The sequence below is a fragment of the Chelonobacter oris genome (genome assembly GCF_000772535.1).
In the GTDB taxonomy this organism is placed as follows: Bacteria; Pseudomonadota; Gammaproteobacteria; order Enterobacterales; family Pasteurellaceae; genus Chelonobacter; species Chelonobacter oris.
In genome coordinates, this window is record NZ_JSUM01000015.1 from 1 (window position 1) to 115,343 (window position 115,343).

Genomic DNA, 115,343 nt, shown 5'->3' on the forward strand with positions numbered 1-115,343 from the left:
CGTGCATTCGACCAAATCGATAACGCACCGGAAGAAAAAGCCCGTGGTATCACCATCAACACCTCACACGTTGAATACGACACCCCGACTCGCCACTATGCACACGTTGACTGTCCGGGACACGCCGACTATGTTAAAAACATGATTACCGGTGCGGCGCAAATGGACGGAGCGATTCTGGTTGTGGCGGCAACAGACGGCCCAATGCCGCAAACCCGTGAACACATCCTGTTGGGTCGCCAAGTAGGCGTTCCTTACATCATCGTATTCCTGAACAAATGCGACATGGTTGACGATGAAGAGTTGTTGGAACTGGTTGAAATGGAAGTGCGTGAACTTCTGTCTCAATACGACTTCCCGGGTGATGATACGCCTATCGTGCGTGGTTCTGCGTTGAAAGCGTTGGAAGGCGATGCGGAATGGGAAGCGAAAATCATCGAATTGGCAGAGCACTTGGATACTTACATTCCTGAGCCGGAGCGTGCGATTGACCAACCGTTCCTGTTGCCGATCGAAGACGTATTCTCCATCTCAGGTCGTGGTACCGTCGTGACCGGTCGTGTTGAGCGCGGTATTGTCCGCACTGGTGACGAAGTTGAAATCGTCGGCATCAAAGACACCACCAAAACCACCGTAACCGGTGTTGAAATGTTCCGTAAACTGTTAGACGAAGGTCGTGCAGGGGAGAACATCGGTGCATTGTTGCGTGGTACGAAACGTGAAGAAATCGAACGTGGTCAAGTATTGGCAAAACCGGGTTCAATCACTCCGCACACTGATTTCGAATCAGAAGTGTACGTATTGTCGAAAGACGAAGGTGGTCGTCATACGCCATTCTTCAAAGGCTACCGTCCACAATTCTATTTCCGTACCACAGACGTAACCGGCACAATCGAGTTACCGGAAGGCGTGGAAATGGTTATGCCGGGCGACAACATCAAAATGGTTGTCAGCCTGATTCACCCGATTGCGATGGATCAAGGCTTGCGCTTTGCGATTCGTGAAGGTGGCCGTACTGTTGGTGCGGGTGTTGTTGCGAAAATCATTAAATAATTGATTTTAAATAATCAAATGATGAAAAGGCACTTTTATAGTGCCTTTTTTATATGGGTAATTTGCATATAGCATGAAAAAGACCGATTGAAGAAATTGTGGCTTTTCGTGTAATTGACCTATTCATTGAATAAAGAAAGTGCTACAATCACGCGTTCAAAAATATACAGTTATTCACTGATGCGGATAGAAATAAAGTATGAGTTCAGAAAATACTAAAAAACAAACACTGATAGAAAATCCGGAAGGTAAAGGCAAAGCAACGAATAGTTTGCTTTGGATTCTGGTAGTGTTATTAATTGTACTGGCTGCGGTTGGTAATGCTTATTTTGGCGATGATTTCAATTTGGCCGTACGTGTAGTGGGTGTTGTCGTACTGATGGCGATAGCACTGGGGTTAGCCGCGATAACCAACCAAGGAAAGAAAGCACTTTCTTTTTTGAGAGAGTCCCGTACTGAATTAAGAAAAATTGTTTGGCCTACACGTTCCGAAGCTACGCAGACGACGTTAATTGTTTTCGGTGTCACTGTTGTCGTTTCTTTAGTTTTGTGGGGATTTGATTCTTTGATTATTGCCGTGATTTCATTTTTAACCAACCTGAGATTTTAATTTATGAGTGAGAATACAGCACCTAAAAAACGTTGGTATGTCTTACAAGCGTTTTCCGGCTTTGAAGGCCGTGTCGCCAAAACATTGGTTGAATACATCAAACAGCATAATATGGAAGATCAGTTTGGTGAAGTTTTGGTACCTACGGAAGAAGTGGTTGAAAATATTGGTGGGAAGCGCCGTAAAAGCGAGCGTAAATTTTTCCCCGGTTATGTTTTGGTTCAAATGGAAATGAATGATGATACTTGGCATTTGGTGAGAAGTGTACCGCGTGTGATGGGATTTATTGGCGGGACGCCGGATAAGCCGGCACCGATTTCCAACCGTGAAGCCGATATTATTCTGAACCGTTTGCAGCAAGATGGCGACAAACCAAGACCAAAAACCTTGTTCCAACCAGGAGAAGAAGTTCGAGTCACTGAAGGTCCATTCATGGATTTCAACGGTACGGTGGAAGAAGTTGATTACGATAAGAGTCGCTTGAAAGTTTCCGTATCTATTTTCGGGCGTGCTACGCCGGTAGAATTGGAATTCCGCCAAGTGGAAAAAGCAGTTTAATTCGGTATTATTCGAATAAAAATCATGCAAGTATTTTTCTAGGAAATACTTGAAAAGAAAGTGGTGTTTAATTAAAATACCGCACTTTATAAAACAGGGGAGCCGAAAGGCGATAATACCCGTCAAGAGGAAACTAAAATGGCAAAGAAAGTACAAGCCTACGTTAAGCTGCAAGTTGCGGCCGGTATGGCAAATCCAAGTCCACCGGTTGGTCCTGCATTGGGTCAGCAAGGTGTTAATATCATGGAATTCTGTAAAGCGTTCAATGCGCGTACGGACAGCCTGGAAAAAGGCTTACCGATTCCTGTAGTTATTACAGTTTACGCAGACCGCTCTTTCACTTTTATCACTAAAACACCGCCGGCGGCAGTTTTATTGAAAAAAGCAGCTGGTGTAAAATCCGGATCCGGTAAACCGAATAAAGAAAAAGTCGGTAAAGTAACCCGTCAACAGATTCAGGAAATCGCTGAGACCAAAGCAGCTGATATGACTGGGGCAAGTATTGAAACCAAAATGAAATCTATTGAAGGTACCGCTCGTTCAATGGGCTTGGTAGTGGAGGACTAATCAAATGGCTAAACTAACCAAACGTATGAAAGCGATCCAAGAAAAAGTAGATTCGACTAAAGTATATGAAATCAATGAAGCTGTTGCTTTATTGAAAGAATTGGCGACAGCCAAATTTGTTGAAAGTGTCGATGTTGCCGTTAATTTGGGGATTGAAGCCCGTAAATCCGATCAAAACGTTCGTGGTGCAACCGTATTACCACATGGTACAGGTCGTGACGTGCGTGTTGCGGTATTTACCCAAGGCGCTAACGCAGAAGCGGCAAAAGAGGCCGGTGCCGATCTGGTCGGTATGGACGATTTGGCTGAATTGGTCAAAAAAGGCGAAATGAACTTCGATGTAGTAATTGCTTCTCCGGATGCAATGCGCGTTGTCGGTCAATTGGGTCAAATTTTAGGACCGCGCGGCTTAATGCCGAACCCGAAAGTCGGTACTGTAACACCTAACGTTGCAGAAGCGGTTAAGAATGCAAAATCCGGTCAGGTTCGTTACCGCAATGATAAAAACGGTATCATTCACACTACTATTGGTAAAGTGAGCTTTGAAACCGCACAAATCAAAGAAAACTTGGAAGCATTGTTGGCTGCTTTAGCCAAAGCAAAACCGGCTTCATCTAAAGGCGTGTTTATCAAGAAAGTCAGTTTGTCCACTACAATGGGCGCCGGCGTAACAATTGATCAAACTAGCCTGAGCTAATAAAAACTTTACAGGGTAGCGGATTATGTATATAATCCGTTCCTTATTTTTCGGTTGTTTTCTGACCGAAAATCTGGTTGGTGCTTGACCTCATTCAAGCCTCATCCAAGACCGCAGGGGAATATGCTTTACACTGCAATTTCTTAATTATCCTGCGTAGATGGTGAACTGAACAGAGATAGAAATTTCTGCTTCTGTGCACCGAGAGACGTCCCGATATGCTTGCATGTCGGGTAATTTAAATCCGGGAAACCGGAGTGTATTCAGGAGCTACAAGCCAATGGCATTAAATCTTCAAGACAAACAAGCAATTGTTGCTGAAGTAAACGAAGCAGCCAAAGGTGCCCTATCGGCAGTCATTGCGGATTCCCGTGGTGTAACCGTCGATAAAATGACTGAATTGCGTAAAACCGCGCGTGAAGCCGGTGTCAATATGCGTGTCGTGCGTAATACTTTATTACGTCGTGCGGTAGAAGGCACTGATTACGAGTGTTTAAAAGACGTGATGACAGGTCCGACACTTATCGCTTTTTCTAACGAACATCCGGGTGCTGCGGCACGTCTGTTCAAAGATTTTGCAAAAACAAACGATAAGTTTGAAATTAAAGGCGCCGCCTTCGAAGGTAAGATCCAAGATGTTGAATTCTTAGCAACATTACCGACTTACGAAGAAGCGATTGCACGTTTAATGGGTACTATGAAAGAAGCTGCGGCAGGAAAACTGGTTCGCACTCTTGCGGCATTGCGCGACAAATTACAAGAAGCTGCTTAATTATCAAAGCATTTCTTACCTCGTTTAATTTATTTACTTTAGGAATTGATTGTTATGTCATTAACTAACGAACAAATCATTGAAGCGATTGCTTCTAAATCTGTAACTGAAATCGTAGAATTAATCACTGCGATGGAAGAAAAATTTGGTGTTTCTGCGGCAGCGGCGGCAGTAGCGGTAGCGGCAGGTCCGGCAGAAGCAGCTGAAGAGAAAACTGAATTTGACGTAGTATTAACTGCGGCAGGTGCTAACAAAGTTGCTGTTATCAAAGCGGTACGCAGTGCAACCGGTTTAGGCTTGAAAGAAGCCAAAGACTTGGTTGAATCTGCACCGGCAGCGCTGAAAGAAGGTATCTCTAAAGCTGAAGCCGAAGAACTGAAAAAAGCATTAGAAGAAGCGGGCGCTTCTGTTGAACTCAAATAATTAATTTTATTTGGTTTAAAGCCTATTATAGGCGAATGGCTAGCGGTTTATACTGCTAGCCATTTTGTGCCTTTAAAAAATAGAAGTAAATATGCCGTTTTTTTACTTTTATTCTCGCTTGAAAAATGAGCGTTTTGTTGAATTTTCAAGCCTGCACCGAAGTTTTGCTAGCAATAGCACAAAAGTGCGGTACCAACAAACGGTATCGATAGCATTGCCACCTTGTTAACTTGATCGCAAGTGTGCGCGAATTTTGGGTCACCGATCAGCAAGCAGAGGAACCCTATGGTTTACTCCTATACCGAGAAAAAACGTATTCGTAAAAACTTTGGCAAACGCCAACAAGTTTTAAATGTACCTTATTTATTAACAATCCAAATCGACTCTTTCGATAAATTTATTCAACAAGATCCGGAAGGTCAGCAAGGCCTGGAGGCTGCATTTCGTTCCGTGTTTCCGATTGTCAGCAATAACGGTAGCACGGAATTGCAATATGTGAGCTATAAACTGGGTGAGCCTGTCTTTGATGTGCGTGAATGTCAGATTCGTGGAACCACTTATTCTGCGCCGTTAAGAGTAAAACTGCGTTTGGTCAGCTATGATCGTGATGCTGCCCCGGGAACCGTGAAAGACATCAAAGAAAATGATGTTTATATGGGGGAAATCCCGTTGATGACCGATAACGGAACTTTTGTCATTAACGGTACCGAGCGTGTTATCGTTTCTCAATTACACCGTAGTCCGGGTGTATTTTTCGACAGTGACAAAGGGAAAACACACTCTTCGGGGAAAGTGCTTTACAATGCACGTATCATTCCTTACCGCGGTTCATGGTTGGATTTTGAATTTGATCCGAAAGATAATCTGTTTGCACGGATTGACCGCCGTCGAAAATTACCGGCCACGATTATTTTACGTGCCTTGAATTATTCGACCGAAGAAATTTTGGCACTGTTCTTTGAGAAAGTGAATTTCTCGATCAGCGATAATACGCTTATGATGGATCTTGTTCCTGAGCGTTTGCGCGGCGAAACGGCCAGCTTTGACATTGAAGCGAACGGTACGGTGTATGTTGAACGCGGTCGCCGTATTACCGCCCGTCACATCCGCCTGTTGGAGCAAGATAATATCTCTCAAGTTGTTGTGCCGACCGAATATATTGTCGGTAAAATTGTTGCGAAAGATTATGTTGATCTTGAGAGCGGTGAAATTATCTGTGCAGCCAATACCGAAATCAGTCTGGAGATCTTAGCAAAACTGAGTCAGGCCGGTTATAAGGATATTGAAGTCCTGTTTACCAATGATTTGGATCACGGTCCTTATATTTCAGAAACGTTGCGGGTCGATTCTTCCAGTGATCGTTTAAGTGCATTGGTTGAAATTTACCGTATGATGCGTCCCGGCGAGCCACCGACAAAAGAAGCGGCGGAATCGTTATTTGATAATCTGTTCTTCTCTAGCGATCGTTATGATTTATCAGCGGTCGGACGGATGAAGTTTAACCGCTCTTTGAGTATTCCCGAAGGGGAAGGCAGTGGTATCCTGAGCAATGACGATATTGTTCTGGTGATGAAAAAACTGATTGAAATCCGTAATGGTCGCGGTGAAGTCGATGACATCGACCATTTGGGTAACCGCCGTATCCGTTCTGTGGGTGAAATGGCCGAGAACCAATTCCGAATCGGCTTGGTGCGCGTTGAAAGAGCGGTTAGAGAGCGTCTTTCTTTAGGCGATCTGGACGGTGTGACACCGCAAGACTTGATCAATGCTAAACCGATTTCGGCAGCGGTGAAAGAGTTTTTCGGTTCTTCCCAATTGTCGCAATTTATGGATCAAAACAATCCATTGTCAGAAGTAACGCATAAACGTCGTATTTCAGCCTTGGGGCCGGGCGGTTTGACCCGTGAAAGAGCCGGCTTTGAGGTGCGTGACGTTCATGCCACTCACTACGGACGTGTTTGCCCGATTGAAACGCCGGAAGGACCGAATATCGGTTTGATCAACTCATTGTCCGTGTATGCCCGGACTAATGATTATGGCTTCTTAGAAACGCCGTATCGTAAAGTGGTTGACGGTCAGGTAACGGAAGAGATCGAATATTTGTCGGCAATTGAAGAAGGCAAATATGTGATTGCGCAGGCAAACTCAAATTTGGATGAAGATTCCCGTTTTACCGATGCATTTGTCACCTGTCGTGGTGAACACGGCGAATCCGGACTGTATCGTGCGGAAGATATCCATTATATGGACGTTTCCACCCAGCAGGTTGTTTCTGTTGCTGCCGCATTGATTCCTTTCCTTGAGCATGACGATGCCAACCGTGCCTTGATGGGTGCGAACATGCAGCGTCAGGCAGTACCGACTTTGCGGGCGGATAAACCGTTGGTCGGAACCGGGATTGAAAAAGCGGTTGCGGTCGACTCGGGGGTAACCGTGGTCGCAAAACGCGGCGGTTATGTTCAATATATTGATGCTTCCCGTATCGTGATTAAAGTCAATGAAGATGAAACCGTGCCGGGCGAAGCAGGCATTGATATTTATAACTTGACCAAATACACCCGTTCCAACCAGAACACCTGTATCAATCAGGTGCCTTGCATTTCATTGGGCGAACCGATTGAGCGCGGTGAAGTACTGGCTGACGGCCCTTCAACCGATTTGGGTGAACTGGCGCTAGGTCAAAATATGCGCGTGGCATTTATGCCATGGAACGGCTACAATTTTGAAGACTCGATGTTAGTGTCCGAGCGCGTGGTGCAGGAAGATCGTTTTACCACTATTCACATTCAAGAACTGACTGCGGTAGCACGTGATACCAAATTAGGTGCGGAAGAGATTACGGCCGATATTCCTAACGTCGGTGAAGCGGCGCTGAGCAAGTTGGATGAATCCGGTATCGTGTATATCGGGGCGGAAGTGAAAGGCGGCGATATTCTGGTCGGTAAAGTGACACCGAAAGGTGAAACGCAATTAACGCCGGAAGAAAAATTACTGCGTGCCATTTTCGGTGAGAAAGCTTCTGATGTGAAAGATTCTTCATTGCGTGTGCCAAATAGTGTTTCCGGGACAGTGATTGACGTGCAAGTCTTTACCCGTGACGGTGTAGAGAAAGACAAGCGTGCGCTCGAAATCGAAGAAATGCAGTTGAAGCAAGCCAAGAAAGATTTGGTTGAAGAGCTGGAAATCTTGGAAGCCGGTTTGTTTACCCGTGTACGCAATTTGTTGTTAAATAACGGTTTTGATGAAAAACAACTGGATAAACTGACACGCAATCAATGGTTGGAGCAATCTTTGAGTGATGAAAATCTGCAAAACCAGCTGGAACAGTTGGCAGAACAGCACGAAGAATTGCGCAAAGACTTTGAACGTAAACTGGAAATCAAACGCAACAAGATTATTCAAGGCGATGATTTGGCACCGGGTGTGTTGAAAATCGTTAAAGTTTATCTTGCGGTGAAACGTCAAATTCAGCCCGGCGATAAAATGGCGGGGCGTCACGGTAACAAAGGGGTTATCTCAAAAATCAACCCGGTTGAAGACATGCCGTACGACGAAAACGGGCAGCCCGTCGATATCGTTTTGAACCCGCTGGGGGTTCCGTCACGGATGAATATCGGGCAGATTCTGGAAACTCATTTGGGATTGGCGGCAAAAGGAATCGGTGACAAGATCAACGCCATGATTAAACAGCAGCAGTCTGTGGCAAAATTACGTGAATATATTCAGCGTGCCTATGACTTGGGTGATGTTTCCCAACAAGTGGATTTATCAACTTTCAGTGATGACGAAGTGATTCGCCTGGCACAAAATCTGCGTAAAGGGATGCCGTTGGCCACTCCGGTGTTTGACGGTGCGCATGAAAGTGAAATCAAAGGCTTGCTGCAGTTGGCGGATTTACCGACTTCCGGTCAGATTACCTTGTTTGACGGACGTACCGGCGAGAAATTCGAGCGTCCGGTTACAGTCGGCTATATGTATATGCTGAAACTGAATCACTTGGTTGACGATAAAATGCATGCCCGCTCGACCGGCTCTTATAGCTTGGTTACCCAACAGCCGCTGGGCGGTAAAGCCCAATTTGGGGGACAACGGTTCGGGGAGATGGAAGTCTGGGCATTGGAAGCTTATGGTGCCGCTTACACCCTGCAAGAGATGTTGACCGTGAAATCCGATGACGTGAACGGTCGAACCAAAATGTATAAAAACATTGTGGACGGCTCTCACCAAATGGAACCGGGTATGCCGGAATCGTTCAATGTATTGTTGAAAGAGATTCGTTCTCTGGGTATCAACATTGATTTGGATGAAGACCAGTAAGGTTAGCGTTTCGAGATAGAAAGTATGCTCAAGTGCGGTCTGACCGCACTTGAATTAAGTTTAACTCCGACAGGAGCAAATCTGTGAAAGACTTAGTCAAGTTTTTGAAAGCACAAACAAAATCTTCTGAAGATTTTGATGTGATTAAAATCGGCCTCGCCTCGCCGGATATGATCCGTTCATGGTCATTCGGGGAAGTGAAAAAACCGGAAACCATCAACTACCGCACTTTCAAGCCGGAACGTGACGGCTTGTTCTGTGCGCGTATTTTCGGGCCGGTAAAAGATTATGAATGCTTATGCGGCAAATATAAGCGTCTGAAACATCGCGGCGTGATCTGTGAAAAATGCGGCGTTGAAGTGACACAAACCAAAGTGCGTCGTGAACGCATGGGGCATATTGAGTTGGCTTCTCCGGTCGCTCACATCTGGTTCTTGAAATCGTTGCCGTCCCGTATCGGCTTGCTGTTGGATATGCCGTTGCGTGATATTGAGCGTGTGCTGTATTTCGAATCTTATATCGTGACCGAACCGGGCATGACGGATCTGGAACGTGGACAATTGCTGACCGAAGAGCAATTCATGGATGCCGAAGATCGCTGGGCGGACGAATTTGAAGCGAAAATGGGGGCGGAAGCCATCCAGCATTTGTTACAGCAAATGGATTTGGCACACGAGTGTGAAACCCTGCGTGAAGAACTGCAAGAAACCAGCTCTGAAACCAAACGCAAAAAAATTACCAAGCGCTTGAAATTACTGGAAGCCTTTATCCAATCCGGCAATAATCCGGAATGGATGGTGCTGACCGTGTTGCCGGTATTACCGCCGGATCTACGTCCGTTGGTGCCGCTGGACGGCGGTCGTTTTGCGACCTCTGATCTGAACGATTTGTATCGTCGAGTGATCAACCGTAATAACCGTTTAAAACGTTTATTGGATCTGGTTGCGCCGGATATTATCGTACGCAATGAAAAACGTATGTTGCAGGAATCGGTTGATGCCTTGCTGGACAACGGTCGCCGTGGTCGTGCGATTACCGGTTCCAACAAACGGGCATTGAAATCCCTTGCCGACATGATTAAAGGGAAACAAGGACGTTTCCGTCAAAACCTATTGGGGAAACGTGTCGACTATTCCGGCCGTTCGGTGATTACCGTCGGTCCATATTTGCATCTGCACCAATGCGGGTTGCCGAAAAAAATGGCGCTGGAACTGTTCCGACCGTTTATCTATGCCAAACTGGAAAGTCAAGGCTATGCTTCAACCATTAAAGCCGCCAAGAAAATGGTCGAGCGTGAAGATGCGATTGTCTGGGATATTTTGGCCGATGTGATTCGCGAACACCCGATTCTGTTAAACCGTGCGCCAACCTTGCACCGTTTGGGGATTCAGGCGTTTGAACCGCTCTTGATCGAAGGCAAAGCGATCCAGTTGCACCCGTTGGTGTGTGCTGCGTTTAATGCCGACTTTGACGGCGACCAAATGGCAGTACACGTGCCGTTGACGTTGGAAGCCCAACTGGAAGCGCGTGCATTGATGATGTCGACCAATAATATTTTGTCGCCGGCGAACGGCGAACCGATTATTGTTCCGTCGCAAGACGTAGTATTGGGTCTGTATTACATGACCCGCGAAAAAGTTAACGCCAAGGGCGAAGGCATGTATCTGCAAAATCCGCTGGAGGCTGAAAAGGCCTACCGTACCGGAGAAGCGGAACTACATGCCCGTGTGAAAGTGCGGATCACCGAATATGTTAAATCTTCCAGCAATGAATTTGAGGCGGTGACCACCCTGACCGAAACTACGATTGGGCGAGCGATTTTGTGGATGATTGCGCCGAAAGGTATGCCGTTTGAATTGTTCAACCAAACGTTAGGCAAAAAAGCGATTTCTCGTTTGATCAATGCCTGCTATCGTCTGTTGGGCATGAAAGCAAGTGTTATTTTTGCCGACCAAATCATGTATACCGGTTTTGCCTATGCGGCACGTTCGGGGGCTTCGGTCGGGATTGACGATATGGTAATCCCTGAACAGAAGCATGAAATTATTTCTGCGGCGGAAAGCGAAGTCGAAGAGATTCAGGAGCAGTTCCAGTCCGGTTTGGTAACTGCCGGTGAGCGTTATAATAAAGTAATCGATATTTGGGCGGCGGCGAATGAGCGTGTCGCCAAAGCGATGATGGACAACCTTTCGACCGAAGAAGTGGTTAACCGTGACGGCGAATTGGAAAAACAAGCGTCTTTCAACAGTATCTTTATGATGGCGGATTCCGGTGCGCGGGGTTCTGCAGCACAGATTCGTCAGTTGGCGGGAATGCGTGGCTTGATGGCACGTCCGGACGGCTCGATTATCGAAACACCGATTACTGCGAATTTCCGTGAAGGGTTGAACGTACTACAATACTTTATTTCAACCCACGGAGCGCGTAAAGGGTTGGCGGATACCGCACTTAAAACGGCGAACTCCGGTTATTTGACCCGTCGTTTGGTTGATGTGGCGCAAGATTTGGTGATCGTAGAAGATGATTGCGGCACTGAAGAAGGGATCGTCATGACGCCGTTGATCGAAGGCGGCGATGTGAAAGAAGCCTTGCGTGAACGTGTTTTAGGGCGGGTTGTGGCCGAAGACATACTGGTTCCGGGAACGGATCAAGTCTTGATTGCACGCAATACGTTACTTGATGAAAAATTGTGTGATGTGATTGACGCCAATTCCGTCGACAGCATCAAAGTGCGGTCAGTGGTAACCTGTAGCACCGATTTCGGCGTATGTGCCAAATGTTACGGCCGTGATTTGGCGCGCGGACATTTGATCAATAACGGTGAAGCGGTCGGGGTTATTGCGGCACAATCTATCGGGGAACCGGGAACACAGCTGACGATGCGGACTTTCCATATCGGGGGGGCGGCATCGAGAGCGGCTTCCGAATCCAGTATTCAGATCAAAAACAATGGCAGCATTCGCTTGGCTAATGCGAAATTTGTTACGAACAAAGACGGCAAACTGGTCATTACCTCGCGTAATACCGAATTGACGGTGATTGATGCTTTCGGGCGTACCAAAGAGAACTATAAAGTGCCTTACGGTGCGATTCTGAGCAAAAACGACGGCAGCGAAGTTAATGCCGGCGAAATCATCGCCAACTGGGATCCGCATACCATGCCGGTTATCTCTGAGGTGGAAGGTCGAGTGGAATTCGTCGATATTATCGACGGTGTCACAGTGACGCGCCAAACCGATGAACTGACAGGCTTGTCTTCCGTCGTGATTCAAGATGTCGGTGAACGTGCTACCGCAGGGAAAGATTTACGTCCGGCATTGCGTATCGTCGATGCTAAAGGTAATCCGGTATTGATCACGGGTACTGATGTGCCGGCGCAATACTTCCTGCCGGGCAAAGCGATTGTGACGTTGGACGACAATGCCAATATCAGCATCGGTGAGCCGTTGGCGCGTATTCCGCAAGAATCTGCCGGCACGAAAGATATTACCGGTGGTTTGCCGCGCGTAGCGGACTTGTTTGAAGCGCGTAAACCGAAAGAGCCTGCGATTATGGCGGAAATTTCCGGTGTCGTCTCGTTTGGTAAAGAAACCAAAGGCAAACGTCGCTTATTGATTACACCGAGCGAAGGCGAAGTGTATGAAGAGATGATTCCGAAATGGCGTCAGCTGAACGTGTTTGAGGGCGAATTGGTCTCCCGCGGCGATATTATTTCGGAAGGGGCGGAAACGCCGCACGATATTCTGCGCCTGCGCGGTATCCATGCCGTGACCGACTATATCGTGAACGAAGTTCAGGAAGTTTATCGCCTGCAAGGGGTAAAAATTAACGATAAGCACATCGAAGTTATCGTTCGTCAAATGCTGCGTAAAGGGATTATTACTCAGGCTCACGACTCTGAATTCCTGGAAGGGGAGCAAGTGGAAGTGGCGCGCGTTAAAATCGTTAACCGTCAGCGTGAAGCCGAAGGCAAACCGCCGGTGGAATTCGAACGCGAACTGCTGGGGATTACCAAAGCATCGTTGGCAACCGAATCCTTTATCTCTGCGGCATCATTCCAGGAAACCACACGCGTGTTGACTGAAGCGGCGGTTGCGGGGAAACGTGACGAGTTGCGTGGTCTCAAAGAGAACGTGATTGTCGGTCGTTTGATTCCGGCCGGTACCGGTTATGTTTATCACCAAAACCGTCACAACGGTAAAGGCATTAAATCGGAAAATGTCCCGTTGGAAGAGATCGATAGCAAGTTTGATGCCGATGAAGCGACGGCAAATCTGGCAGAAATGCTGAATATGTCCGCTGAATTCGAGTAAGTGATTTTGGCTGCGGCCAAAATCTGACGGAATAAAACCCAAAGTGCGGTGCGCTTTGGGTTTTTTTGTTAGGCTTATTTAGCAAAACATTGAAATTCCCTTTATAATAACCGCACTTGAAAGCAACACGGGCAGATTCAGCATGAAACAGATTCAAGCGCAGGATTTCGGTTATTGGTTATTGACCAAAGGCAGCGCCGTTTATTTACAGCAAGGCGAATTGCCATGCGGGACGGCAGTGGATTTGGCGCTGGCCGGTAAACCCGGTATGGTGATCGGCGAATACCGTGATGCGCCTTTGTGGCTGGTGGAAGAGTTTGAGGATACGCGCGATTATTTTTCTTTACGCGATCAGCTGGTACTGCCGGAGCGAACCTTTAATCTGCTCAATCGTGGTGTGGCATTGAACCATTTTTGGAAAACGCACCGTTTTTGCGGCGTTTGCGGCAATCGGACGAGAACACTGACGCCGCATGAATGGGCGGTGGAATGCCGTGTTTGCCGACACCGCACTTATCCGATGATTGCGCCTTCCATTATCGTGGCGGTGCGCAAAGGCGATTCGATTTTATTGGCAAATCATGCACGGCACGTACAAGAAAAACTCTATACCGTGCTGGCGGGGTTTGTCGAAGTCGGGGAAACGCTGGAACAGACGGTCGAGCGGGAAGTGTTTGAAGAGAGCGGTTTAAAAATTAAAAATATCCGCTATATCGGCAGCCAGCCTTGGTCGTTTCCCAATTCCCTCATGTTGGGATTTTTGGCGGATTATGACGGCGGCGAGATCAAGGTGCAGAAAGAAGAACTAAACGATGCCGGCTGGTTTAAATATGATTCCGGCTTACCGGCATTGCCGCCTGAAGGCACGATTGCGCTGAAATTGATTAAAATGACACAAGCGATTTGTGCACTGGAAGATAAAAATAAGGAAGAGACTACAGCATGACAGCATTAAAGAATGATCGTTATTTACGTGCGCTATTGCGCCAACCTATCGATATGACACCGATTTGGATGATGCGTCAGGCAGGCCGTTATTTGCCGGAATACAAAGCGACTCGTGCGCAAGCCGGCGATTTTATGGCGTTGTGCCGTAATGCGGAGCTGGCTTGTGAAGTGACGTTACAGCCGTTGCGCCGTTATGCACTGGATGCTGCGATTCTGTTTTCCGATATTTTAACCATTCCCGATGCGATGGGATTGGGCTTGAGTTTTGGTGCCGGTGAAGGGCCGAAATTTGCCAAACCGATTGAAAATCAGCGTGATGTGGCGAATTTACCGATTCCTGATCCGGAGCAAGAGCTACAGTATGTCATGAATGCCGTGCGCACGATTTCTCAGGCGTTAGACGGCAGTGTGCCGCTGATCGGTTTTTCCGGTAGTCCGTGGACATTGGCGACTTACATGGTGGAAGGCGGCGGCAGTAAAGCTTTCACTAAAATTAAAAAAATGTTGTATGCCGAACCGCACTTGCTGCATCAACTGTTGGATAAACTGGCGGACAGCGTGATTTTATATTTGAATGCGCAGATCCGGGCCGGGGCGCAGGCGGTGATGATTTTCGATACCTGGGGCGGTGTTTTGGCGCATCGGGATTATCGGGATTTCTCATTGCAATATATGCACAAAATTGTAGCGGGTCTTATTCGTGAATATCGTGGTCGGCGCGTGCCGGTCACCTTGTTTACCAAAGGCGGCGGTTTATGGCTGGAAGCGATTGCCGACACCGGTTGTGATGCGGTCGGATTGGACTGGACGGTCAATCTGGCGCAGGCAAGGGAACGAATCGGGCACAAAGTGGCGCTACAGGGCAATATGGATCCGAGCGTGTTGTATGCGGGCAAAGTGCGGATCGAACAAGAAGTTCAACAAATTTTGCACGATTTCGGCACGGGCAGCGGCCATGTATTTAATCTGGGGCACGGCATTCATCAGGATGTGCCGCAAGAGAGCCCGGCTTATCTGGTCGATGCCGTCCACCGCTTATCACAACCTTATCATCAGGCAGGAAAATAATCTATGCGCAATCCGATTCAAAAACGTCTGGAGCATTTTGAAACTTGGCAGCATTTAGCATTTATGCTGTGCTTGTGCGAAAGAATGTACCCGAATTTTCAGCTTTTTTGCCAAATGCACGACAAGGCGCAAGAGAGTAAGACTTATCAAAATATTCTGAATTTGGTGTGGGAATATCTGACCGTTAAAGGCGCCAAAATTAATTTTGAATCACAGTTGGAAAAGCTGGAAGCGATTATTCCGGATATCAATGAGTATGATTCTTATGGTGTTTTTCCGGCAGCAGATGCTTGTGAAGGCTTGTCGGAAGTGTTGCATACCATTATTTCAGGTTCCAGTCTGGAGCAGGCGATTCTGGTCAGTAAATTGTCGTTACAGACGGTGGCTGCCTTGTTGGAAACCGAACAAGACCGCACGCTGAATGAACAGGAGTTGAAGCAAGCGGAAGAGATTCAGCAGGAGTTGGACGTGCAATGGCTGATATACCGCACTCTGCACGAGGCGGAGGAAAGGGATATCGCTTTGCTGTTAAGTTTGAAAAATGAGTTGCGCGAGGAAGGAATAAGTAATATTGGTATAAAAATTGACCGGTAAATGTGATTTTTCGCAAGATTTCATGATTTATGACTTTCAATCTCAAGCAACTTAGATTAATCTTACGATACTGTTTTTAGACAGCTGTTGAACCAGGAATATTGATATATTCAATCCATACAAAAGCTTAACTTAAACATCAATAACAAGGGGTACTATCTTATGAATAAAGCAGAATTAATCGATGCAATTGCATCTGCTGCAGAGTTAAACAAAAAACAAGCTAAAGCAGCTTTGGAAGCAACATTGACTGCTATCACCGACAGCTTAAAAGCCGGTGACGCAGTGCAATTGATCGGTTTTGGTACGTTTAAAGTCAACCAGCGTCAGGCGCGTACCGGTCGCAATCCGCAAACCGGACAGGAAATCCAAATCGCGGCAGCGAAAGTTCCTGCGTTTGTTTCCGGTAAAGCGTTGAAAGATGCTATCAAATAAGAACAGGTAGTACCGAACATAACCTCTGTGTATCACAGAGGTTTTTTTATGTCTGAAATTTATTGCCGATGAAAAAGCTTGTCGTGTTACCGTATGTATTTTGCAGCGGTCGGACAAGATGAAACGAAAACAGTATTGCACATACCGATTTAACACTATATAATTCCGAATCGAAACTTATAATAACCGTTTGGAAAGATATTTTGTCAAAACGAAACAGCATCCAACGTCGTCACTTGATTATGCAGCTATTACAGCAGCAGGGCGAGGTGTCGGTAGAAAGTCTGGTACAACATTTTAATACGTCTGAAGTGACGATTCGTAAGGATCTGACCGCACTTGAAAGCAACGGTTTGTTGTTGCGCCGTTATGGCGGTGCGGTTTTGATGCCGAGTGAAATTTTGTCCGACGAGCAGGATGAAGCGTTTTCGCAAAGCAAATTGGCAATTGCGCAGGCGGCTGCGGCACGTATTCGTGATCATAATCGGATTATTATCGACTCCGGCAGTACAACGGCGGCGCTAATCAGACAGCTGACTCCTAAACAGGGACTGGTGGTGATGACCAACTCACTGACCGTTGCCAATCAATTGACCGAGCTGGAAAACGAACCGACGTTATTGATGACGGGCGGTACGTGGGATATCCGTTCGGAATCTTTTCAAGGGCAAATCGCCGAACAAGTACTGCGTTCTTATGATTTTGATCAACTGTTTATCGGTGCCGACGGCATTGATTTAGCCAGAGGCACGACGACATTCAACGAGCTGGTCGGTTTAAGCCGTGTCATGGCGGAAACGGCCCGTGAAGTGGTGGTGATGGTTGAATCGCAAAAAATCGGCCGCAAGATGCCTAATTTGGAATTAAGTTGGGATCAAATCGATGTGTTGATCACCGATAACCAAATTGCCGATGAGATGGCGGCACAAATAGAAGCGCATCATGTCGACGTCGTATCGGCAAGCTGATTTTACTATCGTTTATTAATATAGAGGAAAACCTATGTGTGGAATTGTTGGTGCGGTAGCACAACGTGACGTGGCGGAAATTTTAATCGAGGGCTTACATCGTTTGGAATACCGCGGTTATGATTCGGCCGGCGTTGCGGTGGTGGATGAACGGCATAATTTGCAACGGGTGCGTTGTCTGGGCAAAGTCAAGGCGTTGGACGATGCCGTTGCCAAACAGCCGTTAATCGGCGGCACGGGGATTGCGCATACCCGTTGGGCAACTCATGGCGAACCGTCGGAAGCCAATGCGCATCCGCACGTTTCCGGCAATATCACGGTGGTGCATAACGGTATCATCGAAAACCATGAAGAGTTGCGTGAAATCTTAAAAGCGCGCGGCTATCAATTTCTGTCGCAAACCGATACCGAAGTAATCGCGCATTTGGTGGAGTGGGAATACCGCACTTCAACCAATTTACTGGAAGCGGTACAAAAAACCGTTAAACAGCTGAGCGGTGCGTACGGCATGGTGGTGCTGCATCGTGAACAGCCTGAACATTTAATTGCCGCCCGTTCCGGCAGTCCGTTGGTGATCGGATTGGGTTTAGGTGAAAATTTTCTTGCCTCCGACCAGCTGGCGTTGTTAAGCGTCACCCGCCGTTTCATCTTTCTGGAAGAGGGCGATATTGCCGAAATCAGCCGTCGTGCCATTGATATTTATAGTCGTGAAGGTGATAAAGCCGAGCGTCAAATTCATGAATCCAATTTGGAAAATGATGCGGCTGAAAAAGGCAAATACCGCCACTTTATGCAAAAAGAAATCTTTGAGCAACCGACCGCAATTGTGAATACCCTAGAGGGGCGTATCGCCAATGATTCGGTTATTATTGAGAGTATTGGTAACGGCGCACGTGAAATTTTGGAAAACGTAGAACACGTGCAAATTGTAGCCTGTGGGACTTCGTATAATTCGGGTATGGCGGCGCGTTATTGGTTTGAAGCCTTGGCAGGGGTGAGCTGTGATGTGGAAATTGCCTCCGAGTTTCGCTACCGTAAATTTGTAACCCGTCCGAACAGCCTGCTGTTGACGCTTTCACAATCGGGCGAAACCGCCGATACGTTGGCGGCGTTGCGTCTTGCCAAAGAAAAAGGCTATATGTCGGCAATGACGATTTGTAACGTATCCGGCTCATCGCTGGTGCGTGAATCCGATTTGGCGTTTATGACCCGCGCCGGTGTGGAAATCGGCGTGGCATCGACCAAAGCGTTTACTACTCAGCTGGCAACTATGTTGCTATTGGTGCTGGCGATCGGCAAACTTAACGGCAATATTTCTGCGGAAAAAGAACGTGAAATCATCAAATCGTTGCAAAGTTTACCGGCGAAAATTGAGCAAGCATTGGCGTTTGATGCCGCAATTGAGAAACTGTCGGAAGATTTTGCCGAGAAGCATCATGCGCTATTCTTGGGGCGCGGCGAATATTACCCGATTGCAATGGAAGCGGCACTCAAACTAAAAGAAATTTCGTATATTCATGCCGAAGCGTATGCCGCAGGTGAATTAAAACACGGGCCGTTGGCACTGATTGATGCCGATATGCCGGTGATTGTGGTAGCGCCCAATAATGAATTATTGGAAAAATTGAAATCCAATATTGAAGAAGTTCGTGCCCGCGGTGGTCAGCTGTATGTATTTGCCGATGAAAAAGCCGGTTTCAGCTCCGGCGACGGCATGAAAATCATCACCATGCCGGAAGTGGATGAAGTGGTAGCGCCAATTTTCTATACCGTCCCAATGCAGCTACTGGCATATCATGTTGCGTTAATCAAAGGCACTGATGTTGACCAACCTCGGAATCTAGCAAAAGCGGTAACGGTAGAGTAAGCGCTTGCCGACGTCAGACCGCACTTTGCTATAAAAAGTAAAGTGCGGTTTTTGTTTCAGCGTTTTACAGCTAAAATCACATATGCGGCTTTGCCCAATACATTGACCGCACTTTCGAGTCATTTTCTATGCGTCTGTCGCTACCGAGCATGTGGCTCATCTTATTCGTGAAGCACGCACTTTGGTGATCGAAAAGTAAGGAAGCGTGTAAAAAGCGGGCTATTCTGTAAATGGGCGGTTAAGAATTGATTAACTCTGATTTTTTACTAGTGTTTGATTTTTTATCCTGAATTTAATTATAAAAATAGCATTTTATATAATTTGGTTGTGATTGAGATCCTATTTATCAGTGAAAAATTTTATTTAATTGATTGACAAAGTGCGGTTATCAAGTAAAAATAGCCCACATTATGTTTCAACTGTTTTGGATATAACAATGAGCTTTCCATTTGCCGCTTTCTCTCTCCTCCTCTTGCTCGCAAACTGATTGTGCGGCTTGACTGTGGAAGATGATTGGCAAATTACAGTTCACTAGAGTTTTAAACCCGCACAACGTTGCGGGTTTTTTGCATTTATGCACCGCACTTTGGGCAAGATTAACATTAAGGAAAATGTGATGCGTGATAACGTAATTATTTTTGATACTACCTTGCGTGACGGCGAGCAGGCGTTAAGCGCCAGTTTGACGGTGAAAGAAAAACTGCAAATCGCACTGGCGTTAGAACGGTTGGGGGTGGACGTGATGGAAGTCGGTTTTCCGGTATCCTCATCGGGCGATTTTGAATCGGTGCGCACCATCGGACGGCATATCAAAAACTCAGTGGTGTGCGGTTTATCGAGAGCAGTGGATAAAGACATTGATGCGGTGTATGAAGCATTGAAAGAAGCGGAACGTTTTCGGATTCATACTTTTATCGCCACTTCTGCGTTGCACGTGGAAGCCAAACTGAAACGTTCTTTTGACGATGTGGTGGAGATGGCGGTAAGTGCGGTTAAACGTGCGCGCCGTTATACCGACGATGTGGAATTTTCTTGTGAAGATGCAGGACGCACCGGCGTGGATAATATCTGTCGTGTGGTGGAGGCGGCGATTGATGCCGGTGCGACCACGGTCAATATTCCCGATACCGTCGGTTTCTGCCTGCCGACCGAATACGGCAATATCATTCATCAGGTGATGAATCGCGTGCCGAATATCGATAAAGCGATTGTGTCGGTGCATTGCCATAACGATTTGGGCATGGCGACCGCTAATTCGTTGACGGCGGTGCTGAACGGCGCACGTCAGATTGAATGTACCGTCAACGGCATTGGCGAACGTGCCGGCAATACCGCACTTGAGGAAGTGGTGATGGCGATTAAAACCCGTCAGGATATGTTTAAGGTGGATTCTCGTATCAATACCCAAGAGATTCATCGCGTTAGTCAAATGGTCAGCCAACTTTGCAATATGCCGATTCAACCGAATAAAGCGATTGTCGGCGGCAATGCGTTTGCGCACTCGTCCGGTATTCATCAAGACGGGATGCTGAAAAACAAGAATACTTACGAAATCATGACACCGGAATCGATCGGACTGAAAAAAGAGAAATTGAACCTGACCGCTCGTTCCGGTCGTGCTGCGGTGAAAGGGCATATGGCGGATATGGGGTATACCGAAGCGGATTATGATTTGGATAAACTGTATGAAGCTTTCCTAAAATTAGCGGACAAAAAAGGACAGGTGTTTGATTATGATCTGGAAGCGTTGGCGTTTATCGATATGCAGCAAGGTGAAGAAGATCGGTTAAAATTAGACAAGATCTCCGCGCATTCGGTGAGCGAGTTTCCGGCAACCTCTTTTGTGCAACTGGAGTTGGACGGCGAGCAATTAAGTACGGTATCCGCCGGCGGCAATGGGCCGGTTGATGCAACCTATAATGCCATTTTGGCATTGACCGGATTGGATATCAGCATGTCGCACTATAATTTAACCGCTAAAGGCGAAGGGGCGGAAGCACTGGGGCAGGTTGATATCGTGGTCGAACATGAAGGGCGTAAATTCCACGGTGTCGGATTGGCGACCGATATTATCGAGTCATCGGCGTTAGCGTTGATTCATGCGATTAATGCGATTTATCGGGCGCATAAAGTGGCGGATTTAAAAGCGAAAAAATAACGGTTTACACGAAGAGGAAAAGAGTATGCAAGCATATAACATTGCGGTTTTACCCGGTGACGGAATCGGCCCCGAAATTATGGCGCAAGCAATCAAGGTCTTGGACGCCGCACAGCAAAAATTCCGGTTCAAATTGAACTACCACTATTTTGATGTCGGTGGTGTGGCGATTGATAATCACGGCAAAGCCTTGCCAGACGTCACCTTACAGGGCTGTGAAGCCGCCGATGCGATTCTGTTCGGTTCGGTCGGCGGCCCGAAATGGGAGCATCTGCCGCCGGCGGAGCAGCCTGAGCGTGGCGCGTTGTTGCCGCTAAGAAAACATTTTGCGTTGTTCTGCAATTTGCGCCCGGCAACGTTATACAAAGGGTTGGAAAAGTTTTGTCCGCTGCGTGCCGACATTGCCGCAACCGGTTTTGATATGGTGGTTGTGCGTGAATTAACCGGCGGTATCTATTTCGGACAGCCGAAAGGGCGTGACGGTGAAGGCGCAACGGAAAAAGCATACGACACTGAAGTGTATCACCGTTTTGAAATCGAGCGCATTGCCCGTATTGCGTTTGAAACCGCACTTAAGCGCAGCAGCCACGTCACCTCTGTCGATAAAGCCAATGTGTTGACCAGCTCGGTGCTGTGGCGTGAAGTGGTGACTGAGGTGGCGAAAGGCTATCCCCAAGTGCGGTTGGATCATATCTATATTGATAATGCCACCATGCAGGTGATTAAACAGCCGTCGTTCTTTGACGTATTGCTCTGTTCCAATATCTTCGGCGACATCATTTCCGATGAATGTGCGATGATCACCGGTTCAATGGGCATGTTGCCGTCCGCCAGCCTGAATGAGCAAGGCTTCGGTTTGTATGAACCGGCAGGCGGTTCGGCGCCGGATATTGCCGGTAAAAATATTGCCAACCCGATTGCACAGATTTTGTCGGCGGCAATGATGTTGCGCTATAGCTTCAATCTGGAAGAGGCGGCACAAGCGATTGAAAGTGCGGTCAAAACTGTATTAGCCGAAGGGCATCGTACGGCAGATTTGGCGGATAACAGCCAACCGGTCTCAACATCGGAAATGGGTGATTTGATCGCCGCCAAGATTTAACCTGATTGTAAAGATAACGAATTTACGGATTAAAATATGAAGAAGACTTTATACCAAAAACTGTTCGACTCGCATGTCGTTTACGAAGCAGACGGTGAAACCCCGATTTTGTATATCAACCGTCATTTGATCCACGAAGTTACCAGTCCGCAAGCCTTTGACGGGTTGCGTGTGGCCGGGCGTGAAGTTCGTCAAGTCAACAAAACTTTCGGCACCATGGATCACAGTATTTCTACCCAAGAGCGTGATGTCGGCAAGTTGGAAGGGCAAGCCCGTATTCAAGTGTTGGAGCTGGAAAAAAACTGTAAAGCCACCGGCATTTCCTTATTCGACATGAATAGAAAAGAGCAAGGCATTGTACATGTGATGGGGCCGGAACAAGGCCTGACGTTACCGGGCATGACGATTGTCTGCGGCGATTCCCATACGGCGACTCACGGCGCATTCGGCGCATTGGCGTTCGGGATCGGCACTTCCGAAGTGGAGCACGTATTGGCAACCCAAACCTTGAAACAGGCACGTGCCAAAAGCATGAAAATTGAGGTTCGTGGTAAAGTTGGGCAGGGCATTACGGCAAAAGATATCGTACTTGCGATTATCGGTAAAACTACAATGGCCGGCGGCACCGGACATGTGGTAGAGTTCTGCGGTGAAGCGATTCGTGATCTGTCAATGGAAGGTCGTATGACAGTGTGTAATATGGCGATTGAATTGGGCGCAAAAGCCGGCCTGATTGCCCCTGACGAAACCACTTTCGCTTACTTAAAAGGTCGTCCTCATGCGCCGCAAGGCAAAGATTGGGACGATGCGGTAGCTTACTGGAAAACTTTGCAGACTGATGAAGGTGCCGTGTTTGATACGGAAGTGGTGCTGGATGCCAAAGATATTGCACCGCAAGTAACTTGGGGAACCAATCCGGGGCAGGTGATCGGCATCGATCAATTAGTACCGAATCCGGCTGAAATGGACGATGCGGTCGTACGTGCTTCCGCTGAAAAAGCGCTGGACTATATCGGCTTGCAGGCGAATACCGATTTAACCGAAGTTGCGGTGGATCAAGTGTTTATCGGCTCTTGCACCAATTCCCGTATTGAAGATTTGCGTGCGGCGGCGGCTGTGATGAAAGGGCGCAAAGTGGCGGATAACGTTAAACGGGTCCTGGTGGTGCCGGGGTCAGGCTTAGTCAAGGAACAGGCTGAACAAGAAGGACTGGATAAAATCTTTATCGAAGCCGGTGCGGAATGGCGCAATCCGGGCTGTTCGATGTGTTTGGGCATGAATGACGACCGTTTGGGCGAATGGGAGCGCTGTGCCTCAACCAGCAACCGAAACTTTGAAGGGCGTCAGGGGCGCAACGGGCGTACCCATTTAGTCAGTCCTGCAATGGCGGCGGCGGCGGCCGTTTTCGGCAAATTCGTGGATATTCGCCAAATTTCGTTAAATTAAGGAGAACACAATGGCTGGTTTTAAACAACTTTCAGGCTTAGTCGTTCCGCTGGATGCGGCGAACGTGGATACCGACGCGATTATTCCGAAGCAATTTCTACAGGCAATTACGCGTGCCGGCTTTGGGAAACACTTGTTCCACGAATGGCGGTATTTAGATGTGGGCGGTACGCAACCGAATCCGGAATTCGTGTTGAATTATCCGCAATATCAAGGGGCGACAATCTTGTTGGCACGTAAAAATTTAGGCTGCGGTTCATCACGTGAACATGCCCCTTGGGCGCTGGCGGATTACGGCTTTAAAGTGATGATCGCCCCAAGCTTTGCCGATATTTTCTATAATAACAGCTTAAACAATCATATGTTGCCGATTCGTCTGAGTGAAGAAGAGGTTGAAGAGATTTTCCAATGGGTGTGGGTGAACGAAGGTAAACGGATTGATGTGGATCTGGAAGCCAAAACAGTGACTGTCGGTGATAAGGTGTATGTCTTTGAGCTGGACGAATTCCGCCGCCACTGTTTATTGGAAGGTTTGGACAATATCGGACTGACGTTGCAGCATGAAGAGGCGATCAGCGCATACGAAAGCAAAATTCCGGCGTTTTTGCGATAAATAGTGACGTGCATCAAGCCGCAATATTGTCGATATTGCGGCTTTTTGCGTATTTCAGTCTGATAAGATTCAGTAAAGATGATATGAACGAACGGATAAACGTCTTGGAAGCGAATTTTTCTGCTTTGACCGCACTTTTTAGCGGAAAGTGCGGTTTTATTTTGCCGACATCAACGATGTTCGTCATCGAGATCGATTTCACAATTATCGACACAGGTCGAAATGCCCAACCATTTATAAATCAGGCAGTAGCTTAATAATCCGCTGATCGTGAGCAAGATCCCGATATAGCCCCACGACCCGATCACCTTAACCGCACTTAACACACATAGGGTGATCCCGACTAAAATACGGATAATACGTTCTTTATTGCTTAAATTTCTACGTAATTTTTTCGGCATGATTGTTAGGCATTGCCCCTCCGTTTGGTTTGGTTAACATCGACATAAGGGTTGTACCACATATTTCATTAATACAGATTTTAGCAATGATGTCAAATAACTCTTTTGAATTATCTGAATCTGATCTCGCTTTGAAAACCGTTTGGAGTTAAATTACTGAATTTTACCGAATAATGGTGCAGTTCGGCAATGCGGTTCACGATTGATAATCCAAGACCGCTTCCTTTTTCGTTTTGTCCGGCGGGGCGGTAAAACCGTTGTCCCAGTTTTTCCAAATCGTCGGGATTAACTCCGTTGCCATTATCGCTCACCGTCAGCCGATCGGCGTATAGCGAGACGCAAACACGGCTGCCGTTCGGACAGTAATGAATGGCGTTATCGATCAAATTACGCAGCATCAATGAAATCAGTAACGGTTGCCCTTTCTGTAAAGGCGGCGTGCCTTGCTGTTCAAAGATCAGTTTTATCTGTTTTTTATCTGCTGCAAAATACCGCTCGCCAAGTAAGGATTCGATTAAATCCTGCCATTTTATCGTTTCCAGCTGTTCCAGTTCGATTACCGAATCCAGACGGGACAGTGTCAGCAACTGCTCGATCAGCTGTGTAGCACGGTCAATTCCGCCGGTCAGATTGTTTAACGCTTGATTACGCATATGACTGTTGTTATCGGCGAGTTGGGCGATTTCGGTTTGCACCCGAAGTGCGGTCAGCGGACTGCGCAATTCATGCGCCGCATCAGAGGTGAAGCGGCGTTCACGTAATAACATACTCGAAGTGCGGTTGAAAAAATGATTCAGGCTGTTGACGACCGGTTGGATTTCCGACGGCAGCTGCGGAATGTCCAGCGGGCTGTTGTCGTCCGGCGAGCGTTGGTAAAGCTGTCGGCGCAACCGTTTTAACGGCGCCAGCTCACGGCTAACCACAAGCACAATCAGTGCCAATAAAATCGGCAGTCCGGCAAGCCAGACCAGCAGTTGACTGAACACCATGTCGGCAACAATGTCTTCCCGATATTCCAGTTCTTGTCCGACGGCAATCATCAGCTCACCGCCGGCGGCAGGCAACCAGAAAATCCGCCATGAATCATCGTCAAGCGTTTGTTTGGCAAATCCCCGTACCGGCGAAAAGTTGATATGATCGCCGTTGTTGGCGTCGGACAGAACCCGTTCGCCCTGTCGGGTAAAAACAGCAAATGCCAGCGCATCGTCATCGAGCACTTTTTTGCGGATATGGTGTGGCGGCCTGACGGTTTCGGGCTTTTTCCCGTTGTGCTGTTGAATCAGAATTTGTCTTAAATTGGATGTTGCTAAACGCTGGGCAAACAGGATTTGTTGCGCATCAAACACCTTGTCGGTTTCGTCTTTGGCTTTAATCCAAGCGATGACCGCAGCACCCAGCCAGAGCAGGAGCGAGGCGAGAGACAAAATGATGATCAGTCGCAGGCGTAAGCTGTTAATTTTCATCCATTTTACCCAAGGTATAACCGACGCCGTGTACAGTGCGGATAAAATGGTTGCCCAGTTTTTTGCGCAGATTGTGGATATGCACTTCCAGCGCATTGCTGCTGATTTCATCATCCCAGCTGTGCAGTTTTTCTTCGATCAACGAGCGTGACAGTACACGTTCTTTGTTGTTGAGAAACAGAGAGAGCAGGTTGAATTCACGGGTGGTCAAATTGATCGGCTCGCCGTCCAGTTTCACCTGGCGTGAATCCGGCTCAAAGGTAAGATTTCCATGGCTAATCACCGGATTGAGGTTGCCGTGACGGCGGCGGATCAATGCTTCGAGACGGGCGGCGACTTCACTGAGGGCAAACGGTTTGCACAGATAATCATCGGCACCTTGTTTCAAACCGGAAACCCGCTGTTCCAACGAGTCGCGAGCAGTCAGAATTAATACCGGTACGTCCTGATTGAGCTTGCGCCATTGCTGTAAAATGTCCATGCCGTCCATTTTCGGCAGGGTCAGATCCAACACAACGGCATCGTAGGGGGCGCTGTCGAGCGCTTCAAAACCGGTTTTACCGTCCTGAAACCAATCTACGCGGTAATTGAACTGGGTCAATCCGACTTTTAAGCCGTCACCGATTAAAGGATCGTCTTCGATAAGTAATATGCGCATGGCAGGTTTCCGTTTGCTTATTGATGAAAAAACCGCACTGGTTAAAGTGCGGTTGCGTTGTCAGATTATTGAACTTTCACCACGCGGTGAATTTCCACTTCGGTTTTGTTCCAAGATTGGTCTACTTCGCCGAACAGTTTGACTTTGTCTTTCGGGGTGACCGATTGACCGTGCCATGCACGATCGTCAATTTCCACCTCAACGCTGCCGCTGTCGTCTTTGAAGACAAAATCGTCTTTGCCGACTTGCTGTTCGATGAACCCTTCTAATACAACCAATTGATCATCTTTCATTTCTTTCAGCGAGGCAACGTGGCTGACGGCAATTTCCTCGGCGGAAAAGCCGGCGCGTTCAGCGTGATGTTTTTTATGCTTTCCGTCATATTTCATCGTGCGCTCCGCACCGAATGTCGGCTGTGAGGCTTCGTTTGCCTGGGTTGCCGCTAATGCGCCGCCGCTGATTGTTAAGAGAAGGGCTGAAGCCAATGCTGTTTTTTTCATCATATTTACTCTCCGAATTTAATTTTTTCCAAATGTTCACAAAGCGTTAAGGCAAGTATCCGTGCTTTGTTGAGGTGTATTAAAACAAAGAGTTCTTAAAAAAAGCTTAACCGTGCAAAAAATTATAAATATTTTTCCAAAACCTGCTGAATACCGTTTTGATCGTTATCAGTGGTGACCAGTTTGGCGTATGATTTGACCTCGTGTTCTGCATTGCCCATGGCCACGCCCAAGCCGACCGCACTTAGCATGCTGATGTCATTATGGTTATCGCCGAAAGCAATCACCTGCTGCGGATCAATATCCCACAGTTTCAGTAAATCCAGCAACCGTCCGCCTTTGCTGTTACCGTTGTTGGCGACATCGACCCTATCGATCCACGACCATTCGCAACTGAATTGATCCTCGGGTAATTGTGCGACGGCCTGCTGCATTAATGTGCGGTCAGGGTGGCTGAACACGAATTTCCAGATAGTTTGTCCGGCAGCCAACGGTGCATAAAAACTGCTGATTTGCTGTAAATTCGGACGAACTTCAGCCGGACAGCGTTCGACCCATTGGCTGAATTTGCGCATATGCGGGTTGTATTCGGTAAATGTCATTTGATCACGGGTGTACATCAGCAGATGAATGCCCGATTGTTCGGCGGTCTCAATCACTTTTCGCGCCTGCTGCCAGGTAAACGGATTGGCGACGGGGGTGCTGTCATTGGCAACATCATAAATATACGTGCCGTTACAGCAGATCATCGGCGTATCCAGTTGTAACTGGTGGTAATACGGTTTGACTGCGGTATGGTGGCGGCCGGTTACCAGCACGACTTTTGCTCCTTTGGCTCGCACGCTGTTTATTGCCTCAATACTTTGCGGCAGAATTTCACCTTTGCTGTTGAGCAAGGTGCCGTCTAAATCAAATGCGACTACACGATATTTCATTTTTCTTTCCTGATACAAGTTTAGACTGTGCGTTGACGCACGATTTCGAATAAACAAACGCCGGTGGCGACCGAGACGTTTAATGAAGAAACGCTGCCCGCCATCGGAATGCTGATCAATTGATCGCAATGCTCACGGGTCAGGCGACGCATACCTTCGCCTTCCGCTCCCATCACCAGCGCAATAGCGCCGTTCAGTTTGGTTTGATATAGGGTTTCGCTCGCTTCGCCGGCGGTACCGATCACCCAGATATTGTGCTGTTGCTGTAATTCACGCAACGTGCGGGCCAGATTGGTAACTCGAATCAGCGGCATGGTTTCTGCTGCACCACAGGCCACTTTACGCGCAATAGACGTGAGCTGTGCCGATTTGTCTTTCGGCACGATCACCGCATCGACACCGGCCGCATCGGCGGTGCGCAAACAGGCGCCGAGATTGTGCGGATCGGTTACGCCGTCCAATACCAATAAAAAAGGCTGAGCCTTACCGTTTAACAGGCTGTCCAGATCATGTTCATTCAGCTCTTTTGCGGATTGAATCCGGGCGATGATGCCTTGATGTACTTCGCCGTCGGCTTTTTTATCCAGTGTCTGGCGATTGGTTTGTTGCACGGCAAGACCGAGGGCTTGTAACCGCTGTAATAAGGGCAGCAGGCGTTTGTCTTCACGCCCTTTCAGCACAAAGACTTCGATAATTCGCTCCGGTGCGGTGTTTAAAAAAGAGGAGACGGCATGAATACCGTAAATATTTTCGCTCATGTTGTTTTGTCGGTTGAGATAAATTGCCTGCTACGATAACACAAAATCAGCTTGATTATAATCCGAAATGCCGGGCATGAAAGGCAAAATGACGTTCGATAAACGTTGCAATAAAGTAGTAACTATGATCATAACCCGAATGCAGGTTAAATTCGATTTCAAAACTGTGCTCGACCGCTCTTTGAACAAATTTTTGTGGTTGTAGCTGCTCCGGATAGAAACTGTCGGCATCTCCCTGATCAATCAATATCGGCAATTTTGTTTTGGCGTGTATCAGCTGTTTTAAACTGTCATATTGCGCCCATAATGTCCTATCTTCGCCCAAATAGGCGGAAAATGCTTTTTGCCCCCAAGGTGTTTCGCTCGGATTGACGATCGGGGCAAACGCAGAAATCGAACGGAAGCGTTCACTATTGCGCAAGCCAATCAGTAAGGCGCCGTGTCCGCCCATTGAATGCCCGAAAATAGCGGCTTTTTCGCCAATCGGAAAACGTTTTTGTAATAATTCAGGCAGTTCTTTGGTGATGTAATCATACATCTGATAATGTGTCTTCCAAGGATCTTGAGTGGCATTCAGATAAAATCCGGCGCCTTGACCCAAATCGTAATGCGCGTCATCGGCGACAGCCTGCCCGCGCGGACTGGTATCCGGCATTGCCAGTGCAAAGCCGTATTGTGCCGCCAGCCGTTGCGCGCCGGCTTTGGTAGAAAAATTTTCATCGTTGCAGGTTAGACCGGATAACCAATACAGTAGCGGCACTTTATTATTTTCATTGGCTTGCGGTGGCAGATAAACGGCGAATGTCATTTCGCATTTGGTGGTGTGTGATGTATGGCGATAGCGTTGATGAACACCGTCAAACATTTTGTTACTGCTGATTAACGTCAATGGGGTCATGATATCCTCACGATTATACGGCAAAGTGCGGTTTGCTTTTGACCGCACTTGGCAGGATCAATAATGAATAACGCTGCGAATGGATTTGCCTTGGTGCATTAAGTCGAAGGCGGTATTGATTTCGTCCAGCGGCATGGTGTGGGTGATAAAGTCGCTTAAGGCAAATTCACCGTCCAGATATTGTTGGATAATTTTCGGTAATTGGGTGCGGCCTTTCACGCCGCCAAATGCCGAACCGCGCCAGACTCGGCCGGTCACCAGCTGGAACGGACGGGTGCGGATCTCCGCTCCGGCAGGGGCGACACCGATAATCACCGATTCACCCCAGCCTTTGTGACAACACTCTAATGCGGCACGCATCACCTCGACATTGCCGATACATTCAAACGAGTAATCGACCCCGCCGTCGGTCATGTCGACAATGACCTCTTGAATCGGTTTGTCAAAATCATTCGGATTGATACACTCGGTTGCGCCCAGTTTTTTTGCCATCGCAAATTTTTCAGGGTTGACGTCAATGGCGATAATCCGGCTTGCGCCAATCATTCTGGCACCGATAATCGCCGCCAATCCGATTCCGCCCAAGCCAAAAATCGCAATACTGTCACCGCTCTTGGCTTTGGCGGTATTGATGACCGCACCCATGCCGGTGGTGACGCCGCAGCCGAGCAGGCAAATCTCTTCCAACGGCGCTTCTTTTTGCACTTTTGCCAGCGAGACTTCGGCAACCACGGTATATTCGGAAAAGGTGGAACAGCCCATATAGTGATAAATCGGTTTTCCGTCTTTGAAAAAACGCACGCTACCGTCCGGCATCAAGCCTTTGCCTTGCGTTTCCCGTACGGAAGAACACAGGTTGGTTTTGCCGGAGCGACAGAATTTACATTCACCGCACTCGGCGGTGTAAAGCGGAATGACGTGATCACCGACGGCGACACTGGTCACGCCTTCGCCGACCGCTTCGACAATGCCCGCGCCTTCATGCCCTAAAACACAGGGGAAAACACCCTCCGAATCCTTGCCGGACAGGGTATAGGCATCGGTATGGCAGACGCCTGTCGCCACGATACGCACCAACACCTCGCCTTTTTGCGGCGGCATTAAATCCAACTCCTCGATTTTCAGCGGTTCATTCGCTGCCCAAGCGACGGCGGCGCGGGTTTTAATGTAGTCGGTCATACAACTCCTCCTGATTTTCGGCTGGTGGTTACGGCAGTTATTTGCGTTTTTTTGCCTTGCCGAATGAAGCGCCGGCATTCTGCTTTTTCTTCTTCGGTGCGGCTTTTGCGCCACGTCCGTCACGCAGGCGTTTTTCCAGGCTTTCGGCATAGCGGGTATTTTTCTTCAAGCGGTCTTTGGTGGTTTTCCCTTCCCGCTGCGGTTTGCGTTCACTGGCAACCATGGCGAAATCGATCTGCTTTTGCTCCAGACTGACTGCGGTAACCTTGATCCGCACTTTGTCGCCGATACGGTAATACATGCCGCTGTTTTCGCCGATCAAGCGTTGACCGGCGCTGTCAAATTGGTAGTAATCGTTGTCCAGCGTGGAAATGTGTACCAAACCGTCGATAAAGAAATCGTTCAGCCGCACAAACAGACCGAAACCGGTGACAGTGGAAATGATGCCGTCGAATTCTTCGCCGACATGATCCTGCATATATTCGCATTTCAGCCAGTCGGCGACGTCGCGCGTGGCGTCATCGGCACGGCGTTCGGTGGTGGAGCAGTGTTCGCCTAGCAGATCAATGTCGTCCAATAAATAATGGAAACCGCCGCCGTGGGTCGAACGTTTGTTGCCGCCTTTTTCTTTTTCGATCAGGTATTTAATTGCACGGTGCAGACTCAAATCGGGATAACGGCGAATCGGTGAGGTGAAATGGGCGTAGTTGTCCAGCGCCAAACCGAAATGACCGATATTGTCGGCGGAATAGACCGCCTGACTGAGCGAGCGTAACAGCATGGTTTGAATCAATTCGTGATCGGGGCGTTCTTTCACCTGTACCATTAATGCGGCGTAGTCCGCCGGGGTAGGTTTTAAACCGCCGCCCAGCGTTAAACCGCACTCGTTGAGGAAACTGCGGAACGCCAGCATTTTTTCTTCACTCGGGCCGGCATGAATACGGAACAGTGCCGGTTCTTGTGCTTTTTCGACAAAGGTCGCCGCCGCAATATTGGCTTGAATCATGCACTCTTCAATAATTTTATGGGCATCATTGCGCACCACCGGCTCAATCCGTTCAATACGGCCTTGTGGATTGAAGATAAATTGGGTTTCAATGGTTTCAAAATCAATCGCACCGCGTTTTTTGCGTGCGTCATGCAGCACCTTAAACAGGTTGTTCAGCTCTTCCAAGTGCGGCACCAACAAGGCATAGCGTTGACGCAACTCTTCATCGCCTTCCAAAATCCGCCATACTTTGGTGTAGGTTAAACGGGCGTGGGAATTCATCACCGCCTCGTAGAACTTGTAGCCGGTCATTTTGCCTTTTTTGGAAATGTCCATTTCGCACACCATACATAGCCTATCGACTTGCGGATTGAGCGAACATAAGCCGTTTGACAGCACTTCCGGCAACATCGGCACCACACGATTCGGGAAATAAACCGAGTTGCCGCGATTGCGCGCTTCGCTGTCAAGTGCGGTTTTCAGACGGACATAATAGCTGACATCGGCAATGGCGACCCACAGTTTCCAGCCGCTGTCGCCGTTTTTACGGCAATAGACCGCATCGTCAAAGTCGCGCGCATCTTCGCCGTCAATGGTGACCAACGGCAGATCGCGCAGATTAACCCGCCCTTGTTTGGCGTCTTCCGTAACCTCTTCTTTTAAACCGTCGACCTGCTTCAACACGTTTTCAGGGAAAACATGCGGAATATCATGGTTGCGCAGTGCAATTTCCACTTCCATGCCCGGTGCCATGTTGTCGCCCAGAATTTCGGTGATAATCCCGACCGGATTATGATTACGGGTGCGAGGTTGCAGTTCGACCACCACCACTTGTCCCATACGGGCGCCCATGCGGTGTTCGTTCGGAATTAAAATATCGTGGCTGATACGGCTGTCGTCCGGCACGACAAAGGCGATGCCCGACTCCATAAAGAAACGGCCGACAATCTGTTTTTTACGGCTTTCCAAAATGCGCACGATCCGCACTTCCTGCCGTCCGCGGCGATCAAAGCCGTTCGGCTGCGCCAGTACATAGTCGCCGTGCATCACCCGTTTCATTTGTCCGTTGGGAATAAACCAATCGTCTTTTGCCCCGTCCACCTGTAAAAAACCGTAGCCGTCACGATGGCCGAGTACCGTCCCTTTCAGCAGCGATAATTTTTCCGGCAGGGCATAACATTGGCGTTTGGTAAACACCAGTTGTCCGTCGTTTTCCATCGCCCGTAAGCGGCGGCGCATACCTTCCTGCTGTTCTTCATCGCTAATCTGAAGTGCGGTCAGAATATCTTGCCGACTCATCGGCGTTTTATGTTCACGAATAGTTTGTAGAATAAATTCACGACTTGGAATTGGATTTTCATATTTCTCGGCTTCCGCCTGATAATGTGGATCTTTGCTCATAACATCTCCTTTTTGTTCAATTTTTATTGTTGTTATGGATTTAAATCCCAGTTTGACATTGTGGGCGGGGGAATGCAAGGGAAGCACACGGAAATGCGGGTTTTAATCTTGTCGTCAGCGGTGTTGTTCGCTTTGCGTTTAGACGGACGATTTTTGCAGTTTTGACGGGTGAGGGGTATTTTTCAATAATCCGTTACGTTTTAATTCTTTACTGATCCGAATTGCGGTTTCGGTTTCACAGCCGGCGTATTCGGCGATTTCACGGTATGTCCAACAATATTCGGGGTAAGTCTCGGTCAGAAAATAGATGCTGTCGATTACTTTGTCCAGACTTTTGTTATAAGCGGCTTTGGCCAGACGGTGTTCGGCATCTTGCAGTTCGTTGGCGAGCGTTTTCAGTAAAAAATGCCCGACGTCGGGGTTGTGTTGCACGAATTGTTGGATATTGTCCGGTTGGATATGGATAAGCGTCGCTTCAACCAAGACCTTTGCTGTGCAGTGATAGCGATTTTCGCCGAATAAGGTGCGGAAACCGAAATAGTCGTTAGTGTGATAAATTCTGAGCAGGCTCTCTTTGCCGCTTTCCAGAATATGGTATAGACCGATAAGCCCGTGCTGTACAAAATAAAACGCTTTGGCAATTTCGCCCTGAGAATAAATAAGGGTTCCTTTTTCCAGCGTATGCAGCACACTGAGATGGCAATGCTTTAATTGCTGTGGTGAGAACGGGTGGTTTTCCATTATGTTTTCTCCATGTGCTTAAAGTGCGGTTACAGACCGGCATAACCGCACTTTTATCAATAGAATTAAGGTTTATAGCGTGGATTCGGTTGTGGAATTCTGGCGCCGACTTCAAGTTTCCAGTTATCCAGTTTGGCTTTCAGGCTCGCCACGATCTCCGGATGTTGCCGACTGACGTCCTGCGTTTCGCCGATGTCATGATAAACATTATAGAGCTCCAGTTTATTGTCTTCAAAAAATTCCAGTAGTTTCCATTCGCCGTCACGTACGGCACAACCCGGTGTGCAGCCCTGATTGCTGTAGTGCGGATAGTGCCAATATAATTCGCGTGTCGGTTGTGGGTTTTGACCGGTCAATGTGGGCAAGATGCTGATGCCGTCGCAATGTTGCTGCGGAATCAGCGGCAAACCGGCACATTCCAACAATGTCGGGTAGAAGTCGGTCGAGGTAATCGGCGTTTCGATAATCGAATTGGCGGCGACATGGCCCGGCCAGCGCACAATCAGTGGTTCTCGGGTGCCGCCTTCATACATCCAGCCTTTGCCTTCGCACAGCGGTTTGTTGGTGGTCGGCGAGCCTTCTGCGGTGGCAAGGCCGCCGTTATCGCTGTAGAAGATTACGATTGTGTTATCTTCCAGTCCGTTTGCTTTCAGACAATCCAGCACTCGTCCGATATTCCAATCCATGTTTTCCACCATGGCGGCATAAACCGGATCGCTTTGAATGGTACGGCGAATCACGTGTTCGTCTTTTTTGTGATCACACGGGAAGTGTTCGCCGACATCAAACGGATTGATTTTATCAATGCCGAGCATACGCGCTTTTTTGCGGTATTTTTCGACCAAGTGCGCATGACATTCAATCGGGGTGTGGACCGCATAGTGGGAAAGGTACATAAACCAAGGTTGATCGTCGTCTTGTCGTTCAATCAGGTTGATGGCTTCGTCGGTTAGCCGATCGGTCAGGTATTCGCCCGTCGGCCCGTCTTCCAATGTTTCAATGCCGTAAGGCGAGAAGTAGCCGTTGAACGGATGCCCCCAATCGCAACCGCCGATATTGATCTCAAAGCCGTGTTTGTCGGGATAGGTTTCGAACCGTTGGTCGTTATGCTGGCTCAAATGCCATTTGCCGACATGCCAAGTGCGGTAGCCGCCCTGTTTTAGGGCTTTTGCCAGCGAAAATTCATCGCTGCTGAGGTGATCAATATAAGGGACATCCGCCAATTTTCCTTCGGAACGTCCGCCCAGCCATTGCGTCATGCCTAAACGGGCAGGGTATTTACCGGTTAAAATACTGGCTCTGGTCGGCGAACAGACCGGACAGGAGGCGTAAGCATCGGTAAAGCGCGCCCCTTGTTGTGCCAGTTGATCCAACCGAGGGGTTTCATAAAAACTGCTGCCGTAACAGCCGGTATCACTCCAGCCGTAATCATCGAGCAGGATAAATAAAATATTCGGTTTTTGCTTAGCGGACATCATGATTTCCCCCCGTTGTGTTGAATGGTGCGTTGGTAACGATTGGTAATATAGCGGTCATAAATCGGCTGAATTTTGAGGTGTAGCCAGATGCAGAATAAGGCGCAAATCACGAAAGCCAAGCCGAAGTAGAACCAGAAGTCCGGCGAAACCACACCGTCGGCATAAGCAAGCCCGACATTAGAAAACGTGACATAAATCAAGGTTGCGCAAGAGAGCAGAATGCCGCTGGTGAGCAATGCATATGACCAAGCTTTCATATCGATTTTTGCCTGACGCGGACGCAATACCTGTTTTTGCGGCGCCGGTTTGATTTTCGCCCAGACAATCAACATCAGCATTTCGACAATAAACAGCAGCCCGTAAACGTGCATCCAGTGAATGCGGATATACTCTTTGAAAGCGAACACCATCAGGTAATACGTAATCAAATGGAAAATAATGATAAATTTCGCCGCACTTTCCGATACCCGCAGGGTTTTGCTGAATAAGCCGATAAGCACCAGACTGACAATCGGAATGGCAATAAAGCCGGAGAACTGTTGCAGGAAAATAAACAATCCTTGCGGCGCATAAACCAGATTCGGGGCGATAATAATCGTCAATATCGAACAATAGATACCGAATTTTTTCGACATGTGAATCACTTTGCCGTCATCAGCCTGCGGATTCATCAGCGGTTTGTAAATATCGACCGCAAACAGGGTTGAAGCGGAGTTAATCAATGAGTTATAGGTGGAGAAAACCGCTCCCAGCAAGACGGCGACAAACAGCCCTAACAACGGCGCCGGTAAAATTTTAGCAACTAACGTCGGATAGGCCAAATCACGCGGTTCAAGCCCGGCACCGTATAAATGGTATGCCAGCAAGCCGGGGAACATGGCGATAAACGGCACCAGCATCTTAAAGAAGCCCGCCATTAACAGTCCTTTTTGACCGGAACGCAAACTTTCCGCCCCTAAAGCTCTTTGTATCACAAACTGGTTGGTTCCCCAGTAGAACGTGGCGGTGACCATCAAGCCGGTGAACACGGCGGCAATCGGAATGGCGTCGAGCTCACTGCCGGTGCCGATGGCGTTTAATTTTTCAGGATTGGTAACGGTAATATAGTGTAGCGCATCGACGATATTGCCCTGAATTTTATCGCCCAGTGCAATCAGTCCCAAGATAGGAATCAGACAGCCGATAAACAATAATCCGACACCGTTCAGCGTATCCGAAACCGCCACCGCTTTCAGACCGCCGGTAATGGCGTAAATCGCACCGATAACCCCGACGATAATCGTGGTTATCCATAACGCCTGCATTTTCGTCAGCCCGAGCCACGCCTCCAAATCCAGTATCTTCATCAAGGCGAGGGCGCCGCCGTATAGCACGGTCGGTGACCAGACAAAAATGTAACCGAACATAAACAGCCAGACAATCAGTTTACGCGTGCCTTCACCGTAGTGGGTACTCAGGAATTCGGGCATGGTGGAAAACGCACCGCCCAAGTACATCGGCAAAAATAGGATCGCCAGCAGAATAATGCCGCGAATCGCCCAAATTTCCCAAGCAAGCGGGGTCATATTGCCGAAATAGGTTAAACCGCTTTGCCCGACCAGTTGTTCGGTCGAAATATTGGTCAGTAATAGAGAACCGGCAATAAATAAAGCGCCGAGTTTATTGCCTGCCAAAAAATAGCCGTCCGAGGTGGAAACGGTGCCTTTGGTTTTATACCAAGAGAACCAGGCGACAAAGAGCATAAATGCCAGACATGTAATAAATGCAAACATAACTATCTCCTATTTAGAAGTGATAGCGTTATTTTAAATAAATTAACCACCATAACATTATGATAATGATCATTGATCGAGTGTGAGGAATATCACAAATTTATATTTTAATTTAAACGGCTAGCCGAATTTGCGCGCCAGTTTTTTCAAATAAGGCGCCATATGGCGTAGCGCCATATAATATGCCTCACATAAATAGTTATGCGGATAATCCGTTTCCGATAATAAAGTGCGGTGTTTCGGACAGCCGCCGTGGCAGGCAAATAGAAATTCACATTGTCGGCATTTTTGCGATAAATGCTGTTTTGCCAAACCAAATTTTTGCTGTTGGGTTGAGTCCGTTATCTGTATTAACGGCGTTTCAATAATATTGCCGATCTTATATTGCGGATAAACATAATGATCACAGCTGTAAATATCACCGTTCTGTTCGATGATCATTTGATCGCCGCAAGTCGGACGGAAAATACACAAGGATGGTTGATAGCCGAAAAACGCCATCAGCCATTGCTCGATAAACTGCACACTGATGCGTCCGATATCCTGTTGATACCAGCAGTCAAAAACATCAATCAGAAATTGACCGTATGCGTTGGCGGAGGCTTGCTGCTCGGGAGCAGCCATCAGCGGGATAAACTGCATGTAATTCACGCCGAGAGATTTGAGAAAAAGATAGAGTTCACGGCCGCAGTCGGCATTTTGATTATGCACTACAGTTAAAATATTGAATGTAACTTGATGTTTTTGCAATAAATCAACCGCACTTTTCACCTGCTTCCACGTGCCTTTCCCGCGACCGTTTTTACGGTAAACATCGTGCATCGGCTGTGTGCCGTCGAGGGAAATACCGATTAAAAAGTCATGCGCTTTGAAAAAACGACACCATGCGTCGTTCAGCAAAATCCCGTTAGTTTGCAGGCTGTTGCGAATGATTTTTTTATCGGCATAACGCTGCTGCAATGCAACCGCCCGCTGAAAAAAATCCAGCCCGCACAAAGTGGGTTCTCCGCCTTGCCAAATAAAGGTGATTTCAGATTGCGGCGCACTTTGAATATACTGTTTAATATATTTTTCCAATATTTCATCATGCATTTTTATCTGCTTTTGATGCGGTTTTTCCAGATAAAAGCAATATTCACATTGAATATTACACAATGAAGCAGACGGTTTTGCCATCAGATGAAACGGGCGTTGGCGCATATTTTCTCCTTATCGACAATCTTATTATAGTTATAACAATTGATTGCAAGATATGACAGCGATCATAATTAAAATTGTGAACTTCAGTCAAAATACAGCCAGTATTTTTCCCCGGAGTCATTATGACAACTACCACACTGATTATTTTAATCATTTGCGGCATGAGTGCCAATTTGGTATCCGCGTTGTTCGGTATCGGCGGCGGTGTATTAATGGTGCCTGTGTTGCGAACATTATTTCCCCAGTTTCCGATCCAAATGATTTCTGCAACGACCTTAACCATTGTCATGTGCAGTTCGATTATTAATCTGGTTTATTTTCGCCGTCAAAAAATAGCAATCAATCTCAAGAAGATAATATATTGGTCTGCCGCGATGATTATTGGCGTGCAACTCGGTTTTGAAATGAGCTTTTACCTTTCCGCCGTTTCAATGACCCTTATTTTTATTGCGGTATTAATGGCATTGGCGCTAAAAACGGGCTTTAGCCGATCACATACCGCACTTGTCGGCAGCGAGATGCGGCAAGACTATTTTTGCGGTGCCGCGGTATGCGGTTTCGGCGGTTTATTGGCGGGATTGACCGGCATTGGCGGCGGTTCGATCATGGCACCGTTGATAGGGCAGCTGAAAAGCGTGCAAGTGCGGCAGATTGCGGTCTACAGTAATTGGTTGATGGTGTTCGGCGGGCTGGGCAGCTTATATGGCTATGCCTCGAGACCATTGGCACAACAAATGGCAAACACTTGGCAAATCGGCTATATCAACGTTACGTTGGTTCTGATTGCCGTTTTTAGTGCCTTGGGCATGAGTTTTTTTTCGATGAAGCTGCGCGGATTACTTACTCCCTTTTGGGCAAATAAGCTGTTGGCGGCGCTGCTGTTGGCGATTGCGCTGTATATGTCGGTGCTTCAGTGGTTAATCAACTAAATAAACCGATAATGCTGAATGCGTTATCGGCTTATTTTTATTTGGGTCAAATATCCACCGACTTCCATTCTCTATTCCCTTTCACCGGCGGTAAATAGGCGAGGTGCTGCATATTTTGCGCCCATAGATTGGCAGGGATTCGGTAGTGATCCGCTCTGTTCGGATCGATTGCGGTGATGATTTCCGCTTCCCGTCCGTTTGCGATCAGAGTCGCCAAGTCGGGATTCATCATCACGGTTTTGCCGAGTGCGATAAATTCCGCCCAACCGGTTTGGTAGGCTGCCAGGATTTGATCAGCGGTGAATAGGCAGCCCACGCCGATTAGCGGTAATTTGCCGTTAATTCGTTCATGTAATAATTGCATACGAGTCAGTGCGGTATCGGCGCCACGGCGGGCTTTTTTATAGAAATCCCACAGCGAAACGTGCAGATATTGCAGCGGTTTTTCCAGCAACGCATCAATCAGGGTAAAGGTATCCTGCATGGTCAGCCCGTTTTCGCTTGGTTCTTCCGGCGAGAAACGGTAGCCGAGAATAAAATCGGGACGTTGATGCTTGGTTTTGACCGCACTTACCGCATCGACTACCGCCAACGGAAAACGCAGGCGGTTTTCGATTGAACCGCCCCATTGATCCGTGCGACGATTGGTCTGTGCCGAGAAAAATTGTTGTAGCAGGTAGTTGTTGGCGCCATGAATTTCCACGCCGTCAAAACCGGCTTGAAGCGCTAATTCCGCCGCATTGGCAAAGGCATTGATCAAGGCCTGAATTTCCGCTTCGGTTAACGTACGCGCGCCGCGTTCGGGATTGGCTGACGGCGCAACAACATCGGCATTGCCAATCAAATCGTTAATCGCTAATTGACCGCCGTGATGAATTTGTAAAATGGCTTTTGCTCCCTGTGCCTGAATGGTGCGCGCCACCGTTTTTAGACTTGGCAAATCGTCGGCGGAAAGTGCGGTCGGTTGCCCGTTAAAGGCCTTGCCTTCCGCTGAAACCAGGGTTGCGGCCGTGATAAACAGCCCGAAATCTTGCGCGCGGCCTTGTAAAAAAGCCAATTCTTCCGCACTGACACTGCCGTCGGCATGGGATGCATAGTGTGTCATCGGCGCCACGGTCAGGCGATTTTTGATTTCAACACCGTTGTTAAGGCGATAAGGTTGAAACAGGGGGGCATATTTAGGATTCATGACATTACTCTTTGGAAATTAATCAACAGTGTTACCATTATGACGTATTTTGCGACGGTGTCAAAATGCTGAATTTGTATAAGATAGATCGGTTTTATACAACGGTGAAGCGGTAAGCGATGCGATTTTTAATGTGGATTATGAGTATAAAACAGGCTTTCCGTTCACAAAATAGGCGTATACTGATTGAAAGGGATTTTTCACGAGCAATAATCGTTTTACTGATAAGGGATTCAATATGCAACAACTGACAACGCAAAATTTGATTATCGGCTTTGGTAAAGCCGGCAAAACTTTGGCGGCGGATCTGGCCAAGCACGGACAGAAGGTCATTTTGGTAGAGGCCAGTGAACAGATGTATGGCGGCACTTGTATCAATATCGGCTGTATTCCGTCTAAAAAATTACTGATTGAGGGGGAAGCAACGGCGCACTGTGATGACAAAGCGATGCGGTTTCGGCAGGCGATGGCTGCCAAAAACGGCTTGATTGAAAAACTACGGGCGGCGAATTTTGCCAAATTGGATCAGTTGGAGAACGTGCGGATTATCACGGCTCATGCCTGTTTTCAAGACGAGCATACGCTCATTCTGAACGGGCGTGACGGCGAATACCGTGTTACGGCAGAGCGGATTTTTATTAATACCGGAAGTGTGCCTGCAAATTTGGATATTCCGGGCAGCGAAGGTTCACGTATTTATGATAGTACAGGGATTTTATCATTATCGACTCGTCCGCAACGAATGGTGATTATTGGTGCCGGCTATATCTCTTTAGAGTTTGCCTTTATGTACACTAATTTTGGTACTGAAGTCACGATTATCGATGTTGGTGATGTATTCTTACCGCGTGAAGATCGGGATATTGCGGCGGAAATGGAACGGGTTTTGCGTGAGCGCGGCGTCAATATTGTGTTAGGAGCAAACGTCACACGTTTTGATGAAGATGAACACGGGACTACGGTCGTCACTTCGCAAGGCAGTTTTAGCGCTGAAGCGGTTTTGGTTGCTATCGGACGGCGGCCGAATACCGATAATTTGGGATTGGATAATGCCGATATCGCCTTGACAAGCCGCGGTTATATTCAAACGGATCATTTGTTACGTGTGAAACCGCATATCTGGGCAATGGGCGATGTGGCAGGCAGCCCGCAGTTTACCTATATTTCGCTGGACGACTATCGGATTGTGCGTGAACAATTGCTGGGCGAAGGAAAGCGTTGCACGGAAGACCGCCCGATTTTCCCCACCGCCGTCTTTACCGAACCGCCATTGGCGCAAATCGGCATGACGGCAACGCAAGCCGCCAAGTGCGGTCGGCCTTATCGTGTAGCGAGCCTAAAGGCAGATGCCATTCCGAAAGCCAAAATATTAAAACAGACGAACGGTTTACTGAAAGCGGTTATTGACAGCGAAACAGATGAAATTTTAGGGGTAACGCTGTTTTGTGCGGAAGCACACGAGCTGATCAACCTGTTTAAACTGGCGATGGATCACAAGATTCCGGCCGGTTATCTTAAAAACCAGATTTTTACACATCCGACCATTGCCGAGGGTTTAAACGATCTGTTTGCTTAAAACCGCACGTTGACGGCGACATCCGTGTGTGATGTCGCTGCCTTCGAGCTTAAAGCCATTGCCGTAACGCATCACGCCATGCATCAGGATTGCCGTAAAATGCGTGGTGATCCAGTTGCCGGAATCGGCCGTTTTTCTCCAGTAAAAAGGTCGGAAATCCCGATGCCTGATATTGCGCCATCAAGCGGCGGCTTTGCGCAATATGCTTATCACAGCCGCTGCCGGCAAGCGTATCGAATACCGCATTAAACCGTTCGACATCATAGCCGGCTTGTGCCGCAAGACTGAACAATACCGCACGCTGCGACACTTTTTTTCCGTCGACATAATGGGCTTTTTGCAGTTGTGCCAACATGGCTAAACCGCGCCCGTCCAGTTGTTCGGCGGTTAAAACAGCGGTGATCGGCGGGGCGGAGTCCAATACCGTACCGACTTGCTTGAGCAGACCGTCTTTATAGGCATCACCGAAAATCTGTTTGCTTAATCGGGCAATGCGGGCGTCATGCGGGAGCACATAATCACGAAATTGAGCGTCAATCACCCGTCCTGACATTAAACCGCCGCCGTGCAGCTGTAGCGGCAACATTTCCGCCGCCGCATTGGCCAACGGAGCAGCGGCATAGCACCAACCGCAAAGCGGATCATAAAAATAATGCAATTTCATTGTGTTACTCTTTAGCTCTGGCAAAAGTGCGGTTTGCTGACCGCACTTTTGAGGCGTTTACCATTTCATTTCGCCGCTGACGACTTTTGCCCCTAATTCCACATTGCTTTTGCCGTGCAGGTTCGGGTAGGCTTTTTCCATCGTAGCGATAATCTGAGCGCTGTTTTGACTGTCGGCGACCGCACTTTCGAACCGAGTCAAATACGCTTGCGTGAAATTGATCGCACTCGCATCCAATTTTGCTTCCGCCGACATATGTCCCGGAATCACGGTTGTCGGCTTGAGTGCTTTCATTTCCTCAAGCTGTTGAATCCAAGCGGCGCGCTCTTCTGCCGATTGTGTGTCGGCGGTCCAAACGTGCATATCGCCGAAAATGCCGATGTTGCCGCTAATGGTGCGGATTGACGGAATCCAAACATAAGGGCGGTGCGCCAAAATGCCCTCTGTCCCCAAAATCTCGATTTTTTGCCCGTCCACGGTCAGGCTGTTATTGCTCAGCACTTCAGGCAGAATCGGATTTTTCGGCGCATTATTGCCCATTAACGGCGACCAATAGGCGATTTTCCCCGCCATTTTTTGTTTGATGCGATCGTGTACCGCCTGTGTTGTTACCACTTTTACTTGTGGAAAAATTTGTTTTAACGTTTCCGCCCCAAAATAGAAATCCGGGTCGGCGTTGCTGATTAACACCGTGTTGAGCGTTTTTCCGCTGTCCAGCACATTGGCGGCAATCCGCAGTGCATCGGCACGGGTAAAGCCGCTGTCGATGACCAGTGCTTCCGTGTCGCCGCTGACGACGGTCGAGGTTACCGAAAAACTGTTTTTATCGGCGTTATACACTTTCAGATTGAGTGGCGCTGTCGTTTCGGCGTGAACGGAAGCGGCGAAGGCGAATGTGGCGAAAGTGGTTAAAACGGTGGATTTCATGCTATTTCCTTATTTTGTTGAAATGAAAGGCGTTTATACGCCATCGGTTGATGGGCGTACTATACGGATTTCAAATTAGTTGATAAACTGGCAAAGTTGAATTTGTTTATTGCATAAATCGATGGAATAAAATGGATAGATTGACCGCCGTAAAGGTTTTTGTGGAAATTGCCGCCCGTGGCAGCCTGACGCAAACCGCCGAACAACTGGAGATGTCACAAGCAATGGTGAGCCGCTATTTAGCGACGGTTGAAAACTGGCTGGGCGCAAGGCTGCTGCACCGTACCACACGCAAAATCAGCCTGACCGAAGCGGGCTTGGCGGCATTGCCGTTGTGTCGGCAGATGCTGGATTTTTCACTGGATTTGCAACATATCGGCAGCGAGAGCAAAAGAACGGTGGAAGGGACATTGCGGATCAGCACCTCGCCCTCATTTGCCGAAGCACAGCTGACTGCCGCGTTACGGGCGTTTCAGCGTGTTTATCCGCAAGTGCGGGTTGATTTGCAGGTGGCGGATCGAACGGTAAATCTGGTGGAAGATCGGATTGATTTGGCGATTCGGATCAGCAATTCATTGCCGGATAATGTGGTGGCAAAACCGCTGGCGGACTGCCGTTCGGTGTTGTGTGCCACGCCGTCTTATCTTGAACGCCACGGCATTCCTCGTTCGCATCAGGATTTGGCGGCGCACCGTTTTGTGCTGCATACTCGGATTTATGGCAAACATTTATCCCTGAAAAAAGGTAAAGAGCGGTTTTCATTGCCGTTATCGGGGCAGTTCAGCAGCAATGAAACCGGCATCGTGTTACAAGCGACAAAACAACATGCCGGGATTGCGATGCTGCCGACTTACTGTGTCGCCGACGATCTGAAGCAGGGCAGGTTGATACGGCTATTGGCGGATTATCGGCTGGATACCTTGGGTATTTATGCGATCTATCTTTCACGCCGACATCAACCGCTGGCATTACGTACGTTAATTGATTTTCTTGCGGATTATTTCGCAGGCGAAAGTGCGGTTTGGGATCGGGATTTATTGCAAGAAACGGCAATGGTGAGGAAAAGTGCGGTCTGACGAACCGGCAAACCGCACTTAGGTTTTAGAATTGCAAGGTTTCGCCGTCTTGCGGAATGTGTGTTTGTTTGGCGATGCCTTTTTGTTCGACAAATTCGGCGAGTGCTTTACGGGATAATAGCGCATGGTTGACCGCTTCCATATGGGTCGCCACAATATCGGCATTCGGCACGACTTGCGACGTGCGGTAGACATCTTGTTCATCCATAATGATAGACCCTTTCAGCCCGGACACTTGTGCATTGCCGCTGTTTAAAATTACGATTTCCGGCTGATAGCGACGAAGTGCGGTTTCTACTTCCGGTCGCCAAATCGTATCGCCGACCAAGTAAATCGTTTTCTGTTGCGGAGCTTGGAAAACCACGCCGGCGGCTTCGCCGAGTAACGCTTTCAGTTGCGGCATACGCATCATTTCATCGGTTCCGTGCTGACCGCCTGTTTTAATCAAGCGAACGCCGTTGAATTCACTGTTTTCACTTAACAGGCGGACATCGGTAAAGCCGGCATCGCGAATCAATTTTGCATCGGCAGCGTGCTGGGCGAAAATCGGGATATTTTTCGGTATTTGCTGCTGTGCCGCTGTATCCCAGTGATCTTCATGGGTATGGGTCACAATAATGGCATCGGCTTTTACGATTTCCTCAACCGGCAGCGGCAATTCAACCAGCGGATTGCGCAAGTGGCTGTTCGGCGTGCCGGCAAAGCCCGGCATGGCGCCTTTTTTCGAGAGCATCGGGTCAATCAAAAACGTGGTGTCGGCATAGGTGATTTTCATGGTTGCGTTGCGAATTTGCTGAATTTCCACGCTGTTCTGCTGCACGCCGCCGTTAAAGGCGCCGCAAGCGACAGTTGCGGACAGGAAAAGTGCGGTACTGATCAGTTTTAATGTCTTTTTCATTTTTTCTCCATTGTGTGTTAGTGAATCGAGGGGGATTATCCCCGTTTGCACGATAAGAAAAAATTGACCTGAAGGTCAATAATCGCAATAATCGGGTCAAATTGAAACAATGGTGAGGTGGTGATGATTCCAACGGTTGCCTTGGTGGCATATCCTGATTTCAGCCCGTTCCTTTTTTCCGTGCCGTATATGATTTTCGGTGAAGAGATGTTGCCCGGTCAGAAGCTGTTTGATTTGCTGACCGTTTCGCCGAGCAGCGAGTTAAGCTGTGTCGGCAACGGATTGAATTTACAGGCAAAGTGCGGTCCGGAAGCGTTACAGAACGCTGATATCATTATTATTCCCGGCTGGCACAGCATTGATGAAACGCCGAGCAATGATTTTCTCTTGGCATTGCAGCAGGCGTATCAACGTGGGGCGCATTTGGTCGGGTTGTGTTTGGGAACTTATGTGTTGGCGTATGCCGGGCTGTTGAACGGAAAAAAAGCGGCAACCCACTGGGAAGCCGAAGCGGATTTCAGCCGCCGTTTTCCGCAAGTGCGGTTAGACGCTAATGCGCTTTATGTAGAAGAACAGCGGATTTTAACATCGGCAGGCACCGGTGCCGGCTTGGATTGCTGTTTACATTTGGTGCGGGAATACCACGGCAGCCGGACAGCCAATAAAATTGCCCGTCGTATGGTCATTGCGCCGCACCGTGACGGCGGACAGGCGCAATTTATCGAGCGGCCGCTGCCGCAGTCGACGCAAGACGTACAAATCAATCAGTTATTGGCATATTTACGCGAGAATCCGACACAATCCCATTCCCTAGAGCAATTGGCGCAACGTGCCGCAATGAGCCGCCGTACGTTCACCCGCCATTTTCACAAAGCGACCGGTATGTCGGTGGGCGAATGGCTGCTGGCGGAGCGATTGCAGCGGGTGCAGCTGTTGTTGGAAACCACGGCGCTGTCGATTGAACAGGTTGCCGAGCAGGCAGGATTCAACAGCGGCAGTTCGTTGCGTGATCACTTTAAACGACGATTTAACCTCAGCCCGACGGCATGGCGCAAAATATTCGGGCTTCGTTCTGCGTAATGGTTTGGCTTATTGGTCGCCAAGTGCGGTTAATCTGCCCGTTGAACAGGCGGAATTGCCGCTTGTTCCTGCGTTGTCAAAATATCGGGCAGACTCTCTTCCAGCCAATCGACCAGCTTCTTGAGTTTTTCTGCCGCCGCTACGCCGTGTGCCGTTAAGGTGTATTCCACATGTGGCGGAACGGTATGAAAGGATTTTCGGATCAACATACCGTCTTGCCCGAGCTGTTGCAGCGTTTGCGTCAGCATACGTTCACTAACGCCGTCAATCGTATTACGTAATTCACTGAAGCGCTTGGTTCCGTTTAACAAGACTAACATCACCAACACGCCCCAGCGACTGGTCAAGTGTTGCAAAATAGGCCGTGAAGGGCATTGTGCCGAGAGTACATAGCCGCGTACAAACGGTGCTTGTGTATTTTTTTCCATTTTTATTTTCTTTTAAATCAATCGGTTAAAAAATAAATAGACAATATTCTAAAACTTACATTTTTGTAAGTACTTCCTAAAAGTAAGTTTTGGTCTATACTACGCTATACAGCTTGTGAGAACAACTGAAAAGCAACATGAATCGTCAACATCAAGAGGAGCAAAAAATGAAAACTATCGCAGTCAGTGCAGCCAATGGGCAATTAGGACGTTTGGTTATCAATCAGTTAAAGGCAAGAGTCGCACCGGACGAGATTGTTGCCTTAGTGCGTGATCCGGCAAAAACGCAGGATCTCGGTGTGGCAGTGAGAAAGGCGGATTATACCGATCCGACAGGTTTGGAGGCGGCTTTGGCAGGCGTTGATACGCTGCTGTTAATCTCAGGCAACGAAATCGGTCAGCGTGCAGTACAACATAAAAATGTGATTGAGGCGTCGAAAAAAGTCGGTGTGAAACGTATTGTCTACACCAGTTTGCTGAAAGCCGACACCTCTACGCTTAATCTTGCGCCGGAACATCTGGAAACCGAAGCGGCATTAAAGGCATCTGGGTTAAGCTATACTATTTTACGCAATGGCTGGTATAGCGAAAATTATACCGCTTCCGTCGCAGCGGCACTGGCAAACAATGCCTTTTACGGCAGTGCCGGCGAGGGAAAAATTTCTTCCGCCCCCCGTGCCGATTTGGCGGAAGCCGCAGCGATTGTGCTGACCACCGCCGGTCATGAAGGCAAAACTTATGAACTGGCAGGCGATGAAGCCTATACCCTGAGTGAGTTGGCGGCGGAAATTTCAAAACAAAGCGCTAAAGAAATTCCCTACATTGATATTCCGCAAGCGGATTATGCAAACGCCTTAAAACAAGCCGGATTACCGGCAGAATTGGCAGAAGGCTTAGCCGCATGGGATGTCAGTGCCTCACAAGGTGCATTGTTCAGTAACGACCGTACGTTGTCTAAACTACTGGGACGTCCGACTACCACGTTGGCAGCCGCAGTGAAAGCCGCTTTGGCTTAATTTGTCACCGTATTGAATCAAGGTGTGATATTGCATATGGCAAATCACACCTTTTTTTAAACAGGAGATGTGTCGTGTTGTTATGGGGAGGATTGCTTGTATTCGCTTTCGTTGTGTGGCGTTTGACCGCACGGCAACCGCGCATTCTCAAGCGAGGACGATTTAAGCGGGCGCATTCTGTTTGTTTGGGTGGTCGGCAATATTATATCGAAGATGTGGTATTTGAGGATTATCAACAAGCGATTCACGGTTATTTCAAGATTGTGTCGGATTTATACCAATGCGCTGTCCCGCTTGAAGTCGAATACGATTTTTTTGATTTTTATTCGGTTATTATCCGTTTTGAGGGGGCGACGGTGCGGTTGTTGAGATGTGTCGATAAAGTTCGTTTAATCAAGAGTATGCAAGCGATGCCGATTCAGACATTCGAACAGGCGGTAGAGTCGATTGCCTATAAAAATATCTAAGGAGAGCGTATGCTAACGCAACGATTACACCAAGCAAAGCAGCGGATCTCGCAAGCCGACTTTATTTTAGTTGGTGCCGGAGCCGGTTTTTCCACCGCAGCAGGGCTGACTTATTACGGCAAACGGTTTGAAGAAAATTTCCAACCGTTCATTCGGCATTACGGTATGCGAGATATGTATTCCGCCGGTTTTTATCCGTTTGATTGTGAAGAGGAAAAATGGGCGTATTGGGCGCAGCATATCCTGATAAACCGTTTTGAGCCGCCGGCGTTACCGCTTTACCGACAATTGCTGGAGTTGGTCAAAACAAAAAATTATTTTGTGTTGACCACCAATGTCGACGCCCAGTTTGAAAAAGCAGGATTTGCACAAGAGCGATTATTTGCGACACAAGGCGATTACGGCTATTTGCAATGTGCGACAGGCTGTCATGATAAACTTTATTCCAACGCCGAGTTAGTCCGACAATGGCGGGCGCAAACTGTGGAATTGAAAATTCCGATCGCACTTGTGCCGCAATGTCCGATCTGTAGCGGAAAAATGGTGATGCATTTGCGTATTGATCAGCATTTTATTGAAAATGAGGCTTGGCGGCAGGCTCAAAAACGCTATACACAGTTTGCACAACAATCGTTGCAGGGAAGTGCGGTCTATTTGGAATTGGGCGTCGGTTACAATACGCCGACCATTATTCGCTATCCTTTTGAACAAATGACATTTCATAACCGAGATGCGGTTCTGATTCGCCTGAATCGTGATGAACCGGCAGGGTATGACGAAACGAAAGCGCAGACTATCTGTTTTACCGAAGATCCGAATCTCGTGATGGCACAACTTTTAGCGTAATTTTATTTGCCTGATTTAGGGAGAAATAATATGACTCGAACCGCACAGCTCACTTATCTTATTCATTATCTTGCGCCCGATAGGGTATTGCCGGAAAATGATGATGAAAAGCGCCAACTGCTGAGAGCATTGATGAATATTCGTCGACCGCAGCAAGAACATCCTGAATTTTTATGTATTCAAGATCAATTACTGCAAGAGGAAGTGAAGGTGAAAGGCGTTGTTACAATGCAAGATTTGTCTTCAATTCGACCGAATCTATATTTGTGGCAAGGAGATATCACTCGGCTACAGGTCGGGGCGATTGTGAATGCCGCCAATAATCAATTATTAGGTTGTTTTCAGCCGTTGCATCGCTGTATTGATAATGCCATTCATTCACAAGCCGGCTTGCAGCTGCGTCAGGCTTGTGCGCAGATCATACGTAGACAGGGACACCCTGAAGAGACCGGTGGAGCCAAAATAACGCCGGCCTATAATTTGCCGGCGGATTACGTCTTGCATACCGTCGCACCGATTATTTGTGGCGCATTGATGGAAAGTGATGAATTACTGCTGGCATCGTGTTACCGCACTTGCTTACAATTGGCATTACAACATGGCGTGACTTCCGTGGCATTTTGCTGTATCGGCACCGGAGAATTTCACTTCCCGAATCAAAGAGCGGCAGAGATTGCGATCAGGGAAGTAACCGCTTTTTTATCCGTAAATCCGACAATGCGGGTGATATTCAACGTATTCAAAGATCGGGATTTGGCTATTTATCAAACATTGTTGTCGTAAACGGCTTGGTAAACTGAATATGGGCGTTGCAATGGATTATTTGGGGGCAAGGACTAACTGGAACTAATTATATAAATATAATCCTCAGTTCATATTTGGAATGGCAAGTTGCGCTATTGGATTTGCCTTAATGACACTAATTATAAATTCTGCTCTGCTTTCAATGCATACTCATTTTTATCTTTTGTCTTAAATAAAAACGCATCAGTTGATTTTCTTAGTGTAGTATTTTTTATTCTGGGGTCAATTAGCAGTTTCTTTGTAAGTGAGTATTTGGGGTATACGATATCACTTATTTGTTCCGGTTTAGGGTGGGCTTCAATGTTTAGTGGCGAAACTTTTTATCTTAATGAAATAGAAAAAGGTAATGTTAAAAATAAAAATCAGGGGATAAGTTCTTTAGTCGTTTATTTATGTAATTTAATAGCATCATTTTCTGCCGGAATACTATTGATTGATGAAAATGGTTGGTATCTAGTTAATATTATAGCATTAATTATTTCATTTATTTATTATTATATATTTTAAATTGTAAAAATATATAAATTTTCATGGCTAAAATAAAACCTGCCGTCTGTAAAGATGGCAGGTTTCTTATTATACGAAATTTGATAATAAATCAGATTTCAGTGAATTATTCAGCAACGACATTTACCACTAATGAAGCAAATACTTCACCGTGTAATTGAAAACGAACATCATGTTCGCCAGTGGTACGCAATGGACCTTCTGACAGACGAACTTCGCTTTTCGCTACTTCAACACCGGCTGCGGTTACTGCTTCAGCAACATCACGCGGACCGATAGAACCGAACAGGCGACCTTCATCACCGGATTTAGAAGCAATGGTTACTGAACTCAGAGCTTCTAATTGTGCAGCGCGCGCTTGGGCAGAGGCTAATGCTTCTGCAACTTTTGCTTCTAATTCAGCACGACGTGCTTCGAAGTGTTCGATGTTCGCTTTGGTTGCCATAACTGCTTTTCCTTGCGGGATTAAGAAGTTACGCGCGAAACCGGCTTTAACGTTAACTTGGTCACCAACGTTGCCCAAGTGAACAATTTTATCTAAAAGAATAATTTGCATTACCGTATCCTCTCTTGATTACTGATGATTGTCAGTGTACGGTAACAACGCTAAATAGCGAGCGCGTTTGATAGCGCGAGCCAGTTGACGTTGGTACTTCGCACGAGTACCGGTAATACGGCTTGGAACAATTTTGCCGCTCTCTGTAATGTAGTTCTTTAACGTGGCGATATCTTTGTAATCGATTTCAACTACGTTTTCCGCTGTAAAACGGCAGAACTTACGACGACGGAAATAACGTGCCATGGGGCGAGTCTCCTAATCTATAAATTCGATTTGCTCGGCGTGTAAAACTAACTGACTGAGTCCGTTATGGCTTTTGTGTGTGGTTAAAAAACCGACCACTAAAAGTTTACTGCCGACCGTAATGCTTTGAGTTTGTTTAATTAATTGTGAGCCGCTGAGTGATACTGCAATGTTACACCATGCTTGCCGTGATAATCCGGCTTCGGTTTGTTGCGAACGGTGTCGCAGCATAAACCGGCAGTGCTCAATGCCGCTCGGGCTTTTATCTCGTCTGGGTTGAGAAATCACTTCTCCGACCATGCTCAGACGATTTTCAATTGTTAAATTACTCTTCGGCATCCTCATAATCGTTGTTTTCAACTTCAGCGGAAGCGCGACGTTCGTCTTTCGCTTTCACCATTGGGGACGCTTCTGTTACGGCGTGCTTAGTGCGCATAATTGCGTTACGCAGAACGGCGTCGTTGTAACGGAAAGTTGTTTCTAGCTCGTCGATTACTTCTTGCGGTGCTTCTACATTCATCAACACATAGTGCGCTTTATGTAGTTTGTTGATTGGATAAGCCAATTGACGGCGACCCCAATCTTCTAGACGATGAATCTGACCACCTGCTTCTTTGACAGAACCAGTATAGCGCTCGATCATGCCCGGAACTTGTTCGCTTTGGTCCGGATGAACCATAAAAACGATTTCGTAGTGACGCATTGCTGCTGCTCCTTACGGGTTAATCAGCCTCCGACGGTAGACCAGTCACCAATCTGCGGAAGCAAGGAACGAATATGGAATGTGACTGTAAGGCGCAAAATTATACCGAGATTGGAAGTGCGGTACAAGAATTATTTGGATTATTTTTTCGTCGGAAGCATTATTTTGATAACGCCGACTGAGCAGAGGCAAGCTTGGTGATAATAATGAGAAAAAACGAAAAGCCGCCCCTTCGGTTTTGCTTCGGGAAGCGGCTTATTTCGTGTGTTATCGGCAGATATTTCTAGCCGAAATTATGACGCTTTTTTGAAAATCAGCGAGCCGTTGGTGCCGCCGAAGCCGAAGGAATTGCACAAGGCGTATTCCATTTCGACTTTGCGTGCTTGGTTCGGCACCAGATCCAGCGTTACATTCGGATCCTGATTGTCCAGATTAATAGTCGGCGGCACGATTTGATCTTGCAGTGCTAAAACGGTGAAAATCGCTTCTACCGCACCGGCCGCACCCAATAAATGTCCGGTCATGGACTTGGTGGAGCTGACCAGAATGCTGTCTTTGTTGGCGGCAAATACCGTACTGATCGCAGTAGCTTCGGCGATATCGCCGGCAGGCGTCGATGTGCCGTGCGCATTGACGTAGCCTACTTGTTGCGGCTCGATTCGGGCATCTTGTACAGCATTTTGCATAGCCAGTGCGGCACCGGCACCGTTTTCCGGCGGAGAGGTCATGTGGTAGCCGTCACCACTCATACCAAAACCGACCAGTTCGGCATATATTTTGGCACCGCGTGCTTTAGCGTGTTCATACTCTTCCAGCACCATGACACCGGCGCCGTCGCCGAGTACGAAACCGTCACGATCAATATCCCAAGGGCGGCTTGCCGCTTGTGGATTGTCATTGCGGGTCGATAGGGCGCGAGCAGCGCCGAATCCGGCGATTCCCAGTGAGGTACTGGCTTTTTCCGCACCGCCGGCAAGCATTACGTCGGCGTCGCCGTAAGCGATCATTCGGGCGGCATGTCCGATATTGTGGACACCGGTGGTGCAGGCGGTAGCGATAGTGATGTTTGGTCCGTGCAATTTATAGTTAATCGATAAATGACCGGCGATCATATTGACAATGGTGGAGGGCACGAAGAACGGGCTGACTTTACGCGGGCCGCCTGCCACCAAGGCGGAGTGATTTTCTTCGATTAAGCCTAAGCCGCCGATACCGGAACCGATGGCAACACCGATACGTTGAGAATTTTCTTCCGTCACTTCCAAGGCGGAATCTTGAATGGCCTGTATGCCTGCGGCAATACCGTATTGGATAAACAAATCCATTTTTTTGGCATCTTTACGCGAGATGTACTCTTCGCTGTTAAAGCCTTTGACTTGTCCGGCAAATTTGGTGGTATGGTTGGATGTATCAAAATTTTCGATAAGGTTTATACCGCTCTTTCCTGCCAACAGGTTTTGCCAGGTTGAATTAACATCATTACCAAGCGGTGATAACATTCCCAAGCCAGTAACAACGACGCGACGTTTTGACATGAATATACTCCGAGTGGGAGGTTGAAAATGGTAATTTATTACAAATAACAGATATAATTTAGGCGGTCTGATAACCGCCTAAATCCAGAAGATTATTGATTATTTTGAACGTAATCAATTGCAGACTGCACAGTTGTGATTTTTTCGGCTTCTTCGTCAGGGATTTCGATATCGAACTCTTCTTCCAAAGCCATAACCAATTCAACTGTATCTAAAGAGTCGGCGCCCAAATCTTCAACGAATGAAGCTTCGGATTTCACTTCATCTTCTTTAACGCCTAATTGCTCAACAATGATTTTTTTTACGCGTTCTTCAATACTCATTTTTAAATTTCCTATGTTTTAAATTTCGCCACAGCGAGAGGTGAATATGGTATGTCCCGTTTAAACCGCTGTAATGTCCCGTTATCGGATACCAACCCGATTAAAAGGGTAATTACTCAAACAAAGACATACTATGACAAAATTTGGCTATATTCTTGTTTCTTGGAAAAGTCTATAACCAAGATTGTATACCGTTGCAGATTTTAGCATTAACCGAATGGCGTTGTCATGTATTTATCTTGATTCGTCGCATTTTGAGAGGCGAGAACGCGTAAAATACACCGCTCCAAACGGATTAATTCATGTAAAGTCCGCCGTTAACGTGCAATGTTGTTCCGGTGATATAGCCGGCGTCTTCAGACGCCAAAAAGGCAACGGCTTTGGCGATATCTTTCGCTTCCCCCAGTTTGCCGGCCGGGACATTGCTTAAAATGGATTGTTTTTGCTCTTCCGTCAGTGCATGGGTCATGTCGGTGGCGATAAAGCCCGGTGCAACCACATTGACCGTGATACCGCGGGAAGCCACTTCTTGTGCCAGTGCTTTGGAAAAGCCGATTAAACCGGCTTTTGCCGCGCAATAATTGGCCTGTCCCGGATTACCTGACGAACCGACAACGGAACCGATGGTGATGATTCGGCCGTAACGTTTTTTCATCATATTGCGCAGCATGGCTTTAGATAAATGGAAGACCGAGGTCAAATTGGTATCGATAATATCGTGCCATTCCTCTTCTTTCATTCGCATTAGTAAATTGTCGCGCGTGATACCGGCGTTGTTGACCAGAATATCGATCTCGCCGAATTCCGCTTTAATAGTCGCCAGTGTCTGTTCAATCGAGGCGATATCGGTTACGTTTAACATCAAGCCTTTACCGTTGTCGCCCAAATAGGCGGAAATCGCTTGTGCGCCGTTTTCACTGGTTGCCGTACCGATCACGGTCGCGCCTTTGGCGGCCAATTCTTCGGCAATAGCTTTACCGATACCGCGGCTGGCGCCGGTGACCAAAGCAATTTTTCCTTGCATAAGATATCCTCTTGTCCGATTAGTCTTGAATAAGTTCTGCAACCGCACTTAATGACGCATTGTCATTTACGGCATGTGCATCCAGTTCTTTATTGATGCGTTTGGTTAAACCGGTCAACACTTTATTCGGGCCGATTTCAAACAGCATTTGTATGCCGGCTGTCGCCATTTTGTCGACGCTTTCCGTCCAGCGAACCGGATTGTACAATTGGCGAACCAAGGCACTGCGGATCTCTTCGGCGGATTTTTCCTGTTTGACGTCAACATTGTTGATTACGGCAACCTGCGGTTTTTTGAAGGTGATCGATTCAAGGGTCACTGCCAATTGATCGGCCGCCGGTTTCATCAGTGCACAGTGTGAAGGTACGCTGACCGCCAACGGCAAGGCACGTTTGGCACCGGCCTGTTTACACAGTTCCGCAGCACGTTCGACCGCACTTTTATTGCCGGCAATCACAACTTGCCCGGGCGAGTTGAAATTGACGGCGGAAACCACTTCGCCTTGTGCCGCTTGTGCGCAGGCATCGATAATCGCTTGATTGTCCAGACCGATAATCGCATACATGGCGCCGGTTCCGGCGGGCACGGCTTTTTGCATTAAGCGGCCGCGCAATTCAACCAGTTTGACGGCTTCCTGAAAATCCAACACGCCGGCACAAACCAGTGCGGAAAATTCACCGAGGCTGTGACCGGCCATGATCTCAGGCTGCAATTCGGGATATTGCTGCTGCCATACGCGGTAAATCGCAACCGATGCGGTCAAAAGTGCGGGTTGGGTGCGCCAGGTTTGGTTCAATTCTTCGGCTTCGCCGTGTTGCACCAGATGCCACAAATCGTATCCCAGCGCATCGGAGGCCTGTTTAAAGGTTTCTTCGACAATCGGAAATTGAGCCGCCAACTCGGCTAGCATGCCGATAGCTTGCGAGCCCTGACCGGGAAAAACCATTGCAAATTTTTTCATATTACGTCCTTAATTTTACTTCTTTAAACTGTCGGCTAAAAGCGCACCAGCGCCGATCCCCACGTGAGACCGCCGCCGAAAGCTTCCATTAATACCAGCTGACCCCGCTTGATTCGTCCGTCACGCACCGCTTCATCCAAGGCGCTCGGAATACTGCCGGCAGACGTGTTTCCATGGCGATCAAGGGTGACGACCACTTGCGACATATCCATATCCAGTTTTTTGGCGGTTGCACTGATAATCCGCAAATTGGCTTGATGCGGCACCAGCCAGTCAATTGCTTTTTTGTCGAGATGATTGGCTTCCAGTGTTTCTTCCACTACGTTTGCCAATTGGCGTACGGCAATTTTAAAGGTTTCGTTGCCCTGCATGGTTAAATAGCTCGGCGAAGCTTCATGGCGGCTGCGTTTAGCGTTTTCCAGCACCAATACGTCGCCTTGGGTCGGATCGGAGTGCAGATGGGTGGAAAGTATACCCGCTTGTTCGCTGGCTTCCAGAATGACCGCACCCGCCCCGTCACCAAACAGAATGACCGTACCGCGATCCTGTTCGTCCAGGCTGCGCGAAAACAGATCGGCGCCGATAACCAAGGCTTTTTTCACCTGTCCGGTACGGATAAACTGATCGGCAACACTCAATGCATATACAAATCCTGAGCAGGCGGCGGCAATATCAAAGGCGACGGCGTCTTGAATGCCCAATTCTTTTTGAATCAGGCAGGCAGAGCTTGGAAAGGCATGGGAAGAACTGGTGGTTGCCACCAGAATCAAGTCGATCGTATTGACATCGATTCCGGCCATTTCAATACATTTTTTGGCGGCTTCGGTTCCCATGCTGGCAACGGTTTCGTCCGCAGCGGCAATCCGGCGTTCTTTGATACCGGTGCGAACACTGATCCATTCGTCTGACGTATCGACCATTTTTTCCAGATCGGCGTTGGTTCGGATCTGTTGCGGCAGGTAGCTGCCGGTGGATAAAATTTTACTAAACATAATCATCTCATGATGTGGATTATCAATAACTAACGATTTGCGGCACGTTATTTTTTTTCTAAACCCGCCAGAATTTTATTCGGAATGTCAGACCGCACTTGCCATGCCGCCTGCCGGATAGCATAAAGAAATGCCGCCTGATTGGCACTGCCGTGACTTTTCACCACGACCGCCGTCAGTCCCAGCAATGAAGCGCCGTTATATTTATCCGGGTTAAACTGACTTAATTGACCGGCATATTTCTTTAAAAGGTATTTGCCGCACGGAACAAGCAGTTTTTTTAGCCCGGATTTTATCCATGACGGACGGGCGTTGCGGTTTTTGAGCAATCCGAAAATATTTTTTGCCGTTCCTTCCAGTGTTTTTAAGGCAATATTACCGGCAAAGCCGTCACAGACGATGACATCGGCATGTCCGTTCAGCAGGTAGTTACCTTCAATATAACCGATATAGTTCAGCTGTGTCTGCTGTTGAATCAGCGCAGCGGCATCCCGAATATTTTTCAGCCCTTTTAATTCTTCTATGCCGATATTCAGTAAGGCTACACGCGGATAGACCAGATTAAAACTGTTTTCGGCAAAAATCGCCCCCATTTGTGCAAATTGCATTAATGTTTCGGCGGAGCAGTCGATATTAGCGCCTAAATCCAACATGATACTTTGTTTGCCGTCGATGGTCGGAATATTGGAAACCAAGGCGGGACGCTGAATGCCGGCTAACGGCTGTAACAGCACTTTGGCCAGCCCCATCAACACGGCGGTATCGCCGCCGCTGACACAGGCTTGCGCCCGTTTGTCACGCACCGCTTCGATGGCAAGGCGCATGGAGCTGCCTTTACTGTGCCGCAGCGCATGAGAAAGCCCTTGCTGGTTTTTGACCACGCGTTCGCAGTGATGCAGGCTGATTCGTTGGCGAAGATGATGTGGAATATTGGCGAGATAAGGTGACATTATCCGGCTGTCGCCAAACAACATAATATCCAGCATTGGATCTTGCTCCAACGCTTGCAGGCTTGCCGGGATAGTAATACGGGGACCAAAGTCCCCGCCCATCACATCTAACGCCAGGGTTAGACGATTCAATTGCTTACCTTAAAGAAACAGCAGTAATAAAAATTACTTGTTGATAACTTTACGGCCACGGTAGTAACCGTCGGCGGTTACATGGTGACGCAAATGGGTTTCGCCGGTTTCTTTATCGACGGAAACGGCAGCAGTAGTCAGGGCATCGTGGGAACGACGCATATCACGACGTGAACGAGATTTTTTGTTTTGTTGAACAGCCATTGGCCATACTCCTAAATTATTTTCGCTTTAAATTAGCTAATACAGCGAACGGGTTTGGTTTTTCTGCTTCAGCAGGCAATTTGCCAAAAACCTGTTCAGCCACGGACACTTCACAGTGTTCAGGGTCATGCATCGGAACCAGCGGCAAGGAAAGCATTAATTCGTCTTCCACTATATCCCGCAAATCTATTTCACCGAATTCGTTGAATTCTATCGGTTCGTAGATGTCAGGTAACACATCTGCCTGATCCATGTTGGACACCGGACTATAGCAAAAATCGCATTCCGATGTCACAGTAAAAGGCTTGTCGCAACGTTGACAAATCAGCTCTACTTCGACATCGGCGTGACCTTTAATCACCACCAGCCGTTGCGGATCGATTGAAAACGACAATGTAACTTGTGCATCGCTGAGCACACGACTGACCGACGTTTGCAGACGATCCAACTGGTTCGGCGCGTAGTAGCCTACATAATCCAAACGGCGCTGGGCATCTTTGACCGGATCGGCAGTCAGGGGAAGTTTAACCTTTTGCATAGGGTGCGCATATTAACTGTACAGACAAAAATAGTCAAAAGGAATTGTGCATTTTTGCCAAGTTTTTTTAATCGCGCGGCGGTATGGTGCAAACCGCACTTCGGGTTATGTCGAAATCCGCACTTACAGTGGCGTTGAAACTTGTTATAATCGCCGTTTATCGATCATATTACGACAACAGCAAGAGGCGACTTATGACAACAAAAACCGCACGGAACCGCACTTGGCAGCATCTGAAAGTAGCGTTTCAATATCTGGTGCCGCAATTTGCCCTGACCCGTTTAGCAGGCTGGTTTGCCGAAAAACAGTGGGGCGTAGTGACCCATTTGGCGATTAAATCTTTCAGCGCTAAATATCAAATTAATTTGCAGGAAGCGGAAAAAACCGAGGTTAATCAATATGCTTCGTTTAATGAATTTTTTATCCGTCCGTTAAAGGCGACAGCGCGGCCGATCGACCGTGATGAAAGTGCGGTCTGCTTTCCGGCAGACGGGGCAATCAGCGAGCTGGGCGAAATTAACAACGGACAGTTAATTCAGGCGAAAGGCCATTTTTTCAGTTTGTCCGATTTGTTGGCGCAAGACGGTGAATTGATCTCGCTGTTTGAAAACGGCAAATTCGTCACCACCTATTTATCACCGCGCGATTATCATCGGGTGCATATGCCGTGCGACGGCGTGCTGCGCAAAATGATTTATGTGCCGGGCGATCTGTTCTCGGTCAATCCGTTTCTGGCACAGCACATTCCTAATTTGTTTGCGCGCAATGAACGGGTGATCTGTTATTTTGATACCCCGTTCGGGGCGATGGTGCAGATTTTGGTCGGGGCGACGATTACCGCCAGTATCAGTACGGTTTGGGCCGGGATCATCAATCCGCCGCGCAGCGGCAAAATTCAGAGCCGGGAATATCTAAGCGAAGGGCATTCGGCGGTCAAACTAAAAAAAGGGGAGGAAATGGGCGCATTTCGTCTTGGTTCCACCGTGATCAATCTGTTCCAACAGGACGCAGTTGAATTTTTGGCTTCCTTGCAAGCCGGAAGTGCGGTGCAAATGGGCGCGGCGATGTCTCAAACATCACATGCCGCCTCCGCTACGCAACATTCATCAATTTAATTAATCAGATAAGGACGATTATGAGCGAGCAATTTTTTGCACAAGTACAGCTGGACACCACCGAACAACACGGCAGCTACGGCATCGGCTTACAAATGGGGCAACAATTGTTGCAAAGCGGATTAAATATCAGTGTGGAAGCGGTTGCTAAAGGCATTTATGATGCGATTCAACAAAATGCGCCGGCGGTAGAATTGCAGCAAGTCAGTGCAGCGCTGCAACAAATGCAGCAGCAGGCGAGTGAGTTGCAACAGGCGCAATTTAAAGAAATTGAACAAGCGGGCAAAGATTTTCTGGTTGAAAATAAAAAGGCCGCCGGGGTAAAAGAGACGGAAAGCGGTTTGCAATATGAAATTTTGGTTGAGGGCGACGGGGCTGTGCCGAGCCGTCAGGATCAAGTGCGGGTGCATTATACCGGTAGCTTGATTGACGGCACGGTATTCGACAGTTCGGTACAGCGCGGCCAGCCGGCGGAATTTCCGGTCAGCGGTGTGATCAGCGGTTGGGTGGAAGCGCTTTCCATGATGCCGGTCGGTTCGAAATGGCGTTTGACCATTCCGCAGCATCTGGCTTACGGCGAACGCGGTGCCGGCGCATCGATTCCACCGTTCAGTACGCTGATTTTTGAAGTGGAATTACTGGATATTCTGTAATTTATTCAGTTTAGAAAACGGAGGCAGCAATGCCTTCGTTTTTTTATCGCCGGAAATCGGCAATCGTTAGAAAAATGTTATCCGGAATGTATTTTTCTGCAATAGAAATGTAGTGGCTACCCCTTAATAGTGAGCTAAATCAAAACTTCATTACTTTACACTTGTTTGTAGAACGGGATTTTGTATCATAACCCCGATTATTCATTTTTTTACAAGGAAAAATATATGCTGTACTTGGAGTTTTTATTTCTCTTAATCATGCTCTATATCGGCAGCCGTTTCGGCGGTGTGGGCTTAGGAGTGGTTTCGGGAATCGGATTGTTGATCGAAGTGTTCGTGCTGCGTATGCCGCCGTCTTCGCCGCCGATTGACGTGATGCTGATTATTATCGCCGTCGTAACTTGTGCCGCCATTCTTGAAGCGGCGGGCGGTTTGAAATATATGCTGCAAATTGCCGAGCGGATTTTGCGCCGCAATCCGAAAATGGTCACGATTTTAGGGCCGTTGGTTACTTACATCATGACGTTGATGTTGGGAACCGGCCATGCGGTTTACACCATTATGCCGATTATCGGCGATGTGTCGCTGAAAAACGGCATTCGTCCGGAGCGTCCGATGGCGGCGGCTTCGGTCTCTTCGCAATTGGGGATTACCGGTAGTCCGATTTCTGCCGCAGTGGTTTACTATTTGACCCAGATTGTCGAATTACCGGGATATGAACACGTTACGTTATTAAGTATCGTTGCCGTGACCATTCCGGCAACATTGGCGGGGGTTATTGCCATGTCGCTTTACAGTTTGCGTCGCGGTAAAGATTTAAAAGATGATCCCGAATATCAGCGTCGCCTGAAAGATCCTGTCTGGAGCGATCGTATCGCCAATACCACGAGCACAACCCTGAATGAAGTGCTGCCGAGTTCTGCCCGCAATGCGGTGTTATTGTTTATTTTGGCGTTGGCTGTCATCGTTGTCGTGGCGATTTTCCCTGAAGTCAGAACGATTGGCGAAAGCAAAGCCATTTCAATGGGAATTATCATTCAGATGATGATGTTGGCGTTCGGCGGGATTATTTTGATTACCACGAAAACCAATCCGCAAACCGTGCCGAACGGCGTGGTGTTTAAATCCGGTATGGTGGCGATGATTGCGATTTTCGGGATTGCCTGGATGAGTGACACCTATTTCCAATATGCAATGCCGTCATTCAAGGCGGGCGTGACCGAAATGGTGGAAGCTTATCCGTGGACATTTGCTTTCGCCCTGTTTGCGGTGTCGGTGGTGATCAACAGCCAAGCGGCAACCGGACGTATGATGTTGCCGGTCGGTTTGGCAATCGGTTTGCCGGCGCCGTTGTTAATCGGGCTGCTGCCTGCAACTTACGGTTACTTCTTTATCCCGAATTACCCGTCCGATATTGCCACGGTTAACTTTGACGTAACCGGCACGACGAAAATCGGTAAGTACTACTTTAACCACAGTTTCATGGTGCCGGGGCTTATCGGCGTTGTGGTTGCCTGTTTTGTCGGTTATACGTTGGCATACGCGATTATCTAAGAGCGGATCCATTCAGCCAAAACGCAAAGTGCGGTTTCTAAAAGAAACCGCACTTTTGTTATCAGATAGATTCTAAGGATTGGCGATTTCTTCAACTAAAAATCAACGCATCATTCGGCATCTCACGAATTTTTTGCGGTAAATCGCCGTTCATTCCCAAGGCTTGCGCCATCAATTGATCTTTTACCATCGGCAAATGGTTGGTGAGGTTCATGCCGACACCACGCAGCAGTTTTTTCAACGGATTGCTGCCGTTAAACAGGGATTTGAAGCCCTGCATGGCGGCCAGCATTTTTACTGCCTCGCTTTTGCGCCAGCGTTCATAATGGCGCAGGTGGTACAATTCGCCGATGTCATTGTCTTGCAACAGGTTTTTTTCGATTTCCTGCGCCAGTGCCATTGCGTCCATAAACCCCAGATTGACGCCCAAACCGGCGAGCGGGTGAATGGTGTGGGCGGCGTCGCCGACCAAGGCAATGCGATTTTTGGCAAAATCACGTGCATAACGGGCGGTGAGCGGAATGGCATGGCGTTGCCCGACTAATTTGCATAAGCCTAAATGATTGTCGAATGCCACAGTCAGCGCTTTATTAAACTCGATTTCATTCATGTTCAGGTGTTGCTCGGCAAGTTCAGGCGGCTGTGACCAGACAATCGAGCATAAGTGCGGTTGGTGTAACGGCAAAAATGCCAGAATCGAATCATGGCTGAAAATCTGGCGTGCGGTATTCAAGTGCGGTTCGGCGGTTTCGACATTGCACACTAGTGCGCTGTGGCCGTAGTCACGGAAATTCAGCGGAATATCCGCCTGTTGCCGCAGCCAGGAATGGGCGCCGTCGGCACCGATCAATAATTTCGCCGTCAGTAGCGAACCGTCTTCCAGTGTCAGGACGGCGCATTGTTGATTGCCGACCGCACTTTTCGGTTTGCCGCCGATAATGTCGACATTCGCTTGCCGCGACACTTTTTGCCATAATTGGTGGCGAATCAGATGATTTTCGATAATATAACCCAATTGATCCAACCCCAGGGAATCGCTGTGAAACCGTATATTGGCGAAACTGTCTTTTTCCCAGACCGCCATCTGTCGGTAAGCGCAACAACGCCCTTGTATTAACGCCGGCCAGAGACCAAACTGTTGCAGCATTTTTTGGCTGGACAGATTCAGCGCACTCACCCGATGCGTGACGGTTTGTAGGGATTGGCTATCGGGCGGATTGGCTTCAATGACGGCGATATTGCACGGCGCATTTTCCAGCGCTGCCGCCACAGCCAAACCGACCATGCCGCCCCCGATAATGATGATGTCCGTATTTTTCATTTATGTTGTCCAGCCCAGAGTAGGTTTAATAAAATGTTGCCGCAACGGTGTGAAATGCGAGAGTGTCAGCAAACCCACGTTACGGGCAAACTGAAACGGCAGCAGATCGTTGGCGAAAATATTGACTAGACTGTCGGTCAGGTTGATCATGCGGGTTTGATCGGTTTGCCGCTGCTGTTGATAGCGCTGTAACACCGCACTTGAGCCGAGATCCTGCCGTTGTTGTGCCGCTTCGCTTAACACGCTTGCCAAAGTGGTGACATCACGCAAGCCCAAGTTGAAGCCTTGTCCCGCAATCGGGTGTAAGGTTTGCGCCGCATTGCCGATTAAGACCAAGCGATGATGAATCGGGCTGTCGGATTTTTGCAGCTTGAGCGGATAGGCGATGCGTTTGCCGACCTGTTCAAAACGCCCCAAACGCCAGCCGAATTGTTGTTGTAATTGTTGTAAAAAGTGCGGTTCATCAAGTGCCAGCAACATATCGGGTTGTTTCACGCACCATACCAGTGACAGTAAACCGTTTTTCAGCGGTAATAATGCCAGCGGCCCTTGTGCGGTGAAGCGCTCGAAGGCTTGTCCGTTATGCGGTTGGCTGCTTTTGACATTGGCGATAACCGCACTTTGCCCATAATCGCTTAAGGTTTGATAGCGGATGCCGCATTGTTTGCCTATGGCGGATTGGTTGCCGTCGGCAGCGGTTAACAGTGCGGTTTGCAGTCGGGTTCCGTCGCTTAGGGTTAATTGCACGTTATCCGCTTGACGCTGCAACGCTGTGACGGTCGCCGGTGCGATGTAGTCAATTTGCGGCTGTTTGCCGATGGCGGCGAGCAGTATTTTTCCCATCGAGGCAAGTTCAATGACAATTCCGAGCCGGCTTAAATTCATTTCCTGCGCCGAGAGATTGACAAGCCCGGAATGCCCTTGATCGGAAATATGAATTCGGCTGATGGCCTCCGTCATTGGTTCGATTTTTTGCCATAAGCTGGATTGGCTGCCAAAGGCGATGCGGTGTAATCTCCGGCAGCTGCCGTGCGACAGCGCAATACTGCGGGCGTCAAAACCGCACTTTTGTGTAGACGGTGAATTTTTTTCAGCGGGTGTTTTCTCGATAACGGCAATGCGAAAATCAGGCAGCTGCTGCGCCAATGCCAGCGCCAAACAGCAGCCGCTCATCGCGCCGCCGACAATCACCAGATCGTAATGTTGCACTTGCATTGCAGTTATCCTCTTGTCGTCAGGTTTTTGTCTGCATCAGAATTTCAATTTCATCAATCTCTTTCGGCACGGCGCTGGTCAGCACCTTGTTGCCGTATTCGGTAATCAGAATATTGTCTTCTATCCGCACACCGATGCCTTTGTATTGGGCGGGAATATCCAGTTTCTCGCTCAGATACAGCCCCGGCTCGACGGTCAGTACCATGCCGACGTCTAAAGTGCGGTTGCGGTTTGTGCCGTAATCTCCGACGTCGTGCACATCGAGACCGAGCCAATGCCCTAAGCCGTGCATATAGAACGGTTTGTAGGCTTGTTGTTCGAGCAGCGCTTCTATCTCGCCGTGCAAAATACCGAGTTTTACTAAGCCGGCAAGCTTGATTTTCAATACTTCTCGATTGACTTGTTCAAGACTGGCGCCCGGCACCAGCAGTTCAATCGCACGTTTTTGCGCTTGCAAGACGATTTCATAAACCGCCCGTTGGGCTGTGCTGAATTGTCCGTTGATCGGGAAAGTGCGGGTAATATCGCCGGCATACATCGCAAATTCGCAGCCGGCATCAATTAACAGCAAATCGCCGTCTTTCAGCAGCTGATCGTTTTCGGTGTAATGCAAAATACAGGCATTTTCGCCGCCGGCAACAATGCTGTTATAAGCGGCAAAACGTGCACCGTGGCGGTTGAATTCGTGCAGCATTTCGCTTTCCAGTTCATATTCATAGCGGTTTGGGCGGGTTTGCTGCATGGCACGCAAATGCGCCAGTGCTGAGATTTGCCCGGCTTGTTGCAACAACGCCACTTCGTGTTCCGATTTGAACAGGCGCATTTCGTCCAATATCGGGCGCCAGTCAATCAGTTGCGGCGGAGCGTGAAAGCCTTGTCGCTGATGTTGACGTGCATAACGCACGGCTTGCCGCACAATGCGGTCGCCCCATGGTTGTAAGTCATCGGCGTGATAAAGTGCGGTTGTCGGCAGTCGTTTCGGCAGTTCGTGCTGAATGTCGTCAATGGAGTAGGCGCAGTCTACCGCAAGTGCGGTCGGCGCTTGCGCCACGCCGAGGCGACGGCCGTTCCAAGTCTCCATCAGCGGATCGGCGGGGCGTACAAAAACCGCACTTTCATGTTTGCCGTTTTGCGTCGACAGCAGCAGGACGGCATCCGGCTCGTTAAAACCGGTCAGATACCAAAAATAGCTGTCTTGGCGAAACGGGTAGCTACTGTCGGCATTGCGTGTTTTCTCTTGCGCTGAAAAAACAATCAGGGCGCTGTTTTCCGGTAATTGCGCCAGTAGGCGCTGGCGACGTTGCTGAAATTCACTGTCGGGCAATTTTGCCAAGTAGGTTAAATCCATGTTATACCGCACTTTTGCTTAATGAATGGTCTGTTTTGCCGGCGGATTGTGCAGATTGAATTCCGTATAGAAAAACATTGCAATGGCACGCACATATTCGGTTACTTCGGTCAGCGCGCCGTCCAGCTCTTCGGGATCGTCGTCTTCGTCATAGCCCAGATTGGCAATGTCGTTTAAATCGGTCAAGGCTTCGCCGATCTCTTCGCCTTCTTTGTCGAGTTCCGGTTTTGCCAGCGCCAGCCCGAGCAAAAAATGGCTGACCCATTCCGACAGCGAATCGGCACGACTGAAAACACTCTGTTCGTCCAAGAAGATTTCAAAGGCGAATTCTTCGTCGCTGAATTGATCTTGAATGTGTTGATACAGTTCTTCCACTTTTTTCAGTAATTCGCTCGGATAAGCGTGGCCGTCGTGGGTAAATTGATAAGTCAGGGCTTTCCAGTTGCCTTCTTGTACGCCGCCGCTTTGTAATCCGCTGAGGAAACCGTGTAATTCGGCGGCATTCATGCCGATTTGGTGGGTTTGTAGTTGCTGATTGAATTGTCGATAGTCTAGATTGCTTGCTGTCATGGTTTTCTTCCTGATAAATTGTGCTTTATTTTAGCACTCAAAGCGAATGACGACCAACAAAACTCGCTTTGGCTATGGTGAAAATTGCAGACTGTGGCATAATAATCGGTACTTTTTTATAAAGATGTATCAGCGAATCAACGGGGTCAGCAGATGTCTAAAAATATAGAACTCCATATTTTTGGTCAGGTTTTACGATTAAATTGTCCGGAAGAACAGCAGGCGGCACTGCGTGAAGCCGCTTCTCAGCTGGAAGCACGGGTTGGAGAATTGAAAGAGCGCACCGGCATTTTGCAGATGGATCGTATTTTGTCGATTGTGGCATTGAATTTAACCTTTGAACTACAGCAGGAAAAGCAAAAAAGTTCACAACAAGATACGTTGATGACACGGATTCAGCAGTTGGACGATTCGTTAAGCCATGCGCTGGCGGAAATCGGTAATGATATGCAAATTTTAGACAGATAGTCTTAAAAATGTGCGGCCGAACACATTATCACGTTGTAACACTGGTACTTTTTGGCAAAGTAGGCTAGTATTCAGATAACAAATTTCCTGGGGTGTACGTCAGCGGATTAAGTCCCTGAGCCGATACTTAAATTTTATTGAGTCGGTCCCCCACTGTCGGTGTGCAAGCTCAGCTCGACTGAGAAGCCTTAAGGCGGTATGACTGGCTCCCTTGAACCGTAGGGTTCAAGGACCGATTATTCGCAACGGCACTCCGGGTTCCTTTCCTCCATCTACTCAGATTTTCAGCTATGGCAATGTCCGCTATCAGTATTCGGCAACAACGACAAAACCTCCGTCGGCAGATGCGTGAAAAACGCTTACAATTAAGCCCGGAGCAGCAGCGTCGGGCGGAAAGTGCGGTTTGCGAGCAAGCGTTGCGATTGATTGAGCGGCATCGGGCAGAAACGATTGCGCTGTATCTGGCGTTTAACGGCGAAATCTCAACCGCACTTTTAATCGAAAAATTGTGGCGACAAGGTAAAACCGTCTGTTTGCCGCGTTTGCATCCGTTTGTGGACGGGCATTTGCTGTTTTTCCGCTATCTGCCGGATTCAGTGTTACAACCCAATCAATTTTCGATTCCTGAACCGCTGTTAGACATTACCGCACTGATACCGCAATCCGAATTAGACATGGTTTTTACGCCGTTGGTCGCATTTGACCGACAGGGTAACCGCTTAGGCATGGGCGGCGGTTTTTATGACCGCACTTTGCAGGACTGGCAACAGAAACAGTCGCAGAAACATTTTATTCCGGTCGGGCTGGCGCATCAATGTCAGCAAGTAGAGCGCTTGCCGGTTGAAAGTTGGGATGTGCCGTTAAGGACGATTTTGGTCGGTTAGCATCGAATGGCGCCCTAAAGCGCCGTGCTTAATTCGAAACCAATGCTGAAAATTCTTCTTCCGACAATACCTGAACGCCTAATTGTTGTGCTTTGCCGAGCTTAGAACCGGCGTTCTCACCGGCAATCAGATAATCGGTTTTGCCCGATACGCTGCCGCTGACTTTACAGCCCAATTGTTGCAGATAGGCTTTTGCCTGATCGCGGGTCATGTGGGTCAAGGTGCCGGTGAGTACCACATTTTTCCCTTTTAACGGATTGTCGCCAATTTCTTTCTCTTCAATTTTATCCCAGTGAATGCCTTGTGCCAGCAGATCGTCGACTACACTGACATTGTGCTCTTCCTGCCAGAACAGATAAATCCGCATGGCGACCACTTCGCCGACATCCTGTACCGCTTTCAGCTGCTCTTGATCAGCGTGGCGAATTGCCTTAAGCGTTTTAAAATAATTGGCCAGATTTTGAGCGGTCGCTTCACCGACATCACGGATACCTAAAGCAAAAATAAAACGGGCAAGGGTGGTTTTTTTCGCTTTTTCAAGGCTGTTCAACGCATTTTGTGCCGATTTTTCGCCCATACGTTCCAAGCGCATCAGGGTTGTTTTATCGAGACGAAACAGATCGGCAGGCGTGTGTAACAATTCGCGATCAACCAATTGTTCAATCAGCTTATCACCCACGCCGTCGATATCCAGTGCTTTGCGCGAGACAAAATGTTTTAAGGCTTCTTTGCGTTGTGCATCGCAAAATAAGCCGCCGGTACAACGGGCGACCGCTTCGCCGTCAATCCTAACGATGGCGGAATCGCAAACCGGACAGGTTTCAGGAAACACAATCGGTTTGGCATCGGCAGGGCGGCGTTCCAACATGACACCGGTAATTTGCGGGATCACATCGCCGGCACGGCGGATAATCACCGTATCGCCGATAGCCACCCCCAGACGTGCGATTTCATCGCCGTTATGCAGGGTGGCGTTGCTGACGGTGACGCCGGCAACAAAAACCGGTTCTAGTTTGGCGACCGGGGTAATCGCACCGGTGCGTCCGACTTGAAATTCAACGTCTTTTAATAAGGTTAGCTGTTCTTGTGCCGGAAATTTGTAGGCAATCGCCCAACGCGGTGCTTTGGCGACAAAACCTAACCGCATTTGCAGGTCGATTTGATTGATTTTCAGCACTGTGCCGTCAATGTCGTAACCGAGCGTTTCACGCTTGAGGGCGATATTCCGATAATAGTCCAAGACGGCTTGTCCCCCTTGGTAAAGGCGGATTTCAGGATTAATCGGAATGCCGATCGATTTCAGCCATTGTAGGCGGTCATAATGCGTATCGGGCAAGTCGACACCTTCTGAAATGCCGATACTGTAAGCATTCAGCATTAAATGGCGCTGGCGGGTGATTTTCGGGTCAAGCTGGCGCAACGAACCTGCCGCCGCATTGCGCGGGTTGGCGAACGTTTTTTGACCGTGTTGCCGCGCATTTTGATTGAGTTGTTCAAAAGCATGATGCGGCATAAACACTTCGCCGCGCACTTCCAGACGGGCGGGCGGATTATCGGTCAGCAGTTGTAGCGGAATATTGCGAATGGTACGAATATTACCGGTGATGTCTTCGCCGGTGGTACCGTCGCCGCGGGTAGCGGCTTGGGTCAATATGCCGTTGAGATATAGAATACTGACCGCCAAACCGTCCAGTTTCGGCTCGCAACAAAATGTCAACGCTTCGGTATGCCCCAACCGCTCTTGAATACGGCGTTCAAACGCATAAAAATCCTCATCGGAAAACGCATTATCCAGCGATAACATCGGTAATTCGTGGGTAATCTGTCGGAAACCGGCAAGCGGTTTGGCGCCGACACGCTGGGTCGGGGAATCCGGGCTGATCCATTCCGGATGCTCGGCTTCCAATTGTTTTAACCGATTCAGCAGGCGATCGTATTCACTGTCGGGAATTTGCGGCTGATCCAGCACGTGATACAGATATTCATGATGTCGAAGCTGTTGTCTGAGTTGTTGGATTTGCTGCAAAGCGGATGGTGTATTCATGATTCTTCGATTCCAAAAAATACCGCACTTTGCGTGGAAAGTGCGGTCAGGGTTAAGGCGTTTAATAATCGTTGCGTTTAGCTGATCAAACTTAAGTAATGGTTTTTGCTCTGTTCATTAAACGGCTGTCGTTTGTCGTCCAGTACCTGCCCGTTTAATTGTTCCGCCAGCGTTTGTGCGGCGCGTAACAATAAGCGAAAGTTGGCCAAATCGCTGCCCGGCGACGGCAGGTGCATAAACAAAACCAAGCCGACGCTACGGAAATCCGCAATATTGTTTAAATCAAAAATGCCCGGATTCATCATGTTGGCGGCACTGAACAGGATAGGCGAATTACCGTCCAAATCTAAATGGCGGTGATACAGACTATGCTGCCCGAACAGGAAGCCGAGGCTTTCCAATGATTGAATAATCTGTGTGCCGGCGAAGCTCTGTCCGTTCGGTGCGACCACATATAAGACCAGTGTTTGCGGTTTTTCTGCGGTTACCGTTGGTGTTTGCTCGGTATCGGACTGCGGTTGTCGGGTTTGCGGGTCTGGATTCAGACTGGCACGAATACTTTCGGCGGCCGTGGTTGGAGCGGAGACGGTTTCTGTCGCCATGGTATCGGATAGCGGCTGCCGAATGTGCTGTTCGGGATTCAGGCGGGTGCGAATATTTTCGGCCGCGGTGGTCGGTGTTGAGGGTGTGTCGGTTATCGATTGCGAGACGTTAACATGACTTTGCTGGGTTGCCCTTGCCAGTTCTTCTCGCAGGATATCTGAAGAGGTGTTGATGCCTTCTTCACTGTCGAGTTCCTGTTCCAAATCGGCGATCGTGCGGTTTAATAAGGCGGAACGGGAGAGAGATTCCGCACTGACCGCACTTGACGCTTGCTCGACCTCATTGTATTGTGCCGCAGCTTGTGGGGGCAGGGTGATACGGATGTTGTTTACAGCCTGTTCGACCGACACTTGCGGCTGGGGCGGTTGCGCAACGGTTTGCGCTTGCGGCGGCGCAGCGTTTTCGCTTGTCGCGGCAGATATTTCATCTTGCATATTCTGATTTTGAATGACCGAGGCGGTTGTGCCCGTGCCGGGAACACGATCCAGTAAATCTTGCCCTTCCGTGCGGGAATCATAGGTGAAGGTGTTGGCTGATTTAAACATCTGTGATTTTTCCCGCCGGCTCGACCAGAGCCCGTGAGCCACGAGAATCACCAAAATAAGTACGATGAGAATAATTAAAATAATATGTAAATCCATTATGAACCTATTTCTTTTAAAGTTGCCCCGGGGTACATAAACTCTCGCAGATATTCAGGAAAGCAAACAACATCTACAGATAGAGATTGATTCTGTTTTCGGTAGCTTATCATATTTTTTCGTCAAGTGAAGATGTTATCCTTGAAATCGGCACGGATAATCAATATTTGCTTTGCATCGGACACTCCCTTATAGTGGGAAAAAATGAACTGAAAAGACAGGAAATTTTATGTTTCAATCTGAATTTAAACAAGGGCTTGAATATTTTTTGCGCGGCTGGCATTTGATCACCCGCCCGGGTTTGCGCCGCTTTGTGGTGATGCCGATTCTGATCAATATCGTGCTACTGGTGGCGGTATTTTGGTTAATGTTGGGGCAAATCGGCAGTCTGGCGACATGGGCGGTCAGCTTTGTGCCGTCATGGTTGGATTGGTTGAGCTATCTTATTTACGGCTTGGCGATTATCACGGTTCTGATTGTGTTTTTCTTTATCTTTAATTTATTGGCGGGCTTTATTGCGGCCCCGTTTAACGGCATTTTAGCGGAAAAAGTGGAAAGAATGCTGACCGGGGAAGACAGTGACGAGATGGGGATGCTGGATCTGGTGAAAGATACGCCGCGGATTCTGCTGCGTGAGTGGCAAAAATTTGCTTACGCTTTCCCGAAATTTATCGGTTTGTTTATCCTCAGTTTTATTCCGGGAGTCGGGCAAACGCTGATTCCGCCGCTATTTTTTCTGTACGGTGCTTGGATGGCGGCGATTCAGTATTGCGATTACCCGTTTGACAATCATAAGATTGCGTTTCGGCAAATGCGCTACCAACTGGCGGAAAAGCGGAACTTGAATTTGACGTTCGGCGGATTGGTGTCGATCTGTACTTTTATTCCGTTTTTGAATTTTATTATTATTCCGGTGGCGGTTTGCGGTGCAACCGCACTTTGGGTCGATCATTACCGCCCTGTGTCAACGGCGGATAACGGGGAACGGACAGCGTGGGGCGGAACGCCGGCAACGCGCACTTCGACCGAGGTTGGCACGCGTCGCGGCACGGATTTATCGCGATAAATAACCGTCAGTTATAAAGTATAACGATAAACCATTAATTTTTTATATTAAAAGCGATTATGCTGTCGGCATGATTTTGTAGTTTACCGTGTATATTTCTGACAACACCGAGAGGTTAATATGACAATTTTTGCAGATAATTCCCAAACAATCGGCAACACCCCTTTAGTCCGTTTAAAGCATTTCGGCAACAACGGCAATTTGCTTGCCAAAATCGAATCGCGTAATCCGAGCTTCAGCGTAAAATGCCGTATCGGCGCCAACATGGTATGGCAGGCAGAGCAAGACGGAACATTGACCAAAGAAAAAGAAATTGTCGACGCCACCAGCGGCAACACCGGGATTGCCTTGGCATTCGTGGCAGCGGCACGCGGTTATAAAATTACCTTAACCATGCCGGAAACCATGAGCTTGGAGCGCAAACGGTTATTGAAAGGCTTGGGTGTGAATCTGGTGTTGACGGAAGGCGCAAAAGGCATGAAAGGGGCGATTGCCAAAGCAGAAGAAATCGCCGCTTCCGATCCGAACCGTTATATCATTTTAAAACAATTCGAAAATCCGGCGAACCCGGCGATTCACCAAAAAACCACCGGCCCTGAAATCTGGAATGCAACCGAAGGCAAGATCGATGTCTTGGTTGCGGGTGTCGGAACCGGCGGAACCATAACCGGTGTCAGCCGTGCGATTAAACAGGATTTCGGTAAAGCGATTGTGTCGGTTGCGGTCGAGCCGACCGAATCTCCGGTGATTACCCAAACCCGTAACGGTGAAGACGTCAAACCGGGGCCGCATAAAATTCAGGGCATCGGTGCCGGTTTTATTCCGAAAAATTTGGACTTGGATTTGGTGGATCGTGTTGAAACCGTAGACAGTGAAACCGCCATTGCAACGGCACGCCGCTTAATGGCGGAAGAAGGGATTTTAGGCGGCATTTCATCCGGTGCGGCCGTTGCCGCCGCCGATAAAATCGCCAAATTGCCGGAATTTGCCGATAAGTTGGTGGTGGTGATTCTGCCGTCGGCTTCCGAGCGTTATTTGAGTACCGCACTTTTCGACGGTATCGAAGCCTGATAGTACATCGTAATAGGATTTGAACCCCGATGAACTCTATCGGGGTTTTTTATTATCGAAAATATGTAAATAAAATAAATTTTCTGATCTTTTTATGTTGATTCAATGTTACATTATGTAACCGATTATCGTTTTTTGCTTTTTTTATGATTGACTACTGTGGAATTAGGCATAAAATCAGCAACGATTCATATTGATTTGATAATTAATTTATCAATAAAAATATGGGTAAGATTTTTGTTCCGTTTTTATTAACCAACCTATTCAGGAAAGTAAATTATGTCAGGTTTATTTGCACAAACTGATCCGACACGTCGTCGTTATGGCGTAGCGATTTTTGTCGGTATCATTGCCGGTATTATCTCTGCATTTGTAAAATGGGGAGCCGAGCATCCGTTTCCGCCGCGCAGTCCGATTGATTTATTCGTTTCTGCCTGTCAGGATCCGTCACAAGCGTTGGAAGTCTGTTCCCGCGCCTTTTTGAACCCGCCGCACGTTTTCTTGCGTGACTATATCGGCATTGATCCGACACAAGCCGTATTTACCTTTGCGGATCATGGATTCAACTGGATTGGCGTAACCCACATGATTTTCTCGCTGGTATTTGCTATCGGTTACTGTATCGTGGCGGAGCGTTTCCCTAAAATCAAATTCTGGCAGGGTATCGGCGCCGGTATTATCGCTAACATTTGCGTTCACTACATTACTTTCCCGTTATTGGGCTTGACACCGCCGGTGGCAGAGTGGCCGATGTATGAACACGTTTCCGAACTGGTGGGGCATATTTTCTGGTTCTGGACAATCGAGGTTATCCGTCGTGATCTGCGTAACCGCATTACCCACGAACCGGATGCGGAAGTGCCGCTGAACACGCCGTTCCGTTAATCGATTCGATAATATGTGAAAATAAAAAATCCGGCGCAAAGGCCGGATTTTTACTTAATGGTTTTCAGTATATTCAGCGGATAGGTGGTTTGGTTAAAATAATCTTCAATCGATTTTGCCACTAATGGGCTTCGTGCGCCTTGCCCTGTTTGGCGGATATAGCGTTGAAATTCCGAATAACTCAGCCATAAACCCCGTGTAATATCGCTGTCGTGAGGCGTGATTTCGCAGCAGTGATCCAGCTCCAGTACGAAGGTAAAACGCAGAAAATCAGTATCGCTTAGCGGCGCGCGCCATTGGTATATCTTTAATAATGAATCCGGCATAACATCTTGAATACCGGTTTCTTCCCATAGTTCACGCAACATTGCTTCGATCAGGGTTTCGTCTTTTTCCAAATGTCCGGCAGGTTGGTTCAGTGTTAAAATGCCGTTATCCCATTCTTCGACAAATAAAAATTTATTTTGGCAATGGACAACGCAGGCTACGGTTATATTCGGTTTATGCATAGGATTTCACGGTTTGAGGGGGAATTTCATCTGGTTGAACAACCGCACTTTCTCTGATTCACTTAATGTGCGGTATGTACCGCTGGCTAAATTTTGCAGGTTGAAGCCGGCAATATCGACACGAATCAGGCGCAGAGTCGGGAAACCGATATGTGCGGTCATTCGCCGCACTTGGCGGTTGCGACCTTCATAAATCTGTAATTCCAGCCACGCCGTCGGAATCTGTTTGCGTTCACGAATCGGCGGTATACGTTGCCACAGCTTGGCGGGTTCTGCGATTAACCGCACATTGGCCGGCAAGGTTTTGCCGTCCTTCAGTTCCACGCCTTGGCGCAACGCCTCAAGTGCGGTTTCGTCAGGGATATTTTCCACTTGCACCCAATAGGTTTTAGCCTGTTTAAAGGTCGGATTGCTCAAACGGTGCTGCAGTTGCCCGTTGTTGGTCAGCAGTAACAGCCCCTCGCTGTCGCGATCCAGCCGTCCGGCTGGGTAAATATCGCTAATCGGAATATAGTCTTTCAGGGTTTTGCGCTGTTGTCCGTCACTAAATTGGGTTAACACATCAAACGGCTTATTGAATAAAATCACTTGGGTTTGTTCGAAGGTCAGCGGCACGCTACGGCGAGCTTGCCGTTTGTTTGCTACTTTTGTGGTGCGGTTGCGGAAAGTGCGGTTTACAGTATTGGGTTTCGGCATAATGTTAAATAATTATTAAAAAAATTGTTAAAGTGTGATATGAATAAAAGAAATCTTTTCGGAAAAACTATACTATTCTACTGCTTGAAGATACAGTATATTTTTATCAACGATACATCCCAAACGGAAAAAAGGAGCAAATATGCAAAGCAAAGTCGTTGTCCCTACTCAAGGAAGTAAAATCACGCTGGAAAACGGGCGGTTGAATGTGCCGAACAATCCGATTATTCCGTTTATCGAGGGGGACGGGATCGGGGTGGATGTCACGCCGGCAATGCGTTTGGTATTGGACGCGGCGGTGCAGAAAGCCTATCACGGCGAACGCAAAATCGAATGGATGGAAGTGTATACCGGAGAAAAATCCACCCAAATTTATGGCGAAAACGAATGGCTGCCGCAAGAGACATTGGATTTGATCAAGGACTACCGTGTGGCGATTAAAGGTCCGCTGACCACCCCGATCGGCGGTGGCATTCGTTCCTTAAATGTGGCGTTGCGCCAATTGTTGGATTTATATATCTGCCTGCGACCGGTGCGCTATTATGAGGGCACGCCAAGCCCGTTAAAACACCCTGAATATACCGATATGGTGATTTTCCGTGAAAATTCGGAAGATATTTACGCCGGTGTCGAATGGCAGGCCGGCACGGCGGAAGCGGAAAAAATCATTGATTTTCTGACCACGGAAATGGGCGTTACCAAAATCCGCTTTACCGACGACTGCGGTATCGGCATCAAACCGACATCAAAAGCCGGAACACAGCGCTTGGTGCGGGCTGCGATCCAATATGCGATTGATAATGACCGCGAAGTGGTTACATTGGTGCATAAAGGTAATATCATGAAATTTACCGAGGGCGCTTTCAAAAATTGGGGTTATGACGTCGCCAAGGAAGAGTTCGGGGCGGAGTTGTTGGACGGCGGCCCGTGGATGCAGTTCAAAAATCCGAATAACGGCAAAACCATTACCGTAAACGATGTGATTGCCGATGCGTTTTTGCAACAGATTTTGTTGCGTCCGAAAGAGTATGATGTGATTGCAACCATGAATCTGAACGGGGATTATATTTCCGATGCCTTAGCGGCACAAGTGGGCGGAATCGGCATTGCGCCGGGGGCGAATATCGGTGATGAATGCGCCATATTTGAAGCGACCCACGGCACTGCGCCGAAATATGCCGGGCAAGACAAAGTCAATCCGGGTTCACTGATCCTGAGCGGCGAAATGATGCTGCGTCATCTGGGCTGGATCGAAGCGGCGGATCTGGTGGTCGGCGGCATGGAAAAAGCCATTTCCAATAAAACCGTTACTTACGATTTCGAACGCCTGATGGACGGCGCCACCTTGCGCAAATGTTCTGAATTCGCACAGGATATTGTGGCTAATATGTAGCCTAAAGTGCGGTAAACCCAAAAACCACAATATAGCTATTGTGGTTTTTTATTGCGGATTGAACAATGGCGATTCGGGGCTCAATAGACTGTTTGAATTTCAAACCAGCTTTCTAAAATAATACAAGCCGAGATGGAGTCGATTTTGCCTTTGTCTAAGGCTTTGAAACCGCGTCGGGAAAAAATTTCGGCACGGGCTTCGACGGTGCTGAGGCGTTCATCATGTAATTCGACAGCAACACCGAAGCGACCGTGCAAGCGTTGTGAAAATTTTCTTGCCCGCTGGGTAATGGCTTGTTCCGTGCCGTCCATATTTAGCGGCAGACCGACAATGACGACCGTCGGTTGCCACTCTTGCAGGCATTTCTCAATCAGATCCCAATTGGGAATGCCGTCATTGGCTTTAAAAGCGGATAAGGCTTGGGCGGTGCCGGTGATACTTTGCCCCACGGCACAACCAATGCTTTTTACGCCGAAATCAAAGGCAAGTGCGGTGAATCCCATCAGGCGTGCCCTGCAAGTGCGGTCAAATGGGTCGGTTCAAAGCCCAAAGAGCGGTTGGCTTCCAACCAACGGCGATCGTGCGGCACATCAAACAGCAAGTGTTCGCTCGGTTCGAGTACTAACCAAGCATTGTCGGCGATCTCCTGTTCCAGCTGACCGCTTCGCCAAGTGCAGCAACCGAGCGCAACCAAATACTTTTCCGGCTCGTCGGGGCGGCCGATGGTTTGCAACACATCGGCAGAAGTGGTCAGCCAAATCTGATCGGAAACGGCAACGCTGTGCTGAAAGGGCGGCACACATTTGGTATGCAGGATAAAACCGCGTTCAACGCTGACCGGCCCGCCGATAAGCACCACATCATCTTGCTGATAGTGGCGTTGATCAGCGATCAGGAAATTCATTTTGGCGATGATTTCCGCCACGCTTAACTCTGTGGTGCGTGTCAGCATAATCCCCATGCTGCCTTGTTCGTTATGTTCGCAAAGATAGATCAGGGCATTTTTGAAAAACGGGTCGTCCATACCCGGCATCGCCAATAAAAAACGGTCTTGTAATTTCATCATATCAATCGGTTTCCGTGTCACGTTATTTTTTTAGGCGACGTTCGATTGCATCCATTAACATGCCGCTAATGGAAACTTGCGGAAATGCCGCTTCGATTTCGCGGATACAGGTCGGGCTGGTGACATTGATTTCGGTGAGCTTGTCGCCGATAACATCAAGTCCGACAAAGATTAATCCTTTTTGCTTGAGATGCGGCGCTACGGTTCTGGCAATACTCCAGTCGTGATCGGTTAACGGACGGGCTTCGCCGCTGCCGCCGGCCGCCAAGTTGCCACGGGTTTCGCCTTGTTGCGGTATCCGCGCCAGACAGTAGGGTACGGGCTCGCCGTCCACCACCAAAATACGTTTGTCGCCGTTGACGATTTCCGGAATATAGCGTTGCGCCATGCAATAGTGCTTGCCCAAACCGGTCAGGGTTTCAATAATGACCGACAGATTCGGGTCGTCTTGTTTGACGCGGAAAATCGAGCTGCCGCCCATGCCGTCCAACGGTTTCAAAATAATATCGCCGTGCTGCTGATGGAAAGCTTTAATCCGTGCCGTATCACGGGTCACTAATGTTTCCGGCGTCAGATCGGCAAACCAAGCGGTATAGAGTTTTTCATTGCAATCTCGCAGGCTTTGCGGTTTATTGACGATGAGACAGCCTTGCTCTTCGGCACGTTGCAAAATATAGCTGGCATAGATAAATTCGGTATCGAACGGCGGATCTTTGCGCATCAAAATCACGTCCAGTTCCGCCAGTTCAAGGGTGTCATCGCTTAAAAATTCAAACCAACCGTTATAGTCATACCGCACTTTCAATTGCCGCATACGGGCTTTCGCTATCCCTCTTTCCAGAAACAAATCATTCATTTCCATGTAGTACAACTGATAGCCGCGCGCTTGCGCCTGCTCAAGCATGGCGAAACTGGAATCTTTTTTAATATTGATGGATTGAATCGGATCCATGACAATCCCGAGTTTAATCATAATCTACTCCTTATTTATGCCGATTAACCCAAATCGCCGAAGCAGACTTGAAGTGCGGTAATTGCCGTCAAGGCAGCGGTTTCCGTACGCAAAATGCGCTTGCCGAGCAAAACGGATTGAAAATGCTGCCGTTCGGTCATTTCAATTTCTTGCGGTGATAAACCGCCTTCGGAACCAATCAACAGCCGTACGCCTTGCGGTGGAATATGTCGCAGGCGGCTGATGCCGAATTCGGCGCGCGGGTGCAGATTCAGCTTCAACATTTCGCTTGGTTCGGCGCACCAGTCGGTCAGTTTCATCATCGGGCGAATCTCCGGAATACGATTGCGGCCGCACTGTTCGCAAGCGGCAATCGCAATTTTTCGCCATTGCTGGATTTTCTTTTCTATACGTTCAGCGTCCAGTTTTACACCGCAACGCACCGACCACAACGGGGTAATCACATTCACACCCAGTTCGACCGATTTTTGAATAGTGAATTCCATGCGCTCGCCACGCGAAATTACTTGTCCCAAATGCAAAATCAGGCGTGATTCGCGATCGTCCTCCATCGCTTGCGCCAACCGCACTTTGACCGATTTTTTACCGATCGTTTCGATGGTGGCAGGATAGATATGGTTACTGCCGTCAAATAATTCAAGTTGCTGCCCCGCGCTCATGCGCAGCACTCGCGCGACATGGTTGACCGCATCTTCGCTCAGCTCACAAAATGTAGCCCGAGTCAGTAATTCAGGGTGATAAATTCGTGGAATTCGCATAGTTTTTTTATCGTTGTTTAGGTTTTTTTCATCATAACATTGATAAACGTAAAAAACTAACCGCACTTTCGTGGATTATTGGAACGATAAGGCATAAATTAAGCCGCTTGCTTCTAATAATGCATAGCTAAAAATCAAAAATCGAGCCGCTGTTTTGCCAAAGTGCGGTTTGAAGCTGTTCGGGCGGTTCGTTGCGCAGCTGGCATAGGGTTTCAAATACTTGTCGGATCCGTTTCGGCTGATTCGGTTGGCCTTGATAGCCGAACAGCGGCATGTCGGGGCTGTCGGTTTCCAGAACGAGGCTGTCGAGCGGCAGGCGGCGAATGGCTTCGCGGGTTTTATTGGCTCGCTGATAGCTGATTGTGCCGCCGACGCCGATAAAATAACCTAAGTCGACAAAGCGTTTCGCTTGCTGATAGCTGCCGGCAAAGCCGTGAATTACGCCTTTTTTACTGGATGAAATCCGTTTTAAAAAGGGATAAAGCTGATCGTGGCTGCGACGGGAATGCAGGCTGACGGGCAGGTTGAACTGTTTGGCGAGATAGAGCTGACTTTCCAGAAAATAGCACTGTTTTTGCCACATTTCGGCACTAATTAACTCATAAACCGCTCTTTCCAGTCCGATTTCGGCAACCGCTTTGCACAAGTGCGGTTTGGTTTGCAGCCGCACTTTTAGGTTATCCAAATCGTGCTGTTGATGTTGTTTGATGTAGAGCGGGTGCAGCCCCAGCCCGTAGCATAGATGTTGCGGGGCTTGTGCGCATAACTCAAACAGCGCTTGGAACTGTTCTTGCATGACTGCCGCAATCAGGATTTTTTCTACTTCGGCACTTTTGGCTTCGGCAATTCCTTGTGCAACAGAATGGTTGAGTTGTTGCAGCAGATAGTCAAAATGGGTGTGGGTGTCGAAAAACGGCATAACGGCTTTCTTCTTGTCGGTAAATAGTGCCATTATTCAGAAATCGGCGTTTTAGGCAAGCACAAATAAAAATTCCCGCCGAAGCGGGAATTTTTCAAGTTAATCGAAACAATGTTACATGGCGTAGTACATTTCAAATTCAGCAGGGTGCGGCAACATTCTTAAACGTTGAACGTCTTTTGATTTCAATTCAACATAAGCGTCGATGAAATCTTTGCTGAATACGCCGCCGCGAGTCAAGAAGTCGTGATCGTCTTGCAGTGCTTGCAAGGCTTCTTCCAAAGAACCGGCAACATGCGGGACTTGTTTCAGTTCTTCCGGCGGCAAGTCATATAGATTTTTGTCCATTGCATCGCCCGGGCTCAGTTTGTTGATCACGCCGTCTAGACCTGCCATCAGGATAGCAGAGAATGCCAAGTATGGGTTAGCACCCGGATCCGGGAAGCGCACTTCGATACGGCGGGCTTTAGGGCTGGAAACCGTTGGAATACGGATTGATGCGGAGCGGTTGCTGGCGGAGTATGCCAGCAATACAGGCGCTTCATAGCCCGGCACCAAACGTTTGTAGGAGTTGGTGGTCGGGTTGGTGAACGCATTCAGGGTTTTCGCATGTTTAATGATACCGGCGATAAAGTGAAGTGCGGTTTCGGACAGGTTGGCGTATTTATCGCCGGAGAACAGATTGGCGCCGTCTTTGCCCAACGAAATGTGGCAGTGCATACCGGAGCCGTTGTCACCGAAAATCGGTTTCGGCATGAAGCAGGCGGTTTTGCCGTGTTCGTGCGCGACATTGCGAACGACATATTTATAGATTTGGGTTTCATCGGCTTTTAGTGTCAAGGTGTTGAAACGACAAGCAATTTCATTTTGACCGGCCGTGGCGACTTCATGGTGGTGCGCTTCGATGACTAAACCGAATTCTTCCATTAGCAAGCACATTTCGGAACGGATATCTTGTGAAGAATCAACCGGTGGAACCGGGAAGTAGCCGCCTTTCACAGCCGGACGATAGCCGGTGTTGCCGCCTTCATATTCGGTATTGCTGTTCCATGCCGCTTCAATATCGTCCACGGCAAATGAGCTGGAACCCATGCCGACTTGGAAACGCACATCGTCAAACAGGAAGAACTCCGGCTCAGGCCCCAATAATACCGTATCCGCAATGCCGGACGCTTTCAGGTATTCTTCGGCACGCACGGCGATAGAGCGCGGATCACGATCGTAACCCTGCATAGTGGTCGGTTCGTACACGTTACAACGGATAGATAATGTCGGGATAGCAAAGAACGGATCGATAATTGCAGTTTCCGCAATCGGCATTAATACCATGTCGGATTTATTGATGGTTTTCCAACCGCTGATAGAAGAACCGTCAAACATTTTGCCGTCTTCAAAAAAATCTTCGTCTACCGCACTTTTCGGAATGGAAACATGCTGCTCGGTGCCTTTGATGTCGGTAAAACGCAAATCGACAAATTTGACACCATGTTCTTCAATAAGCTTAAATACGTTAGCGATAGCTGCCTGAGACATAACTGAATCCTCTGTTGGTTAAAGTGATAAAATACAAAAATATCAGGGTTTGTTTAAAGTGTAACTAAAATATAACCCATAAAAATTAAAAATCAATACCTTTTTTGCGAGTTTATTTGTTTTTTTATCAAGGGTCGGCTTTTGTTTTGATTTTTAATATTTAATAGCCGTTTGAGCCGAAAGACGTTATAATTTCGCACCTTCCAATTAATTTTATGCCAAAACCATAGAATAACGGTTTTTTGGAATCACTTTTCTTTTCACAACAACGAAGATTTTTCACATGAATAATGAATTAGACATCAACAAACTGCGCAATATTGCGATTATTGCCCACGTTGACCACGGGAAAACGACCCTAGTTGATAAATTGTTACAACAGTCCGGCACGCTGGAAAGTGCCCGCGGCGACAGCGATGAACGGGTGATGGATTCCAATGCCTTGGAAAAAGAACGCGGCATTACCATTTTAGCCAAAAATACCGCCATTAACTGGAACGGTTACCGTATCAATATCGTCGACACGCCGGGACACGCCGATTTCGGCGGTGAGGTAGAGCGTGTGTTGTCAATGGTGGATTCGGTGCTGTTGCTGGTCGATGCGTTTGACGGTCCGATGCCGCAAACCCGCTTTGTGACTCAAAAAGCCTTTGCGCACGGCTTGAAACCGATTGTCGTCATCAATAAAGTGGATCGCCCCGGTGCTCGCCCTGATTGGGTGGTGGATCAAGTGTTTGATCTGTTTGTTAATTTGGGGGCTACTGACGAGCAGCTGGATTTCCCGATTATTTATGCCTCTGCGCTGAACGGTGTTGCTGGTGTGGAACATGAAGATTTGGCGGAAGACATGACACCGTTGTTTGAAGCGGTCGTGAAATATGTCGAATCGCCGAAGGTCGAAAGCGGCAAACCGTTCCAAATGCAGATTTCACAACTGGATTACAGCAATTATGTCGGCGTTATCGGCATCGGACGCATCAAGCGCGGTGCGGTGAAGCCGAACCAGCAAGTGACCATTATCGACAGTGAAGGAAAAACCCGTAACGGCAAAGTCGGACAGGTCTTGGGGCATTTGGGGTTGCAGCGTTATGAAGCCGATATTGCCAGTGCCGGCGATATTATTGCGATCACCGGTCTGGGCGAACTGAATATTTCCGATACGATTTGCGATGTCAACAGCGTGGAGGCGTTGCCGGCCTTGAGTGTGGACGAGCCGACCGTGACCATGTTCTTCTGCGTCAATACTTCACCGTTCTGCGGAAAAGAGGGTAAATTCGTTACCTCACGCCAGATTTTGGAGCGTTTAAACAAAGAATTAGTACACAATGTCGCCTTGCGCGTGGAAGAAACCGAAGATCCGGACGCATTCCGTGTTTCCGGCCGTGGTGAACTGCATTTGTCGGTGTTAATCGAAAATATGCGGCGTGAAGGTTATGAGTTGGCGGTATCCCGTCCGAAAGTGATTTTCCGTGAGATTGACGGCCGTAAGCAAGAGCCGTTCGAGCAGGTGACGATTGATATTGAAGAACAGCACCAAGGCTCCGTGATGGAAGCGTTGGGTATCCGCAAAGGCGAAGTGCGAGACATGGTGCCGGACGGCAAAGGACGTACCCGTTTGGAATATATCATTCCGAGCCGAGGTCTGATCGGCTTCCGTAACGAATTTATGACCATGACCTCCGGCACGGGTTTACTGTATTCTAGTTTCAGCCATTACGATAATGTCAAACCGGGGGAGATCGGGCAGCGAATTAACGGCGTGTTAATTTCCAATGCCACCGGCAAAGCGTTGGCATATGCGTTGTTTAGCTTGCAAGAACGCGGGAAGTTGATGATCGATCACGGAACGGAAGTGTATGAAGGACAAGTAATCGGCATTCACAGCCGCGGCAATGATTTGACCGTCAACTGCTTGCAAGGTAAAAAACTGACCAATATGCGGGCTTCCGGTAAAGATGATGCCGTGGTCTTGGTGCCGCCTATCCGTTTCACGCTTGAACAGGCGTTGGAATTTATTGATGATGACGAGTTGGTTGAAGTTACGCCGGTTTCGGTTCGTGTGCGTAAAAAACTGCTGACCGAAATGGATCGTAAACGCGCAACCCGCAGCACAACCAGCACCAGCACACGTTAATTACTGCTGACTGGCGTTATAGACCGCACTTGGGGAAAACCGCAAGTGCGGTTTTTTTGTGGTAAGCCGCTATAAAAAATACCCGATAATCAACTTATCGGGTATCGTTCGCTTTAGGGGAAATCACGTTGTTAGCGATTATTTTCTTGATAATGGCGGCACAAAGGTGATGCCCATATCCCACGGCTGTTCAATCCAAGTATTTTGCGGAATATCAACCACATATTCATCTACCAGCGGCGCACCGGACGGCTTGGCAAAAACGGTAACAAAGTGTGCTTTCGGGTACATTTTGCGAATGGCGCGGGCGGTGTTGCCGGTATCGACCAAATCGTCAATCACGATAAAGCCTTCACCGTCGCCTTGTGCGGCGTGCAGGACTTTCAGTTCGCTTTGTTGATCGTGATCGTAGCTCGAGATGCACACGGTTTCCACATGGCGTAAGCCCAGTTCACGAGCGATTACCGCACTTGGAAACAGACCGCCGCGACTGACGGCGATAATCCCTTTCCAACGGGAGGCCGGCATCAAACGTTCGGCCAGTTTGCGGGCATGCATATGAAACATATCCCAAGTTACAATGTATTTTTCGCTCATAATTGAACCTTTTCCTTGAAGTCATAGAAAATGTGGCGGCTTTATAACCAAGCCCGATTTAAAAAATTGCGATAGGATAACCTGAAAAGGGATTTCATGCTATTATTAATCCCGATTTTTCGTCGATTTTCATGCATTTTTTAGCGAGAGCAGCGATACATTCCCACTGTCGTTTTTCAGTGACATTTTCAATCGGGCGTTTCGACTTTTTACAGAGGACTGATTATGCAATCAATCAAACAGCTTAAACCGACCCTGCTGTGGCAGTGGTTTCAACAAATTTGTGATATTCCCCACCCGTCTTATCAGGAAGAACAACTGGCGGAATATATTGTCGCTTGGGCGAAACAGCGGCAGTTGTGGCTGGAACGTGATGCCGCCGGCAATATTTTGATTCGCAAGCCGGCGACTGCCGGCATGGAGAACCGCCAAAAAGTGGCGCTACAGGCGCATTTGGATATGGTGCCGCAGAAAAATGAAGGCACGGATCACGATTTCGACCGAGATCCGATCAAACCTTATATCGAGGGTGAGTGGGTAACCGCAGAAAACACCACCTTAGGCGCAGATAACGGTATCGGGTTGGCATCGGCATTGGCAGTACTGGAAAGTGATGATATTGCTCATCCGGATTTGGAAGTGTTGCTGACGATGACCGAAGAGAGCGGTATGGTCGGCGCCAACGGTTTGCAGCCGAACTGGTTGCAGAGTGAAATTTTGATTAATACCGATACCGAAGAAAACGGACAAATCTATGTCGGGTGTGCCGGCGGCATCGACGGCGATTTGAGGTTGGAGGTGGCGTTTCAGCCGAACCCGTGTGCGCATGCCTGCAAGTTGGTGCTGAAAGGCTTGCGCGGCGGGCATTCCGGCGTGGATATTCACACCGGTCGCGGCAATGCGATTAAGTTGCTGGCTCGGGTGTTGGCACAATTGCAGCCGCACTTTGATTTTCTGTTGAGTGATATCGGCGGCGGTTCGGTGCGCAATGCCATTCCGCGTGAAGCGTTTGCGGTGCTGACTTTCGATGGCAGCGATGAAAAACTGCAACGTGCGGTGGCGGAGCTGGAACAGATGCTGAAAAAAGAACTGGCGATTAGTGAACCGCACTTGACATTATCGTTGGCGCCGGCGGAAACGGCTGCAGACAGTTTGAGCGAAGACGCCACCGATCGGGTGATTGATTTGCTCAACGTTTTGCCGAACGGGGTTATCCGCAACAGTGACGTTGTGCAGGGCGTGGTGGAAACGTCACTCAGCATCGGCGTGCTGAAATTGGCGGAACGGCAGTTGCAGGTCACCATTCTCATTCGCTCGCTGATTGAAAGCGGCAAGCACCATGTCTGTGGGATTTTGGATTCACTGGCTAATCTTACCGGAGCGGAAATCGCCTTCAGTCACGATTATCCGGGCTGGGAGCCGAATCCGCACTCCGCCGTGCTGCCGATTACGCAACAGCATTATCGGCAAATTTTGAATGAAGAGCCGTTGATTCAGGTGATTCATGCCGGATTGGAGTGCGGATTGTTGAAAAAGCAGTATCCGCATATCGATATGGTCTCCATCGGGCCGACGATTCGCAACGCGCACTCACCGGATGAAAAAGTACATATTCCGGCAGTGGATATTTATTGGCGTTTACTGACCGCACTTTTGGCGGATATTCCTGTAAAATCATAACAAATTTAACGTATTTTGATATCTCTTGGCTGTTATCGGGCAAGAGATATTTTTGTGTTTTTATCTTTTGGTGAATTATGACAACAACAAAAAAAGCCCGACAATCTTGGTCCAGTCAATTAACCTACGTACTGACGGTGGCAGGCGCCACGGTCGGTTTCGGCGCAACGTGGCGCTTCCCGTATTTGGTTGGGGAAAACGGCGGCGGCGCTTATGTATTATTATTTTGTATTGCAATGATCGTAATCGGGATTCCGATGATTTTGGTAGAAAATGTGATTGGCAGACGGATCCAGCGCAATTCGGTGGATGCGTTTTCCGGCGAGGCCAACGGCAAACCGATCCGCTCGGCGTGGAAAATACTGGGTTATATGGGGCTGTTGGGCGCATTTGGCATTTTGGCTTATTACATGGTGCTCGGCGGCTGGGTGCTGACTTATATCGGCAGCTTGATTTCCGGCAAGCTGGATCTCGCTTCGCCGGTGACGATTGAAACTACGTCAGCCTTTTTCAGTGAGCATATCAAAGACAGTCCGTCGACGATTTTGCTGTATACCGCACTTTTTGTCGGCGTGAATTATCTGATTTTGGCGAAAGGGATTATGGATGGTATTGAACGTTCGGTGAAATATTTAATGCCGATTCTGTTTCTGTTTTTACTGGTGATGATTGTACGCAACGTCACATTGCCCGGTGCTTGGGAGGGCATTTCTTTTTATCTGATTCCGGATTTTTCCAAAATAACCAAAGAGTTATTTGTGTTTGTCTTGGGGCAGGTCTTTTTTGCGCTCAGTCTCGGCTTCGGGGTGTTGATCACCTTATCCAGTTATCTGGATAAAAAAGAGAATCTGGTGAAAACGGCGACGATTACCGCAGTCGTCAACACCTTAATTGCACTGGCGGCGGGCTTTATGATTTTTCCGTCGCTGTTCACCTTTCATGTTGCGCCGAATTCCGGTCCGACGCTGGTCTTTCAAAGTTTGCCGATAGTGTTTTCGCATATGTGGGCAGGCTCGGTATTTGCCACGATTTTCTTCGGGTTACTGATTATTGCCGCGCTGACCACCTCACTGACCATTTATGAAGTGCTGATTACGGTATTGCAAGAGAAAACCCGATTAACGCGCAGGGCGGCGATTGCGCTGACGTTGAGTGCAATTTTTGTGTTGGGTAATATTCCGTCGGTGCTGGGCGATAACCAGTGGCAGGCGGTACGCATGATGGGATTGAGCATTTTTGATGCATTTGATTATGTCAGCGGTAACGTACTGTTTATTTTAACCGCTCTCGGCAGTGCCGTTTTTGTCGGCTTTGTGCTGAAAGACGAAGCCAAAAAAGAGTTGAACAGTAGCCCAAGGCTAACGGCGCTGTGGTTTAATTATGTGAAATATATTATTCCGCTGATTATTTTGGTGATTTTCGTCAATTCGCTTTAAGATAAAATGCTAAGTGCGGTTTTTTGACCGCACTTTTATGTTAGAGTAGGTAAAATTTCAACAAGGCAAAAATAATTGTGATGAGCGAACAACAAGGTCCCCCACATACCGGCACGTCAAATTCGGACGCGCTTGAGCAAACCACGCATTTCGGTTTTAAAACCGTCGCTAAAGACGAGAAGCAGAAACTGGTCGCCAACGTATTTCATTCGGTAGCGGGTAAATACGATTTGATGAATGACCTGCTTTCATTTGGCGTTCATCGGGTTTGGAAGCGGTTCACCATTGATTGCAGCGGCGTGCGCAAAGGGCAAAAAGTGCTCGATTTAGCCGGGGGAACCGGCGATTTCAGCGCTAAATTTTCCCGACTGGTCGGCGAAGGCGGGCAGGTAGTACTGGCGGATATTAACGAATCAATGTTGCAAGTCGGGCGTGACAAATTGCGCAATCTGGGTGTGGTCGGCAATCTCGACTATGTACAGGCGAATGCCGAGGCGTTACCGTTTGCCGACAATACTTTTGACTGCGTTATCATCAGTTTCGGTTTGCGCAATGTTACCGATAAAGAGGCCGCACTGCGCTCGATGTATCGGGTATTAAAACCGGGCGGTCGTTTGCTGGTGCTGGAGTTTTCCAAACCGATCCTCGATCCGTTAAGCAAGCTGTACCATTTTTACTCGTTCAATATTTTACCGAAAGTCGGCGAAATGGTAGTGAATGACGGCGAAAGTTACCGCTATTTGGCGGAATCGATCCGAATGCATCCTGATCAAGACACGTTAAAAAATATGATGAGTCAAGCCGGTTTTGAAAATGTGGATTACTATAATTTAAGTGCCGGCATTGTGGCGCTACACCGTGGTTATAAATTTTAGCGCGTTAAACGGTAGGAAAAATTATGCTGTCAGCCAATTTGAATAAACTGAAAACGCAACTGTTGTTGCCGCAATTGTTGAATGCAGCGATTGAAACCGCACTTTCATATTTATTGCAACGCTCGGAAAATAGTCAACCGCACTTGCGTAAATTGAACGGGAAAGTGCTGGCGCTACAGTTGCAACAGCTTGAAATAACGGTCTATTTTGTATTTTCGCTCCAGCAAATCGATGTGTTGCAATATTATGAAGGCGAGGCGGATTGTCGGGTACAAACCTCGGCAAAAATAGGGTTAAAAATCCCTAAAAAAGCCGAATTAACGCAATTGATCAACAATAAATCCCTGGTATTGCACGGTGATTTGCAAGTGTTACAGGATTTTCTCGCTTTATTGGAACAGTTGGAAACCGATCCGGCGGAGTTGCTTGCACCCTATTTGGGCGATGTGCCGGCGTATAACGCCGTGCGCTTCGTGAAGCAGGTTTTTGCATTTTTCAGCGGTACACAACAAAATGCACGCCAGCATTGGCGTGAACGGTTGAGCGAGGAGTGGCAACTGACGGCGCCGCGTTTGGCCGTGACGGATTTTCATCGGCAGGTGGTTGCACTGGACGAAGAAAGTAATGCGTTGGAACAACGTTTTCAACAGTTGATCAATAAATTAGGAACGCAACAGTCATGAAATCGGCATGGCGTTTTTACCGCATTCTTCAAGTGATTTTGCAATACGGCTTGGACGAAGCGCTGCCGAAAAATGGGTTTACCCGCCCGATCCGTTGCGGGCGTAAATTGCTGTTCTGGCTGAGAAATCAGCATCAGGATAAAATTTTCGGCTTACGATTGCGTTTAGCACTGCAAGAGTTGGGGCCGGTTTGGATCAAACTGGGGCAAATGCTTTCGACACGGCGCGATCTATTCCCGGACAGTATTGCCGATGAGCTGGCACTGTTGCAAGATCAGGTCGAACCGTTTGCCGGTGAATTGGCACGCCGTCAGATCGAAACCGCACTTGGGGCAAAACTGGAGACCTGGTTTAGCGATTTTGATGAAACCGCTCTGGCGTCGGCATCGATTGCACAGGTTCACACTGCACGATTTAATGCCGACAGTCCGTTTGCCGGACGGGAAGTGGTGCTTAAAGTCATTCGTCCGAATATCGAAAAAGCGATTAAAGCCGATATAGGCTTAATGTATCGTTTGGCAGGCTGGATTCCGCGTCTTTCCAGTGAAGGGCGGCGTTTGCGCCCGGTGGAAGTAGTACGGGAATATGAAAAAACCATTCTTGATGAGCTGGATTTACGCCGCGAAATGGCAAATGCGATTCAGTTGCGGCGTAATTTTGAAAACAGTCCGATGCTGTATATTCCGGAGATGTACGGCGATTTTTGTTATCGCAATGTGATCGTCATGGAGCGGATCTACGGTATTCAGGTGTCGGATATTCAGGCGCTGGAAGCCAATGGAACCAATATGAAATTACTGGCGGAGCGCGGTGTGCAGGTGTTTTTCACTCAAGTGTTTCGTGACAGTTTTTTCCATGCCGATATGCACCCCGGCAATATTTTTGTCAATCCGGATCACCCTGAGGATCCGCAGTATATCGGGATTGATTGCGGAATTGTCGGTTCCCTTAACCGTGAAGACAAACGCTATCTGGCCGAGAATTTTTTGGCGTTTTTTAACCGTGATTATCAGCGGGTGGCGCAGTTGCACGTTGATTCCGGCTGGGTGCCGGAAGATACCGATGTGCAGGCGTTTGAACAGGCGATCCGCACCGTATGCGATCCGATTTTTGCCAAACCGCTGAGCGAAATTTCATTCGGACATGTGCTGATTAATCTGTTTAACACGGCACGCCGCTTTAATATGGAAGTGCAGCCGCAGCTGGTATTGTTGCAGAAAACCCTGCTGTATATCGAGGGCTTGGGCAGGCAGATTTATCCGCAGCTGGATTTATGGCAAACGGCAAAACCGTTTTTACAGGATTGGTTGAGTGAACAGGTCGGGTTCAAATCGGTTTATCGGGGAATCAAAGAGCGCCTGCCGTATTTCCGCGAGCATTTTGCCGAAATGCCGGAAACGTTGTATCATGCGTTGCAGCAGCAAAAAGAGATTAGCAGGCAACTTAGCGAATTAAACCGCACTTTATATAAAAATCAACAACATCGACGTCGTTATTGGTACAGCGGTGTGATAGGGAGCGTGATATTTGTTACAACGCTTCTACAATTTGAGCGTTTACCGCTATTTTTTAGTTCGTGCTTGTTGTTAAGTGCGGTTATAATTTGGCTCTACGGATTAATGAAAAATTGATCCAAAATATAATTGAAGATTGACTGAATGGTGTCAATGATTTAGAGTTTTCAGGCAGCACAACGACAATTTATTTAAACAATCGGAATTTAGCCGTTTTCCTATGCTATTTTTCACATAATGAGGTGATTTTATGGGTATCAGCGTTTGGCAACTTGCCATTATCGTATTAATCGTAGTCCTTTTATTCGGCACTAAAAAATTGAAAAGTTTAGGCTCGGATCTGGGCGAGTCCGTAAAAGGCTTTAAAAAAGCGATCAAGGACGATGACGGCAAAGAAAAAGATGCCGAATTTCAGCAATCATTAACGGATACGACTGAAAAAACAGCGGAAAAACAAGCCGCCAAAGACAAAGAGCAGGCATAACCCGTGTTTGATATCGGCTTTTCCGAACTGGTTCTGATTTTTATCGTCGGACTGGTGGTTTTGGGCCCGCAGCGTTTGCCGGTGGCGATCAGAACGGTCGTCGCTTGGATTCGGACGATTCGGGGCATTGCCACTAATGTGCAGAACGAATTGAGTCAAGAACTGAAATTACATGAATTGCAAGAAAGCATTAAAAAAGCGGAAAAATTGAATTTAAGTGAACTTTCGCCTGAGTTGGCAAAAAATATTCAGGATTTGAAACAATCGGCACAACAAATCGAGCAAAGTGTTCAACATCAGGAAAGCAGGCTCAATAAAGAGCTGCAACACGGTGTGAAAAGCATTGAAGACAGCCTGAGTGCCGATGAGCAGGCTGCATTGGCCGAAGAGGGCGAGCACCAGCTTGATCCGGATCACGTTGAAACGCAGCCGGTAAAAACGGAAGCCGAACAAACGGTACAAACCGACAAAGTATCGGTCTAATCAAGCGTGAGGATAATGTAGTATGTCATCAGTTGAAGATTCGCAACCGTTAATCAATCATTTAATTGAATTGCGTAACCGGTTGTTAAAATCGATAGTTTGTATTTTACTGGTTTTTTGCGGATTGGTTTTTTTCGCCAATGATATTTACCGTATTATCGCCCTGCCGTTGATTGAACAGTTGCCGCAAGGCGCAAGCATGATTTCTACCGGTGTGGTGGCGCCGTTTTTCACGCCGCTGAAACTGACCGGTGTGGTGGCAATATTCCTCTCCGTCCCTTTTTTGCTCTATCAGGTTTGGGCATTTGTCGCCCCGGCACTTTATCAGCACGAAAAGCGTTTGGTATACCCGTTGCTGTTTTCCAGTACCTTGCTTTTTTATGTCGGCGTGGCCTTTGCCTATTATATTGTTTTCCCGTTGGTATTCGGTTTTCTGACTAAAACCGCGCCGGAAGGGGTGCAAATCGCAACGGATATCAGTAGTTATTTGGATTTTGTGTTGACGATTTTCTTGGCGTTCGGTATCTGTTTCGAAGTGCCGATAGCGATTATTCTGCTGTGCTGGAGCGGGGTAACAACCGCCAACGATCTGCGCAAGAAGCGGCCGTATATTATTGTTGCCGCTTTTGTGGTCGGTATGTTTTTGACACCGCCTGATGTTTTTTCACAAACATTACTGGCCATTCCGATGTGGGTTCTGTTTGAAGTCGGATTATTGTTTTCTCGTTTTTATCAGCCGAAAGAGGAAGAAACGGCTGCTGCCGATTGATGAGAGGATCTGTCTGTTCTCACATGAAATTAACGCTGTCGGCACACGTCTTAAGTGATTTTAGTAAAGGATATAACTTGTTATGACCCAGCAAATTTTTGCCCGTTTTCCCGCTAACCGTATGCGCCGTCTGCGCCGCCATGATTTCAGCCGCCGTCTGGTTGCTGAAAATACACTGACTGTTGACGATTTGATCTATCCGGTGTTTGTGATGGAGGGGGAAAACGATCGTGAAGCCGTTCCGTCGATGCCGGGGGTTGAACGCTTAACACTGGATCAGCTGTTGCTTGAAGCCGGATTGTTGGTGAAATACGGTGTGCCGGTGATTGCGCTGTTTCCGGTGATTGAACAAGAGAAAAAATCGTTGTTTGCTGAGGAAGCTTATAGTCCCAACGGCTTGGTGCAGCGTGCGGTTAAAGCGTTGAAAGCGGCATATCCGCAATTGGGCGTATTGACCGATGTGGCGTTGGATCCTTACACCACGCACGGGCAAGACGGTATAATTGACGATGAAGGCTATGTTTTGAACGATACCACCACTGATATATTAGTGAAACAAGCGCTTTCCCATGCGGCGGCAGGGGCGGATATTGTGGCGCCAAGCGATATGATGGACGGTCGTATCGGCGCAATTCGTACCGCACTTGAGCAACAAGGTTGCATCAATACCCTGATCATGGCGTATTCCGCCAAATACGCTTCGGGGTTTTACGGACCGTTCCGTGATGCGGTCGGCTCCAGTTCTAACCTGAAGGGCGGCAATAAAAAAACATACCAACTGGATCCTGCCAACAGTCATGAAGGTTTACAGGAAATTGCGCTGGATTTGCAGGAAGGGGCGGATATGGTGATGGTCAAACCGGGTATGCCTTATCTGGATATGGTTTACCGTATAAAGCAGCATTTCGGCGTACCGACCTTTGCTTATCAGGTTTCCGGCGAATATGCGATGCTGCAAGCCGCCATTCAAAACGGTTGGCTGAATGAAAAAACGGCCATTATGGAAGCTTTACTCTGTTTTAAACGTGCCGGCGCCGACGGCATTTTAACCTATTATGCTAAACAGGTGGCACAGTGGCTGTACGAGGAAAATCACGCCGCCTGATCAGACGGAATCGGATAAACCGCCCCTGACCATATAAGGTATCAGGGGCTTTTTGTCAGCGATACCGGATTTAAAACGGTGCATATACAGATGAGGTTGCAAATAAGCCGCTTGTTTTGGCAAAGGGGTATTTACCCTGAGAATGCATTAACGTCTGCTTCAGGCGTGCTCAAGTAGCGCTGTCCGCATAACATGGTTTAAAAAAGATGAAATTAACGATTAAAGATATAGCCCGTTTAAGCGGTGTCAGTAAGTCAACGGTTTCACGGGTGTTAAACAATGAACCTAATGTGAGTGATGCCGCCAAGGCGCAAGTGTCGGCGGTAGTGGAGGCGTGCCGTTTTAAGCCGTCAAGAACGGCGCGCGCCATGAGGGGGATTGAAAATCGGGTTATCGGTATTATTGTTACCCGACTGGATTCTCCATCGGAAAACCGAGCTTTACGAGGCATTTTACATGCCTTGCAGCAGGAAAACTGTGAACATTTTATTGTGGAAAGCCGTTTTGCCCCCGATTTGGTACAAGAACATTTGCAATTTTTTGCGCTGCGGCAGGTGGACGGTATCATTGTTTTTGGTTTTAGCGGATTAAAACAGGAAATCCTGCTGCCGTATCGATCAACCTTAGTGGTGCTTGCGCAAAATTATGCGGCGTTATCCTCGGTTTATTACGACGATGACGGTTCGATTCGCCTGTTAATGGAAAAACTGTATCGGAAAGGGCACCGCCATATCAGCTATCTTGGTGTTGAACAAGATGATCATACCACCGGATTATTGCGCCATCAGGCTTATTTGAATTTCTGTCGTGAAAAGCAGCTGCAACCGCACTTTGCCTTAGGGACATTGGATTATCATAGCGCTTACCGGCTGACGGCGGATGTCGTGACCAAAGCTACAACAGCCATTGTCTGTGCCACTGACAGCCTTGCCATCGGCGCTAATAAATATCTCTCGGATCACCAATACCGAGAGATTCAGGTGTGTGGCGTGGGCAACAACGATTTGCTGAAATTTCTTTTCCCGCAAACTTTGAGTATTGAATTCGGTTTCTATCGTGCCGGGCAACATGTTGTCGAACAGCTTATGCGGTTATTGGAAAATCCAGCTCAACTTGAACATTCTTGTATTCCTTGTCGGTTTCCTGAAGGTGAATAACCGCACTTAGCACCACCTCATTGCCAATAAAAACGTATTCTTTCTTTTTTAATACCGCTTATACCCAAAAATATGTGATCTATATCACCAATTGGGAACGTTCCCATTGATAAGACAATAAACCTGTTTAAAATGTCGGCATTATTTTGATGAAAGTGATTAAGGGTGAAGCATGGCAAAGAAAATAGATCCGCAAAATATCAGTAAATTGATTGCGTTGGTCGGTGGGCGAGAAAATATTGCAACGGTAACACACTGTATTACGCGGCTGCGTTTTGTATTAAACGATACTGCAAAAGCGGATATCAAGGGCTTGGAAGCATTACCGATGGTGAAAGGTTGTTTCACCAATGCCGGGCAGTTTCAGGTCGTGATCGGCCCCGAAGTGGGTGCTTATTATCAGGAATTGCTGGCGCAAACCAAATTAAGTGCGGCCGATAAAGAGGCGGCTAAAGTGGCGGCACGGCAGAATATGAAGTGGCATGAAAAAGTGATTTCACACTTTGCCGAGATTTTTATCCCGTTACTGCCGGCGTTAATCAGCGGCGGTTTGATCTTGGGATTCCGCAATGTGATCGGCGATATTCCGATGGCGGACGGGCAAACGCTGGTGCAATCTTCGGCGATGTGGAAAACCGTTTATGATTTCCTATGGTTACTGGGCGAAGCGATTTTCTTCTTCCTGCCGGTCGGCATCTGTTGGTCAACCGTGAAGAAAATGGGCGGTTCGCCGATTCTCGGGATTGTATTGGGGGTGACGTTGGTTTCACCGCAATTGATGAATTCGTACGGTTTAGGTTCACAAACGCCGGAAGTGTGGGATTTCGGATTGTTCCAAATTGCTAAAGTCGGTTATCAGGCGCAAGTGATTCCGTCAATGTTGGCAGGCATGGCGCTGGCGTGGATTGAGCGTTTCTTTAAACGTATCGTGCCGGATTATTTGAATTTGGTCATTGTGCCGGTCGTCTCGCTGATCATTGCCGTCTTTTTGGCTCATGCCTTAATCGGGCCGTTCGGACGGGAAATCGGTAACGGGGTTGCGGTGGCGGTTAAAGCGGCGATGACCGGAAGTTTTGCCCCGATTGGTGCGGCGCTGTTCGGTTTTCTGTATGCACCATTGGTGATCACCGGTATCCATCAAACCACGTTGGCGATTGATATGCAAATGATTCAAAGCATGGGCGGCACACCGGTTTGGCCGTTAATTGCGTTGTCCAATATTGCACAAGCTTCCGCTGTATTCGGCATCGTGTTAATCAGTAAAAAACTGCATGAACGTGAAATTTCGGTGCCGGCGACCATTTCCGCCTATTTGGGGGTAACGGAGCCGGCGATGTACGGTATCAACTTGAAATATCGTTTCCCGATGCTGTGTGCGATGATAGGTTCTGCTTGTGCAGGTTTGATTTGCGGATTGGCCGGTGTGATGGCTAACGGTATCGGGGTGGGCGGTTTGCCGGGCATTTTGTCGATTCAGCCGCAATATTGGGCGGTGTTTGCTTCGGCGATGCTGGTGGCGGTTGTTGTTCCGTTATTGCTGACGATTGTTATGTATAAACGTCAAGCGGCGAAAGGCACGTTGGCACAATAGATATATTGTGACAGCCAAACTGTCGGTAAACAGAGATTAAAGGATATAGCATGCAACAAACGACTTGGTGGAAAAATGGGGTTATTTATCAGATTTATCCGAAAAGTTTTCAGGATACTAGCGGAAATGGCGTGGGCGATATCAACGGTATTATCCTGCGCTTGGATTATTTACAACATTTAGGCATTGATGCCATTTGGATTACGCCGATTTATCCCTCCCCTCAAGTGGATAACGGTTATGATGTCAGCGACTATTGTGCGATCAATCCCGATTACGGCACAATGGCGGATTTTGAGAAATTGGTGGACGAAGCGCATCGGCGCAATATCCGTATTGTTATGGACATGGTATTTAACCACACATCGACGGAACACCGCTGGTTTAAACAAGCGCAAAATCCCGATAGCGAATATCATGATTACTATATTTGGCGTGGTGAACGGCAAAGTGCGGTACCGAATAACTGGCGTTCCAAATTCGGCGGCGGCGCTTGGAAATGGTGTGAAAAAGTCGGTAAGCATTATTTGCATTTGTTTGCCGCAGAGCAGGCCGATCTGAACTGGGAAAACGAAAAAGTGCGGTCTGAATTGCAGCAAGTGTGCCGTTTCTGGGCGGATAAAGGGGTGGACGGCTTGCGTTTGGATGTGATCAATCTAGTGTCGAAAAATCAAGATTTCCCGAATGACAATCAGGGTGACGGCCGTCGTTTTTACACCGACGGTCCGCGGATCCATGAGTTTATACAGCAATTGAGCGCACAAGTATTTCAACCGCAGGGCTTGATGACTGTCGGTGAAATGTCATCGACCAGTCTGGAAAATTGTCAGCAATATGCCAATTTGAACGGAACCGAATTGTCAATGACGTTTAATTTTCACCATTTGAAAGTGGATTATCCGAACGGAGAAAAATGGACTTATGCCGAGCCGGATTATGTGGAATTGAAATCGATCTTTAATTACTGGCAGCAGGGAATGCATGATAAAGCCTGGAATGCCCTGTTTTGGTGCAATCACGATCAGCCGCGTATCGTGTCCCGTTTCGGCGATGAAACCGCACTTCGAACCGTGTCGGCAAAAATGCTGGCGATGGTACTGCACGGTATGCAGGGAACGCCCTATATTTATCAAGGGGAAGAGCTTGGCATGACCAATCCCGGATTTAGCCGGATCGAACAATATCGTGATGTGGAAAGTTTGAATATGTATCGGGAATTGTTGGCTAACGGGACGGACAAAGCCTTGGTGCTCAAGATTCTGGGGCAAAAATCACGTGATAACAGTCGTACGCCGATGCAGTGGAACAGCAGTGAAAATGCCGGTTTCAGCAAGGCGCAGCCTTGGATTGCGCCGGCGGGGAATTATACGGAGATCAATGCCGAAAGTGCGGTCGATAACCCCGATTCGGTTTTTTATTGTTATAAAAATCTGATTCGGTTACGCAAGCAGCTGCCGATTTTCACCGATGGAAATTATCAGGATCTATTGCCGGATCATCCGTTTGTCTGGAGCTATTTACGTCATAACGGCAAACAAAAATTATGGGTGCTGGCAAATTTGAGCAATCAGGTACAAAGGGTGAAATATCCTGAAATATGCCGTTGTGGACATTGGCAGCGGCTGATGGACAACTATCCGCAATCGACGATATCGGATGACGAATTGCTGCTGCAACCTTATCAAGGGCTGTATCTGTTGCTGCAGTAACGGATTATCCGCCGATAAAAATCGCCGTTCATTGCCGGACGGCGATTTGTTTTATGATGCCGAAAAAGATCTTTTACAGACGCGGTATGTTCAACCGCTTTATCAAACACCGGATTGTTGCTAAAATCCGCATTCCTTTCAAATCATCAGGATATGGTATGTTCAAAAAAGTGATGGTGCCGGCGGTCATTTTCTTGATTGCCGGTTGTGCGTCAGAAATGCCGTCAACTGCATTTCCGGCGGAATTTGCCAATGCGGATTATGTGTTGTCGGACAGCGATGCGAAAAAATGGGTGATTGCCAGCCGTCAGGCGGAACAATGCATTTATCCTCGTCTGACACGTATTCAGCAACAGCATTTTTCCAAAGAAGATGCCTATATTCACTCACAATATGTGTTTTTCTATCCGTTGGAAAATATTATCGGGGCGGATTATCTGAAAATGGTGCAAGAAGATGAAAAATCGATGGGCTATGCGCAGTATCAATATAAAAAATACAAAGATCTGACGGCAGAGCCGCTTTCTCAGGCGCAATGCAACACGTTACGCACCAATGCCCGTGATGATCTTGCCGTTGTGAAAGGACAATATAAAAACGGTATGGTCGAGGAAAGTAAACCCGATACCACGAATAACAGCGATAACGTTGCCACTAACGACAATAAATTTTTCTTTGATATTATCAAATGGGGTGCAGCGTTTGTGCTGTAAGCCGATATGATAAGTATCAGCAGAAAAAAAGTGCGGTGAAATCGATCTGAATTTCACCGCATAACGGCAAATTATTTCAGTGTCGCCCGTGCATTTCTAAACAATCGCATCCAAGCGCCGTCTTCCGACCAGTCTTGCGGGTGCCAAGAGTTGGCGACGGTGCGGAAGACACGTTCCGGATGCGGCATCATAATCGCCACTCGCCCGTTAAGATTGGAAAGTGCGGTAATGCCGTCCACCGAGCCGTTCGGGTTGGCGGGATAGCTTTCGGTCGGTTGTAGGTCGTTGTCGATATATTGTGCAATCACCAGATTTTGCTCACGCAATAGTGCCGGTTGCCGATCGTTTTTAAATTCGACCCGTCCTTCACCATGTGAAACGGCAATCGGCATATGCGAACCCGCCATGCCGTTAAACCACGGTGAGTGGGTATCATTGATGCGTACTAACGCCGCACGGGCTTCAAAACGCTCGGAGGTATTACGCACAAAACGCGGCCAGGCTTCGCTGCCGGGGATAATTTCCGCCAGATTGGCGATCATCTGGCAGCCGTTACATACTCCCAATGTCAAGCTGTCGTCACGGTGGAAGAAAGCCTCAAACTGATCGCGAAGTGCGGTATTGAACAGAATAGATTTAGCCCAGCCGCCGCCCGCACCCAGCACATCACCGTAAGAGAAACCGCCGCAAGCGACCAACGCATTGAATTCACTTAATTTATGCCTTGCGGAATGCAGATCGCTCATGTGGACGTCAATCGCTTCAAAACCGGCACGGTCAAACGCCGCCGCCATTTCAACATGGCTGTTGACGCCTTGTTCTCGCAAAATGGCAATCCGTGGTTTTACGCCGCCGGCGATATACGGGGCGGCAATATCGTCATTGATGTCGTAACTCAATTGTGCGGAGAAGCCTTTATCATTCGGATTTTTCTTGGCGGCAAATTCTTGATCGGCACAGGCGGGATTATCACGTAACCGCTGTATTTGGTGGGTTAATTCCGCCCAGATAGCACGCAGTTCGCTGCGTGATTGTTGTAATACGATGCCGCCTTGGTTACGAACAATAAATTCATCGCCGGCGGTTACATGCCCCAAATCATGGCTGACCGCACTTAGCCCGTATTGCATCAAAGTGCGGTTTACGTCGTCTAGATCAGCCGCTTTAACCTGAATCACGGCGCCCAGTTCTTCATTGAAAAGTGCGCTTAGGGCATTATTGCCCAAGCTCGTAATATTTACATCGATACCGCAATGTCCGGCGAATGCCATTTCTGCCAACGTAACGACTAAACCGCCGTCGGCACGGTCGTGGTAAGCCAGTAATTTGTCTTCTTGCAACAAATGTTGGATCGCATCATAGAAGCCTTTCAGCTTAGCGACATCGACCACATCGGCCGGTTTATCGCCCAGCTGTTTATACACTTGCGCAAGTGCGGTTGCACCCAAGCGGTTGTTGCCTTCACCCAAGTCAATCAGTAATAAACGACTGTTGTCGCCTTTATCGGTTTGTAATTGCGGCGTAACGGTTTTGCGCACATCTTCCACACGGGCAAAGGCGCTGATGACAAGGGATAACGGTGCGGTGACCGATTTTTGCTCGCCGTTTTCCTGCCAAGTGGTCTTCATCGACATCGAGTCTTTCCCGACCGGAATCGTCAAGCCGAGTGCCGGACAGAGTTCTTCCCCGACGGCTTTGACTGCGGCGTAGAGACCGGCGTCTTCCCCTTGATGGCCGGCTGCCGACATCCAGTTTGCCGAGAGTTTAATTCGTTTAATATCGCCGATATGAGTGGCGGCAATATTGGTGATTGATTCGGCAACCGCCATTCTGGCGGAAGCGGCAAAATCTAACAAGGCGATTGGCGCCCGTTCGCCGATGGACATCGCTTCACCGTAGTAGCTGTCGAAACCGGCAGTAGTTACGGCACAGTCGGCAACCGGAATTTGCCACGGCCCGACCATCTGATCGCGTGCCACCATGCCGGTGACCGAACGATCGCCAATGGTGATTAAGAAGGTTTTTTCTGCAACCACCGGCAAGCGCAACACGCGGTGCAAGGCTTCGGGCAGTGAAATTTCCGATACGGCAAGGGCAGGATTGTTGACGACCGCACTTTGCACGTCACGTGTCATTTTCGGCGGTTTACCCAGCAGAACATTCAACGGCATATCAATCGGTTTATTGTCGAAATGGCTGTCGTTCAAGGTCAAGTGCGGTTCCGCTACGGCTTCGCCGATGACGGCATAAGGCGCTCGTTCACGCCGGCAAAGCGCCTCGAATAATGGCAGTTGTTCGGCGGAAACCGCCAAGACATACCGCTCTTGCGATTCGTTACACCAAATTTCCAGCGGGCTCATGCCCGGTTCGTCACTCAGAATTTTACGCAGTTCGAATTTGCCGCCGCGGCCGCCGTCATTCACTAATTCGGGCATTGCATTGGACAAACCGCCGGCGCCGACATCGTGGATAAACAAAATCGGATTGTCCTCACCCAATTGCCAACAGCGGTCGATCACTTCCTGACAGCGGCGTTCCATCTCCGGATTGTCGCGTTGAACCGAGGCGAAATCGAGATCTTCTTTTGATTTTCCCGATGCCATGGAAGAGGCTGCGCCGCCGCCTAAACCAATATTCATTGCAGGGCCGCCTAACACAATTAATTTTGAGCCGACCGGAATCTCACCTTTCTGCACGTGTTCGTCACGGATATTACCGATTCCGCCTGCCAACATGATTGGTTTGTGATAACCGCGCACTTCCTCACCATTAAAGCTATTGACTTTTTCTTCATAAGTACGGAAATAACCGAGCAATGCAGGGCGACCAAACTCGTTATTAAATGCCGCACTGCCCAATGGGGCTTCCAACATAATATCCAATGCCGAAGCAATACGATCCGGCTTACTTAACGAGTTTTCCCATGGTTGCTCGAAGTCCGGCACGAGTAAGTTGGATACAGAGAAACCGACTAAGCCTGCTTTTGGTTTGGCACCGCGTCCGGTGGCGCCTTCGTCACGGATTTCACCACCGGAGCCGGTCGCCGCGCCTGGGAACGGAGAAATCGCAGTCGGGTGATTGTGGGTTTCCACTTTCATTAAAATATGCGCATCTTCTTGATGATAACGATACTGCCCGTCTTGATCGGCAAAGAAACGCCCGACTTTTGAACCTTCCATTACTGCTGCATTGTCTTTATAAGCAGAAAGTACAAAATCAGGCGTTTGCTCGAAGGTGTTTTTTATCATTTTAAACAGTGATTTCGGCTGTTTTTCGCCGTCGATAATCCAGTCGGCATTGAAAATTTTGTGGCGGCAGTGTTCGGAATTCGCTTGGGCAAACATATACAGTTCGATATCGACGGGATTACGCTTTAATTGGGTAAATTGCTGTAACAGGTAATCAATTTCGTCTTCGGCCAGTGCGAGGCCTAAATTGAGATTGGCTTGCTCAAGTGCGGTACGGCCGTGTTGTAAAATATCCACGGTAGTGAACGGCTTGGGCGTGGCGCGGCTGAACAGGGCTTGGGCGTCTTGAGGGGATTCGATTACCGATTCGAGCATTCGGTCATGTAAAAGTGCGGTCAGGGATTGTTTTTGCGATGGGGTGAGGGGGGAGGCGGTCTGGATATAATAGGCTAAACCGCGTTCTATTCGCTTGACCTTCTCCAAGCCGGAATTGTGGGCGATATCGGTGGCTTTAGACGACCAAGAGGAAATGGTGCCGATACGCGGAATAACGACAAAGCAATTTCCGTCGGGTTCATGCTCTGCCAATGTCGGACCATAGTGCAGAAGCTGTTCCAATTGCCCGGTTTCTTCCGCTGTCAAGCCGTCGTTTAGGTCTGCAAAGTGAAGATATTCGGCATAGCATTCGCTGACCGGCAGTTCGGCTCGGCGGAATCGAGCGGTTAATTGAGTTAAGCGGAAATCGGAAAGGGCGGGGGAGCCGCGGAAAATTTGCATCATCGTCTTTTACCGTAGGTTATAGAGGAAGTTAAAAATCGTACACATTGTACAGGAAACTCCCTCTGAACGGAACAGATTTGGTTTTCTGCAAAAGAACAGTTAGAATGCGCTATCTTTTATTTATCAAGGCGAGATTCTGTTTGAAAGGACTACTATTGCGCGCAATTTTTGCAATCGGTCTATTGTTATGGGCGATAGACATGATTTTTCCGTGGCAAAAAATGATGTCGTCGGAAAAAAATCACTATGTGACGGTGTTGGAAAAAGGCGAGTTGGTGGTCGGAACGGTCAATAATCCGGTTTATTATTTTATCGGCAACGAAGAACCGCAGGGATTGGAATATGAGCTCAGTCGGGCGTTTGCCGATTATTTGGGTGTAAAACTGAAAATCGTGACGTTGGATAACAGCAATCAACTGTTTGATGCGTTGAGCAGCGGTAAAATTGATATGGCGGCGGCAGGGTTGCGTTATCAAAATGAAAAAACACAGGATTTCCAAACCGGGCCGGGTTATACCTCGGCCTCTTGGCAGTTGGTGTATCGTATGGGGGCGGCACGTCCTAAGACATTTGCCGATGTCGATTCGCCGGTGCTGGTTCCGTTTAACGAAGAGTTGATGACATTGTTAACGCAATATCGGCAGCAGGCGCCGAATTTACAATGGCAAGCCAACAAAAATCTGACGCAAGAGGAGATTTTGCTGATGGTAGCCGACGGCAAGCAGGATTATGCAATTGCAGGCTCGATTGATGTGGCTTCGGCACAGCAGATCAAACCGCAGCTGAATGTCGCTTTTGATGTCAGCGAAGAATCGAGCGTGCATTGGTATTTCTCAAAAAATACCTATAACGAACTACAGGCGGCGTCATTGGAATTTATGCATACCGCCCTTGAAACCGGACTGGTAGCCCGTTTGGAAGAGAAATATTTTAACCATATGCGCCATTTCGATTATGTCGATGCCCGTACCTATCTGAATGCGATTGAAAACGTGCTGCCGAAATACATTGATTATTTCAAGCGTTACCGTGGTGATTTGGAATGGCATACGCTGGCGGCGATTGCCTATCAGGAGTCGCACTGGGACGAAACGGCAACCTCATTGACCGGCGTGCGCGGCATTATGATGCTGACCAAGGATACCGCAGAGCGGATGAAAGTACGGGATCGAACCGATCCGGAACAAAGCATTCGCGGCGGCTCGGAATATCTGCATATGCTGATGCGTCAGATTCCCGATACGGTGCGGCAGGAAGACAAAATCTGGTATGCACTGGCGGCATATAATATGGGGTTGGGACATCTGCTTGACGTGCGCCGGCTCACCAAAGAGCTGGGCGGTGATCCCGACAACTGGCTGGAGGTGAAAAACAATCTGCCGCTGTTGGCGGAGAAACGTTATTATTCCAAACTGAAATACGGCTATGCGCGCGGTTATGAGGCATATGCCTATGTCGAGAATATCCGCCGTTATATGAGCAGTATCAGCAAACATTACCGTTTGAAAGAGATTGAAAAAGCGATTGATCGCAAACTGATACCGGCGGACAGCGGCAATACCGGCATAAAAGAGAACGATTACGGCACACCGTTAAGTTAATGGAATAGGAGAAAAAATGAGAAGATCACGTGTCTTTTTTAAACCGAAAAAGTCGCTCTCATTACAAAATAATCATCGTCGACTGTTGCGTTTGCGCCGTCGTAAACGAATCAAATCACGAATAGAAGAGCGACACTGGTTTCAATTTTTGGTGGAACAGGATTAAGCGCAATCACAACCCGGCGGCTATGTCGGGTTGTTTGATCCGAACCGTTACAGCGCCAACAAATGGCGGTTTTTCTCAACGGTCGCCTTGCCGATACCCGCCACATCAGCCAGTTGATCAATGCTGATGAAGTTGCCGTTTTTTTCACGATATTCGACAATCGCCTGTGCTTTTTTGGCGCCGATGCCCAATAATCCTTTTTCCAGCTCTTGCGCGGTAGCGCTGTTCAGCTTCACACTGTTTTGCTGTGCCGAGCTTGGTGCGGCGGTTTGCGTTTGTTCGACAGAGGGGGCATTTACCGCACTTTTGTCTTTATTTGCCAAGACCGGCGTGCTGATGACCGTGCCGAATAATGTGATGACGGAAAAGAGTTTCAATTTTGTGGTTAAAGTAGACATAATTTTCCTCGAAAGATAACAATAAAAAAACGCTGTCGACTCAGTTATCGACAGCGTGATTGTGGCGTTATTTTTTCGAGTAATCTAAATGCGTGTAAAAAAATCGGAATCCGGATCGCAAAAACGGCAAAAAGTGCGGTTAATTGACCGCCTTAATGCGCAATTCTTTCGGCACTTCAAACACGGTATTTTCTTCGCAACCTTCCAAATCTTCCACGCTGTCCGCGCCCAATTCACGCAAGCGGCTGACAACGGACTGTACCAAGACTTCAGGGGCTGACGCACCGGCGGTGATGCCGATCACTTGTACCTGATTTAACCAAGCGGGATCAATGTCATTGGCATCGTCAATCAGCCTCGACGGAACGCCCATACGGGAAGCCAGTTCCGCCAACCGATTGGAATTCGAAGAATTTTTGGAGCCGACGACGATCACTAAATCCGATTGTTTTGCCAGCGCTTCAACGGCGTTTTGCCGATTGGTGGTGGCATAGCAGATATCATTTTTACGCGGGCCTTGAATTGAAGGATATTTTTCCTTCAAGTTTTCAATAATCGAGCTGGTATCGTTAATCGACAGCGTGGTCTGCGTCATAAACGTCAGCTCATCTTGCTGGTTGAGCGGTAGATTAGCAATATCTTCCACCGACTCCACCAGATAGATGCCGCCTTGCCGATTGTCATATTGCCCCATTGTACCTTCCACTTCAGGGTGTCCCTGATGCCCGATCAGAATCGCTTTAGTGCCTTTACGGCTGGCGCGGGCGACCTGCATATGCACTTTGGTCACCAGCGGACAAGTGGCATCGAACACTTTCAAACCGCGGTTTTTAGCTTCCTGCCGCACTTGCTGTGAAACGCCGTGTGCCGAGAAAATAACGATTGCCCCGTTGGGTACTTCGTCCAATTCCTCGACAAATACGGCGCCACGCTCACGCAGCCCGTTGACCACAAAACGGTTGTGCACCACCTCGTGACGTACATAAATCGGCGCACCGTGAATTTCCAACGCCAGCTCCACAATGCTGATGGCGCGATCCACGCCGGCACAAAAACCGCGCGGATTGGCTAAAATAATCTTCATGTCGGATCACCTGTTTTTTCTTTCGGTTTATCGGGGTTGACGAAATAATCCAAAATCAGCAGGCCGGCGCCAATGGTGATGGCGACATCGGCGATATTGAACACCGGATAATGGTAGATGTCCCAATACACATGCAAAAAATCGACCACAAACCCGTGATAAGTGCGGTCAACCATATTGGCGAGCGCACCGCCGATAATCAGCGCATAGCCGCTGTTTGCCAGTTTTTTATTAAATTGATTGTGTGCCAGCCAGTAAATCAGCAAGCCGGAAACGCTCAATGCCAACAGGATAAAGAAATATTTCTGCCAGCCGCCGTGATCCGCCAAAAAGCTGAATGCCGCGCCATAATTGCGGACATAGGTCAGATTAAACACCGGCAGAATATTGATGCTTTCATGTAACGCAAAATTTTTCACCACCAGCCATTTGGTGAGCAAATCCGCTATAAAAGCGACCGCACTTAGCCAGAGAAAGGGAAGCCCTGTTTTAAATTTATCCATAGCGATTCTCATTTAAAAAACAGCAGGGGCGGATTCAGTATCCGCCCGTTATATTGATATTACCTGATTTTGTTACGAATAAATCAGGCAAAATACCGCACTTCGCCGTCGCTTTCGACATTTTCCACACAGCGGCTGCACAAGTGCGGGTGTGCAGGGTTGCTGCCGATGGTGTCGGAATAGTGCCAGCAGCGCGGGCATTTTTCATGCGGTGAACGGATCACTTTCACCGCCAGTCCGTTCAGTTCGCCTTCTTCGATATCGGCTTCGGCTAACGGTTTCACCTCAGCTTTGGAGGTGATTAACACGAAACGCAATTCATTCCCCAGTTGCTGTAGCAACGGCAGCAGTTGCTCGTCGGCATAAAGGGTGATTTCAGCCTCCAGTGCCGAGCCGATGACTTTGTCGTTACGCGCCAGTTCCAACACTCGGTTGACTTCAGACCGCACTTTGAGGATTTGCTGCCAGTAGGCATCGTTCATGTTTTCGTTGTTGTCTAACGCAAACAAGCCGTCATAAAATTCTTCGGTGAATACGAATTCGCCGTGTTCGCCCGGCAGATATGACCAGACCTCATCGGCGGTAAACGAGAGAATCGGTGCTATCCAACGCACGGCGGCTTCGGCAATATGGTAAAGTGCGGTTTGGCAGCTGCGGCGTGCGATGCTGTCGGCTTTGGTGGTGTATTGGCGATCCTTGATGATATCGAGATAGAACGAGCCCATTTCAATCGAGAAGAAACGCATTAAACGCTGAACGACCAAATGGAATTGGTAGTTATCATAGTTCTCGGCAATATCTTGTTGTGCTTGTAAAGCGCAATCTACCGCCCAGCGATCGAGGGTGATCATCTCATCACGAGCGACCATGTCGGTTTTTGGATTAAAGCCGTTCAGATTAGCCAGTAGAAAGCGCATGGTATTACGGATACGGCGATAGGCATCGGCAGTCCGTTTAAAGATTTCATCAGATACCGCAATTTCACCGGTGTAATCAGTGGAAGCGACCCACAAACGCAGAATATCTGCACCGTAAGTATTCATCACTTTTTGCGGCTCAACGGTGTTGCCGATCGATTTCGACATTTTGCGCCCTTGCCCGTCTACGGTGAAACCGTGGGTTAACACTTGACGATACGGCGCTTTGTTTTCCGTGGCGGTGGAGAGCATTAATGACGACATAAACCAGCCGCGATGCTGATCTGAGCCTTCGAGATACATATCCGGCGATTTACCGTTCAGCTCGGGGCGGTGCGGCACGACTGAACCGAACGTTGAACCGGAGTCAAACCAAACGTCCAGCGTGTCCGGCACTTTGATGTATTGATCGGCTTCATCGCCCAGCAGTTCTTTGGCGTCCAGATCCCACCATGCCTGAATACCGCACTTTTCAACCCGCTTTGCCACTTCTTCCAATAATTCCAAAGAACGGGGATGCAGCTCTTCGGTTTGTTTATGGATAAACAGAGCCAACGGTACGCCCCAAGTGCGCTGACGGGAAATACACCAGTCGGGACGATTGGCGACCATGGTCTCGATTCGGGCTTGCCCCCAGTCGGGAATCCACTGTACGCTTTGAATCTCTTTTAACGCTTGTTGGCGTAAACCTTGGGTTTCCATGCCGATAAACCATTGCGGCGTGGCGCGGAAAATAATCGGCGTTTTATGGCGCCAGCAGTGTGGATAGCTATGTGCGATTTTCTGCACTTTCAGTAAAGCGCCGGTCTCTTGCAGTTTTTCAATGACCGCAGGGTTGGCTTTAAATACGTTCATGCCGGCGAAAAATTCGGCTTGCTCGTTGAATGAACCGTCATCATTGACCAGATTCACCATCGTGATATGGTATTTTTGTGCGATGTTATAGTCGTCCAAACCGTGATCCGGTGCGGTATGTACCAAGCCGGTACCGGCATCGGTGGTGACGTGATCGCCGAGGATCAACGGCACGCTGTAAGCATAGAACGGGTGGTTAAAGCGCAGCAGTTCCAAGTCCGTGCCTTTACTTTCGCCCAATACCGCATAATCGGCAATGTTCAATGCTTGCATCGTGGCATCAACCAGCTCTTTCACCAGAATCAGACGTTCAGGGTTGTTGCCGTTGATTTGTACCAGTTGATAGCTTAATTCCGGATTGATGGAAATGGCTTTGTTAGACGGCAATGTCCACGGCGTAGTTGTCCAGATGACAGCCGAGATATTGCCGTTGCCGCCGGCGTTGAATTTGTCGGCGACCGCACTTTCATCTTCGGCGCGAAAGCGTACGTAAATTGACGGCGAAGTGTGTTCTTCATATTCCACTTCCGCTTCCGCCAAAGAAGAGGCGCAATCCAAACACCAATGCACCGGCTTGTAGCCTTTGTACAGATGCCCGTTTTTGATCACCTTGCCCAAGGTGCGGATAATGTTGGCTTCAGTGTCGAAATTCATGGTCAGATACGGATTATCCCAATCGCCCAACACGCCGAAGCGGATAAAATCTTGCTTTTGCCCTTCCACTTGTGAAGCGGCATATTTGCGGCACTCTTCACGGAATTCGGCGGCACTGATTTTCTGGTTGGGTTTACCGACCAGCCCTTCCACTTTCAGTTCAATCGGCAAGCCGTGACAGTCCCAACCGGGGATATACGGCGAATCATAGCCAAGTGCGGTTTTGGATTTAATGATAACGTCTTTCAGGATTTTATTAACCGCATGTCCGATGTGTAAGGTGCCGTTGGCATATGGAGGACCGTCGTGCAGAATGAAACTTTTTTTGCCTTTAGCCGCTTGACGAATTTTTTGGTACAGCGATTTTTGGTACCAGTTTTCCAACATTTTCGGCTCGCGTTTCGCCAAATCGCCCCGCATCGGAAAGCCTGTTTCCGGCAGGTTCAGGCTGTTTTTGTAATCGGTTGTTTCGTTAGACATTGTTTATCCCGTTTTTTGAGAGAAGTTTTTAAGCAAATAATCGCCACATTATACGCAAAGTGCGGTTGATTTTCGATAGTTTTGTTGACAGACCGCACGTTGACGCAACGGTGCGCCCTCGGCGTCAACGCGACCGGAAAAACGCCCTCGCTGTTTGTACATCTTGTGCGATCCGGGCTTTTAACTGTGCAAAATCGGCGAATTTAATTTCATTGCGGATTTTGTGCAGAAATAAAATTTCGAGTGATTGTCCGTAGAGATTTTGTGCGAAATCAAAAATATGCACTTCCAACAACGGACGAGTGCCGCCGTTGAGGGTCGGACGGTTGCCGACATTGGCGACACCTTGATAGCGGCTACCTTGTTTCGTCAGAATTTCCACGGCATATACGCCTTGCACCGGATTGACTTGGCGGTGCAGGTGAATATTGGCAGTCGGGAAACCGATAGTGCGCCCTAATTTATTGCCGTGCGCCACACGCCCGTGAATGCTGTACGGCCTGCCGAGCAGGCTTTCGGCAAGTGCTAGATCGTCATTCGCCAACGCTTGACGAATCAGAGTACTGCTGATCCGTTGTTGATCGAGATGAAAACTATCGTTGTTTTCCACTTCGAAGCCGAATTGTTTACCGGCTTCGAGCAAGGTTTGAAAATTGCCTTGCCGTTGATAGCCGAAATGGAAATCATCACCGATACTGAGAAATTTTATATTCAGTTTTTCAAGCAGATAATGACGGATAAATTGCTCCGGACTGAGGTCGGCAAAAGTGCGGTTGAAGCGAATGCACAATACATAATCCACGCCGGCTTGTTTTAAAAACCGCACTTTGTCGCGCAAGCGCATTAGCCTTGCCGGCGCATGTTCGGCGCTGAAAAATTCATTCGGTTGCGGCTCGAACAGCATAACTACCGACGGCAAATTAAGTTCGACCGCTTTGCTGCGCAGGTGAGCCAAAATCTGCCGGTGGCCTAAATGGCAACCGTCAAAGTTACCGATGGTCAGTGCCGTGCCGTTCGGTATTGCAGGTAAATTGTAGATACCACGGATCAATTGCATAATATGTTTAATTATTCAGGCGGAAAAATTGACGGAATTATAGCATGTTAATGGCGGAAATGGTGTTTCCTCACCCCAAATAGCGCCAACAGGATAAAATAGGACAGCCCGGCGCCGACAATCAGCCAGGCTAGCCAGTGAATGCGTTCAGCCAATCCCATTGCCGCCCAAAGATTCAATTTTGGCGAGTAATACCAGATAAATGCGCCCATGCCCAATGCTGCCGCCAACAGGCGCAAGGCGAAGCGCCGAGTGGTTTTGCCGAATCGATATACCCCGGCTTTCGACAGGCCGTGATAGAGCAGATACGCATTCAGCGTTGCCGACATGGCCGAAGCGATCGCCAGTCCGACATAACTGAACGGAATCGCCAGCAGGTTAAAGCCCATATTGCTGACCATGGCGATAATGCCGTAACGCACCGGCGTTTTGGTGTCTTGACGGGCGTAGTAACCGTTGGCGAGAATTTTAATCAGCATATAGCTTAACAAGGCGCTGGTGAACGCCCATAGCGAATAAGAGGCGGCAACCACATCAGACAACAAAAAGTTGCCGCGCATAAACAGCACCATCAGCATCGGCTGCGCCAACACGGCAATGCCGATTGCCGCCGGTATACCAAGCAGCAGAATCATACGCACGCCCCAGTCCATCGTATTGCGGAATTCCGTACTGACCACCGCACTTTCATCATGACGGTTAACATGGTGACGGGCAAGCGTCGGCAGAATAACGGTGGAAATCGCAATGCCGAACAGCCCGAGCGGAAATTCCAGCAGGCGGTCGGAATAATAAAGCCAGCTGATTGAACCGGTCATCAGGAAGCTGGCGATAAAAGTATCGAGCAGCAGATTGATCTGGCTGACGGAAACGCCGAACAGCGCCGGAATCATCAACGTGCGGATCTTTTTCACGCCCGGATCATTCCACGCCCATTTCGGTTTGACCAGCATTTTAGCTTGTTTGAGAAACGGAATCTGGAACAAAAATTGCAGCAGACCGCCGAGAAAAATCCCAATTGCCAGTGCCATATCCGGCGTATCAAAGTGCGGTGCAAGAAAAACCGCACTGGCGATCATGGCAATATTCAGCAACACCGGTGAAAACGCCATTACGCCGAATTTGCCCAGAGTATTTAAAATTGCACCTGACAAGGCGACTAAGGTGATAAACCACAGATATGGAAAAGTAATTTTCAATAGTAGTGAAGCTTGTTCATATTTATAGCCGTTCGGGCCGTCGTTGAGCCAATCCATGAACCAGCCGGTGCCGAAAATTGCGGCAATTATCGGCGAACCGACCATTGCCAACAGTGTTACTACCGCCACCAGACCGCCGAGTGTTCCGTTGACTTTGGCGACAAATTTCTGGGTTTCGCTCAGATTTCCTTCTTTGCGGTATTCTGCCAGAACAGGGATAAACGCTTGTGAAAATGCACCTTCGGCAAACAGGCGGCGTAAAAAATTCGGGATTCGGTTGGCAAACAGAAAAATATCGGCCGCCGCACCGGCGCCGAGCAGATTGGCGATCACCACATCGCGAATTAACCCCAATACCCGTGAGAGCAGGGTCATTCCGCTGACGATAATGCCGGATTTTAATAAAGGTTTACTCAAAACGGTTTCTCTAATACAGAATAGATTGAGCGCTAATTGTATAGAAAAATTGTTTTTTAGCTATATTCCGATAAAAAAAACTGCTAAAATTCGCTGCCTGATGCGAAAGTGGCTCTTTCGCTCGACCCTGTTTCCACTGCGGCGGCAACTCAAAATCGTGTCTTGTTGCGCCGATATGCAGTGATAACAAACAAATTGCAGATTACTATTTGACAAACGCATAGAAAACAGGCATATTTTACGCCTTTATTTTTATGTCTTAATTTTTACAGAAATTCTTGGGAGTTTGATCTTGGCTAATATCAAGTCAGCTAAAAAACGTGCGATTCAATCTGAAAAACGCCGTCAGCACAATGCAAGTCAACGTTCTATGATGCGTACTTATATCAAAAAAGTCTACGCAGCCGTAGCAAGCGGTGACAAATCCGCAGCAGAAACCGCATTTGTCGAAATGCAAAAAGTCGTGGACAGAATGGCTTCTAAAGGCTTAATTCACGCCAACAAAGCTGCAAACCACAAATCAAAATTGGTTGCGCAAATCAAAAAATTGGCCGCTTAATCAATTTATTGTGATATGAAAACCGCACTTACATGACAAAGTGCGGTTTTTTATTGTCTGTCGATTAACGCAGAAAGCGGCGGCGTTTGGAATGAAAGCGGTGTGTAGGCCGAGCGGCATTTTTGTTCACCACGCTTTTACGGGCGGTATCGACGACAAGAATTTTACGTCTCCTGCGTAAAAAATAGTGGATACTGCTGGTAACAACCACGCCGCACAAAAAGACAATAATCAGTTCGCCGTACAAATGGTGGAACAGCGCATTGATTTTGTCTTGCGTGGTTTGTCCGTATTGCGTATCGAATGTGACGCGCAGATAGCCGAGCAGACGTGATGCAGAGCGGATCGGTTCGACAATTTGCTGTGTATTTTCCGTATCTTCTGCCGAACCGGCATCTAAGCCGATTCTTGCCCGAACGTTAAACGGATGGCTGCTTTGTGCCAGAATATTGCCCTGCGGCGAATATACCGTTGCATCCAGCACAAATTCTTGCAGGCGGAATTGATCCAGACTGTCGACCAAACTTTCTATTTTGGTATTATTCGCCAATAAAACCGACATCAAATTGGCCTGTTGCCGCACCAAGGTGTGCGACAGATAGGAAACCTGGTTGATACTGGCAAGCTGCGAACCGACCTTGAACTGTTTCACGCCATAGAGAATCACGCTCATGATGGCGGCACAAGCGACAATAATGGTCAGCAATAAGGCGAACTTGAGGACTTTTTCTTTATTTAAATATAACAATTGCGAGCCTTAAATGTTCAAATGAGCGAAATTATGCTATTAATAGCGCTGGATTATAGCATATTAAACGAATTTGGAACGATTATGCCGCAACAAGCCCTCGATAGTCTGCTCTCATTTTGGCCGCATTTACCGGCCGTACTCAACCCGCAGCAACCGCCGGCGCCGACGGCGCAGAATTTTGTGTTATACGGACGGCAGTTGAATCAAACCGCACTTGAGGCTTTTGCGCAGCAGGCGCAACAGCGATTGCGCCTGTGTGCTGTCTGGCAGTGTGAACAACTGGTGGCGGTGTTGTTACAAGGGGAATATGAACACGAAAGATTGTTACGCCTTGCCAACGGATTACAGCTGGATATTGCATTACTTAACGGCGAACCGCACTTGGCACAAACTACCGGTTTACTGGTGATGGATATGGATTCGACGGCGATTCAGATTGAATGTATTGATGAAATTGCCAAATTGGCCGGCAGCGGCGAGCTGGTATCTGAGATTACCGAGCGGGCAATGCGCGGCGAATTGGATTTTGAACAGAGTTTGCGCCGCCGTGTCGGCACGCTTCAGGGGGCATCGGAACATATTTTGCAGCAAGTGCGCTCAAGCCTGCCGCTAATGCCGGGGCTGGAAAGAACCTTGCAGGTATTGCAGCGACAAGGCTGGCGAACCGCCATTGCTTCCGGCGGGTTTACCTATTTTGCCGACTATTTGAAACAGACGTTAAAACTGGACGAAGCGGTTTCCAACCAATTGGAAATCGTGGACGGTTTTTTGAGCGGAAAGGTGATCGGACAAGTGGTGGACGCCCGCTATAAAGCGGAAACCTTAAACCGTTTGCGTGAAACCTTTGCCGTCAGCAGGCAAAATACCGTTGCGATCGGTGACGGCGCCAATGATTTGCCGATGTTGGCGGAAGCCGGATTGGGGATTGCATTTCATGCCAAACCCAAAGTGCAGCAGCAGGCGCAAGTGGTTATCAATCATGCCGATTTGACCGCACTTTTGTTGTTGTTGGAAGCCAATCAACGCTTGCAAACGTTATTAAAAAATTAAAAATCATAACATTAAGA

At 48.2% G+C, this 115,343-nt stretch carries 109 protein-coding genes and 1 other RNA gene; 56 read left to right on the forward strand and 54 right to left on the reverse strand.

Annotation, left to right across the window (positions count from 1 at the left end):
- The 19 genes from tuf to leuD all read left to right on the forward strand — a co-directional run.
- A partial coding sequence (tuf, locus tag OA57_RS10095) for an elongation factor Tu (protein ID WP_034617226.1) occupies positions 1-1,053 on the forward strand: 1,053 nt, incomplete at its 5' end.
- A 199-nt stretch (positions 1,054-1,252) separates the two neighbouring features.
- Positions 1,253-1,663 (forward strand): preprotein translocase subunit SecE, encoded by a 411-nt coding sequence (gene secE / locus OA57_RS10100; RefSeq protein ID WP_034617229.1) that lies wholly within the window; start codon positions 1,253-1,255, stop codon positions 1,661-1,663.
- 3 nt (positions 1,664-1,666) lie between these two features.
- A complete protein-coding gene (gene nusG, locus OA57_RS10105) occupies positions 1,667-2,221 on the forward strand; it encodes a transcription termination/antitermination protein NusG (RefSeq protein ID WP_034617232.1) in 555 nt (184 codons plus the stop codon).
- A gap of 138 nt (positions 2,222-2,359) precedes the next feature.
- Entirely contained in the window at positions 2,360-2,788 is a 429-nt protein-coding gene (gene rplK / locus OA57_RS10110; protein ID WP_034617235.1) for a 50S ribosomal protein L11, read from the forward strand.
- A 4-nt stretch (positions 2,789-2,792) separates the two neighbouring features.
- Positions 2,793-3,485 (forward strand): 50S ribosomal protein L1, encoded by a 693-nt coding sequence (rplA, locus tag OA57_RS10115; protein WP_034617237.1) that lies wholly within the window; start codon positions 2,793-2,795, stop codon positions 3,483-3,485.
- Positions 3,486-3,765: 280 nt separating this feature from the next.
- The gene (gene rplJ / locus OA57_RS10120) at positions 3,766-4,257 is read left to right on the forward strand and encodes a 50S ribosomal protein L10 (RefSeq protein WP_034617238.1); all 492 of its coding nucleotides are present in this window, start codon (positions 3,766-3,768) and stop codon (positions 4,255-4,257) included.
- 54 nt (positions 4,258-4,311) lie between these two features.
- Positions 4,312-4,680, forward strand: a complete 369-nt coding sequence (rplL, locus tag OA57_RS10125) for a 50S ribosomal protein L7/L12 (protein ID WP_034617250.1) — start codon at positions 4,312-4,314, stop codon at positions 4,678-4,680.
- Positions 4,681-4,965: 285 nt separating this feature from the next.
- Positions 4,966-8,997, forward strand: a complete 4,032-nt coding sequence (rpoB, locus tag OA57_RS10130) for a DNA-directed RNA polymerase subunit beta (protein ID WP_034617262.1) — start codon at positions 4,966-4,968, stop codon at positions 8,995-8,997.
- Positions 8,998-9,080: 83 nt separating this feature from the next.
- Positions 9,081-13,310, forward strand: coding sequence for a DNA-directed RNA polymerase subunit beta' (rpoC, locus tag OA57_RS10135; RefSeq protein WP_034617273.1), 4,230 nt, complete (start codon positions 9,081-9,083; stop codon positions 13,308-13,310).
- Positions 13,311-13,452: 142 nt separating this feature from the next.
- Positions 13,453-14,256, forward strand: a complete 804-nt coding sequence (gene nudC / locus OA57_RS10140; protein ID WP_034617281.1) for an NAD(+) diphosphatase — start codon at positions 13,453-13,455, stop codon at positions 14,254-14,256.
- Positions 14,253-15,326: a uroporphyrinogen decarboxylase gene (gene hemE, locus OA57_RS10145; RefSeq protein ID WP_034617284.1), complete on the forward strand. Its 1,074-nt coding sequence runs from the start codon at positions 14,253-14,255 to the stop codon at positions 15,324-15,326. Before nudC ends, hemE begins: the two co-directional genes overlap by 4 nt.
- Before the next feature lie 3 nt (positions 15,327-15,329).
- A complete protein-coding gene (locus OA57_RS10150; RefSeq protein WP_034617287.1) occupies positions 15,330-15,920 on the forward strand; it encodes a YjaG family protein in 591 nt (196 codons plus the stop codon).
- Positions 15,921-16,082: 162 nt separating this feature from the next.
- Entirely contained in the window at positions 16,083-16,355 is a 273-nt protein-coding gene (locus OA57_RS10155; RefSeq protein ID WP_034617290.1) for an HU family DNA-binding protein, read from the forward strand.
- A 203-nt stretch (positions 16,356-16,558) separates the two neighbouring features.
- Positions 16,559-17,323, forward strand: coding sequence for a DeoR/GlpR family DNA-binding transcription regulator (locus OA57_RS10160; protein ID WP_268746711.1), 765 nt, complete (start codon positions 16,559-16,561; stop codon positions 17,321-17,323).
- A 34-nt stretch (positions 17,324-17,357) separates the two neighbouring features.
- On the forward strand, positions 17,358-19,190 hold the full coding sequence (glmS, locus tag OA57_RS10165) for a glutamine--fructose-6-phosphate transaminase (isomerizing) (RefSeq protein WP_034617294.1): 1,833 nt from the start codon (positions 17,358-17,360) through the stop codon (positions 19,188-19,190).
- 616 nt (positions 19,191-19,806) lie between these two features.
- Positions 19,807-21,348, forward strand: a complete 1,542-nt coding sequence (leuA, locus tag OA57_RS10170) for a 2-isopropylmalate synthase (protein WP_034617297.1) — start codon at positions 19,807-19,809, stop codon at positions 21,346-21,348.
- A gap of 25 nt (positions 21,349-21,373) precedes the next feature.
- The gene (gene leuB, locus OA57_RS10175) at positions 21,374-22,450 is read left to right on the forward strand and encodes a 3-isopropylmalate dehydrogenase (protein WP_034617301.1); all 1,077 of its coding nucleotides are present in this window, start codon (positions 21,374-21,376) and stop codon (positions 22,448-22,450) included.
- A 36-nt stretch (positions 22,451-22,486) separates the two neighbouring features.
- Positions 22,487-23,896: a 3-isopropylmalate dehydratase large subunit gene (gene leuC, locus OA57_RS10180; protein WP_034617304.1), complete on the forward strand. Its 1,410-nt coding sequence runs from the start codon at positions 22,487-22,489 to the stop codon at positions 23,894-23,896.
- A 10-nt stretch (positions 23,897-23,906) separates the two neighbouring features.
- Positions 23,907-24,509 carry a 3-isopropylmalate dehydratase small subunit gene (leuD, locus tag OA57_RS10185; RefSeq protein ID WP_034617306.1) on the forward strand — a complete coding sequence of 201 codons (603 nt, stop codon included), beginning with the start codon at positions 23,907-23,909 and terminating at the stop codon, positions 24,507-24,509.
- A 13-nt stretch (positions 24,510-24,522) separates the two neighbouring features.
- Here the strand turns inward: leuD and OA57_RS12720 are convergent, their stop codons facing one another.
- From OA57_RS12720 to OA57_RS10250, 14 genes are all read right to left on the reverse strand, one after another.
- A complete protein-coding gene (locus OA57_RS12720) occupies positions 24,523-24,696 on the reverse strand; it encodes a hypothetical protein (RefSeq protein ID WP_161788347.1) in 174 nt (57 codons plus the stop codon).
- Positions 24,680-24,910 (reverse strand): YgaP family membrane protein, encoded by a 231-nt coding sequence (locus OA57_RS10190; RefSeq protein ID WP_034617308.1) that lies wholly within the window; start codon positions 24,908-24,910, stop codon positions 24,680-24,682. Before OA57_RS10190 ends, OA57_RS12720 begins: the two co-directional genes overlap by 17 nt.
- A gap of 110 nt (positions 24,911-25,020) precedes the next feature.
- Positions 25,021-26,373 carry a quorum sensing histidine kinase QseC gene (qseC, locus tag OA57_RS10195; protein WP_034617309.1) on the reverse strand — a complete coding sequence of 451 codons (1,353 nt, stop codon included), beginning with the start codon at positions 26,371-26,373 and terminating at the stop codon, positions 25,021-25,023.
- On the reverse strand, positions 26,363-27,031 hold the full coding sequence (locus OA57_RS10200) for a response regulator (RefSeq protein WP_034617311.1): 669 nt from the start codon (positions 27,029-27,031) through the stop codon (positions 26,363-26,365). The genes qseC and OA57_RS10200 overlap by 11 nt, the downstream gene beginning before the upstream one ends.
- Before the next feature lie 65 nt (positions 27,032-27,096).
- A complete protein-coding gene (locus tag OA57_RS10205; RefSeq protein WP_052122472.1) occupies positions 27,097-27,534 on the reverse strand; it encodes a YgiW/YdeI family stress tolerance OB fold protein in 438 nt (145 codons plus the stop codon).
- Positions 27,535-27,653: 119 nt separating this feature from the next.
- On the reverse strand, positions 27,654-28,466 hold the full coding sequence (locus tag OA57_RS10210; protein ID WP_034617313.1) for a pyridoxal phosphatase: 813 nt from the start codon (positions 28,464-28,466) through the stop codon (positions 27,654-27,656).
- Positions 28,467-28,486: 20 nt separating this feature from the next.
- Positions 28,487-29,224 carry a 23S rRNA (guanosine(2251)-2'-O)-methyltransferase RlmB gene (rlmB, locus tag OA57_RS10215; protein ID WP_034617316.1) on the reverse strand — a complete coding sequence of 246 codons (738 nt, stop codon included), beginning with the start codon at positions 29,222-29,224 and terminating at the stop codon, positions 28,487-28,489.
- Positions 29,225-29,279: 55 nt separating this feature from the next.
- Positions 29,280-30,122, reverse strand: a complete 843-nt coding sequence (gene fghA / locus OA57_RS10220) for an S-formylglutathione hydrolase (RefSeq protein WP_034617318.1) — start codon at positions 30,120-30,122, stop codon at positions 29,280-29,282.
- 57 nt (positions 30,123-30,179) lie between these two features.
- Positions 30,180-31,301 carry an S-(hydroxymethyl)glutathione dehydrogenase/class III alcohol dehydrogenase gene (locus tag OA57_RS10225; RefSeq protein WP_034617321.1) on the reverse strand — a complete coding sequence of 374 codons (1,122 nt, stop codon included), beginning with the start codon at positions 31,299-31,301 and terminating at the stop codon, positions 30,180-30,182.
- A gap of 37 nt (positions 31,302-31,338) precedes the next feature.
- On the reverse strand, positions 31,339-33,690 hold the full coding sequence (rnr, locus tag OA57_RS10230; RefSeq protein ID WP_034617324.1) for a ribonuclease R: 2,352 nt from the start codon (positions 33,688-33,690) through the stop codon (positions 31,339-31,341).
- A 138-nt stretch (positions 33,691-33,828) separates the two neighbouring features.
- Positions 33,829-34,431, reverse strand: a complete 603-nt coding sequence (locus tag OA57_RS10235) for a Crp/Fnr family transcriptional regulator (RefSeq protein WP_034617327.1) — start codon at positions 34,429-34,431, stop codon at positions 33,829-33,831.
- Between the two features lie 65 nt (positions 34,432-34,496).
- Entirely contained in the window at positions 34,497-35,909 is a 1,413-nt protein-coding gene (locus OA57_RS10240; RefSeq protein ID WP_034617328.1) for a sulfatase, read from the reverse strand.
- Positions 35,906-37,681 (reverse strand): solute:sodium symporter family transporter, encoded by a 1,776-nt coding sequence (locus OA57_RS10245; RefSeq protein ID WP_034617330.1) that lies wholly within the window; start codon positions 37,679-37,681, stop codon positions 35,906-35,908. The genes OA57_RS10240 and OA57_RS10245 overlap by 4 nt, the downstream gene beginning before the upstream one ends.
- A gap of 120 nt (positions 37,682-37,801) precedes the next feature.
- Positions 37,802-38,881, reverse strand: coding sequence for an anaerobic sulfatase maturase (locus tag OA57_RS10250; RefSeq protein ID WP_034617332.1), 1,080 nt, complete (start codon positions 38,879-38,881; stop codon positions 37,802-37,804).
- A 122-nt stretch (positions 38,882-39,003) separates the two neighbouring features.
- On the opposite strand from OA57_RS10250, the gene OA57_RS10255 reads away from it, so the two are divergent.
- Complete coding sequence (locus OA57_RS10255) at positions 39,004-39,810, forward strand: sulfite exporter TauE/SafE family protein (protein ID WP_034617334.1); 807 nt, start codon at positions 39,004-39,006, stop codon at positions 39,808-39,810.
- A 46-nt stretch (positions 39,811-39,856) separates the two neighbouring features.
- Here OA57_RS10255 and OA57_RS10260 read toward each other — a convergent pair whose 3' ends face one another.
- Positions 39,857-40,999, reverse strand: a complete 1,143-nt coding sequence (locus tag OA57_RS10260) for an NADH-dependent flavin oxidoreductase (protein WP_034617336.1) — start codon at positions 40,997-40,999, stop codon at positions 39,857-39,859.
- Between the two features lie 238 nt (positions 41,000-41,237).
- Between OA57_RS10260 and OA57_RS10265 the strand changes: the two genes are divergently transcribed.
- Complete coding sequence (locus OA57_RS10265) at positions 41,238-42,575, forward strand: FAD-dependent oxidoreductase (RefSeq protein ID WP_200883623.1); 1,338 nt, start codon at positions 41,238-41,240, stop codon at positions 42,573-42,575.
- Positions 42,576-42,624: 49 nt separating this feature from the next.
- On the opposite strand, the gene OA57_RS10270 is transcribed toward OA57_RS10265, so the two are convergent.
- Both OA57_RS10270 and OA57_RS10275 read right to left on the reverse strand, forming a co-directional pair.
- Entirely contained in the window at positions 42,625-43,239 is a 615-nt protein-coding gene (locus OA57_RS10270) for a DsbA family protein (protein ID WP_034617339.1), read from the reverse strand.
- Positions 43,240-43,296: 57 nt separating this feature from the next.
- On the reverse strand, positions 43,297-44,166 hold the full coding sequence (locus OA57_RS10275) for an MBL fold metallo-hydrolase (RefSeq protein ID WP_034617342.1): 870 nt from the start codon (positions 44,164-44,166) through the stop codon (positions 43,297-43,299).
- A 131-nt stretch (positions 44,167-44,297) separates the two neighbouring features.
- Here OA57_RS10275 and OA57_RS10280 point away from each other — a divergent pair, with 131 nt between their 5' ends.
- Complete coding sequence (locus OA57_RS10280) at positions 44,298-45,242, forward strand: LysR family transcriptional regulator (RefSeq protein WP_034617345.1); 945 nt, start codon at positions 44,298-44,300, stop codon at positions 45,240-45,242.
- A gap of 25 nt (positions 45,243-45,267) precedes the next feature.
- Here OA57_RS10280 and OA57_RS10285 read toward each other — a convergent pair whose 3' ends face one another.
- Positions 45,268-46,140, reverse strand: a complete 873-nt coding sequence (locus tag OA57_RS10285) for an MBL fold metallo-hydrolase (protein ID WP_034617348.1) — start codon at positions 46,138-46,140, stop codon at positions 45,268-45,270.
- A 123-nt stretch (positions 46,141-46,263) separates the two neighbouring features.
- On the opposite strand from OA57_RS10285, the gene OA57_RS10290 reads away from it, so the two are divergent.
- On the forward strand, positions 46,264-47,220 hold the full coding sequence (locus tag OA57_RS10290; RefSeq protein WP_034617351.1) for a GlxA family transcriptional regulator: 957 nt from the start codon (positions 46,264-46,266) through the stop codon (positions 47,218-47,220).
- Positions 47,221-47,249: 29 nt separating this feature from the next.
- Here the strand turns inward: OA57_RS10290 and OA57_RS10295 are convergent, their stop codons facing one another.
- The gene (locus tag OA57_RS10295; RefSeq protein ID WP_034617354.1) at positions 47,250-47,648 is read right to left on the reverse strand and encodes a winged helix-turn-helix transcriptional regulator; all 399 of its coding nucleotides are present in this window, start codon (positions 47,646-47,648) and stop codon (positions 47,250-47,252) included.
- A gap of 167 nt (positions 47,649-47,815) precedes the next feature.
- Between OA57_RS10295 and OA57_RS10300 the strand changes: the two genes are divergently transcribed.
- The 5 genes from OA57_RS10300 (at position 47,816) to OA57_RS12640 (ending at position 51,288) form a co-directional block, all read left to right on the forward strand.
- Positions 47,816-48,664, forward strand: a complete 849-nt coding sequence (locus tag OA57_RS10300) for an SDR family oxidoreductase (RefSeq protein WP_034617357.1) — start codon at positions 47,816-47,818, stop codon at positions 48,662-48,664.
- Between the two features lie 74 nt (positions 48,665-48,738).
- Positions 48,739-49,131: a hypothetical protein gene (locus OA57_RS10305; RefSeq protein ID WP_034617360.1), complete on the forward strand. Its 393-nt coding sequence runs from the start codon at positions 48,739-48,741 to the stop codon at positions 49,129-49,131.
- Positions 49,132-49,140: 9 nt separating this feature from the next.
- Positions 49,141-49,977 carry an SIR2 family NAD-dependent protein deacylase gene (locus OA57_RS10310; RefSeq protein WP_034617363.1) on the forward strand — a complete coding sequence of 279 codons (837 nt, stop codon included), beginning with the start codon at positions 49,141-49,143 and terminating at the stop codon, positions 49,975-49,977.
- A gap of 30 nt (positions 49,978-50,007) precedes the next feature.
- Positions 50,008-50,760, forward strand: a complete 753-nt coding sequence (locus OA57_RS10315) for a protein-ADP-ribose hydrolase (protein ID WP_034617366.1) — start codon at positions 50,008-50,010, stop codon at positions 50,758-50,760.
- 108 nt (positions 50,761-50,868) lie between these two features.
- Complete coding sequence (locus OA57_RS12640) at positions 50,869-51,288, forward strand: hypothetical protein (protein ID WP_152596749.1); 420 nt, start codon at positions 50,869-50,871, stop codon at positions 51,286-51,288.
- Between the two features lie 106 nt (positions 51,289-51,394).
- Here OA57_RS12640 and rplI read toward each other — a convergent pair whose 3' ends face one another.
- From rplI to yceD, 12 genes are all read right to left on the reverse strand, one after another.
- A complete protein-coding gene (gene rplI / locus OA57_RS10320; RefSeq protein WP_034617369.1) occupies positions 51,395-51,844 on the reverse strand; it encodes a 50S ribosomal protein L9 in 450 nt (149 codons plus the stop codon).
- 18 nt (positions 51,845-51,862) lie between these two features.
- The gene (gene rpsR, locus OA57_RS10325) at positions 51,863-52,090 is read right to left on the reverse strand and encodes a 30S ribosomal protein S18 (RefSeq protein WP_005759927.1); all 228 of its coding nucleotides are present in this window, start codon (positions 52,088-52,090) and stop codon (positions 51,863-51,865) included.
- 12 nt (positions 52,091-52,102) lie between these two features.
- The gene (gene priB / locus OA57_RS10330) at positions 52,103-52,429 is read right to left on the reverse strand and encodes a primosomal replication protein N (RefSeq protein WP_034617380.1); all 327 of its coding nucleotides are present in this window, start codon (positions 52,427-52,429) and stop codon (positions 52,103-52,105) included.
- On the reverse strand, positions 52,416-52,793 hold the full coding sequence (rpsF, locus tag OA57_RS10335; RefSeq protein ID WP_034617382.1) for a 30S ribosomal protein S6: 378 nt from the start codon (positions 52,791-52,793) through the stop codon (positions 52,416-52,418). Before rpsF ends, priB begins: the two co-directional genes overlap by 14 nt.
- A gap of 293 nt (positions 52,794-53,086) precedes the next feature.
- Positions 53,087-54,328 carry a beta-ketoacyl-ACP synthase II gene (gene fabF, locus OA57_RS10340; RefSeq protein WP_034617384.1) on the reverse strand — a complete coding sequence of 414 codons (1,242 nt, stop codon included), beginning with the start codon at positions 54,326-54,328 and terminating at the stop codon, positions 53,087-53,089.
- Between the two features lie 92 nt (positions 54,329-54,420).
- A complete protein-coding gene (gene acpP / locus OA57_RS10345) occupies positions 54,421-54,651 on the reverse strand; it encodes an acyl carrier protein (protein WP_034617387.1) in 231 nt (76 codons plus the stop codon).
- A 295-nt stretch (positions 54,652-54,946) separates the two neighbouring features.
- Complete coding sequence (fabG, locus tag OA57_RS10350) at positions 54,947-55,675, reverse strand: 3-oxoacyl-ACP reductase FabG (protein ID WP_034617390.1); 729 nt, start codon at positions 55,673-55,675, stop codon at positions 54,947-54,949.
- A gap of 19 nt (positions 55,676-55,694) precedes the next feature.
- Complete coding sequence (gene fabD / locus OA57_RS10355; protein ID WP_034617392.1) at positions 55,695-56,636, reverse strand: ACP S-malonyltransferase; 942 nt, start codon at positions 56,634-56,636, stop codon at positions 55,695-55,697.
- Between the two features lie 35 nt (positions 56,637-56,671).
- Positions 56,672-57,628, reverse strand: a complete 957-nt coding sequence (locus tag OA57_RS10360) for a beta-ketoacyl-ACP synthase III (protein ID WP_034617394.1) — start codon at positions 57,626-57,628, stop codon at positions 56,672-56,674.
- A gap of 47 nt (positions 57,629-57,675) precedes the next feature.
- Positions 57,676-58,710: a phosphate acyltransferase PlsX gene (gene plsX, locus OA57_RS10365; protein ID WP_034617397.1), complete on the reverse strand. Its 1,035-nt coding sequence runs from the start codon at positions 58,708-58,710 to the stop codon at positions 57,676-57,678.
- 33 nt (positions 58,711-58,743) lie between these two features.
- Positions 58,744-58,914, reverse strand: a complete 171-nt coding sequence (gene rpmF, locus OA57_RS10370) for a 50S ribosomal protein L32 (RefSeq protein WP_034617399.1) — start codon at positions 58,912-58,914, stop codon at positions 58,744-58,746.
- Positions 58,915-58,930: 16 nt separating this feature from the next.
- Positions 58,931-59,452, reverse strand: coding sequence for a 23S rRNA accumulation protein YceD (gene yceD, locus OA57_RS10375; RefSeq protein ID WP_034617402.1), 522 nt, complete (start codon positions 59,450-59,452; stop codon positions 58,931-58,933).
- 194 nt (positions 59,453-59,646) lie between these two features.
- Here yceD and asd point away from each other — a divergent pair, with 194 nt between their 5' ends.
- The 3 genes from asd (at position 59,647) to OA57_RS10390 (ending at position 62,774) form a co-directional block, all read left to right on the forward strand.
- Positions 59,647-60,567, forward strand: coding sequence for an archaetidylserine decarboxylase (gene asd, locus OA57_RS10380; RefSeq protein WP_052122473.1), 921 nt, complete (start codon positions 59,647-59,649; stop codon positions 60,565-60,567).
- Between the two features lie 20 nt (positions 60,568-60,587).
- A complete protein-coding gene (locus OA57_RS10385; protein ID WP_034617405.1) occupies positions 60,588-61,220 on the forward strand; it encodes an FKBP-type peptidyl-prolyl cis-trans isomerase in 633 nt (210 codons plus the stop codon).
- A gap of 225 nt (positions 61,221-61,445) precedes the next feature.
- The gene (locus tag OA57_RS10390; RefSeq protein ID WP_034617408.1) at positions 61,446-62,774 is read left to right on the forward strand and encodes an anaerobic C4-dicarboxylate transporter; all 1,329 of its coding nucleotides are present in this window, start codon (positions 61,446-61,448) and stop codon (positions 62,772-62,774) included.
- A 91-nt stretch (positions 62,775-62,865) separates the two neighbouring features.
- Here the strand turns inward: OA57_RS10390 and OA57_RS10395 are convergent, their stop codons facing one another.
- The 4 genes from OA57_RS10395 to OA57_RS10410 are packed head-to-tail and all read right to left on the reverse strand — an operon-like array spanning position 62,866 to position 67,228.
- Positions 62,866-64,095 carry an FAD-dependent monooxygenase gene (locus OA57_RS10395; protein ID WP_034617411.1) on the reverse strand — a complete coding sequence of 410 codons (1,230 nt, stop codon included), beginning with the start codon at positions 64,093-64,095 and terminating at the stop codon, positions 62,866-62,868.
- The gene (ubiH, locus tag OA57_RS10400) at positions 64,096-65,310 is read right to left on the reverse strand and encodes a 2-octaprenyl-6-methoxyphenyl hydroxylase (protein ID WP_034617414.1); all 1,215 of its coding nucleotides are present in this window, start codon (positions 65,308-65,310) and stop codon (positions 64,096-64,098) included. It abuts the gene before it with no gap.
- A gap of 19 nt (positions 65,311-65,329) precedes the next feature.
- Positions 65,330-66,658: a Xaa-Pro aminopeptidase gene (pepP, locus tag OA57_RS10405; RefSeq protein ID WP_034617417.1), complete on the reverse strand. Its 1,329-nt coding sequence runs from the start codon at positions 66,656-66,658 to the stop codon at positions 65,330-65,332.
- A gap of 18 nt (positions 66,659-66,676) precedes the next feature.
- A complete protein-coding gene (locus OA57_RS10410; RefSeq protein ID WP_034617420.1) occupies positions 66,677-67,228 on the reverse strand; it encodes a UPF0149 family protein in 552 nt (183 codons plus the stop codon).
- Between the two features lie 153 nt (positions 67,229-67,381).
- Between OA57_RS10410 and OA57_RS10415 the strand changes: the two genes are divergently transcribed.
- The 3 genes from OA57_RS10415 to OA57_RS10420 all read left to right on the forward strand — a co-directional run bounded on the left by OA57_RS10415 (position 67,382) and on the right by OA57_RS10420 (position 68,580).
- Complete coding sequence (locus OA57_RS10415; RefSeq protein WP_034617422.1) at positions 67,382-67,696, forward strand: cell division protein ZapA; 315 nt, start codon at positions 67,382-67,384, stop codon at positions 67,694-67,696.
- Positions 67,697-67,777: 81 nt separating this feature from the next.
- Positions 67,778-67,960: non-coding RNA, 6S RNA (ssrS, locus tag OA57_RS12440), on the forward strand.
- Positions 67,961-67,992: 32 nt separating this feature from the next.
- The gene (locus tag OA57_RS10420) at positions 67,993-68,580 is read left to right on the forward strand and encodes a 5-formyltetrahydrofolate cyclo-ligase (protein ID WP_034617577.1); all 588 of its coding nucleotides are present in this window, start codon (positions 67,993-67,995) and stop codon (positions 68,578-68,580) included.
- A gap of 28 nt (positions 68,581-68,608) precedes the next feature.
- Here the strand turns inward: OA57_RS10420 and ligA are convergent, their stop codons facing one another.
- Positions 68,609-70,624, reverse strand: a complete 2,016-nt coding sequence (gene ligA / locus OA57_RS10425; RefSeq protein ID WP_034617424.1) for an NAD-dependent DNA ligase LigA — start codon at positions 70,622-70,624, stop codon at positions 68,609-68,611.
- A gap of 77 nt (positions 70,625-70,701) precedes the next feature.
- Positions 70,702-71,772 (reverse strand): cell division protein ZipA, encoded by a 1,071-nt coding sequence (zipA, locus tag OA57_RS10430; RefSeq protein WP_161788348.1) that lies wholly within the window; start codon positions 71,770-71,772, stop codon positions 70,702-70,704.
- Positions 71,773-72,097: 325 nt separating this feature from the next.
- On the opposite strand from zipA, the gene cysZ reads away from it, so the two are divergent.
- The 3 genes from cysZ to OA57_RS10445 all read left to right on the forward strand — a co-directional run bounded on the left by cysZ (position 72,098) and on the right by OA57_RS10445 (position 74,890).
- Entirely contained in the window at positions 72,098-72,934 is an 837-nt protein-coding gene (cysZ, locus tag OA57_RS10435; RefSeq protein WP_034617430.1) for a sulfate transporter CysZ, read from the forward strand.
- A gap of 120 nt (positions 72,935-73,054) precedes the next feature.
- Positions 73,055-74,005, forward strand: a complete 951-nt coding sequence (cysK, locus tag OA57_RS10440) for a cysteine synthase A (protein WP_034617431.1) — start codon at positions 73,055-73,057, stop codon at positions 74,003-74,005.
- Positions 74,006-74,284: 279 nt separating this feature from the next.
- Positions 74,285-74,890, forward strand: coding sequence for a YagU family protein (locus OA57_RS10445; protein WP_034617433.1), 606 nt, complete (start codon positions 74,285-74,287; stop codon positions 74,888-74,890).
- A 50-nt stretch (positions 74,891-74,940) separates the two neighbouring features.
- Here OA57_RS10445 and OA57_RS10450 read toward each other — a convergent pair whose 3' ends face one another.
- A complete protein-coding gene (locus tag OA57_RS10450; RefSeq protein WP_034617435.1) occupies positions 74,941-75,399 on the reverse strand; it encodes an NUDIX hydrolase in 459 nt (152 codons plus the stop codon).
- 6 nt (positions 75,400-75,405) lie between these two features.
- The gene (locus OA57_RS10455; protein ID WP_034617438.1) at positions 75,406-76,095 is read right to left on the reverse strand and encodes a pseudouridine synthase; all 690 of its coding nucleotides are present in this window, start codon (positions 76,093-76,095) and stop codon (positions 75,406-75,408) included.
- A 142-nt stretch (positions 76,096-76,237) separates the two neighbouring features.
- Between OA57_RS10455 and icd the strand changes: the two genes are divergently transcribed.
- On the forward strand, positions 76,238-77,488 hold the full coding sequence (icd, locus tag OA57_RS10460) for an NADP-dependent isocitrate dehydrogenase (protein WP_034617441.1): 1,251 nt from the start codon (positions 76,238-76,240) through the stop codon (positions 77,486-77,488).
- 80 nt (positions 77,489-77,568) lie between these two features.
- Here icd and ruvX read toward each other — a convergent pair whose 3' ends face one another.
- The 6 genes from ruvX to glnA all read right to left on the reverse strand — a co-directional run bounded on the left by ruvX (position 77,569) and on the right by glnA (position 82,737).
- Complete coding sequence (gene ruvX, locus OA57_RS10465) at positions 77,569-77,991, reverse strand: Holliday junction resolvase RuvX (protein WP_034617443.1); 423 nt, start codon at positions 77,989-77,991, stop codon at positions 77,569-77,571.
- Positions 77,991-78,551, reverse strand: coding sequence for a YqgE/AlgH family protein (locus OA57_RS10470; protein ID WP_034617580.1), 561 nt, complete (start codon positions 78,549-78,551; stop codon positions 77,991-77,993). Before OA57_RS10470 ends, ruvX begins: the two co-directional genes overlap by 1 nt.
- A 25-nt stretch (positions 78,552-78,576) precedes the next feature.
- A complete protein-coding gene (gene gshB, locus OA57_RS10475) occupies positions 78,577-79,527 on the reverse strand; it encodes a glutathione synthase (RefSeq protein ID WP_034617445.1) in 951 nt (316 codons plus the stop codon).
- Between the two features lie 23 nt (positions 79,528-79,550).
- Entirely contained in the window at positions 79,551-80,285 is a 735-nt protein-coding gene (gene rsmE, locus OA57_RS10480) for a 16S rRNA (uracil(1498)-N(3))-methyltransferase (RefSeq protein ID WP_034617448.1), read from the reverse strand.
- Between the two features lie 127 nt (positions 80,286-80,412).
- Complete coding sequence (locus tag OA57_RS10485) at positions 80,413-81,204, reverse strand: TatD family hydrolase (RefSeq protein ID WP_034617452.1); 792 nt, start codon at positions 81,202-81,204, stop codon at positions 80,413-80,415.
- A 114-nt stretch (positions 81,205-81,318) separates the two neighbouring features.
- Entirely contained in the window at positions 81,319-82,737 is a 1,419-nt protein-coding gene (gene glnA, locus OA57_RS10490; RefSeq protein WP_034617455.1) for a glutamate--ammonia ligase, read from the reverse strand.
- Positions 82,738-83,020: 283 nt separating this feature from the next.
- On the opposite strand from glnA, the gene typA reads away from it, so the two are divergent.
- The gene (gene typA, locus OA57_RS10495; protein ID WP_034617458.1) at positions 83,021-84,871 is read left to right on the forward strand and encodes a translational GTPase TypA; all 1,851 of its coding nucleotides are present in this window, start codon (positions 83,021-83,023) and stop codon (positions 84,869-84,871) included.
- A 138-nt stretch (positions 84,872-85,009) separates the two neighbouring features.
- Here the strand turns inward: typA and gpt are convergent, their stop codons facing one another.
- Complete coding sequence (gpt, locus tag OA57_RS10500) at positions 85,010-85,468, reverse strand: xanthine phosphoribosyltransferase (protein ID WP_034617460.1); 459 nt, start codon at positions 85,466-85,468, stop codon at positions 85,010-85,012.
- Between the two features lie 225 nt (positions 85,469-85,693).
- Between gpt and OA57_RS10505 the strand changes: the two genes are divergently transcribed.
- The 13 genes from OA57_RS10505 to OA57_RS10565 all read left to right on the forward strand — a co-directional run bounded on the left by OA57_RS10505 (position 85,694) and on the right by OA57_RS10565 (position 99,667).
- Positions 85,694-87,148, forward strand: coding sequence for an aminoacyl-histidine dipeptidase (locus OA57_RS10505; RefSeq protein WP_034617463.1), 1,455 nt, complete (start codon positions 85,694-85,696; stop codon positions 87,146-87,148).
- Positions 87,149-87,225: 77 nt separating this feature from the next.
- On the forward strand, positions 87,226-88,584 hold the full coding sequence (locus OA57_RS10510) for a sodium-dependent transporter (RefSeq protein ID WP_034617466.1): 1,359 nt from the start codon (positions 87,226-87,228) through the stop codon (positions 88,582-88,584).
- A gap of 80 nt (positions 88,585-88,664) precedes the next feature.
- Positions 88,665-89,459 (forward strand): bifunctional demethylmenaquinone methyltransferase/2-methoxy-6-polyprenyl-1,4-benzoquinol methylase UbiE, encoded by a 795-nt coding sequence (gene ubiE / locus OA57_RS10515; RefSeq protein ID WP_034617469.1) that lies wholly within the window; start codon positions 88,665-88,667, stop codon positions 89,457-89,459.
- A gap of 23 nt (positions 89,460-89,482) precedes the next feature.
- Positions 89,483-90,142, forward strand: a complete 660-nt coding sequence (locus tag OA57_RS10520) for a ubiquinone biosynthesis accessory factor UbiJ (RefSeq protein WP_034617472.1) — start codon at positions 89,483-89,485, stop codon at positions 90,140-90,142.
- A complete protein-coding gene (gene ubiB / locus OA57_RS10525; RefSeq protein WP_034617474.1) occupies positions 90,139-91,773 on the forward strand; it encodes a ubiquinone biosynthesis regulatory protein kinase UbiB in 1,635 nt (544 codons plus the stop codon). Before OA57_RS10520 ends, ubiB begins: the two co-directional genes overlap by 4 nt.
- Positions 91,774-91,906: 133 nt before the next feature.
- Complete coding sequence (gene tatA / locus OA57_RS10530; RefSeq protein ID WP_034617475.1) at positions 91,907-92,140, forward strand: twin-arginine translocase TatA/TatE family subunit; 234 nt, start codon at positions 91,907-91,909, stop codon at positions 92,138-92,140.
- A gap of 3 nt (positions 92,141-92,143) precedes the next feature.
- Complete coding sequence (gene tatB / locus OA57_RS12445) at positions 92,144-92,623, forward strand: Sec-independent protein translocase protein TatB (RefSeq protein WP_084589927.1); 480 nt, start codon at positions 92,144-92,146, stop codon at positions 92,621-92,623.
- 22 nt (positions 92,624-92,645) lie between these two features.
- Positions 92,646-93,392: a twin-arginine translocase subunit TatC gene (gene tatC / locus OA57_RS10540; RefSeq protein WP_034617477.1), complete on the forward strand. Its 747-nt coding sequence runs from the start codon at positions 92,646-92,648 to the stop codon at positions 93,390-93,392.
- An 82-nt stretch (positions 93,393-93,474) separates the two neighbouring features.
- The gene (gene hemB / locus OA57_RS10545; RefSeq protein ID WP_034617480.1) at positions 93,475-94,497 is read left to right on the forward strand and encodes a porphobilinogen synthase; all 1,023 of its coding nucleotides are present in this window, start codon (positions 93,475-93,477) and stop codon (positions 94,495-94,497) included.
- A 206-nt stretch (positions 94,498-94,703) separates the two neighbouring features.
- Positions 94,704-95,654 carry a trehalose operon repressor TreR gene (gene treR / locus OA57_RS10550; RefSeq protein WP_034617482.1) on the forward strand — a complete coding sequence of 317 codons (951 nt, stop codon included), beginning with the start codon at positions 94,704-94,706 and terminating at the stop codon, positions 95,652-95,654.
- Positions 95,655-95,826: 172 nt separating this feature from the next.
- Entirely contained in the window at positions 95,827-97,245 is a 1,419-nt protein-coding gene (gene treB, locus OA57_RS10555; protein WP_034617485.1) for a PTS trehalose transporter subunit IIBC, read from the forward strand.
- 50 nt (positions 97,246-97,295) lie between these two features.
- A complete protein-coding gene (treC, locus tag OA57_RS10560) occupies positions 97,296-98,954 on the forward strand; it encodes an alpha,alpha-phosphotrehalase (protein ID WP_034617488.1) in 1,659 nt (552 codons plus the stop codon).
- Positions 98,955-99,112: 158 nt separating this feature from the next.
- Complete coding sequence (locus tag OA57_RS10565) at positions 99,113-99,667, forward strand: DUF5358 domain-containing protein (RefSeq protein ID WP_034617587.1); 555 nt, start codon at positions 99,113-99,115, stop codon at positions 99,665-99,667.
- Between the two features lie 71 nt (positions 99,668-99,738).
- Here OA57_RS10565 and purL read toward each other — a convergent pair whose 3' ends face one another.
- Entirely contained in the window at positions 99,739-103,635 is a 3,897-nt protein-coding gene (purL, locus tag OA57_RS10570) for a phosphoribosylformylglycinamidine synthase (RefSeq protein ID WP_034617491.1), read from the reverse strand.
- Between the two features lie 140 nt (positions 103,636-103,775).
- On the opposite strand from purL, the gene mltF reads away from it, so the two are divergent.
- The gene (gene mltF / locus OA57_RS10575) at positions 103,776-105,236 is read left to right on the forward strand and encodes a membrane-bound lytic murein transglycosylase MltF (RefSeq protein ID WP_034617590.1); all 1,461 of its coding nucleotides are present in this window, start codon (positions 103,776-103,778) and stop codon (positions 105,234-105,236) included.
- A 16-nt stretch (positions 105,237-105,252) separates the two neighbouring features.
- Positions 105,253-105,402: a hypothetical protein gene (locus OA57_RS12725; protein WP_161788349.1), complete on the forward strand. Its 150-nt coding sequence runs from the start codon at positions 105,253-105,255 to the stop codon at positions 105,400-105,402.
- Between the two features lie 47 nt (positions 105,403-105,449).
- Here the strand turns inward: OA57_RS12725 and OA57_RS10580 are convergent, their stop codons facing one another.
- The 6 genes from OA57_RS10580 to murJ form a co-directional block, all read right to left on the reverse strand.
- Entirely contained in the window at positions 105,450-105,800 is a 351-nt protein-coding gene (locus OA57_RS10580; RefSeq protein WP_034617494.1) for a ComEA family DNA-binding protein, read from the reverse strand.
- Between the two features lie 139 nt (positions 105,801-105,939).
- Entirely contained in the window at positions 105,940-106,884 is a 945-nt protein-coding gene (gene ispH / locus OA57_RS10585; protein WP_034617497.1) for a 4-hydroxy-3-methylbut-2-enyl diphosphate reductase, read from the reverse strand.
- A complete protein-coding gene (lspA, locus tag OA57_RS10590; protein ID WP_034617499.1) occupies positions 106,881-107,387 on the reverse strand; it encodes a signal peptidase II in 507 nt (168 codons plus the stop codon). Before lspA ends, ispH begins: the two co-directional genes overlap by 4 nt.
- An 83-nt stretch (positions 107,388-107,470) precedes the next feature.
- The gene (gene ileS, locus OA57_RS10595) at positions 107,471-110,293 is read right to left on the reverse strand and encodes an isoleucine--tRNA ligase (RefSeq protein WP_034617501.1); all 2,823 of its coding nucleotides are present in this window, start codon (positions 110,291-110,293) and stop codon (positions 107,471-107,473) included.
- Between the two features lie 124 nt (positions 110,294-110,417).
- Entirely contained in the window at positions 110,418-111,350 is a 933-nt protein-coding gene (gene ribF, locus OA57_RS10600) for a bifunctional riboflavin kinase/FAD synthetase (protein WP_034617504.1), read from the reverse strand.
- Between the two features lie 47 nt (positions 111,351-111,397).
- The gene (gene murJ / locus OA57_RS10605; RefSeq protein WP_034617507.1) at positions 111,398-112,966 is read right to left on the reverse strand and encodes a murein biosynthesis integral membrane protein MurJ; all 1,569 of its coding nucleotides are present in this window, start codon (positions 112,964-112,966) and stop codon (positions 111,398-111,400) included.
- A 292-nt stretch (positions 112,967-113,258) separates the two neighbouring features.
- On the opposite strand from murJ, the gene rpsT reads away from it, so the two are divergent.
- Positions 113,259-113,525, forward strand: coding sequence for a 30S ribosomal protein S20 (gene rpsT, locus OA57_RS10610; RefSeq protein ID WP_034617510.1), 267 nt, complete (start codon positions 113,259-113,261; stop codon positions 113,523-113,525).
- Positions 113,526-113,589: 64 nt separating this feature from the next.
- On the opposite strand, the gene OA57_RS10615 is transcribed toward rpsT, so the two are convergent.
- Positions 113,590-114,273, reverse strand: coding sequence for a YtjB family periplasmic protein (locus OA57_RS10615; RefSeq protein ID WP_034617512.1), 684 nt, complete (start codon positions 114,271-114,273; stop codon positions 113,590-113,592).
- An 84-nt stretch (positions 114,274-114,357) separates the two neighbouring features.
- On the opposite strand from OA57_RS10615, the gene serB reads away from it, so the two are divergent.
- Entirely contained in the window at positions 114,358-115,326 is a 969-nt protein-coding gene (gene serB / locus OA57_RS10620; protein WP_034617514.1) for a phosphoserine phosphatase, read from the forward strand.
- Positions 115,327-115,343: the final 17 nt, after the last annotated feature.

Excerpts from the sequence above, each read along its gene's own strand:
- secE (WP_034617229.1), top strand. The coding sequence starts at position 1,253 with ATGAGTTCAGAAAATACTAAAAAACAAACACTGATAGAAAATCCGGAA.
- nusG (WP_034617232.1), top strand. The coding sequence starts at position 1,667 with ATGAGTGAGAATACAGCACCTAAAAAACGTTGGTATGTCTTACAAGCG.
- rplK (WP_034617235.1), top strand. The coding sequence starts at position 2,360 with ATGGCAAAGAAAGTACAAGCCTACGTTAAGCTGCAAGTTGCGGCCGGT.
- rplA (WP_034617237.1), top strand. The coding sequence starts at position 2,793 with ATGGCTAAACTAACCAAACGTATGAAAGCGATCCAAGAAAAAGTAGAT.
- rplJ (WP_034617238.1), top strand. The coding sequence starts at position 3,766 with ATGGCATTAAATCTTCAAGACAAACAAGCAATTGTTGCTGAAGTAAAC.
- rplL (WP_034617250.1), top strand. The coding sequence starts at position 4,312 with ATGTCATTAACTAACGAACAAATCATTGAAGCGATTGCTTCTAAATCT.
- rpoB (WP_034617262.1), top strand. The coding sequence starts at position 4,966 with ATGGTTTACTCCTATACCGAGAAAAAACGTATTCGTAAAAACTTTGGC.
- nudC (WP_034617281.1), top strand. The coding sequence starts at position 13,453 with ATGAAACAGATTCAAGCGCAGGATTTCGGTTATTGGTTATTGACCAAA.
- hemE (WP_034617284.1), top strand. The coding sequence starts at position 14,253 with ATGACAGCATTAAAGAATGATCGTTATTTACGTGCGCTATTGCGCCAA.
- OA57_RS10150 (WP_034617287.1), top strand. The coding sequence starts at position 15,330 with ATGCGCAATCCGATTCAAAAACGTCTGGAGCATTTTGAAACTTGGCAG.
- OA57_RS10155 (WP_034617290.1), top strand. The coding sequence starts at position 16,083 with ATGAATAAAGCAGAATTAATCGATGCAATTGCATCTGCTGCAGAGTTA.
- glmS (WP_034617294.1), top strand. The coding sequence starts at position 17,358 with ATGTGTGGAATTGTTGGTGCGGTAGCACAACGTGACGTGGCGGAAATT.
- leuA (WP_034617297.1), top strand. The coding sequence starts at position 19,807 with ATGCGTGATAACGTAATTATTTTTGATACTACCTTGCGTGACGGCGAG.
- leuB (WP_034617301.1), top strand. The coding sequence starts at position 21,374 with ATGCAAGCATATAACATTGCGGTTTTACCCGGTGACGGAATCGGCCCC.
- leuC (WP_034617304.1), top strand. The coding sequence starts at position 22,487 with ATGAAGAAGACTTTATACCAAAAACTGTTCGACTCGCATGTCGTTTAC.
- leuD (WP_034617306.1), top strand. The coding sequence starts at position 23,907 with ATGGCTGGTTTTAAACAACTTTCAGGCTTAGTCGTTCCGCTGGATGCG.
- OA57_RS12720 (WP_161788347.1), bottom strand. The coding sequence starts at position 24,696 with ATGACGAACATCGTTGATGTCGGCAAAATAAAACCGCACTTTCCGCTA.
- OA57_RS10190 (WP_034617308.1), bottom strand. The coding sequence starts at position 24,910 with ATGCCGAAAAAATTACGTAGAAATTTAAGCAATAAAGAACGTATTATC.
- qseC (WP_034617309.1), bottom strand. The coding sequence starts at position 26,373 with ATGAAAATTAACAGCTTACGCCTGCGACTGATCATCATTTTGTCTCTC.
- OA57_RS10200 (WP_034617311.1), bottom strand. The coding sequence starts at position 27,031 with ATGCGCATATTACTTATCGAAGACGATCCTTTAATCGGTGACGGCTTA.
- OA57_RS10205 (WP_052122472.1), bottom strand. The coding sequence starts at position 27,534 with ATGATGAAAAAAACAGCATTGGCTTCAGCCCTTCTCTTAACAATCAGC.
- OA57_RS10210 (WP_034617313.1), bottom strand. The coding sequence starts at position 28,466 with ATGAAATATCGTGTAGTCGCATTTGATTTAGACGGCACCTTGCTCAAC.
- rlmB (WP_034617316.1), bottom strand. The coding sequence starts at position 29,224 with ATGAGCGAAAATATTTACGGTATTCATGCCGTCTCCTCTTTTTTAAAC.
- fghA (WP_034617318.1), bottom strand. The coding sequence starts at position 30,122 with ATGACCCCATTGACGTTAATCAGCAGTAACAAAATGTTTGACGGTGTT.
- OA57_RS10225 (WP_034617321.1), bottom strand. The coding sequence starts at position 31,301 with ATGACCGACTACATTAAAACCCGCGCCGCCGTCGCTTGGGCAGCGAAT.
- rnr (WP_034617324.1), bottom strand. The coding sequence starts at position 33,690 with ATGAGCAAAGATCCACATTATCAGGCGGAAGCCGAGAAATATGAAAAT.
- OA57_RS10235 (WP_034617327.1), bottom strand. The coding sequence starts at position 34,431 with ATGGAAAACCACCCGTTCTCACCACAGCAATTAAAGCATTGCCATCTC.
- OA57_RS10240 (WP_034617328.1), bottom strand. The coding sequence starts at position 35,909 with ATGATGTCCGCTAAGCAAAAACCGAATATTTTATTTATCCTGCTCGAT.
- OA57_RS10245 (WP_034617330.1), bottom strand. The coding sequence starts at position 37,681 with ATGTTTGCATTTATTACATGTCTGGCATTTATGCTCTTTGTCGCCTGG.
- OA57_RS10250 (WP_034617332.1), bottom strand. The coding sequence starts at position 38,881 with ATGCGCCAACGCCCGTTTCATCTGATGGCAAAACCGTCTGCTTCATTG.
- OA57_RS10255 (WP_034617334.1), top strand. The coding sequence starts at position 39,004 with ATGACAACTACCACACTGATTATTTTAATCATTTGCGGCATGAGTGCC.
- OA57_RS10260 (WP_034617336.1), bottom strand. The coding sequence starts at position 40,999 with ATGAATCCTAAATATGCCCCCCTGTTTCAACCTTATCGCCTTAACAAC.
- OA57_RS10265 (WP_200883623.1), top strand. The coding sequence starts at position 41,238 with ATGCAACAACTGACAACGCAAAATTTGATTATCGGCTTTGGTAAAGCC.
- OA57_RS10270 (WP_034617339.1), bottom strand. The coding sequence starts at position 43,239 with ATGAAATTGCATTATTTTTATGATCCGCTTTGCGGTTGGTGCTATGCC.
- OA57_RS10275 (WP_034617342.1), bottom strand. The coding sequence starts at position 44,166 with ATGAAATCCACCGTTTTAACCACTTTCGCCACATTCGCCTTCGCCGCT.
- OA57_RS10280 (WP_034617345.1), top strand. The coding sequence starts at position 44,298 with ATGGATAGATTGACCGCCGTAAAGGTTTTTGTGGAAATTGCCGCCCGT.
- OA57_RS10285 (WP_034617348.1), bottom strand. The coding sequence starts at position 46,140 with ATGAAAAAGACATTAAAACTGATCAGTACCGCACTTTTCCTGTCCGCA.
- OA57_RS10290 (WP_034617351.1), top strand. The coding sequence starts at position 46,264 with ATGATTCCAACGGTTGCCTTGGTGGCATATCCTGATTTCAGCCCGTTC.
- OA57_RS10295 (WP_034617354.1), bottom strand. The coding sequence starts at position 47,648 with ATGGAAAAAAATACACAAGCACCGTTTGTACGCGGCTATGTACTCTCG.
- OA57_RS10300 (WP_034617357.1), top strand. The coding sequence starts at position 47,816 with ATGAAAACTATCGCAGTCAGTGCAGCCAATGGGCAATTAGGACGTTTG.
- OA57_RS10310 (WP_034617363.1), top strand. The coding sequence starts at position 49,141 with ATGCTAACGCAACGATTACACCAAGCAAAGCAGCGGATCTCGCAAGCC.
- OA57_RS10315 (WP_034617366.1), top strand. The coding sequence starts at position 50,008 with ATGACTCGAACCGCACAGCTCACTTATCTTATTCATTATCTTGCGCCC.
- rplI (WP_034617369.1), bottom strand. The coding sequence starts at position 51,844 with ATGCAAATTATTCTTTTAGATAAAATTGTTCACTTGGGCAACGTTGGT.
- rpsR (WP_005759927.1), bottom strand. The coding sequence starts at position 52,090 with ATGGCACGTTATTTCCGTCGTCGTAAGTTCTGCCGTTTTACAGCGGAA.
- priB (WP_034617380.1), bottom strand. The coding sequence starts at position 52,429 with ATGCCGAAGAGTAATTTAACAATTGAAAATCGTCTGAGCATGGTCGGA.
- rpsF (WP_034617382.1), bottom strand. The coding sequence starts at position 52,793 with ATGCGTCACTACGAAATCGTTTTTATGGTTCATCCGGACCAAAGCGAA.
- fabF (WP_034617384.1), bottom strand. The coding sequence starts at position 54,328 with ATGTCAAAACGTCGCGTCGTTGTTACTGGCTTGGGAATGTTATCACCG.
- acpP (WP_034617387.1), bottom strand. The coding sequence starts at position 54,651 with ATGAGTATTGAAGAACGCGTAAAAAAAATCATTGTTGAGCAATTAGGC.
- fabG (WP_034617390.1), bottom strand. The coding sequence starts at position 55,675 with ATGCAAGGAAAAATTGCTTTGGTCACCGGCGCCAGCCGCGGTATCGGT.
- fabD (WP_034617392.1), bottom strand. The coding sequence starts at position 56,636 with ATGAAAAAATTTGCAATGGTTTTTCCCGGTCAGGGCTCGCAAGCTATC.
- OA57_RS10360 (WP_034617394.1), bottom strand. The coding sequence starts at position 57,628 with ATGTTTAGTAAAATTTTATCCACCGGCAGCTACCTGCCGCAACAGATC.
- rpmF (WP_034617399.1), bottom strand. The coding sequence starts at position 58,914 with ATGGCTGTTCAACAAAACAAAAAATCTCGTTCACGTCGTGATATGCGT.
- yceD (WP_034617402.1), bottom strand. The coding sequence starts at position 59,452 with ATGCAAAAGGTTAAACTTCCCCTGACTGCCGATCCGGTCAAAGATGCC.
- asd (WP_052122473.1), top strand. The coding sequence starts at position 59,647 with ATGACAACAAAAACCGCACGGAACCGCACTTGGCAGCATCTGAAAGTA.
- OA57_RS10385 (WP_034617405.1), top strand. The coding sequence starts at position 60,588 with ATGAGCGAGCAATTTTTTGCACAAGTACAGCTGGACACCACCGAACAA.
- OA57_RS10390 (WP_034617408.1), top strand. The coding sequence starts at position 61,446 with ATGCTGTACTTGGAGTTTTTATTTCTCTTAATCATGCTCTATATCGGC.
- OA57_RS10395 (WP_034617411.1), bottom strand. The coding sequence starts at position 64,095 with ATGAAAAATACGGACATCATCATTATCGGGGGCGGCATGGTCGGTTTG.
- ubiH (WP_034617414.1), bottom strand. The coding sequence starts at position 65,310 with ATGCAAGTGCAACATTACGATCTGGTGATTGTCGGCGGCGCGATGAGC.
- pepP (WP_034617417.1), bottom strand. The coding sequence starts at position 66,658 with ATGGATTTAACCTACTTGGCAAAATTGCCCGACAGTGAATTTCAGCAA.
- OA57_RS10410 (WP_034617420.1), bottom strand. The coding sequence starts at position 67,228 with ATGACAGCAAGCAATCTAGACTATCGACAATTCAATCAGCAACTACAA.
- OA57_RS10415 (WP_034617422.1), top strand. The coding sequence starts at position 67,382 with ATGTCTAAAAATATAGAACTCCATATTTTTGGTCAGGTTTTACGATTA.
- OA57_RS10420 (WP_034617577.1), top strand. The coding sequence starts at position 67,993 with ATGTCCGCTATCAGTATTCGGCAACAACGACAAAACCTCCGTCGGCAG.
- ligA (WP_034617424.1), bottom strand. The coding sequence starts at position 70,624 with ATGAATACACCATCCGCTTTGCAGCAAATCCAACAACTCAGACAACAG.
- zipA (WP_161788348.1), bottom strand. The coding sequence starts at position 71,772 with ATGTTTAAATCAGCCAACACCTTCACCTATGATTCCCGCACGGAAGGG.
- cysZ (WP_034617430.1), top strand. The coding sequence starts at position 72,098 with ATGTTTCAATCTGAATTTAAACAAGGGCTTGAATATTTTTTGCGCGGC.
- cysK (WP_034617431.1), top strand. The coding sequence starts at position 73,055 with ATGACAATTTTTGCAGATAATTCCCAAACAATCGGCAACACCCCTTTA.
- OA57_RS10445 (WP_034617433.1), top strand. The coding sequence starts at position 74,285 with ATGTCAGGTTTATTTGCACAAACTGATCCGACACGTCGTCGTTATGGC.
- OA57_RS10450 (WP_034617435.1), bottom strand. The coding sequence starts at position 75,399 with ATGCATAAACCGAATATAACCGTAGCCTGCGTTGTCCATTGCCAAAAT.
- OA57_RS10455 (WP_034617438.1), bottom strand. The coding sequence starts at position 76,095 with ATGCCGAAACCCAATACTGTAAACCGCACTTTCCGCAACCGCACCACA.
- icd (WP_034617441.1), top strand. The coding sequence starts at position 76,238 with ATGCAAAGCAAAGTCGTTGTCCCTACTCAAGGAAGTAAAATCACGCTG.
- ruvX (WP_034617443.1), bottom strand. The coding sequence starts at position 77,991 with ATGGGATTCACCGCACTTGCCTTTGATTTCGGCGTAAAAAGCATTGGT.
- OA57_RS10470 (WP_034617580.1), bottom strand. The coding sequence starts at position 78,551 with ATGAAATTACAAGACCGTTTTTTATTGGCGATGCCGGGTATGGACGAC.
- gshB (WP_034617445.1), bottom strand. The coding sequence starts at position 79,527 with ATGATTAAACTCGGGATTGTCATGGATCCGATTCAATCCATCAATATT.
- rsmE (WP_034617448.1), bottom strand. The coding sequence starts at position 80,285 with ATGCGAATTCCACGAATTTATCACCCTGAATTACTGACTCGGGCTACA.
- OA57_RS10485 (WP_034617452.1), bottom strand. The coding sequence starts at position 81,204 with ATGCCGTTTTTCGACACCCACACCCATTTTGACTATCTGCTGCAACAA.
- glnA (WP_034617455.1), bottom strand. The coding sequence starts at position 82,737 with ATGTCTCAGGCAGCTATCGCTAACGTATTTAAGCTTATTGAAGAACAT.
- typA (WP_034617458.1), top strand. The coding sequence starts at position 83,021 with ATGAATAATGAATTAGACATCAACAAACTGCGCAATATTGCGATTATT.
- gpt (WP_034617460.1), bottom strand. The coding sequence starts at position 85,468 with ATGAGCGAAAAATACATTGTAACTTGGGATATGTTTCATATGCATGCC.
- OA57_RS10505 (WP_034617463.1), top strand. The coding sequence starts at position 85,694 with ATGCAATCAATCAAACAGCTTAAACCGACCCTGCTGTGGCAGTGGTTT.
- OA57_RS10510 (WP_034617466.1), top strand. The coding sequence starts at position 87,226 with ATGACAACAACAAAAAAAGCCCGACAATCTTGGTCCAGTCAATTAACC.
- ubiE (WP_034617469.1), top strand. The coding sequence starts at position 88,665 with ATGAGCGAACAACAAGGTCCCCCACATACCGGCACGTCAAATTCGGAC.
- OA57_RS10520 (WP_034617472.1), top strand. The coding sequence starts at position 89,483 with ATGCTGTCAGCCAATTTGAATAAACTGAAAACGCAACTGTTGTTGCCG.
- ubiB (WP_034617474.1), top strand. The coding sequence starts at position 90,139 with ATGAAATCGGCATGGCGTTTTTACCGCATTCTTCAAGTGATTTTGCAA.
- tatA (WP_034617475.1), top strand. The coding sequence starts at position 91,907 with ATGGGTATCAGCGTTTGGCAACTTGCCATTATCGTATTAATCGTAGTC.
- tatC (WP_034617477.1), top strand. The coding sequence starts at position 92,646 with ATGTCATCAGTTGAAGATTCGCAACCGTTAATCAATCATTTAATTGAA.
- hemB (WP_034617480.1), top strand. The coding sequence starts at position 93,475 with ATGACCCAGCAAATTTTTGCCCGTTTTCCCGCTAACCGTATGCGCCGT.
- treR (WP_034617482.1), top strand. The coding sequence starts at position 94,704 with ATGAAATTAACGATTAAAGATATAGCCCGTTTAAGCGGTGTCAGTAAG.
- treB (WP_034617485.1), top strand. The coding sequence starts at position 95,827 with ATGGCAAAGAAAATAGATCCGCAAAATATCAGTAAATTGATTGCGTTG.
- treC (WP_034617488.1), top strand. The coding sequence starts at position 97,296 with ATGCAACAAACGACTTGGTGGAAAAATGGGGTTATTTATCAGATTTAT.
- OA57_RS10565 (WP_034617587.1), top strand. The coding sequence starts at position 99,113 with ATGTTCAAAAAAGTGATGGTGCCGGCGGTCATTTTCTTGATTGCCGGT.
- purL (WP_034617491.1), bottom strand. The coding sequence starts at position 103,635 with ATGATGCAAATTTTCCGCGGCTCCCCCGCCCTTTCCGATTTCCGCTTA.
- OA57_RS12725 (WP_161788349.1), top strand. The coding sequence starts at position 105,253 with ATGAGAAGATCACGTGTCTTTTTTAAACCGAAAAAGTCGCTCTCATTA.
- OA57_RS10580 (WP_034617494.1), bottom strand. The coding sequence starts at position 105,800 with ATGTCTACTTTAACCACAAAATTGAAACTCTTTTCCGTCATCACATTA.
- ispH (WP_034617497.1), bottom strand. The coding sequence starts at position 106,884 with ATGAAGATTATTTTAGCCAATCCGCGCGGTTTTTGTGCCGGCGTGGAT.
- lspA (WP_034617499.1), bottom strand. The coding sequence starts at position 107,387 with ATGGATAAATTTAAAACAGGGCTTCCCTTTCTCTGGCTAAGTGCGGTC.
- ileS (WP_034617501.1), bottom strand. The coding sequence starts at position 110,293 with ATGTCTAACGAAACAACCGATTACAAAAACAGCCTGAACCTGCCGGAA.
- ribF (WP_034617504.1), bottom strand. The coding sequence starts at position 111,350 with ATGCAATTGATCCGTGGTATCTACAATTTACCTGCAATACCGAACGGC.
- serB (WP_034617514.1), top strand. The coding sequence starts at position 114,358 with ATGCCGCAACAAGCCCTCGATAGTCTGCTCTCATTTTGGCCGCATTTA.